This window comes from Rhabdaerophilum calidifontis (assembly GCF_008641065.1).
In the GTDB taxonomy this organism is placed as follows: Bacteria; Pseudomonadota; Alphaproteobacteria; order Rhizobiales; family Beijerinckiaceae; genus Rhabdaerophilum; species Rhabdaerophilum calidifontis.
Genome location: NZ_VTRS01000002.1, coordinates 111,429 through 224,106 on the forward strand (window position 1 = coordinate 111,429; position 112,678 = coordinate 224,106).

The following is a 112,678-nucleotide window of genomic DNA, read 5'->3' on the forward strand; positions in this document are numbered from 1 at the left end:
CCTCGACCAGCGCGGCATCGGCCGGCGCGAGGATCCAGGGCGAATCCCCGGTCTCGACTGTGAAGCCCGCCGCGCGCAGCGCGCGGGCGAGCGCGGCCGCCGCCTCCGGCCCCGCCGCCGGGCCGAAGCCCTTGTCGCGGCGCTGATGGGCGCGGAACGCGGTCATCACCCCCATGTCGAACGGATGCTCCGGGTTGAAGGCGTCTCGGCCGTCATAGGTCAGAACCGTGTAGAATTCGGCGCCGGAGGCCGCGAGCGCGGCGGCGAAGCGCGTCATCCACGGTTCGGAGATCAGGTCGAACAGCGCCGAGGCGGTGACGAGATCGGGCGTGCCGGCGAGCAGCGCCTCGAGGTCGCGAGTCAGGTCCGCGACGCGGAAGGTGACGCCGATATTGCGTCCGTCCTTGAGAAGGGCCAGCCCGTCGCCCAATGCGCGGGCCTCGTCGGCCCAGGCGGTCAGCGCCCGTGCCGCCGCCTCGATCAGCGCCGGGTCATGATCGACGAGCGTCCATTCCTGGCTGGCGCCGAGCAGCGGCGCGGTGGCGCGGAGATTGGAGCCGGTGCCGCAGCCGAAATCCATGATGCGCGGCGCGGCGCGTTCCGCGAAGCGCCCGGCGAACCGCCGCGCGAGATCGGCATTGCGCGAGCGATGGTCGACGGGCTCGCGCAAGGCGAGCCAGGAGGCGGAGAAACCGCTCATCAGGGAACCTTTCGGGGATCGAGATAGGGGTCGAGCGCGCGTGCGATCACGCGCGCCGTGTCTTCCCAGCGCGGCAGGGCCTCGCCCGCGCGATGCGCCGCCGCGCCGAGATCGGCGCGCAATTGCGGATCGGCGAGCGCCCGGTCGAGCGCGGCGCGCAGCGCCCCGGCATCGCCCGGCGGCACCTTGAGCCCGGCGCCTTCCGGCACCGTCTCGCTCGCCGCGCCGCCGGTGGTGGTGACGATCGGCAGGCCGCGCTGCATCGCCTCGCCAAGCACCATGCCATAGCCCTCGAACAGCGAGGCCATGACGAACAGATCCGCCGTCTCGTAGAATTCGTCGAGATCGCGCTCGCGCACCGCGCCGACAAGCTCGATCCGCTCGCCGAGTTCCGCGCGTGCGATCTGGGCGCGCAGGGCCGCCTCCGTCTCCGGCGAGCGCACGGCGCCGACGATCTTCAGCCGCCAGTTGCGGCGCGCGAGCCCGGCCAGGGCCTCGACCAGCACCGCATAGCCCTTGCGCGGCACGATCGAGCCCACCGCGAGCAGCCGCAATTCCGCGCTGCCCGAGCCGCGCGCGCGCGGCTTGCGCGCCGTGCCGGGCTCGGCCACCGTGATCTTTTCCGCCGGCACGGCGAATTCGCCGGCCAGGATCTTCCCCGTCAGCGGCGAGGTGACGATGACGTGCTCGGCGAGATTCAGCGCCGCGGCCTCGGAGAGATGCAGGGCCCGCGCGCGCTCGGCCGAGATGCCATTCTCCAGCGCCAGCGGGTGATGGCAGAGCGCCACGACCTTGCGGTTGAAGCCCCGGATCAGCTCCACCGGCATCGCGCCATAGGCGAGGCCGTCGATCAGCAGCAGGCAATCCGCGGGAAGCCCGGCGACGATCGCCGCGCAATCGGCGAAATCTGCCGCCGTCGCGTTGGGGAAGGCGCCCGGCAGCGCCACATGCATCGCCTTGACGCCCTCGGCCGGCAGAAGCCGGATCACCTGCCGGTCATAGGCATAGCCGCCTGTCGGCAGCGAGAGATCCCCCGGCACCAGGAAGGCAACGTCGCGCATCGGGCGCATCCCCGTTTCCGCCATGTTCAGGCGACCGGCCCCTCGAACCAGGCGCGGGCGAGATCGGTTTCGTGCAGCGTCACGCGGATCTTCGCGAGCCCCCGGCCGTCCTCGCCGAGCGCGCCGGCCTTGGCGGCCTTGACCATCTCGTCGAAGATGTGGCGGGCGAGGAATTCCGTGGTGGTCAGCACGCCCCGGAATTGCGGCAGCGCGTCCAGATTCTGGTATTTCAGCGGCTTGAGCACCGCCGCGAGCGTATCGAGCGCCGCGCCGATATCGACCACCACGTTCTGCTTGGTCATCGTTTCACGGAAGAAGGCAACATCGACCACGAAGGTGGCCCCGTGCATCTGCTGCGCGGGCCCGAAGAAGGGGTCGGGCAGCGAATGGCCGATCATGATACGGTCACGGACTTCGACGGCGAACATTTCGTTGCTCTTCCTTTCCGGTGCCCGGGCGGGTGCCGGGCGCATGCGGGGTTTCAATACTGGACCAGCGTCACGAGGCCGGGCGCATCCGCCGCGAGGATGCGCGGCACGGCCTCCGCGAGCCCGGCAAAGGCGATGGTCTCGGTGATCAGCTGGTCGAGCCTCTCGTCGGCCAATAGCCGCAACGCCGCTTGAAGCCTCGATGAATAGGTCCAGCCGCGTGCGGCATGCCCCGGCGAGACCGTGCCGACCTGCGAGGAGACGAGCTTCACCCGTCCGGCATGGAACAGCCCGCCGAGCGGCGCGGTGATCCGCCGCGCGCCATACCAGGACAGTTCGACGATGGTCGCCTCCTTGCCGGCCGCGCCGATCGCGGTGGCGAGCCCGGCCTCGCTGGCGCTGGTGTGGAACACGATATCCGCCCCGGCCGGCGCGTGTTCCGGCAGCTTGAAATCGGCGCCGAACGCGCGGGCGAGGTCGGCCCGCAGCGGGTTGACATCGACGAGCGTCACCTCCGTGCCGGGCATTCCCGCCGCGAGGAAGGTCACGAGCAGGCCGACGAGGCCGCCGCCGACCACCACCACCCGATCGGCCGCGCTCAGCCCCGAATCCCAGATCGCGTTGAGCGCGGTCTCCATGTTCGCGGCGAGGGCGGCGCGGCGCGCGGGCAGGAAATCCGGAACCGGGTTCAGCATCGCGACCGGGGCGAGGAACCGGTCCTGGTGCGGATGGAGCACGAAGACGCGGGAGCCCTCGAGCGCGGGCGGCCCCTGCTCGACAATGCCCACGGCGCAATAGCCGTATTTGACCGGGAAGGGGAAATCCCCGTCCTGGAGCGGGCAGCGCATGCGCTCGGCCTCGTCCGCCGGCACCAGCCCCGAGGCGACGAGCCGCTCGGTCCCGCGCGAGAGCGCGCTGTATTCCATCCGGATGATGGCCTCGCCGGCGCCGGGCGCGGCGAGCGGCACGGGGCGGAGCTCGGCCTGCATCGGCGCGACATAGTAGAGCGCGCGCGCCGGGCCGGCGGAGGAGGGGGCGAGCGAATTTGCCACGCTTTGCGTCCGGTCTGCTTCCGTTCAGCTTTCATCCGCGATAGGCATCTCGCGCGGCGCGCATCCGGTTCGGACCGGGGCGGCCGCGCGGGCCCGAAGCACCCATTTCACGCCCGCCGCGGCGGCGCAAGGGGTGGGTGGGCCCGGTTCCGGATCGGTTTTGCGGAAAGGTTCGCCTGCCCATGTCGTCAGCGCCCCAATTGTCGGACGGAAAGCCCCCGGAGGGCGGAGCTCCGGCCAGCCCGGTCCCGCCCGGCCCCGTCGCGCCCATCGCGCTGACGCCGACGGGCACCCAGAGCGCCGAGGTGCTGTTTCTCCGCCGGGTGATCGTCGCCGGGCTCAATATCGCCCTCTATCTCGCGCTCGCCGGCTGGGCCTGGTCGATCCTGGCGCAGGGCGGCTGGACGCTTGTCGATCTGCTCCTGTTCGTCTGCTTCCTGTTCGGCACGCCCTGGGCGGTGCTCGGCTTCTGGAATTCGGTGATCGGCCTGTGGCTGCTGCATGGCCGCGGCGATGCAATGGCGCAGACCGCACCTTTTGCCGCTCTCGCCGATCCGGCGGCGCCGATCGCGCTCAGAACCGCGATCTTCATGACCTTGCGCAACGAGGATCCGGCGCGTGCGCTGCACCGGATGAAGCTGATCAAGGCTGAACTCGATGCGAGCGGCGAAGGCGACAAGTTCGCCTATTTCCTGCTCTCCGACACCAACCGCGACGATGTCGCGGCCGAGGAAGAGGCGGGCGTCGCCGCCTGGAAGGCGGAGGCCGGCGAAGGCGCCGCGATCACCTATCGCCGGCGCACCGACAATGCCGGCTTCAAGGCCGGCAATGTCCGCGATTTCCTCGAACGCTGGGGGCATGATTTCGACCTGATGCTGCCGCTCGACGCCGACAGCCTGATGGATGCGCGAACCATCCTCCACCATGTCCGCATCATGCAGGCCAATCCGCGGCTCGGCATCCTCCAGAGCCTCGTCGTCGGCATGCCGTCGAAATCGGCCTTCGCGCGCATCTTCCAGTTCGGCATGCGCCAGGGCATGCGCTCCTACACGATGGGCCAGGCCTGGTGGGTGGGCGATTGCGGCCCGTTCTGGGGGCACAACGCGCTCGCGCGCATCGCGCCGTTCCGCGACGAATGCCACCTGCCGGTGCTGCCGGGCGGCCCGCCCTTCGGCGGCCATATCCTCAGCCACGATCAGGTCGAGGCCACCTTCATGCGCCGCGCCGGCTACGAGGTGCGGGTCATGCCGGAGGAGTGCGGCTCCTGGGAGGAGAACCCGCCGACCATCCTCGAATTCATGAAGCGCAACACGCGCTGGTGCCAGGGCAACCTGCAATATTTCAAGCTGCTCGGCACCAGGGGGCTCTATCCCGTCAGCCGCTTCCAGCTCGTCTGGGCGATCCTGATGTTCCTCGGCATCCCGGCCTGGACCTTCATGCTGCCGCTCGCGGCGCTGAAGCCCTTCGACGGCGAGCCGCTGGCGCTGTTCCCCGCCGCCTCGGCGCTGACGCTCTACATCCTGTTCACGATCATGAACCTGATGCCGAAGATCGCCGGCCTCGTCGATATCATGCTCACGAAAGGCGGCACGGCGCGCTATGGCGGCACGACGAAATTCCTGTTCGCCGGCCTCAGCGAGATCGTCTTCGCCTGGATTCTCGGCGCGGCGGATACGTTCCGGACGACGATCTTCATCATCGGCCTGCTGTTCGGCAAATCGGTCACCTGGGGCGGGCAGGCGCGCGACGCGCATGGCGTGCCCTGGGATGTGGCGGTCTCCAATCTCTGGCCGCAGACGCTGTTCGGCATCCTCGTCGTCGGGCTGATGGCGGCGACGAGCATCGAATTCGCGGCCTGGTCGCTGCCGTTGACGCTCGGCTTCCTGATCGCGATTCCCTTCGCCGTCTGGTCGGCGGATCCGGGCTTGGGCGCGCGCCTTTATCGCCGGGGGCTCTACGCGATCCCCGAGGAGATCGAGACGCCGGAGATCATCGCCCGGGCGCAGGCGCAGAACGGAGGCGCGGCATGATGGTGCGGCCGGTGACGGATATCGCCGCGCTTGCCCGGCGCTGGCCGCGCCTTGCGCGCTCCTTCGCGGTCTATTACGGCGACCCCGCGCGCGATGCCGCGATGGACGCGCTCTATGCGCGCATCCTGCCCCGGGGCGGGCTTGCCTTCGATATCGGTTCGCATGTCGGGGACCGGATCGGCGCGTTCCGCCGCCTTGGCGCGCGGGTCGTCGCGCTCGAGCCGCAGCCGGATTGCGCGGCCGCGATCCGCGCGATCTATGCCGGCGACAGCGATGTGGCGCTGTTCGAGGGCGCCTGCGGGCCGCGAGCCGGCACGCTGACGCTGCATGTCAATTCCGCCAACCCGACCGTCACCACCGCCTCAGCCGAATTCGTCAAGGCGGCGGACGGCGCCGGCGGCTGGGAGGGCCAGGTCTGGGACCGGACGATCGAGGTGCCGGTGACGACGCTCGACGCGCTGATCGCCGCCCATGGCATGCCGGATTTCGTCAAGATCGACGTCGAGGGCTTCGAGGCCGACGTGCTCGCGGGATTGACGAAGCCGGTCCGGGCGCTGTCCTTCGAGTTCACCACCATCCAGCGCGATGTCGCGGCGAAATGCATCGCCATGATCGCGGCGCTAGGGAATTACCGCTTCGATGTCGCGCTCGGGGAGAGCCAGCAGCTCCATTTCGTCGAACCCGTCGCGGCCGGCGACATGGCGGCGCATATCGCCGCGCTGCCGCATGACGCGAATTCGGGGGATGTCTATGCCTTCCTCTGATCGGTCGCGATTTCCGTTCCTGTCCCTCCTGCTCACGGGTCTTCTCATGTGCTGCGGCGAAACCACCTCCGCTCAGACCGCTCCGGACCAGACCATTCTCGGCGCGCATAACAAGACGCCGCCGAGCGAGACCGTACGGGTCGAGAACCATTCCGAGCCCGAGGTCTGCGCCGAGAAGGACAATATCGATATCCGGTTCATCGGCCCGGATATCCGCCGCTTCCGCGTCCAGGCGATCCACCCCGCCTATATCGGCACGCTGAAGGAGGATCTCGCGCTCCCCGATTTCACCGATTGCGACATGAGCGCCGATCCGGTGTTCAATCCCGGCCAGCCGCGGCAGGTGACGCTCTACGAAACCCCCTGGCTCTGGATCGTGGGCCAGGTCTATCCCGGCTTCTGGCGCCCGGCCGATGTGCCGGTGAAGGTGGGCGACAGGGTCGAGACGGGTATCCACCTCGTGCAGGTCTACCAGCGGATCGGCCAGCGCATGGAGGAGATGCTCGTCGTCTACCCGCCCGACGGCTATTGGCGCGCGCGGCCGCTGCCGCCGAAGCACATGAACTGGACCGCCTATGGCTCGTCCTTCATGGTCGGACCGGTGACGATGGAGGGGCGGCCGGTCGTCGCCTTCAAGGAACTCCGCTTCGAGCCCGAGACGATGACCTTCCGCTTCCCCTTCCGCGACGGCGGCGAGGGGTCGCTCAAGCTCGACAAGCTCGACACCGATCATATCAGCCTTGAAATCGCGCTCTCGGGCGATCTGCCGAAGGACAGGCCCTTCGCGGCCCTGCGCTCGATGTATGTCACCGAGATCAACAACGACGCCTCGCGCGTCGCCTACAGGCGCAAGGGCGTCACCCGCTGGGGCGAGGAGCATATTCTCGATTACAAGGGTGGCGAGACGACCGAATTCTGGGCCGGGCGGCACTGGCCCTCGCGCCACAACATGAGCGCGCCGGACATGACCTTCTCGCGCTTCTCGAAATAGCGCCATGCCTCATCCGGAACGGCGAGGGTCGCCGCCGGCTTCGGCAGGCTCTCGCCCCTCTGCGGCTTGGCACGGGCGCCATCGCCGTCGAGCATGGCCGGATATGGGCGCGATCGAGCTTGTGAACACGCAAAAATCACCAAGCGTTCAGCACCCTTATCGCCGTTCTTTCCGGCAGATTCGCCATTGAAACGACGATGCTGTCCTCGTTTCCGCGCGTGATGGGGTAGAGCCCCTCCGCCCGCGCCAGGAAGCGCCGCAGCGCGCCCTCGCCTAGATAATGCATGGGGATCACCAGCTTCGGCCGGATCTGGCCGATGATCTCCATCATCCCGTCGAGATCGATCGTCCAGGAGCCGTCGACCGCCGCGAGCAGCACGTCGATCTGGCCGAGCGCGGCGAGATGCTCCGGCCTCAGCGTGTGGTGGAGATGGCCGAGATGCGCGATGCAGAGCCCCGCCACCTCGAAGATGAAGATCGAATTGCCGGAGAACTCGGTCGCCGCACCATCGGCGCGGATATTGGTCGCGACATTGCGTACCCGCATGTCGCCCTCGCGGATATCGAAGGCCGGCGAGCGGCCCTCGTGCCGCCAGCCGCGCAGCACATGCCGGATCGCCGGGTCCGGGCGATGCGTGAAATGCGTCGAATGCGCGTGGTTCATCGTCGCGATGTCCGGCAGCCGGGCCGGGCGGACGTAATCGTTGTAATCGGTTGCCGCCACGATGCCGCCGGGGCTCTCGATCGTGAAGGTGGCGTGGCCGATGAACGTGATCCGCACCTCGCCGGAGGCGAGCGCGACGCGGCGGACCGGCGTGCCGTCCGGTGCGGCGGGGCCGGCATCCAATCCGGGGCGTGCGAGCGGCGCCCGCGCGATCGGTCCCTGGCACCCTTCCGCGCGCGCCGGCCCGGCACCCGCCGCGCCGAGCAGCAGCAGCGCGCCGGCGGCGGCAAGCCCCGGCCTGAAACGGTTGAGGACCGCGAGTCCGGAACGGACGAGCGAGGAAGGACGGGGCACGGCAATCCTCCGATATCGATCCTACCCGAATCAGGGTCGCACGGATCCGCGGCGCGTCAATGCGGCGATTGCGCCGCGCAATGCTGGCAACGATCGGGAACGCCTCCGGACGATGCTCGTCCGGCGATCGGCCTCGATCGTGGGTTCGACGATCGGGCGGAAACAGATGGTCGGAGTGGCGGGATTCGAACCCACGACCCCTAGTCCCCCAGACTAGTGCGCTAACCAGACTGCGCTACACTCCGATCCGGCAGGCTTATAGGCGGGGGGGCGGGGCAACGCAATTGCTTTTGCGGCCGGCGCTCCGCATTGGTGCTTGGTTAAGCTTGCCGGCGGATAATGCTCGGCATCGCGCGGTGTTTTGGGGCAGGGTCATCCGGCCCGCAGACCGTGCGGGTTCGAGCCCGCGGGGAGCTCATGTCATCGATCGATATCGTCGCGCCGCTCGATCATCTCGACAAGGAGCCGCCTCCTCCCGGTCCGTCGCTGCGGCGCGTGCTCGAGACCCTCGGCGAGGGCGGCAACGCTCCGCTCTGGCACTCGGATTGGGCCTGGGAGAATTACGAGCGCGCGGTGCTGGCGCTGGCGCGCGAATTCGGCCTCTGGCGCCTGCTGGAAATCGGGGGCGGGCGTGATCCGGCCTTCGCCGCCGCCGCGCGCGAGAACAGGCTGCGGCTGATCGTCAACGACATCGATCCGCTCGAACTCGCGCGGGTGCCGGAAGGGATCGAAACCGCCTGTTTCGACGTGGCCGGCGACATTTCCCGCCGTCCGGAACTCTACGGCGCCTTTGATATCGTCGCCTCGCGCATGGTGTTCGAGCATATCCGCAACGTGCCCGCCGCCTGGCGCAACATCTATCGGCTCCTGCGGCCGGGCGGGGTGGGGCTCGCCTTCTTCCCCACGCTCTATGCCTGGCCCTTCCTGCTCAACCACATCCTGCCGGACGACATCGCCCGGCGCATCGTCGAGCGCGTCTTCCCGGCCCGCGCCCCGGATGGCGACAACCCGGTCTTCCCGCCCGTCTATCATTGGTGCTACGGCGACGAGGGAAAGCTGCGGCGGATGCTCGATCCGATCGGCTTTTCCGAAATCCGCATCCTGCCCTTCTGGGGCCACCATTATCTCGACCGTATGCCGGTGCTGCGCGAGCTGGATTTTGCGCTCAACCGCTTCTGTGCCGCCATCGACTGGCGTTTCTTCACCACTTACGCCTATGTGGTGGTGCGGAAATAGCGCCGGACCGGCGCTGATGCCGCAGGTGCCCGAGCGTCATGCGTATCGTCATCGTCCTCGATACCGCGCATGTGAATGGCGGCCAGGCGAAGGTCGCGATCGATTCCGCGCTTGCGCTCCGCGCGCGCGGGCACGCGCCGCTGATCTTCGCGGCGTTCGGGCCCGTGGATCCGCGCCTGGCGGCTTCGGGCATCCCGGTCCATTGCCTCGGCCAGAGCGAACTCGCGCGGGATGCGAATTTCGCCGCCGCGGTGTTGCGCGGCCTGCATAACGGCGCGGCGGCACGGGCGCTCGGCGCGCTGCTCGCCGCGCAGCCGCGCGGGGAGAGCGTGGTCCATGTCCATGGCTGGGCGAAGGCGCTTTCCTCGGCGATCGGGCCGCCGATCGCCGCCGCCGGGCTGCCGGTGCTCTACACGATGCACGAATATTTCCTGCTCTGCCCCAATGGCGGCTTCTTCAACTACCGCACCAACGCGCATTGCCCGCTCGACCCGCTCTCTGGCGCCTGTCTGACGACGATGTGCGACACCCGGAGCTGGGCGCACAAGGGCTGGCGCACCGCGCGCTTCGCGATCGCGAAGCATGTCCACCGCCTGCCGGAGACGATGCGGGACATCGCCTATTTCCACCCCTATCAGCGCGCCGTCATCGCGCGGCATCTGGCGCCGGGCACGCGGCTGCACGAGATCCCCAACCCGGTCGAGGTCGAGGATCTCGGCCCCAAGCCGGACCCAGCCGCCGGCGCCTTCGCCTATCTCGGTCGCCTCGCGGTGGAAAAGGGCGTGTTCCTGTTCGCCGAGGCGGCGCGGCGGGCGGGCATCGCGCCGGTCTTCGTCGGCGACGGGCCGGCGGGGGCGGAGATCGCGGCGCGCTATCCCGAGGCGCGGCTGCTCGGCTGGAAGGACCCCGCCGGCGTGCGCGCCGCGCTGCGCGCCGCGCGGGTGATGGTCTTTCCCTCGCTCTGGCACGAGGGCCAGCCGCTGAGCGTGCTCGAAGCGCTTGCCTGCGGCACGCCGGTCCTCGCCGGCGATGGCAATGCCGGGCGCGAGAGCATCATCGACGGCGAGACGGGATTGCTGTTCCGCCAGGGCGACCCCGACGATCTCGCGGCGAAGCTGCGCCTGCTCGCGGATGATTCCCTGGTCGCGCGGCTCTCGCGGGCCGCCCATGCCCGCTACTGGGCGGCGCCGCTGACGCTGGAGCGCCATGCCGCGCGGCTCGAGGCGGTCTATGCCGGGCTGCTGGCCGGGGAGGGAGCCGGGGCAGGGGCAGCCACCCGCGCCGCCGCCGCGCGATAGGCGGCATGGGCATAGGTGCGGTATTCACCGATCCAGCGCCGCGAGATCGTCGCCAGCCCCCAGCACAGCCCGTAGATCATGAAGAGATGCCGCCAGCGGTCGGTATCGATCTGGAAGTTCTGCACGAGATGCGGGACCAGCGCCGCGAACAGCACCACGGCATGGGGCTGGAACGGCGTCTTCAGCAGCGCGGTGCGGAAGGCGAGCGTCAGCGTCGCCAGGATGAAGGCGAGGAAGGTGATCCCGCCCGCCCAGCCATAGGAGGAGAACGCCATCAGATAGGTGTTGTGCGGGTTTTCCGGGTAATAATACGAGAAGCGGTTCGGCCCGTGGCCGAAGGGGCGTTCGAGCAGGTCCGGCAGGGCGCGGAGCTGCGAGCCGAACCGGCCGGAGGGGCCGGAATCGTAATCCTTCTGGAGCGTGAACCGGTCCTCGAACAGCGCCGCGACCGAATCGATCGACAGGATCGCCGCGAGCCCGAGCCCGAGCCCGAACAGCGCGAGGAGGCCGAGGAGCAGGATGCGCCCGCGCATCGAGGCGCTGCGGCTCGTGATGAACATCATCGTCCCCAGCGTCGCGAGCCCGATCGCGAGCCCCGCCCAGGCGCCGCGCGAGAAGGTGAGGAACAGCGCGAGCAGGATCGGCGCCGCGAGCCCCGCGCGGAGCAGGCGCCCGCGCGGCGAGGTCAGGAAATCCTGCGCGAGGAACAGGATCGGCAGCACCAGGAACGGGCCGAGCACGTTGGGGTCGCGGAACGTGCCGGAGACGCGGCCGCCATGCATGGTGAACCAGGCGGCGCTGCCGAACAGATCGACATAGCCGGCGATGCCGAGCAGAGCGGCGATCACCGCGCCGGCGATCATCCCCCATTTGATCGCGGCGAGGCGGGCGAGCGCGTTCTCGTTCAGCGTGAAGGCGAAGAAGATCGCCGTTGTGGCGACGAAACAGGTGCCGAGCATGAATTCGCGGCTTTCCTGCACGTCGAGATAGGGCTGGAGCGCCGCAAGCCCGGCGAGGTTGAACACGACGAGAAACAGGATCAGCGGGATGTTCGTGCGGTCCACCCGCAGCCCGAACAGGGTGAAGAGCCCGATCGCCGCGAGGCTTGCGGCATTATAGGCGATATCGATGATCACGAAGGCGCCGGTGAAGACCATCAGCGCCAGCAATGCCAGCAGCAGTGGCTCCGCCCCGTGCCGCGGCGGCGTGACGAGCGCCGAGGGGAAGGGCGAATGGCGCGCCCAGGCGGGACGCGGAACGGAAGGCGGGATACGCAACGCCGACACCTCGAACCCGGCCCCGCATGTCGCGCCGGCCGCGAGAAAGAAGGCTAGCCCCTTCCGGCGAAGAAGCGGTTAACCGCGCCGTGCGGCGAGCGTGTCGCGATAGGCCGTGAGAATGGTCTCGACCATGCGTTCGACCGAGAAGCGCGCGCGGATCCCGGCTGAGATCGCGCTGGCCTCGGCTTTCAGCGTCGCGAAGGGCCGGTCCATCATGCCGGCCATGGCATCGGCCAGCGCGCGCGGATCGTTCGGGGGAATGAGATAGGGGTAATCGCGCGGCACGATCTCGGGAATGCCGCCGACATCGGTGGTGATCAGCGGCAATTGTCCCGCCACCGCTTCAAGCACGATATAGGGCAGGGATTCGAAGCGCGAGGGCACCACCATCGCGCGGCCGAGGCGAAAGGCTTCGGCGGCCGGCGTCACGCCGCGCCAGCGGAACTGGCCGTCGATGCCGCGCGCGGCGATCAGCGCCCGGATCCGCGCCTCCGAGGGGCCGGAGCCGACGAGCGTGATCGTCGGGTGCCGCCCGGCATTCGCGAGCAGGAACAGCGCCTCGACCAGGGTGTCGATTCCCTTGGCCTCGCGGAACTCGCCGACATAGAGGAAATCGCTTGCCTCCGCATGCGGCGCCACCGCCTCGAATTCATGCGCGTAGAGCCCGTTGAGCGCGATCACCTCCGGCCGCTCGGGAACATGAACGAATTCGTGGTAGCGCGCGGCGATGAAGCGGCTCTCGAACAGGAAGAGGTCGGTGCCGCGTTCGAGCACGCGCTCGATCGCCATGAAGAGGCGGTGCGCCGGCGAACCGGGGTAGTAATTGAGGCTGCCGCCATGCGGGGTGTAGCAGCGGATGGGGCCGCGCCCCGGCCGCGCCACGCCGCCGATCCGCGCATAGAGCCCGCCCTTGGCGCCGTGGCCGTGGATGACATCCACCGCATGCGCGCGCGCCAGCGCGGCGACGCGGCGGATCGCGGCCCAGTCGGAAGGATGCGGATTGCGATGCATCGGCAGCCGGTGGAGTCCGAGCGCGAGGCGCGGGGCGAGGCCGGCGAGCAGCCTTTCGCCGCGCTCGCCGCCGGTCATGGAATCGCACAGCATACCGATCGCGTGCCCTTGCGCGATCAGCGCCTCCGCCACGTCATGGACATGGCGGAACAGGCCGCCCACCGGCGCCCGGAACACGTAGAGGATCCGCAAGGGGCGGTTCGGTTCCATCATCGTCCCCGGTTCCGGCCCGGCGGTTCCGGCCGGCTGGTCAGAAGAAGCGTTCCTTGACGACGATCGTGTCGCCGGGGCGCACCGGCATGGTCATCGGCACCGCCACCGTCACCGGCTGGCCCTGCATGATCCGTGTCAGCTCGGCATAGTTGCGGTTGGCGCGCGGGGCGAAGCCGCCGGCGATCGCCACCGCGTTCTGCACGGTCATGTTGTTGACGTAAGGAAACTGGCCGGAATTGTTGACCTCGCCGAGCACGAAGAACGGCCGGTATTGCTCGACCTCGACCGAGACGCGCGGCTCGCGCAGATAGCCGGCGCGCAGCCTTTCCTCGATGGCGCGGGCGAGTGCCGTCGTTGTGCGCCCCTGCGCCTCGACCGGGCCGATCAGCGGCATCGAGATGCGGCCCGCCCCGTCGACCGCGTAGGAATTCGACAGGCTGTCCTGCCCGAACACGATCACCCGCAGCCGATCTCCGCCGGCCAGCGTGTAGGGCGCGTGCGCCTCCTCCGCGAGATATTCCGGCGCGAGGCGCGGCGTCATCGCGCAGCCGGCGAGCGCCAGGGCGAGAAAGGGGAGAAGCAGCGGGAATCGCATCATTGGCGGCTCGATCTCAACGGGCCGAGCATGCCCGGCCATGGTTAATGTTTGCTCAATGCCGCCCGGCCTTAACGGGAAAGAAACCATGCCGCGCGAGGCTGCGACGGCAAGGAGAAGCCCCGCAATGGATTCGCGGACGGGAGAGATGATGCCGGCGACGAGCGAGAGCATCGGCGGGCTCGCCGGCGCGCTGTGGCGCCGCCGGTTGTGGATCCTCGTCCCGACGCTTCTCGCCTTCCTCCTCGCCATGGCGACCGTGAACCTGCTGACCCCGCGCTATACGGGCGAGGCGCGGGTGCTGCTCGAGAACCGCGACACGGTCTATTCCCGCCCCGATCGCGATCTGAGCCCCGGCAATGCCGCGATCGACCCGGAAGCGGTCGCGAGCCAGGTCCAGAACGTGATGTCGAAGGATCTCGCGCTCGACATCATCCGCGAGATGGGGCTCGCGCGTCGGGCTGAATATGATCCGGTCCAGAAAGGGCTCGGCCTTTCCGGCACCGTGCTAGTGCTGCTCGGCCTCCAGAAGGATCCGCGCCAGATCCCACAGGAGGAGCGGGTGCTGGAGATGTATTACAAGCGCCTCCTCGCCTATCCGCTCGGCAAGAGCCGGGTGATCGCGATCGAGTTCCAGTCGGAGGATCCGAAGGTCGCGGCGGATGTCGCCAACCGCATCGCCGAGGAATATCTCCGCCGCGAGGAGGGCGCGAAGAACCAGACCAGCCGCGCCACTTCCGACTGGCTCGACAAGGCGATCGAGCCGCTGATGCGGAAGGTCGTGGCGGCCGAGAGCCGCGTCGAGGCGTTCCGTGCCTCGAAGGGGCTGTTCGTCGGCGCCAACAATACCAGCATCTCCACCCAGCAGCTCGCGGAACTCAACACCCAGCTTTCCGCCGCGCGTGCCCAGCAGGCCGATCTCCAGGCCCGCGCGCGGCTGATCCGCGAGGCGCTGCGGCTCGGCAAGGTGTTCGAGACCTCGGAGGTGATCAACAACGAGCTGGTGCGCCGGCTGCTCGAACAGCGTGCCGCGCTCAAGGCGCAGATCGCCTTCGAGGAGCGCACGCTGCTTCCCGGCCATCCGCGCATGAAGGAGCTTGGCGGCCAGCTCGCCGATCTCGAGGGTCAGGTCCGTGCCGCCGCCGAGCGCGCCGCCCGCGCGCTCGACAACGATGCCCGCGCCGCCGGCGCCCGCGTCGCCTCGATGCAGGCCGAACTCGACAGCCAGAAGAAGACCACCGCGCTCTCCAACGAGGACGAGGTGCAGTTGAAGGCGCTGGAGCGGGAGGCGCTGGCCCTGCGCGAGCAGCTCAATTCCTACCGCAACAAGTTCCTCGACGCCGCCGCCCGCGCCTCCGAGAACGCCCAGCCCGCCGATGCCCGGGTGATCTCCCGCGCCTTCCCGCAGAGCGACCCGACCTTCCCGAAGAAGATCCCGATCGTGCTGCTCGCGACCCTCGGCACGTTCGTCATCGCCTCCACATTGGTCGCCGCGCAGGTCCTGATGGCCCGGCAGGCGCTCCCTGCCCATGTCGATCCCGAATATGGCGTTGCGTCGCCGTTCCTCCCGGCCATGCCGGCACCTCCCGCCATGCCCGAACCCGCCGCGCCCGAACCCGACCCGCTGCCATGGGAGGCTTCTCCCTCCGGCTGGCGGGCGGCCTTGCGCGGCGCGCTGCCCTTCGCGCGGCCGGCCCCGCCCGCCGCCGCGCCGGTTGCGCCGGCACCGGCCGCGGCCTTCAGCCCCGCCGCTCCGCCGGCGGCGAGCCCGGTCGAGGATCTCGCGCGCGAACTGGCGCTGATGGATTTCAACGGCCGGGGCAAGCTCCTGCTGGTCTATGGGCTCGACCGCGAGGCCCGTGCCGGCCTCATGGCACTGCGCATCGGCCGCCGGCTCGCGGAGGATGGCGCCTGCATCCTCGTCGATCTTCTAGGCCCGGCGGGGCGCGGCGGCAATCTCTACCAGCGCCTGCTGCCGCCGGGCGCGGCGGGGCTCGGCGCGCATCTCGACGGCGTGGCGGCGCTTGGCGACATCATCCACCGCGACGCGCGCTCCGCGCTGCACATCCTGCCGGCCGGCGCGCCGCTCCATCATCGCCTGGTCGCGGAACGGCCGCGGGGCGAGATCGCGACGCTGGTCGAGGCGCTGTGCCATGCCTACAGCCATGTCGTGGTCGATGCCGGCGCGATCGGCGGGGCAGGGGAATTCATCGCGGCGAACGGCGATGCCGTGGTGCTGGTTGCCGGGCGCGGCGCCGACGAGGCGTTCATCGCCCGCACTTCCGCGCGCCTCGAAGCGCATCGCGACGCGCCCGTTTTCATCCTCGCCGACGAGGGGAGCGACCCGGCCGCGGCCAATGATCCGCTGCCGCCGGATCTGGCCGGCTCAGCCTGAGCCGCGCCCGCCGGCGAGCCGCCGCGCCAGCGCGAGCAGGCGCGGATTCCGCTTCACCAGCCGCTTCGCGCCGCGATAGGCGCGGAAGAGCAGTGCCAGCCCCCGCCCCCGCGCCGTCACCGGCATGACGAGATCGTGCAGCATCAGCATTTCCGGCGCGTAGCGCGTCTTGTAGCGCGCCTCGCCGACGCCGAGATCGAAATGCCGGATGCCTGCCGCCGCCGCTGCCTCGATCGCCGCCGCGAAGGCGAGTTCGCCGGGGCTGAGCCGCGCGATAGCCGGCTCCGGATCATAGGCGGCGAACATCACCGAGAGCCGCGTCGCGTCGCCCGCGATCCCGAGCACCGCGCGTGGTATGTCGCCGGTGCTGGCGGCGAAGAGCTGTATCGCCGGCGGCTCTGCCGTCGTCGACCGCTCCAGGAAGGCGCGGATCGCCGCGCCGGCGAAGGGATCCGCCACCCCCATCGCCGCGAATTGGCGCGCCTTCCAGCCGAGAAAGGCGTCGAGCGCCGTCCGCACTTCAGCCGTCCCCGTCACCCAACCGAAGCGGGGCGGGCCGAGAGCGGCGAATTTCCGCTGCTTCGCACGGAGCTTCTTGCGCGCCTCGCGGTCGAGCAGCCGCCGCAGCGGGTCGCTCTCCCCGGCGGCGAGCCTCAACTCGGCGCCGTCGCTCGGGGAGCGGCCGGTGAAGAGCGGCGCGAGCGGGTGTGGCGCGCCGTTCCAATGCGCCGGACATTCGGTCAGGATCACGAGATCGGCGCCGATCGCCCGTCCGCCCGCGCGGAGCGCGGCGCGCAGGGCCCCGGCGGGCAGCGCCGGTGGCTGCTCGCCCCGCACCGCCGGCACGTAGAAACTGGCATGCGCGCCGCCGAGCTTGCAGGCGGCGATGCCGGCCCGGCCCGTCACGAGCCCCACCGGCAGCAGCAGCGCGGCGCCGGCCTCGTCCGCGATCTCGATCACGCGCAGGGTTGCGAGCGCGTCATGCGCGGCGAGCCAGGCGCCGAGCCAGATGCTGCCCTGGAAGGGCGAGCCGGCCCGCGCCGCCGCCAGCCGGGCGAGGGCCGTCTCGCCGGCATGGATCGCGACGCGCGAAAAGGCGGATGCAGCGGCCATGGCAACGCTTTATGAAGGCGAAAGCGCGAAAAAACCGATAATGTCCCGCCGCGTTCCGAGGATCCTCCCTTGCGCTACACGCTGATCCGGCTTGCGCTCCGGACGATGGCCTTGTCCGGCCTCGACCGGCTCGCCGCGCCGCTCGCCGCCGGGCGGGGGGTGATCCTCACCTTCCATCATGTGGCCCCGCTCGCGCTGGCGCGCTTTCCGGAGAATGCCGGGCTCAGGATCAGCCCGGCCTTCCTGGAGGCGGTGCTCGGGCTCCTCGCCCGGCTCGGCTACGAACTGGTGCCGCTCGACGCGCTGCCGGCCCGCCTCGCCGGGGCCGGGCCGCGCGTCGCGGCGCTGACCTTCGACGATGGCTACCGCGACAATCTCGATCACGCGCTGCCGGTCCTCGCGCGGCACGGCGCGCCGTTCACGCTCTTCGCCTGCGCCGGCTTCGCCGAGAGGACGGCGCCGCTCTGGTGGCTCGATCTTGAAGAGGCGGTGCTGCGGCTCGACCGGGTGGTGCTCGACCTGCCGGAGAGCGGCCTCGTGCTGACGGCGGCAAGTGAGGCCGAGAAACACCATGCCTTCCGCGCCGCCTATTGGCGCCTGCGCCGCTGCCCCGAGCCTGTGCTGCGCGCGGCAATATCCGGGCTCTGCCGCGCTGCCGGCATCGACCAGATGGCGCGGGTCGAGCGGCTCTGCCTCGATTGGGCGGGCTTGCGCCGCCTCGCCGGGGCGCCGGGCGCAACGATCGGCGCGCACAGCCTCAGCCATCCGCGCCTTGCCTGGCTGCCGGAGGCGGAGGCCCGCGCCGAGATCCTTGGCAGCCGCGACCGTATCCGTGCCGAACTGGGGCTGGAGCCGCGCCATTTCGCCTATCCGGTCGGTGATCCGGCTTCCGCCGGGGCGCGGGAATACCGCCTCGTCGCCGAGGCCGGGTTTGCCGGCGGGGTGACGACCATTCCCGGCACATTGCGGCGGAGCCACTCCGCCCGGCCCTTCGCGCTGCCGCGCATCTCCGTGAACGGATTGTTCCAGCGCGAGGCCGCCTTGCGCACCCTTCTTTCGGGCCTGCCCTTCGCCTTCAGCCGGGGCGCCGCTCCATCCAGCGGATGAGCGGCAGCAGCGGCAATGTCCAGGCGAGGCCGGCGATCACGTAGAACGCCATCTCGACCGCTTTCGAGGCGCCGGTGAGGATGCGCGGCGCCAGCGCGGCGATGACAAGCGCATAGAAGGCGACGAAGGCCACCATCAGCAGGGCGCCGACGAGTTTCTTCATCCGCGGGTTCATGCCGTTCCTCCCCATCGCGGCGCGCGACGAAATGCCCTCGCGCCGGCCTCCGCCGCCCCTTGCCGCTGCCGCGCGTGAGGAGCATATCGGTGACCCGGATCGCGAAGGCAAGGAGGCCGCGACTTTGGCGATTTCCGATCACGCTCCGCCGCTGCGGGCTGCCGCGAGGGCCGATTTCCGCCCCGAGGCCGCGCCTGCATTCCGGCGCTGGCTCCTCGCGCTGGTCGCGCTGGTGCTGGTCATGGTCACGGTGGGCGGCGCGACCCGGCTCACCGGGTCCGGCCTGTCGATCACCGAATGGAAGCCGATCACCGGCGCGATCCCGCCGCTCTCGGCGCAGGATTGGGCGCGCGAATTCGCGCTCTACCGCGCGAGCCCGCAATATGAGCTGCTCAACCGGGGCATGAGCCTCGGCGAGTTCCAGTTCATCTATTGGTGGGAATGGGGGCATCGCCAGCTCGGCCGCGTCATCGGGCTGGTGATGCTCGCCGGCTTCCTGTGGTTCTTCCTCTCCGGCGCGATCCGCGGCCGGCTCGCCGCCGCGACCTTCGGGCTCGGGCTGCTGCTCGGGCTTCAGGGCGCGATCGGCTGGATCATGGTCGCGAGCGGCCTGAAGCCGGGCATGATTGCGGTGGCGCCGGTCAAGCTGACGCTGCATCTCGTCTTTGCCTGCCTGTTCTTCATCGGGCTGGTGGCGATGGCAACCCGGTTCGGGGCCTTCGGGCCGGCGCTGCAGGGGTTTCCCGGTCTGCGCCACGCCGCCTGGGCGCTGGTGGCGGCCGTCCTCGCGCAGATCGCGCTCGGCGGGCTGGTCGCGGGGTCCCGGGCCGGTTTCACCGACAATACCTGGCCGCTGATCGATGGCGCGCTGATCCCCGACATGGCCCGGCTGTTCGTGATGGTGCCGTTCTGGGAGAACTTCGTCGATAATCCGACGCTGGTGCAGTTCAATCACCGGCTCGGTGCCTATCTGCTGCTTGCGGCGGCGTTCTGGCACGCGTTTGCCGCGCGCGGCACCGATATGGCGCGCCGGGCCTGGCTTCTCGCGGTGCTGGTTCTGGCGCAGGGCATGCTCGGCATCGTCACGCTGCTGCTTGTCGTGCCGCTCTGGGCAGGGCTCGCGCATCAGGCGCTGGCGATGCTTGTGCTCGCCCAGGCGGTGATCCACGCCGTGAAGGCGGGCGGCGTGCCCGCCCGCGCCTGAGCGGGCCGGCCTAGAGTGCCGCCAGCGCCTGTTCGAGATCGGCGATCAGATCCGCCTCGTCCTCGATCCCGACCGAGAAGCGGATCGTGCCGGGATGGATATCGAGCCGCTCCCGGACATCGGCGGGCAAGGTGCGGTGGGTGGTGGTCGCGGGATGCGCGACCAGCGAGCGGCTCTCCCCGATATTGACGAGATGCGAGAACAGCGTGAGCGCGCCGAGAAAGCGCCGGGCGGCTGGCTCGCCGCCGGCGAGCGTCGCGGTGAAGATCGAGCCGCAGCCCTTCGGCATCAGCCGCGCCGCGCGCGCGGCCTGCTCGGGGCCGGCAACGAGCGGGTGGGAGACGGATTCGACCCTGGGATGCGCGGCGAGACACCGCGCCACCGCCTCGGCATTGCGGCAATGCTTCGCCATGCGCAGCGGCAGCGTCTCGGTGGTGGTGGCGATCATCTGGGCGATGATCGGCGCCATGCCGGGGCCGTATTCGCGCATGCCGGTCAGCCGCGCGGCGGCGGTGAAGGCGGCATCGGGGAAGGCCTCGGTGAGCACCAGCCCGTCGTAATCGCGCCACGGTTCCGAGATCAGCGGAAAGCGCGCATCCTCCCGCCAGTCGAAGGAGCCGGCATCGACGATGATGCCGCCGATCGCCTGGCCGTGCCCGGCGAGGAATTTCGAGGCGGAATGGATGACGATGTCGGCGCCATGCTCGATCGGCCGGAACAGGGCCGGCGAGGCAAGCGTGTTGTCGACGATCAGCGGCAGGCGGTGGGCCTTCGCCACAGCCGCGATTGCCGGCAGGTCGACGATCTCGCCGGACGGGTTGACGATGCTCTCGACGATGATCGCCTTGCTCTCCGGCGTGATCGCCGCAGCGATGGCATCGGGCTCCGGCGCCGCCCATTGCACGCGGATGCCGAGCCGTTCTTCCATGCGCTTCATCAGCGCGATCGAGCCGCCGAACATGCGCGAGGCGCCGATATAGCAATCGCCGCTGGCGAGCAGCGTCAGCAGCGTCACGAACCAGGCCGCCTGGCCCGAGGCGAGCGCGATCGCCGCCGTGCCGCCTTCGAGATCGGCGATGCGCCGCTCGAGCGCCGCCGTATTGGGGTTCGAGCCGCGCGCATAGGCGAAGCCGGCGCGCTTCAACGTGAAGAGATCGGCGCCATGGTCGAGATCCTCGAACACGAAGCCGTTCGTCTGGTAGATCGGCATCGCGCGGGCGCCGGTCGCGGGGTCGGGCGCCGCGCCGGCATGGACCGCGCGGGTGGCGAAGCCGAGGGACGGGCGGCTCATGTCAGGCCCCGGCCTTCAGCGCCTGGTCGAGATCGGCGATCAGGTCTTCGGCATCCTCGATGCCGATCGAGAGCCGCACCACATCCGGGCCGGCGCCGGCGATGGCCTTCTGCTCGTCGGTGAGCTGGCGATGTGTCGTCGAGGCGGGATGGATGACGAGGCTGCGCGTGTCGCCGACATTGGCGAGATGCGAGAACAGTGTCAGGTTCGAGACGAGCGCGATGCCGGCCGCATTGCCGCCCTTGAGGCCGAAGGTGAACACCGCGCCGGCGCCCTTCGGGGCGTAGCGCTGGGCGAGCGCGTGATATTTGTCGCCCGGCAGGCCGGGATAGGAGACCCAGCTGACCTGCGGATGCGTGGAGAGGAAGCGCGCCACCGCCAGCGCGTTGTCGGAATGCTTCTTCATCCGGAGCGGCAGCGTCTCGATGCCCGTGAGGATCTGGAAGGCATTGAAGGGCGAGAGCGCCGGGCCGAGATCCCGGAGCCCGAGCACGCGCGCGGCGATCGCGAAGGCGAAATTGCCGAAGGTCTCGGCCAGCACCATGCCGGCATATTCCGGCCGCGGCGCGGTCAGCGAAGGGTAGCGCTTCCCGGCCTTGAGCCAGTCGAAGGAGCCGGCATCGACGATGATGCCGCCGATCGAGTTGCCGTGGCCGCCGAGGAATTTCGTCAGGCTGTGGACCACGATGTCGGCGCCGTGCTCGATCGGGCGGATGAGGTAGGGCGAGGCGAGCGTATTGTCGACGATCAGCGGCACGCCGGCCTGCTTCGCCACCGCCGCGATGCCGGCGATGTCGAAGATCACCCCGCCGGGATTGGCGATCGATTCGATGAAGATCGCCTTGGTCTTCGGCGTCACCGCGCGCGCGAAGCTCGCCGGATCGTCGCCCTCGGCCCAGACGACGTTCCAGCCGAATTTCCGGTAGGCGTGGTTGAACTGGTTGATCGAGCCGCCATAGAGCTTCTTGGCGGCGATGAACTCGTCGCCGGGTTCCAGCAGCGTGTGGAACACCAGATGCTCTGCCGCGTGCCCCGAGGCCACCGCCAGCGCCGCCGTGCCGCCCTCCAGCGCCGCCACCCGCTCCTCCAGCACCGCGCAGGTCGGGTTGCCGATGCGGGTATAGATGTTGCCGAAGGCCTGGAGCCCGAACAGCGAGGCTGCGTGATCGACATCGTCGAAGACGAACGATGTCGTCTGGTAGATGGGCGTAGCGCGGGCGCCGGTGGTGGGGTCCGGCTGGGCGCCGGCATGGATGGCGAGCGTGGCAAAGCCGGGGGCGCGGTCGGTCATCGGGTCTCTCCGTCGAGGTCGCGGCGTTCTATACGGCGGAAATTCGTTCGTCAATCCGATCTGTTCGGTTTGAAGAACGATCCCGGATCACATGGCGGCGCTTGATCTGTCGCAAGGCAATGGCGGGGCGCCGGGCTAGGCTTCTCCCGTCTTCAGGGGCGGTGACCGCAGAATGGAGCGCCGCGGGGCGAGGGGCAACAACCCAACCGGAGGCAGAGATGGATTTTCGTTCGCTCATTCCCACATCCTGGGGCGGATCGGCGGCGCGCGGCGGCGAGGCTGATCCCTTCAGCCTGATCCGGCGCGAGATGGATCGCGTCTTCGAGACGATGGGCCGCGATTGGCCGGCGCTTCAGGCGCTCGGCGGCAAGGGGTTCCTCGCGCCGAAGGTCGATGTCGCCGAAACCGGCACTGGGCTCGAACTGACGGCGGAGCTGCCCGGCATCGACCAGAAGGACATCGAACTCGATCTCACGGACGGCGTCCTGACGCTCAAGGCCGAGCATCGCGCCGAAAAGGAGGAGAAGGACGAGAAGAAGCACTATCACCTCGTCGAACGCGCGCGGGGCACCTATCTGCGCCGCTTCACGCTGCCCTTCGAGCCCGACGAGGCGAAGATCGAAGCGCATTTCGACAAGGGCGTGCTCAAGGTGGTAGTCCCGCGCTCGGCCGATCCGGCGAAGCCGGCGCGACGGATCGAGATCCGGGGCGGCTGAGCGGGCGGGCCCGGGGCTTCTGCTTTGTTTTGAGTGGCCGGGCGGGTGCTCCCCGCCCGGCGCTGCAGGTCAGGCCGCCTTCGCGGGTGCGACAGCGGGGAAGTCGATCGTCGTATCGAACAGGTGGTTGGCGTAGTTCGTGAACAGGTTGACCGTTACCTGCGCCAGAATCTCGACGATGACGCCGTCCGACAGGCCGGCGGCGCGCGCCGCGGCGAGATCCTCCGATCCGGCATAGCCTTTCTTGGCGACGATCGCGCGGGCGAGCGCGACGATCGCGGCGTCGCGCGGCTCGGCCGGCTGGCCGCTGCGGGCGGCAGCGATCTCCTCGGCCGAAAGCCCGGCGCCCTTGCCGATCAGCGTATGCGCCGAGAGGCAATACTGGCAGGCATTCGCCTCGCCGACTGCCAGCGCGATCCGCTCCCGGTCCTTCGCGCCGAGCGTGCCGCCTTCGGCAAGCGCCTGCGTGAAAGCGAGATGCGCGCCGAGCACGGCGGGGGCATGCGCAAGGGTCGCGTAGAGATTCGGCACCATGCCGATCTTCGCGCGCACGCCGTCGAGAATGGTCTTGGCGGCGCCTTCCGGGTGGGTAACGGGATTGATCTTGGGCATGGAACCTCCAGGGATTGCCACAGACTGACCGATCAGTCAAAATACATGTAGCATTGACCGTTCGATCAGTAAACACCAGATTGAGGGAGCCCTGGCCGATGCCGGTCACGACCGCGTGATCAGGATCGCCCAACCGAAAGGAGCGCGCATGAGCGCCGATACCCGCGAGAAGGTGCTCGCGACGACCGAAATCCTGATGTCCGACCGTGGCTACGAGGGCGTTTCGATCAAGGATATCGCCGCCGCAATCGGCCTCAGGACGGCGGCGATCTTCTACCATTTTCCGACCAAGGCCGATCTGGCGGCGGCGGCGCTCGACCGGGCGCGGCGCGATCTCGCCGTCCTGCTCGCGGGGATCGATGCCGCCGAGGCGATGCCGCGCCGGCGCATCGTGATGTTCCTCGAGACGTTCGGCCGCATCAAGACCGAGCGCAGCGCCTTCTGCTTCGCGGGTATCCTGGCCGCCACGCGCGGCATCATTCCCGACCCCGCCCGCGATGCGGCCGCGCGCTTCGGCGAGACGCTGCTCGATTGGCTGCGCGCCAACCTTGCCGCGAGCCGCCCCGATCTCGACGCTGCGATCCGCGCCCGGCGGGCGTTGGCGGTCCTTGCGCTGGCCGAGGGCGCACTTCTCGTCGCGCGCATGCAGGGCACGCCGGACAGCTATCGCCAGGCGGTGGAAGAGGCGTTGCCGGCCCTGCTCGACGGCTGAGCTAATAGCGCCGGTCGAGCGTCAGCTTCTGGAATCCCTTGGCCGCCAGTGCCGGTTTGCGGGCCGAGAGGACGCGCGAATTGACCCCCTGCCAGGAAATCTCGCCGGAGAGCCGGCCGTATTCGATCTTCGGGCAGCGATCCATGATCACCGTCACGCCTTTCGCTTCGGCCTGCGCCGCCGCATTGTCGTTGCGCACGCCGAGCTGCATCCAGATCACGCGCGGCAACGGGGTGAGCGCCAGCGCTTCCGCCACCGTCTCGGCCGCGGCTTCGGCGTTGCGGAAGATCTCGACCATGTCGAGCGGCCCGGCAATATCCTTCAGCGCCGCGACGAAGGGGCGGCCGAGCAGGCTCTGCCCCAGCCGGCCGGGATTGACCGGGATGACCTCGTAGCCGCGCTCCGATAGATACTTGAACACGAGGAACGAGGGGCGCGCCGGATTGTCGCTCGCGCCGACCATGGCGATGCGGCGGACGCGCCGGAGGATCGAGCGGATCAGGTCGTCGGGATAGGATTCATGGCTCATGCGGCACCCTCGGCTCGGATGCGCAAAGATGGCGCCGGTCGCCTGCCGCCGCAAGCCGGGAGGGAGCCATTCTGGTATGGTAAAACTTGGAGCTAATAAAAAACACAAGCAAAATCAAATATTTATTGACACTTCCACAGCCGAGCGCAATGTCCGCACGTTCGGGCCGAGAATCGGCCCCAGGCAAAGAGGTGTCCCATGAAATCAGATGTCTTCAGCCGGCCGCTCCGGGCCGCTGCGATGCTGACCGCGCTTGTCGCCGCGGGCGGGGTCCGCGCCGAGGGCGTGAAGCTTCCCGAGATTGCTCCGGCAAAGCTGGTCGAGGCGCTGCGCGCCGGCGGGCATGTGCTCTACCTGCGCCATGCCGTGACCGACAAGGAAGGCGCGGACCAGGTCAGCGCCACGATGGGCGATTGCTCGACGCAGCGCACGCTCAGCGCCCAAGGCTGGAAGGACGCGCAGATGATCGGCGCTGCCGTCAAGCTGCTCGGCATTCCGGTCGCCGGCGTGGTGTCGAGCGAATATTGCCGCGCCTGGCAGACGGCCGAGATCGCCTTCGGCCGGCACATCAAGAACCCGGCGCTGAATTTCGAGAAGGCCGAGAAATATTCCGAGGCCCAGACGCGGGCGATGAAGGCGCGCGTGACGCCGCTGCTCGCGCAGGTGCCACCGGCCGGCTTCAACACGGTGATCGTCGGCCACGATGATCCGTTCGAGGCCGCGACCGGGCATTATCCCGAGCCGCAGGGCAAGCTCGTCGTGCTCAAGCCGGACGGGAAGGGCGGCTTCGCGCTGGTCGGCGGCGTCGATCCGGGCGCCTGGGGGGCCTTGCTGGCCGGGCGCTGAGCCGAGTCGCCGCGCATGGGGGGCTGAATCGAGTCCTGCATCCAGGAATAGAATCTTAACGCCAGGACAACGAAAAGTTTACCGAGCTGTCGCAACCATGGCGGGAGGTGGACAATTCGGGGTGGAGCATGTCCTGGTTCTTATCGGCCTTCCGGGCGCGGATCTTCCTGCGCCTGCAGCTCTTCGTCGGGGTCCTCGCGGTTCTCAGCGTGGTGCTTGCCGGCGTGCTCTGGCAGACCGGCCGCGCACTCGACGCGCAGGAGCGCCTGAAAAGCGAAACCATGCGCAAGCAGGGGCTCATCGAGCGCGTCAACGGCCTCGTCTTCGCGGTGGTGATGGATTCGCGCGGCGTCTACATGGCGCAGGAGCCGGCCATGCTCGAACGGTTCGCCAAGGGGATGGAAACCTATCTCGAGCGCTTCGAGGCCGCTATTGCCGAATGGAGGGCGCTGGTCCGCGCCGAAGATGCAGCCGATTTCGCCGCTTTCGAGCGCCATCAGCAGGTTTTCTCCCGGCTGCGGCGCGAACTCATCGCCGAAGGCCGCGCCAAGGGGTCGCCGGCGGCGCGCGCCATCGGCGACAACGAGGCGAACCGCTCGGTGCGCATGGCGTTCAACGCCGCGATCGAGACGCTCGCCAAGGCCTATCTCGCCAGGATCGAGCGGATCGAGGCGGATCGCGCTGCGCTTGCGTGGCAGGCCGATCTCGCCTCCGGCCTGCTCACCGGAGTTATCGTGCTGCTGGCATTCGCCGGCGCCTTCTGGCTGCGCCGTTCGGTCGCGCGGCCCTTCGCCGCGATCACCCGTGCGCTCGGGCGCATGAACAACGGCGACACCGCGGAGCCCGTCCCCTGCCAGGACCGGGAGGACGAGGTTGGCACCATCGCCAAGGCGATCGAGGGATTCCGCCTCGGGGTGATCGCCGAGAGTGAGGCGCGCGCCGCCGAAGGCCAGGCGCTGGCGGCACGGGAAGCGCGTCAGCGCATGACGGACACCGCCATTGCCGGGTTCGAGGCCAATGCCGCCGATCGCGTCGAGGTTGTCGCGGCCACTTCGGAAAGCTTGCGCAGCGCCGCCGTCACGATGTCCGCCGCCGCCGAGGAAACATCCCGCCAGGCCGAGATCGTGTCGGAAGCTGCCGGGGCGCTCGCCCAGAGCATCGAGAGCGTCGCCAATTCCGGCACTGCGCTCGCCGCCGCGATCGGCGAGGTCAGCGTCGGGATGGAGCGCGCCAGCGCCATTTCCGAGCGCGCCTCGCAGACTAGCACCCAGACGGCGGAGCAGTTCAGCGAGCTGGATCAGGCGGTTTCCGCGATCGGCCAGGTGATCGAGCTGATCAATTCCATCGCCTCCCAGACCAATCTGCTCGCGCTCAATGCCACGATTGAGGCGGCGCGGGCGGGCGAGGCCGGGCGCGGCTTTGCCGTCGTCGCCCAGGAAGTGAAGGAACTCGCCGCCCAGACGACGCGCGCAACCGCCGAGATCAGCAACAATATCAGCCATGTCCAGCAGGTCGCCAAGGCATCGCTGACGGCGGTCTCCGAGATCAGCAGCACGATCGAGGATATGCGCCGCATCGCGATCGAGACTGCGGCCACTGTCGCCCAGCAGCGCGAGGCGGCCGAGATCATCGCCGAGAGTGTCCGCAGCGCGGCGAGCGAGACCGATCAGGTGACGGCCAATATCGACGGCGTGTCCAAGGCCGCGGCCGATACCGGCGGTGTCGCCGCCAATGTGCTTGAGGCGGCGAGCCGCCTCTCGGACGAGGCGCAGGCCATCCGCACCGAAGTCCAGGGCTTTCTCGGCCAGATCCGCGCCGCCTGACAGGCTCCGGCATCGCTGCGCCCCGCGCCGCGCGCGCGGGGCGCATTCGAAATCGCTTGACGTTATGTTATAGAGTAACAATATCGGCATGATTTCCACTCTGCCGGAGCCGCCATGCCGACCGCCCTTGCCAATGCCGATTCCCGCCTGCCCGTGACCGTTCTTTCCGGCTTTCTCGGTGCGGGGAAGACGACCCTGCTCAACCATGTCCTCAACAACCGCGAGGGGCGGCGTGTTGCGGTGATCGTCAACGACATGAGCGAAGTGAATATCGACGCCGATCTCGTGCGTGCCGGCAGCGGGCTCTCGCGCACCGAGGAGAAGCTCGTCGAGATGTCGAACGGCTGCATCTGCTGCACCTTGCGCGACGATCTGCTCGCGGAGGTGCGCCGGCTCGCCGGCGAAGGCCGCTTCGATTACCTCCTGATCGAGGGGACCGGCATCGCCGAGCCGTTGCCGGTCGCCGCGACCTTCGAATTCCGCGACGAGGCGGGGGTCTCGCTCTCGGATGTCGCCCGGCTCGATACGATGGTCACCGTCGTCGATGCCATCAACCTGATGAAGGATTTCGGCAGCCAGGATTTCCTGCGCGACCGGGGCGAAATTGCGGGCGAGGGCGATAATCGCACGCTGGTCGATCTCCTCGTCGACCAGATCGAGTTCGCCGATGTCGTGGTGATCAACAAGATCTCGGATGTCGCGCCCGAACAGCGCGATCTCGTGCGCAAGGTGGTGCGTGCACTGAACCCGGAAGCGAAGATCGTCGAAACCGATTTCGGCAAGGCGCCGCTCGATGCAATCCTCGATACCGGGCTCTTCGACCATGGGAAGGCGCAAGGCCATCCGCTCTGGGCGAAAGAGCTTTACGGCTTCGCCTCCCATGTGCCGGAAACGGAGGAATACGGCATCTCCTCCTTCGTCTATCGCGCGCGACGGCCGTTCCACCCGGAGAAATTCGCGGATTTCCTCGCTCGCAGCATCCCCGGCCTTCTCCGTGCCAAGGGGCATTTCTGGCTCGCGACGCGGCCGGAATGGGTGGGCGAACTCTCGATTGCCGGCGCCGTCTGCCGCACCGAGGCGATGGGATTCTGGTGGGCGAATGTGCCGAGGGAGCGCTGGCCGCGTTCCGAGGAATGGCGGCACATGCTCAACCGCCACTGGCATTCCGTCTGGGGCGACCGGCGGCAGGAACTGGTCTTCATCGGCATCGGGCTTGATGAGCGGGCGATCCGCGCCGCGCTCGACCAATGCCTCATCGGGGATTCGAACCCGCTCCGGTTCAACCCGGACAAATATCGCGACCTGCCGGACCCGTTCCCCGTCTGGCGTCGGGCCGAGGCCGCGTGAGCTTCAGCGCTTCGGCCGCGCGACGAAGGCGGCGATGCCCGCCTCCGCCTCGCGCATCAGCATGTTCTCGACCATGACGCGGCGGGCGTATTCATAGGCATCCGCCAGCGGCATCTCGCGCTGGCGGTAGAAGGCCTCCTTGCCGATCCGCAGCGTCGCCGCCGGCTTTTCCGCGATCCGCCGCGCCAGCGCCAAGGCCGCATCCAGCGCTTCGCCCGCCGGCACGACACGGTTGACGAGCCCGAAGCGGTGCGCCGCTTCGGCATCGATCATCTCGCCGGTCAGCAGCATTTCCATCGCGTGCTTGCTCGCGACATTGCGCGCCAGCGCAACCATCGGGGTCGAGCAGAAAAGCCCGATATTGACGCCGGGGGTCGCGAAGCGGGCCCGATCGCCGGCGATCGCGAGGTCGCAGCTCGCGACGAGCTGGCAGCCAGCGGCCGTGGCGATTCCCTCGATGGCGGCGATGACCGGAACCGGCATGTGAACGATTTCGAGCATCATCTCCGCGCATGCCGCCATCAGAGTCTCGAAGAACGCCTTTCCCCGGTCCGGCGCCGCGCGCGCGGCCTGGATTTCCTTGAGATCGTGCCCGGCGGAGAAGGCCGGCCCCTCCGCCGCAAGGATGACGGCGCGGATCGCCGGAGCCTCGGCCGCCGCCTGGCGCAGAGCCGCGTGCAGCTGCGCGATGGCGGCCAGGGAAAGCGCATTGCGCCGGGCCGGATCCGCCAGGGTGAGGATGCGGATCGGCCCTGCGTCCTCCATGCGCAATGGGGCTTCGGTGCGCGCAGGATCGGTCAGGGCAGGGGCGTTTGACATCGCGATCTCCATCGGTTCACCCTTGAACAAAGTCTAGCCCGGAACCGGGGCGCGCGCGAGCCGCTTTCGCCGCGCCGGTTCCCCTCATCCGAGTCCGCGATGCCCATGAGCCCCGACGATGCGCCGCCCGCCCTCGACCGCGATGCGATGGAGGCCTATCTCGACGCGATCTTCCCCGAGATCCATCATGGCGGGCGGACGCTGGGGATCGAGGCGGTGGGGCGCGGCACCTGCCGGATCCGCATGGCCTATCATCCCCGCCATCTGCGCCCCGGCGGCACGCTCTCCGGCCCGGCGATGATGACGCTTGCCGATTTCGCGCTCTATGTCGCGGTGCTCTCGGTGGTCGGGCGAACGCCGCTCGCGGTGACGACCAATCTCTCGATCAATTTCCTGCGCAAGCCCGAGCAGGCCGATCTCCTCGCCGAATGCCGGTTGCTCAAGGCCGGCGCGCGGCTCTGCGTCGGCGAGGTGACCATCCGCTCCGAGGGCCTCGCGGCGGCGGTGGCGCATGTCACCGGCACCTATTCCGTGCCGCCGCGCCAGGGAGTTTGAGGTAAAATAATACCATAATTTACAAAGCTATGATAGAATTGAGTTTTCTGCCTGACGACGGAATATTGGTGCCATTGATTCTGCAATCACAATCGCTTATAGCCTTTCACGTCCGGCGGCGCTGATGCGCCGCCTTATCGTTTCCGATCACACCCTTCGAGGATCGTCATGAAGGCCCTGACCTCTGCCACGCGCTCGTTCGTGGCGAAGCCGGCCGAAGTCGACAAGAAATGGATCGTGATCGACGCGACCGGCCTCGTCGTGGGCCGCCTCGCCTCGATCGTGGCCATGCGGCTTCGCGGCAAGCACAAGCCCTCCTTCACCCCCCATGTCGATTGCGGCGACAATGTCATCGTGATCAATGCCGAGCGGGTGGCGTTCACCGGCCGCAAGCGCGACCAGAAGAACTATTACCACCACACCGGCTATATCGGCGGCATCAAGGAGCGGTCCGCCCGCTTCATCCTCGAGGGGCGCTTCCCGGAGCGCGTCGTCGAGAAGGCGGTGGAGCGCATGCTGCCCCGCGGTCCGCTCGGCCGCCGGCAACTCGCCAATCTGCGCGTCTACAAGGGCGCGACGCATCCGCACGAGGCGCAGCAGCCGCTCGCGCTCGATGTCGCGGCGCTCAACCCCAAGAACACGAGGCTCGGGTAACGATGGCTGAGATCCTTTCCTCCCTCGCCGATCTCGGCGGTTCGGCCAAGGGCGTGCAGCCGGAAGCGCCGGTTCACGTCCAGAAGCTCGACAAGCAGGGCCGCGCCTATGCGACCGGCAAGCGCAAGGACGCGGTCGCCCGCGTCTGGATCAAGCCGGGCTCCGGCAAGATCACCGTCAACGAGCGCGCGGTCGAGGTCTATTTCGCCCGTCCCGTGCTGCGGCTGATCCTCAACCAGCCGCTGGTGGCGGCGAACCGCGTCGATCAGTACGACATCACCGTCACCTGCACCGGCGGCGGTCTCTCGGGCCAGGCTGGCGCGGTGCGCCACGGGCTTGCCCGCGCGCTGACCTTCTACGAGCCGGAACTGCGCTCCACGCTCAAGAAGGGCGGCTTCCTCACCCGCGACAGCCGCGTGGTCGAGCGCAAGAAATACGGCAAGGCCAAGGCCCGCCGGAGCTTCCAGTTCTCGAAGCGCTAAGCGTCGCAGCGCTTCGGTCTGGCTCGGCTTTGCCCGCCTTGCCAGTTCTCGAAGCGCGGAACCTCATGCGGAATCACAACCGCAGCCAAGCATGCGAAAGCCCCGGGAAACCGGGGCTTTTTCGTTGTGTGGCAGGGAGCGTTCCGGCCCTCAATCCACTTCCGCCAGCCGCGGATGCGGGGTCAGGACAGCCGTGAAGTGCCCTTCCACATCCGACCCCATGGGGAAGACATTGGCGGCGAAGGTTTCGAGCAGGTCCTTCTCGTAGATGTGCACGCTCGCCCTGCGGCAGAGCACATACTTCGCTGCCGCGACGATGTCCTCGCGGTCGAGGATCGCGAGGCACACCCAATCGGGATGCGCGCGCAGCCATGTGTGCACCGTCTCCACCAGGCCAGGATAGGCGGGGTGGAGCATGTCGTCGAGCACGATCAGCCCGTGTTCGTGCATCAGTGGCAGCGCGAGCGCGAGATCCTTGTTGAGATGCGTATCGTCATGCTCGCCGTCGATATGGAAGAAGCGGATCGGCAGGTCGGGGTCGAGATCGGCGCGGGCCCGCAGCGGCGCACGGAGATCGTCGGTCGTCATGGTCGCGGTCGAGCCCTTGATCGCGCTGTAGCGGTCGCGGGCGAGGCCGTGGCGGGCGCAATTGGCGTGGAGATTGTCGAGCACCCTCTCGCTCGGCCAGGTGAAGACATCGACGCCGATCGCATGCTCGCCCGGTGCGAGCCCGAGCCCGAGCGCGATGAAGAAGCGGCCCTCGAAGGTGCCGATCTCGGCGAGATGGCCGCGGATGCCGTGTTCGCCCTGCCGGCGGATCATATGGCCGCAGATCGAGGCGGCGAAGGCGGAGGACATGCCGCGCACCGCCGCATAGCCGTTGCGGAGATAGGCGTCGAGGGCGGGGTTGCCGGTCGGCAGGATCATCGGGAAACCTCTTGCGTCGGAACGCTTCTAGGGGATCGCGGCGGCGGGCGCCAGCGCGCCTCCGGTCGGTACCGGCTGTGGCAGCCGAGGATCCGGAACCGGGATCCGGGGGTTGCAGGCCGCGCGACGATATGGGAACGAGCCTGAACGAAATCCGCAACCCTGCGGGTCCGGATCAACCCGATGCGTCTCTTCGTCCTCGCCCTCACGGCGCTGCTGGTGCTGCTGCCGAGCCTGCTGATCCTGTTCGCGCCCGAGCGATCGCTCCGTGCCCGCTTGCCCTGGGCGCTCGCGGCCTTCCTGTCGCCGCTGGCCACGTTCGGGCTGGTGCGGATGGTGCCTCTCCTGTCCAACAACGCGCCGGAGGCGGCGCAATGGGCGCGGTTCCTCGGCCTGCTGCTCTCCGGCGGCGGTTTCTTCCTGCCCTGGATCCTGTTCGCGATCTTCCTCCACCGCCGCTGAAGCCCGCGCCGGGGCGCGCATCAAAACCCTTGGGCATGGAAGCCCTTGCGCGGCGGCGGCTTTCGCGGCAAGGATCGCGAGGCCGTCGCGGCGGGCGCGGCGGGAGGGATGAACCATGCGGCGGCTCCACGCCATCCGGATCGGGCGACGAAGCGGGTTCTGATCCGCCATCCCCGTTCTTGTCCGCATTCCGCCGGTTCGCCGGCGTCGAAGGAGCCTCGCATGTCCCCAGAATCCGCCTTCAGGCTCAAGGGCAGCTCGCCCACGATCTTCATCGATGGCGAGGCCGGCACCACCGGCCTCCAGATTCGCGATCTTCTCGCGGCCGAGCCCGGCATCGTCCTGCGCTCCATCGCGCCGGAGAAGCGCAAGGACATTGCCGCCAAGCGCGACCTGATGGCCGAGGTGGATATCGTCATCCTCTGCCTGCCGGATGAATCGGCCAGGGAGACGGTGGAACTTGCGGATTCGCTCGGCCCGGCGCGGCCGCGCTTCATCGATGCCTCCACGGCGCATCGCGTTGCGCCGGGCTGGGTCTACGGTTTTCCGGAACTCGCGCGCGGTCAGGCGGAGGCGATCGCCGCCGCCGCCAATGTCGCCAATCCCGGCTGCTACCCCACGGGCGGCATCGCGCTGATCCGCCCGCTTGTCGATGCCGGGCTGATGCGGCCGGATTTCCCGGTCACGGTCAACGCCGTCTCCGGCTATTCGGGGGGCGGCCGGCCGATGATCGAGGCCTATGAGGCTGGCACGGCGCCGGCCTTCGAGCTTTACGGCCTGATGCTGTCGCACAAGCACCTGCCGGAACTGACGACCTATTCCCGGCTCACGCGCACGCCGATCTTCGTGCCTTCGGTCGGGAATTTCCGGCAGGGCATGCTGGTCTCGGTGCCGCTGCATATCGACATGCTGAGCCATGTCAGCAGCGCCGGCATGCTGCGCGACTGCCTCGCGGCGCATTACGCCGGCAGCCGCTTCGTCCATGTTGCAAGCGCGGCCGAGACCGCAGCGCTCAAGGGCAAGATCGAGCCGCAGGCGCTGAACAACACCAACCGGCTGGAATTGTTCGTGTTCTGGAACGATACGCGCGGCCAGGTGGTGCTGGTCGCCCGGCTCGACAATCTCGGCAAGGGCGCCTCCGGCGCGGCGGTGCAGAATCTCCGGCTGATGCTTGGGGGGTAAGATGATCCGGGCGCTGGCGCTGGCCTTCTTCGTCGCGGGTATCGGCGGTGCGCGGGCGGCCACCTGCCCGCCGCCGCCCCCGCCGGTCGTGGACATCACCTCGAACACGTTCTACGCCGATTCCGCCGGCTCGATCCCCGATCCGGCGCTGGTCGAGAAGCGCAAGGCCTCGGTTGCGCCGCTGGAGCGCTTCCGCGCCGATGTCGCCCGCTATGCCAGCCGCGGCCTGGCCGGCAACCGGGACTGGAGCCTGTGCGCCGGCACCTGGCTGCGCGCCTGGGCCGAAGGCGGGGCGCTGCTCGGCCGGATGAGCGAGACCCAGGCGCATTTCGAGCGTCATTGGTCGCTGGCCGGGTTCGCCATGGCCTATCTGATCGCAAGGCCGGCGCTGCCGCAGGCCGATCGCGCCGTGATCGAGGCCTGGCTCGACCGCGTGGCGGAGGCCGCGGCGACTGCGCAATATGCCGCGCGCCGGAAGCAGGCGAACAACCTTTATTACTGGCTCGGCTTCGCGCTCGGCGCCGCCTCGAGCGCCACCGGCAATGCCCGCCATTGGGGGCTCGCCGCCGAGACCTATCGCACGGCCCTGACGCATGTCGAGCCGGACGGCTCGCTGCCCCGCGAGACGCGGCGCGCCGGCATGGCGCTGCATTATCACAGCTTCGCGCTTCAGCCCCTGGTGATGCTCGCCGAACTTGCGGCGCGGCGCGGTGCGGATTGGTATGCGCTGGAAGGCGGCGCGATCCATCGCCTCGCAGCGTTCACGCTGGCCGCGCATGGCGATTCCCGGCCGCTCGCGGAGCGGGCCGGCGCCGCGCAGAAGCCGCTGACGCGCGGCCAGCTCGCCTGGCTGCCCTTCTACGCCCGCCGCTTCCCGGAACGGGCCGCCGGGGCGGCGGCCATCCTCGCCGAGGGCGATCTCTGGTCCTCGATGATCGGCGGCAACATGAGCCTCATCGCCCGCCGCGGGATTCCCTGATCAGGCGTGCCAGGCGGTGACGAGCTGCTTCTGTTCGCCGAGCCCCTCGATGCCGAGCCGGATGATGTCGCCCGGCTTGAGATAGACCGGCGGCTTCATCCCCATGCCGACGCCCGGCGGCGTGCCGGTGGTGATGACATCGCCGGGTTCGAGCATCATGAATCGCGAGATGTAGGAGACCAGGAACGCCGCGCCGAAGATCATCGTCGCGGTCGAGCCGGTCTGCATGCGCTTGCCGTTGACGTCGAGCCACATGCCGAGCTTCTGGACGTCCGGAATCTCGTCCGGTGTCACGAGCCAGGGGCCGAGCGGGCCGAAGGTCGGGCAGCCCTTGCCCTTCATCCATTGCCCGGTTCCCTCGGTCTGGTAGGCGCGTTCGGAAACGTCGTTGCAGACGCAGAAGCCGGCGACGACGTCAAACGCCTCCTTCTCCGGCACATGGCTGCAGCGCTCGCCGATCACGATCGCGAGTTCGACCTCCCAATCCGTCTTCACCGAATCCTTGGGGATCATCACGTCGTCGTTCGGGCCGACGATGCAGGATGGCGCCTTGTTGAAGAGGATCGGCTCCACCGGCGGGGTCGCGCCGGTCTCGGCGGCATGGTCGGCGTAGTTGAGGCCGACGGCGATGAAATTGCCGACCTGTCCGACGCAGGGGCCGATCCGCGGCCGGCCGCGGACGAGCGGAAGCCTCTCGGGCTTGAGCTTGGCGAGCCGGGCGAGGGATTTGCGGTTGAGCACCTTGCCCGAGAGATCGGGCACATGCTCGGACAGGTCCCGGATCTTGCCCTGGGCGTCGACGATGCCCGGCTTTTCTTTGCCGGCATGTCCGAAGCGAACGAATTTCATACGTGACCCCCCGGTCTCGCCAGTAGTTCAAGGGCGGCCATAAAACGCCCGAACCTCCGCCAATGCAAGAACGCAGGGCGGGTTCCGGAAGGGGGCTCAGCCATGCGGGGTGCGAAAACACACTCGATTCCTGCTGTTTTTCTGCAACACTCCGCGCAAAAGCTCTTCCAGGCGCCGCGCGCCCGCACCGCGCGGGTCGGGCCCGACCTGCAAAATCCGTCGGCAAAGTTTACTCGTGAACAGTTGCTGCGCCGCACCCGGCGCATGGGCGGCGATTTCAGCCGGATTTTTGCCATGTTTTGGGAATTTGCGCCGCGCCGGGCGCCGGCCCCCGCTGCGCAAGGGGGAGTTGCGCGGCGCCGGAGCCCTCGGCAAGATGATTCGGACGGGATGGAACGGCGCCTGATTCATCGGCGCCGGAAGAAGAAATAGGGGCAGTCCATGAAGTCAGGTTTTCGCGCGGCGCTGGTGATGACGACGGCGCTGGCCGGGGTCGGAATGGCCGGCGGTTCGGCCTTCGCCGGCGGGTTCATCAATTCCTCGCAGAGCACCGTGTTCAACGGCATGGCCTATGCCGGTGCCGCGGCACCCGGCTCGTCCTCGGCGGCGACGATGTTCTACAACCCGGCGACGATCACCGGCTTCTCGCGGTTCACGCTCGACAGCAACTACACCTTCGGCATCCCCGAGACCAAGATCACGTCCTCGACGAATGTCGGCGCCTACAACGCCGCCTTCTCGGGCCGTTCGGGCGATGTCGGCCTCGATTACTTCGTGCCGGCGACCTATGTGGTCTATCCGGTGAATGACCGCATCTTCCTCGGTCTTTCGGTGAACACGACCTACGGCAACTCGACCAAGGCCGAGAATGTCTGGCAGGGCAGCCTCTTCGCCTCGACCTCGAAGCTGCGCATCATCACCGCCACGCCGACGATCGCCTACAAGATCAACGAAGCCTGGTCGGTCGGCATCGGCGTCCAGATCCAGTATGCCTCCGCGCACCAGACCGCGCGGCTCCCCGGCGCGCCCTTCACCGCCGTCGCCGGCGGCGCGGGCATCACGGAATCGGATGGCTGGGGCTTCGGCGTCACCGCCGGCGTGACCTGGCAGCCGTTCAAGGGCACGCAGATCGGCCTGGGCTGGCGCTCGCTCGTCGACCAGAAGATTTCCGGCCGCACCGTGTTCGGCCCGGCGGTCAGCGAGAATTCCGAAGGCACGCTCAATCTGCCGAACCGCGTCAATCTCTCGCTGCGCCAGGCGGTTTCCCAGCGCATCGACTTGCTTGCCTCGGTCGAGTGGCAGAACTGGGGCCGTATCGGCCATGCGCGACTCGACAATCCCGCCAACGCTGCGCTTGCGGTGCTGCCCTTCGGCTACTCGGACGGCTGGTTCTTCTCCGTCGGCGGCGAATACAAGGCCACCGACCAGCTGACCCTGCGCGCCGGCATCGGTTACGAGGTGAGCCCGGTCCGCGACAGCGTCCGCCGCGTCACGCTGCCGGACAATGACCGGCTCTGGCTCTCGGCCGGCCTCTCCTATGATTGGTCGGACCGGTTCACCTTCAACGCCTCCTATTCGTTCCTGCATGTAAAGGATGCGCCGATCACGCAGACCTCCGGCGCGCTGACGCTGACGGGTGAATCCAAGGCTACTGCGCATCTGATCTCGGTCGGCCTCACCTCGCGCTGGGGCGGGGCGCCGAAGAAGGAAGAGCCGCTCGTCAAGAAGTTCTGATCCTGCGGGTCATCCGGCATGCTCCGGGGGGAGACGGCGGGGGCGGCGCGAGCCGCCCCTTCCTTTTGCAAGCCCGAAATCCCTGGCGCAGGATGTCCGGCTCCGCCCGATCTCAGCCTCCGGCGGGGCCCGGTTCCGTTCTGCCGCTCAGGCCTTCATGCGGACATAGCTGCCCGGCGCATCCTCGATTGGTTTCAGCGCGCCGCTGCCGATCACGCGCGCGGGCACGCGCGGCCGGCCTTCCGTGAGCCAGAGGAGCCAATGCGGCCACCAGGTGCCGGGATGCTCCGTGGCGGCGGCGACCCAATCCTCGAAGGCGCCGGCAGGCTTGCCGCCGGTCCAGAACTGGTATTTCGGCTTGGCTACCGGGTTGATGACCCCGGCAATATGGCCGGAACCCGCCATGACATAGGTGACCGGCCCGCCGAACAGCTTCGACCCCTCGAACACCGATTTCGCCGGCGCGATATGATCCTCCCGCGTCGCGAGATTGTAGATGGGGATGGTCACTTTCCCGAGATCGAGCCTGCGCCCGCCGATCACCATCTCGCCCTTCGCGAGCCGGTTGTGGAGATAGCAATTGCGCAGGTAGAAGGAATGGTTCGCCTCCGCCATGCGGGTTGAATCCGAATTCCAGTAGAGCAGGTCGAAGGGCGGCGGCTGCTTGCCCTTGAGGTAATTGTTGACCATGTAGGACCAGATGAGATCGTTCGGCCGCAGCATGTTGAAGGCGCTGGCCATCTTGTCGCCCGGCAGATAGCCGAACCGCGCCATGATCTCCTCGACGGCCTTGATCTGGCCCTCGTCGACGAAGGCGAGCAATTCCCCCGCATGGGTGAAATCCACCTGGGTGGTGAACAGCGTCGCCGAAGCGATGCGGTCCGGCCGCGGATCCTGCGCGAGCCAGGCAAGCGTTACCCCGAGCAGCGTGCCGCCGACGCAATAGCCGATCGCGTCGACATCCGGCTCGCCCGTCGCCGCCTCCACCGCGTCGAGCGCGGCGAGGATTCCCCGGCGCATATAGGCTTCGAAATCGTAAGCGCGATGGCGCTCGTCCGGGTTGACCCAGGAGATGACGAAGACCGTGAGCCCCTGCGACACCGCCCAGCGGATGAAGCTCTTCTCCGGGTTGAGGTCGAGGATGTAGAACTTGTTGATCCAGGGCGGCACGATCAGCAGGGGCCGCTTGAACACGCTCTGCGTGCTCGCCTCGTACTGGATCAGCTCGATCAATTCGTTGCGGAAGATGACCTTTCCGGCGGTCGTCGCGAGGTTCTCGCCCACCTTGAAGCGCGCCGCGTCGGTCTGGCGGATCTTGAGTTCGCCCTTGCCGGCCTCGATATCCTCCGCGAGCATTTTCATGCCGCGCGCGAGGTTCTCGCCGTGCTCCTCGATCGTGGTGCGCAGGAGTTCGGGGTTGGTCATCACGAAATTCGAGGGCGAGAGCGCGCCGGCGAGCTGGCGCATGTAGAAGCGCGCCTTGCGCTTGGTGTGCGGATCGAGCGACTCGGCGCGTTCGACGAGGTCGTTCGCCCAGCGCGCGCCGAGGAAATAGGCTTGGCGGATGAAGTTGAAATAGGGGTTCTCGGTCCATTCCGGATGCGCGAAGCGCGGGTCGCGCGTCGGCACGGCCTGATGATCCGGCTCGGGCGCGCCGCCCGCCTGCTTGAGCATGGATTGCCACAGACTGATCATGTCGATCGACAGGTTCTTCTGTGCCTCGACCAGCCGCTTGGGATCCTTGAGCCAGTATTCCGCCACCGCACCGAGCGTCTTGGCGATATCCACCCCTTCCTCATGGGCGAGCGAGGCGCGTTCGCCGCTTTCGAGCGCGCGCAGCACCGCCGCGCCGGCCTTGCCGGATTCGGCGAGGAGATCGGTCGAAACCTGCGTCAGCCGCTCCAGATCGATCGGCAGCGGCGGCTTCTCTCCGCCGGCATGTTTCGCGCCCGGCTTGGCTTCTTCGCCGGGCCTGGCTTCCGCGCCCGGTTTCGGTTCCGCACGCGGCTCGAGGCCGGGCGGCGGTGCTGTCAGGGCGGGGGCTTGGGGCGCCGCCCTCCGGGGTGCCGCCGCTTGCGCGTCGGATGTCTGGGGGATGGGCGCCCGGACCTTGGCCGTGCGAGGCGCCGCCACCTCGGGCGCGGTGGCCTTGCGCGCCGCTGTTCTGGCCACCCTCGACTTGACCGCGCCCGACTCGGCCGCATCCGGTTTGGGCGCAGGCGTCTTGCCTGCAAGCGTCTGGGGCGCGCCTCTCCTGCCGGTTTCGGTCTTGCCGGAGCCGGTCTTGCCCGATGCCGGGGCGGAGGCCGGGACCGCCGGTTCCGGCGCGGGTTGAGCCTTCGGGAGGGTGTGCGGGCGAGGCGGTGCCCCGGTTTTCGACCGGCTGTTCCGGGTTCTGGTCATCGTTTCCTCATGCCGGTCCTCTGCCGGCCTCCTGGTCCCGGTCCGTGGTGTCGCCGGGCGGTTGACAGAACTTTGCCTCTTTCCGAGGCTTTAGCAAAGAAGAAAGGAAAGGCGCCGCAGCGTCCTTGATCTCCCCCCGACTGCGCCGCCAACCCGGATGCCGATGTCCTGCTTGCGCCCGATCATATGTTCCCCGCCCGATCCGCGCCGCCGGCTGCCCGCGGCGATCCCGGCCATTCTCCTGGCGTCTCTCCTGGCGTCTCTCCTGGCGGCCTGCGCGGCCGATACGATCGCGGAAGGACCGGCCGGCGGTGCGGCCCGGCTTGTCGGCGCCGCGACCACGGCGCCGGAGCCCGCGCAATTCGTGCGAGATGCGCGACCGGCCGGCACGCCGGATTTCGTTCCTGTTGGCGTGACGCCGGCGCCGCGCGCCGAGCCGAAGCGCGACGAGGCGGCGCTGAAGCGGCTCGAGGCCGAGCTGGACGCCGATCGCGACCGCTCGAAGGCCTTCGCGCGCCGTCCGGTGCCCCCCTCGACCTATGACGGCAGCCAGCCGCCGCGCCCGCAGCCGGTGCCGAAGGAATTGCTGCCGGAATAGCCCTGTTGCTTTTCCTGCCGGCTACGGACCGGTTTCGTGCTAGAGTTCCTGAATCGGTGCGGGCGCACGCGCCCGTCCGATCCACCGCCCCCGCCCTGCGAGACGCGACCGAGACCGAGAAGCGAACGAGACGATGAACGAGTTCCACCGAATCCGCCGCCTGCCGCCCTATGTTTTCGAACAGGTCAACAAGATCAAGGCGCAGGCCCGGGCCGCCGGGGCCGATATCGTCGATCTCGGCATGGGCAACCCGGATCTGCCGGCCCCGAAGCACGTCATCGAGAAGCTGGTCGAGACCGCGGGCAAGCCGCGTACCGACCGTTATTCCGCCTCCAAGGGCATTGCCGGGCTGCGGCGCGCCCAGGCCGGCTATTACGAGCGCCGCTTCGGCGTGAAGCTCAACCCGGACACGCAGGTCGTCGCCACGCTCGGCTCGAAGGAGGGCTTTGCCAATATGGCGCAGGCGATCTGCGGACCCGGCGATGTCGTGCTGGTGCCCAACCCCTCCTACCCGATCCATGCTTTCGGCTTCCTGATGGCCGGCGGGGTGATCCGCTCGATCCCGGCCGAACCCACCGAGGCGATGTTCCCCGCGCTCGAACGCGCGATCATGCACTCGGTGCCGAAGCCGATCGCGCTCGTCGTCTGCTATCCCTCCAACCCGACGGCCTATGTCGCCGGGCTCGATTTCTACCGCGAACTGGTGCATTTCGCGAGGAAGCACGAGATCATCCTGCTCTCGGACCTCGCCTATGCCGAGGTCTATTTCGACGAATCGAACCCGCCCCCCTCCATCCTCCAGGTGCCGGGCGCGGTCGAGTGCACGGTCGAGTTCACCTCGATGTCGAAAACCTTCTCGATGGCCGGCTGGCGCATGGGCTTCGCGGTGGGGAACGAGCGGCTGATCGGCGCCCTCGCGCGGGTGAAATCCTATCTCGATTACGGCGCCTATACGCCGATCCAGGTCGCCGCCACCGCGGCGCTGAACGGTCCGGACGATTGCATCCGCGAGATGCGCGACACCTATCGCAAGCGCCGCGACGCGCTGGTGGAAAGCTTCGGCAAGGCCGGCTGGGAAATCCCGGTGCCGCAGGCGACGATGTTCGCCTGGGTGCCGATCCCGGAGAAGTTCCGCGCCATGGGCTCGGTGGAATTCGCCAAGCTGCTGGTCGAGAAGGCCGAGGTCGCGGTCGCGCCGGGTCTCGGCTTCGGCGAGCATGGCGATGAATATGTCCGCCTCGCGATCGTCGAGAACGAGCAGCGCATCCGCCAGGCGGCGCGCAACCTCAAGAAGTTCTTCGACACGGCGGATGGCACGCTGCACAACGTGATCCCGATGCCGCGCGCGGGGTGAGTTCGAATGGCGTGATTTCGAGCAAGGCGTGACAGCGGAGGCTGGCCGAGGTCTGTTCCGTGTTCTGTGCGGGGCCCGTCATCCGTGAAGTCCTGTTCATCGGGCGGGAGGAGGGTGCGAACCCGATATCGTCCCGTGCGATGCCGGGCGCCAGAACCCAAGAGCCTCGGTCAAGACGAAGAGCGCTCGTCTTGATCAGGGAATGGGCGGAACCTGCTTTTCGAAGCTGAGATCGACTGTCATGCTCTCCGCAAGCATCCGGTGCACGAGGCCATCGCTGACCCCGATCCACACCGTGTATTTGGCCGGCTTGTCGCTCACGCCCGGCATTCCCTTGGGTGGGGTCATCATGTATTCGAAGACCTTCGCGTTCCCGCTCGGGAGCGTATCGGCGCGCACTTCCTTGCAATCGGAGACCGAGGTCATCTTCATGATCTCCTCCAGCATGCCCTTGCGGCCGCCGGGTTTCAGCCGAACCTTGTTCCAGGAGCCGGCGACGCTCATGTAGATCGTCTCGCCGATCACGATGGCTTCCATCTTCATCGGCGGCGTCGTCATGTCGACAACCTGACGATAGGCCGGAACGGCCGCGATGGCTTGGAAAGCCTTGCCGATCGTCTCACATTCCGCCGGACCGGCAGCCGCTGGCGTGATCGCGCCGGCGAGCAGGACAGTGCCGGCCGCGACGGCAAGAAACGGAGTGAATCTGTTGCGCATGTCTGCCCCCTGTTGATGCGCCGGTTTTTGTTTTTCTCGCGCTGCACGTCTGTGCGTCAACAAACAACGCAGCATCTGCAACAAGGCGCGACGCCGGCTGCAACGCGCGATGTCCGGACCCGGGCGGAATGAATTTTGTTCCGCCGATCCTTTCGGGACGATGACATGAGCCTGCCGCATCCCTACTCTAACGCCATGCGGCGCGACGTTTTGCGCTGGTAACGAACAGGGCTTGCCAATGGTCGACACCGCCAAATCCGATGCCGAGGCCCTGCGCCGCACCGCGCATCTGCCCTCGATCCAGCTCGACCGCGGCGCGGTGGACCGCATCCGCAAGGGCCTGAACATCGAGGACCGCTCGGAGATCGTGACCTACGGCGACACCGCTCAACAGCGCGTGGCGGATTTCGCGGACCGCATCCTCGCGGAGACCCGCAACAAGGAGATGGGCCGCACCGGCGAACTCCTCTCGGATATCCTCGCCAAGGCCAAGGGGCTCGACCCGGCGACCATCGGCCGGCTCAACTGGTTCCAGCGCCTGTTCACGAGCATGGAGGCGCGCCTGCGCCGCTTCAAGGAGCGGTTCGAGAATGTCGCCGGGCAGATCGACCGCGTGACCATCGAACTCGACAAGCACAAGGAGGGGCTGCGTCGCGACATCGCCATGCTGGACGAACTCCACGACCAGACCAGGGCCGCCATCGCCGAGCTCGATGTCTATATCGAGGCCGGCAAGGAATACGGCGAAGCCTTCAAGGCCGGCCGCCTCCAGGAGCTGAAGGCGGAGGCGGATGCGAAAGCGAACACCTCCGAGGGGCTGATGGCGGCGCAGACCTATCAGGATGCGCTCCAGGCGCTCGACCGGCTCGAAAAGCGCGTGATGTATCTCCAGCAGGCGCGGCAGATCGGCTTCCAGCAGCTTCCGCAGATCCGCATCGTCCAATCCGGCGACGAGACGCTCATCGAAAGCCTCCAGGCGACGACGCAGCTCACCATCCCGGTCTGGAAGCAGAAGATGATCCTGCTCCTCGGCCTCAACCGCCAGCAGGGCGCGCTCGAGATGCAGAAGACCGTCACCGACGCGACCAACGAAATGCTCAAGCAGGCATCCGAGATGATGAAGACCCAGGCGATCGAGATCGAGCGCCAGAGCCAGCGCGGCATCATCGATATCGAGACGCTCGAAAAGACCAACCGCGACCTGATCGACACCATCACCGGCGTGCTGAAGGTGCAGGACGAGGGCCGGCGCAAGCGCGCCGAGGTTGAGGCGAAGCTCGGGCAGATGACGGAAGAACTCAAGAAGCAGCTCTCTGCCCGGCCTGCCTCCTGACGGATCCCGCCGCCGGCGGGCGTTCAATCCGCCCCGGACGGCGAATGCGCCATGCGTGTCATGTCACGGCAATTCCGTTGAAACCGCATGCCTCAAGGCAATGACAGATGACATCCGCCAAGCTGTCCCACATAGCGGCGAGATGCTCTGGCGAGGGCGCGAAGTTAGCTGACGTCGACTCCAGGCCTTTCCCGCTTCCCCCTGCCGCACTCCCTCGCTAGAACCCCGGCGAGAAGCGCGTGAATCGGGGGCGAACATGGCAGCGGCATTGCGGATCGGAATCGCGGGGTTGGGCACCGTCGGCGCCGCGACGATCCGCATCCTTGCGCAGGCGGCGAACGAACTGGCGGCCCGGGCCGGCCGGCCGGTCGCGGTGGTCGCGGTCTCGGCCCGGTCGCGCGGGCGGGATCGCGGCGTCGATCTCGCGCCCTATCGCTGGCACGATGATCCGGTGGCACTGGCGCGTGATCCGGAGGTCGATCTCGTCGTCGAACTGATGGGCGGGGCGGAAGGTGCGGCGAAGTCGATGATCGAGGCCGCGCTCGCGCTCGGAAAACCCGTGGTCACCGCGAACAAGGCGCTGCTCGCATCCCATGGCCCGGCGCTCGCCGCGCTGGCGGAGCGGAACGGCACCGGCATCGCCTTCGAGGCCGCGGCGGCGGGCGGGATCCCGGTCATCAAGGCCTTGCGCGAGGCGCTGGTCGGCAACACGATCCGCCGCGTCTCGGGCATTCTCAACGGCACCTGCAACTACATCCTCAGCCGGATGGAGGCCGAGGGGCTCGATTTCGCGGCCTGCCTCAAGGCGGCGCAGGCGCTGGGTTATGCCGAGGCGGACCCGACCTTCGACATCGAGGGGTTCGACACCGCCCACAAGCTGGCACTGCTGACGGCGCTCGCCTTCGGCACCGAGGTCGATGGCGACGCGGTCTATGTCGAGGGGATCTCGAATGTCACCCCGCTCGACCTGCGGATGGCCGAGGAACTCGGCTTCCGCATCAAGCTGCTCGGCGTCGCCGAACGCACCGCGCAGGGCATCGAGCAGCGCGTTCACCCGACCATGGTGGCGCGCACCAGCCAGCTCGCGGGGGTGATGGGCGTCACGAATGCGGTGGCGATCGACGCCGATCCCGTCGGCACGATCACGCTGGTTGGCCCCGGCGCCGGCGGCGGCGCCACCGCCTCGGCCGTGGTGGGCGACATCGTCGATATCGCGCGCGGCAACCGCGTTCCGACCTTCGGTCGTCCTTCGGGAGAACTCGAGAAGCCGGTGCGCGCGCCGATGCAGCGCCACGAAGGCGGCTATTACATCCGCCTTCAGGTGATGGATCGCCCTGGCGCGGCAGCGATCATCGCGACCCGCATGGCTGAGCGCGGCATCAGCCTCGAATCGATCCTCCAGAAGGGCGCGCGCGGCGGAACCGCCGCCTCGGTTCCGGTGATCCTCATCACCTACGCGACGACCGAATTGCTGATCCGCAACGCGGTTGCCGCCATCGCCGAGGACGGGGTGCTCGACGGCGCGCCGCAGGTCATCCGCATCGAGCGCTAGCGCTAGCGCTAGCGACGGCGGAAGGCACGGGCGTCCGTCATAGCCTTGTCACATCCGGCACGGAATCAGGAGCGAACCGGGACCCGCAGCCGGGGATCCGCCTGGAGGAGCCGAAGATGCATCGCGCCGCCCTTGTCGTCCTTCTCGCCCTGAGCGCGCCGGCCGCAGGAGCGGCCGAGATCGCGCGGCTCCGCGCCGCGCCGGGGGATCCGGCGCAGATTCTGGCGCCGGTGACGCTGCCGGGGGGCCGGGTGCTTGCCTACACGATCGGCATCGGCTCCGGCGCGTTCCGGCACCCGACCGATCCGGCGGATGTAATCTGGACGGTGGGGGATCGCGGCCCCAACATGACCTGTGCCGAGGCGGAGAAGCTGCTTTCGCCCGAGATCGGCGCGCGCTGCAAGCGCGAGAAGAACGGCCGCGTCTACCCGGTGCCGGGCTATGCGCCCTCGATCTACCGCGTCGCGCTCGACCGGGCCGCCGGCACCTTCCGCGTGGTGGAGACGATCCCCGTCAAGACGAAATCCGGCCGGCCGATCACCGGGCTCCTCAACCCGCAGACCAAGGCGACCAAGGATACCGGGCTCGACCTCGCCGGCAATGTCCTGCCGGACGATCCCGACAATCTCGATCTCGAGGGCATCGTCCGGCTGGCGGACGGCACGTTCTGGATCGGCGAGGAGATGGGCCCCTCGATCGCCGAACTCTCGGCGGATGGGCGCATCCTGCGCCGCTTCGTGCCCGCCGATCAGGGCGAGGATTACAAGCGCTCCGAGGCTGAAATCCACGCTGTCCTGCCGGCGATCCTGTCGAAGCGGCAGGGCAATCGCGGCATCGAATCGCTGGCCGTCTCGCCGGACGAGGCCTTCCTCTATTTCATCGTCCAGAACCCGCTCGCCAATCCCGATGCGAAGACGTTCAACGCCGCGCGCAACACCCGGCTGTTCAAGTTCGACCGGCGCGCGGGCGCGATCGTCGGGGAATGGGTCTACCAGCTCGACGATCCGCGGAGCTTCGCGCGCGATCCGTCCGACCGGCAGAGCGACCCGCGCATCTCGGAGCTGACGGCGCTGGGGCCGGACCGGCTCCTCGTCCTCGAACGGACCGAGCGCACCACCAAGCTCTACGAGATCCGGCTGGCCGGCGCGACCGACATCCGCGGCAGCGCATGGGACGATCCCGCCACGCGCCCGACGCTCGAACAGACCAACGATCTCGCCGGCACCGGCATCGTGCCGCTCGCCAAGACCTTGCGCCTCGACAGCGCCCGCGACATCCCCGATGCGCCGGAGAAGATCGAGGGCGTCGCCTTCCTCGGCGATGGCGCGCTGGTGCTGATCAACGACAATGATTTCGGCATCCGCGGCGACGAGACCCGCATCCTGGTCGTGCGCGGCCTGGTGACGGCCGATCCCGAGGTCTATCGGAAATGATGGCGCGGAATGCGGCGTGACGGGCGGGCGCGCGGCTGCTAGAAGCGCGCTCGCATTGCCACAGCCGCCAGGACCGGACCACCATGCCTGACCTCGTCGTATCCGAAGACAAGATCATCGAACGCATCCTGACGATGGAGCTGGTGCGCGTCACCGAGCGCGCCGCCGTCGCCTCGGCCAAATGGCGCGGACGCGGCAACGAGAAGGCAGCCGACCAGGCGGCGGTGGACGCGATGCGGCGCGAACTCAACAAGCTGCCGATCGAGGGCACGGTGGTGATCGGCGAGGGCGAGCGCGACGAGGCGCCGATGCTGTTCATCGGCGAGAAGGTCGGCACCACCAAGGGGCCGAAGGTCGATATCGCGGTCGATCCGCTCGAAGGTACGACGCTCTGCGCCAAGGACATGCCGGGCTCGATCGCGGTGATGGCGATGGCGCAATCCGGCACGCTGCTCTACGCGCCGGATGTCTACATGGACAAGATCGCCGTCGGACCCGGCTATCCGGCCGGGATCGTCGATCTCGACGCGGCGCCGGAGGACAACATCATGGCGCTTGCGCGGGCCAAGGGCGTCAAACCGGGCGAGATCACCGCTTTGGTGATGGACCGTCCGCGCCATGCCGAACTGATCGCGAAGCTCCGCGCCATCGGCTGCTCGATCCGCCTCATCACCGATGGCGATGTCGTCGGCGTCATCCAATGCGCCGAGCCCGCGACCGGGATCGACATCTATCTCGGCATTGGCGGCGCGCCGGAGGGCGTTCTTGCGGCCGGGGCGCTGCGCTGCGTTGGCGGCCAGATGCAGGGACGGCTGATCCTCGACACCCCGGAGAAGATCGCCCGCGCCGCCACCATGGGCATCACCGATCCCCGCAAGAAATACGGGCTGATGGAACTCGCCGCCGGCGATACCGTCGTCGCCGCCACCGGCGTGACCGATGGCGCGCTGCTCTCCGGCGTCAAGTTCCGCGGCGAGATCATCGAGACCGAGACCATCGTCTACCGCTCGACCACCGGCACCGTCCGCCGGATCTGGGGCGAGCATCGCGAATTGTCGAAATTCCATCTCGATTGAGGCGCGCCGCCATCGCCTCTCCGCCATTGCCATCCGGCCCGCAAGCCGGCATGGCTGGGCCGATGCAGGATCCGTCCGTTCCCGGCCATGCCGCCGCGCCGGCCTATCTCGGTGTCGTCCGCTCCGCGCTGCAGCGGCGCTGGGCCGACCGGCTCGACGCGCGCGGCTCGCGCACGGCGCTCGCCATCGCCGCTGCCCATGGCCTGCCGGCGACGCTGGCGCGCGTGATCGCCGCGCGCGGCGCCGATGTGACGACGGCGCCGTCCTTCCTCGCGCCGCGGCTGCGGGACGCCCTGCCGGACCCTTCGGCCCTGATCGACATGGACCGTGCCGTCGCCCGGCTCGCGGCGGCGATCGCCGCGCGCGAGAGCATCGCGATCTTCGGCGATTACGATGTCGACGGCGCCTGTTCCGCGGCGCTGCTCGCCGGGTATCTCGGGCATTTCGGGCTCGCGCCGGCGATCCATATCCCCGACCGGCTCACCGAGGGGTACGGCCCGAATGTCGAGGCGATCCGCGCGCTGCGGGCGCGGGGCGCGACCTTGCTGGTCTGCGTCGATTGCGGAACCTCGGGCCACGAACCGCTGGCCGAGGCGGGCCGCCTCGGCATGGATGTCGTCGTTCTCGATCATCACCAGGCGCCGGAGCAATTGCCGCCGGTGGAGGCGCTGGTGAATCCCAACCGGCAGGACGATCTCTCCGGCCTCGGCCAGCTCTGCGCGGCGGGAATCGTCTTTCTCGCGCTGGTCGGGCTCAACCGCGTGCTGCGCGGTGCCGGGCGCGCGGTGCCGGACCTGCTTGATGCGCTCGATCTCGTCGCGCTCGCCACTGTCGCCGATGTCGTGCCGCTCGTCGGGCTCAACCGCGCCTTCGTGGCACAGGGGCTGAAGGTGATCGCCCGGCGCGAGCGACCCGGTCTCGTCGCGCTCGGGGATGTCGCGCGGCTCGAGAGCGAACCGGAGGCCTGGCATCTCGGCTTTCTCCTCGGCCCGCGCATCAATGCCGGCGGACGGATCGGCGAGGCCGGGCTCGGCGCACGGCTGCTGGTCACGGCCGACCCGGAAGAGGCCAGGGCGATCGCCGCGACGCTCGACCGGCTCAACCGCGAGCGGCAGACGGTGGAGGAGGCGATGCTCGCCGAAGCCGAGGCCGATGCGCTCGCCATGATCGGGCCGGAGGAGGCCGGGCGGGCGGCGATCGTCGTCGCCGGCGCCCATTGGCATCCCGGCATCGTCGGCATCGTCGCCGGGCGGCTCAAGGAGCGCTTCGGTCGTCCCGCCTTCGCCATCGCGATCGGGGAGGGGGTTGCGACCGGGTCCGGCCGCTCGATCACCGGGGTCGATCTCGGTCGGGCGGTGCGCCGCGCCGTCGAGATCGGGCTCGTCGCCAAGGGCGGGGGGCATGCCATGGCGGCGGGCGTGACGCTCGACCCGGCGCGCATCGCCGATTTCGCGGCCCATCTCGAAACGGCACTGGGCGCAGATGTCGCCGCCGCCCGTGCAACCGACGCCCTGCTGATCGACGCCGCGCTCACCGCCGAGAGCCTGACGCCGGATTTCGTCGCCGATCTCGCCCGGGCCGGGCCCTTCGGGCAGGGCAATCCCGAGCCGCTGCTGGCGCTGCCGGCGCATCGCATCCTCGATCTGCGCGAGATGCGCGGCGGGCATCTGCGCGTGACGCTCGGCGCTCCCTCCGGGGCGCGGGCCGAGGCCATGGCCTTCCGCGCCGCCGGCCGGCCGCTTGGCGAGGCGCTCGCCGCCGCGCGCGGCCGGGCGGCGCATCTCGCCGTGCATGCCGGCCGCGACACTTGGGGCGGGCGGCCGCGCGTCAGCCTGCGTATCGTCGATCTCGCGCCGGCGGGGTGAGCCGGGGCAGGGTCAGGGCAATTCCATCGGCCTCTGCGCCTGAGCCGTGGCGCGCTCCCTCGCGCGGGCCTGCTCGCGCATGAAGATCCACAACCCCGCCGCGACGATGATCAGCGAGCCGAGAACCACGTTCATCCCCGGCCAGTCGCCGAAGAAGACGATTCCGAACAGCGTCGCCCAGACGATCAGCGTATATTGATAGGGCACCACCACGGAGGCCGGCGCGTATTTCAGCGAGCGGTTGACCCCCATATGCGCCAGCGCCGAGACGATGCCGAGCAGCATCAGCGCCGCGAAATCGAGCCAGCTTGGCGCAACCCAGCGGAACGGCGCGACCGCGAGCCCGAACAGCAGCGCGCTCAGCACCTGCCAGGAAACAAGCGTGACCTCGTTCTCGCCCGCGAGTTCGCGCGTCAGAATGTTCGACGCGGCGAAGATCAGCGCGCCGGACAGCGCGATCAGCGCCGGCCAGCCGATCTCCGTGCCGCCCGGCTGCAGCGCGATCAGCACGCCCGCGAACCCGACCGAGACGCCGAGCCAGCGCCGCCAGCCGACCCGCTCCTTGAGGAACAGCGCCGCAAGGATCGTCACGAAGATCGGCGAGGCGAGATAGAAGGCGACCGTGTCGGCGAGCGGCAGATAGGTCACCGCCCAGTAGAAGAACGCGACCTCGGCGGTCGAGCAGAAGGCCCGCAGCGCGTGGAGCCAGGGGCGGCGCGGCCGCAGGATGGTCGCGAGCCCCACTCGGTGGATCGCCGGCGCGAGCATCAGCAAGGCGGCGCCGGAGCGGATCAGCAGCAATTGTGCGACGCCATAGGTCGCGACGAGCCATTTGCCCATCACGTCGTTGAGGGAGAAGGCGAACATCGCCGCGAGCATCAGCGCGATGCCGGCGAGGGTGCGGTCTGTCTGGGGGACGGGGGTCACGCGGGCCTCGGAAGGGTTGAGCCTCCGAAGAGCACGAAGCGCCGCCATGCGCAAGCGCTGCCGTCCGCGCGGCGGATCGCCGCCCCGCGGCCCTGTTACGGGAATTCGCATCCGCGCCGCTTGCCCCGCCTGCCGAACCCCGCTAAGGGAATGCCCCGCGCGGGCGCCCTTCGTCTATCGGTTAGGACGGCAGCCTTTCACGTTGCAAAGACGGGTTCGATTCCCGTAGGGCGCGCCACGCGCTGCGCTGAGCGCGGCTTCAGGGCTGGGTTCCGCATCGGTAATCTGAACCGCGTAATCCTTGAAATCGTGGCCGCGATCTGGATCGGCACGATATCTCCCTTGGCCGGCCCGAGGCGGTGAAGGCGCTCCCAGGGCGTCGATCAGCTCCACCGCTGGCTCAGCGGCATGGCGCATGCGACGAAGCGGTCCGCCATGTCGGGATCCGGCGCGTGGTCACGGACGAGAAGCGGCACGCCGAGCCGGCCCCGTCCCGCGATCGCCCGCCGCACCATGCGGCGGCGGCGAGGCTCGACCGTTCCGCGCCATCATGGACGATCCGGATCCTTTCGATCCCGCCGCGCGGGCGCATTCTGCACAATCGGTGCCATTGGCGCAAAATATGCTGCCGAATATGCCGTCTTCCGGTTCGATCGCGGCGGCACCATCTTCGCTCCATCGCAACCGGGTGCCGCGCATGCCGCCGCCGCCTTCAGGAGCATCCCATGCTGGACCAGATCAGGGGCCTGCACCACGTGACCGCGCTGACCGCGGACGCCGTGCGGAACAACGCCTTCTTCACGAAGGCCCTCGGCCTGCGCCGGGTCAAGAAGACGGTCAATTTCGATGCGCCGGATGTCTATCATCTCTATTACGGCGACGAGACCGGTACGCCGGGCACGGTGATGACCTATTTTCCGTTCCCCGGCATCCGCGCCGGAAGGCCCGGAGCCGGCGAGGTCGGCACGACCGCCTTCGCCATTCCGGCAGGTACGCGCGACGCTTGGGCGGCGCGGCTTGCCGGCCTCGGCATCTCAGGCCTCGCGCGCGAGGAGAGCTTCGGTGAGAAGCGGCTTCACGTTCAGGGTCCGGACGGCGACAGCCTGGCGCTTGTCGAGGTGGACGCGGATGCCCGCGCGCCCTGGACAGGTGTGGTCGGCGCCGATCTTGCGATCCGCGGCTTCCATTCGGTGGCGATGCGGCTGCGCGATACCGGCGCCACCGCCGAACTGCTGACCTTCATGGGCTACGAGAAGCTGGCGGAGGAGCGTGGTGTCGCGCGCTTCGCGCTGCCGGGCGGCGCGGGGGCGCATATCGTCGATCTCGAAGCCGTGCCGGATGCCAACCGCGCCGTCGAGGGCGGCGGCTCGGTGCACCATGTCGCCTTCGCGGTCGAGAACCGCGCGCGGCAGCTTGAGGTGCGCAAGGCGCTGACGGAGACCGGCCACCACGTCACGCCGGTGATCGACCGCGATTATTTCTGGGCGATCTATTTCCGCACGCCGGGCGGTGTTCTGTTCGAGATCGCCACCAACGAGCCCGGCTTCACCCGCGACGAGCCGGTCACGCATCTCGGGGAGGCGCTCAAGCTGCCGCGCCAGCACGAGCATCTGCGTCCCGCGCTCGAGCAGCAACTCGCGCCGCTCGCATGAGCCGGGCCCTTCCCGACGATCCGGATCAGGTCGGGGCAGCCGACTGCGCGACATGGCAGGCCACGCCGTCGCGCAGCAGCGGCGCCTCGCTCCGGCAGCGCGGAACGACGAGCGGGCAGCGCGGATGGAAGGTGCAGCCGGGCGGCGGGTCGATCGGGCTCGGCACCTCGCCCTGGAGCGGCTCACGGTCACGCCCGATCTCGGCGAGATCCGGCACGGCGTCGATCAGCAGCCGCGTATAGGGATGGCGCGGCGCGGTGAAGAGCCGCTCGGTCTCCTGCACCTCGACGAGCCGGCCGAGATAGAGGACGCCGATCTGGTGCGCCATGTGCCGCACCACCGCGAGATTGTGCGAGATCAGCAGATAGGTCAGGCCCAGCCGGTCCTGGAGGTCGCGCATCAGGTTGAGGATCTGCGCCTGCACCGAGACATCGAGCGCCGAGGTCGGCTCGTCGCAGATGATGAAATCCGGCTCGGATGAGAGCGCGCGCGCAATCGCGATGCGCTGGCGCTGGCCGCCCGAGAATTGATGCGGATATTTCTCCGCATCGCGCGGGGAGAGCCCGACCAGCGCCAGCAATTCCGCGACCCGCGCCCGCCGCGCCGCCCGGTCCGCCGGGCGGCCGATCGCCGTCATCGGTTCGGCGATGATGTCGCCGACGCGCCAGCGCGGGTTGAGCGAGGCGTAGGGATCCTGGAAGATCATCTGCACCCCGCCGGCGGCCGGGGCCTCGCCCGGCGCCCGCCCGGCATAGGTCACCCGCCCGGCCGAGGGCGGCAGCAGCCCGACGATCATTTTCGCGATGGTCGATTTGCCCGAGCCGGATTCGCCCACGAGCGCAAAGGTCTCGCCTCTGCGGATGGCGAAGGAGACGCCGTCCACTGCCTTGAGGCTCAGCCGCCTTTCTCCGGCGAGCACGCGCTCCAGCCAGGGTTTCGAGACGTCGAAGCGCCGCTCCAGCGCATCGATCGTGACGAGAATTCCGCTCATCGCGCCGCCTCCGCCGTCATATCCGCGTCGAGCAGCCAGCAGGCAGCGAGGCCGGAGCCGGCCGCCATCAGCGGCGGCACGCGCTCGGAACAGGGCGCGAATGCCTGCCCGCAGCGCGGGCGGAAGGCGCAGCCGGAGGGGATCCGGTCGAGCCGCGGCATCGCGCCGGGGATCTGCAGCAGCCGCGCCCGCCCGCCCTCGAGCGAGGGGATCGCGCCCATCAGCCCGGCGGCATAGGGGTGGCGCGGCGCGCGGATCACCGCGCCCACCGGGCCGATCTCGACGATGCGCCCGGCATACATCACCGCCACCCGGTCGGCGATCTCGGCGATCACGCCCATGTCGTGGGTGATCAGCATCACCGAGGTGCCGCGCTCGCGGCAGAGACGCTTCAGCAGCGTGATGATCTGCGCCTGCACCGAGACGTCGAGTGCGGTGGTGGGTTCGTCGGCGATGATCAGGTCCGGCTCGGCCGCCAATGCCAGCGCGATCACCACCCGCTGGCGCATGCCGCCGGAGAATTCGTGCGGATAGCCGTCGATCCGCCGCTCCGGCGCCGGGATCCCGACCTCGGCGAGCAGGGCGATGGCGCGCGCCCGCGCGGCCGCATCGTCGAGCCCGAGATGGATCTGGATCGTCTCGACGAGCTGGTCGCCGACGCGGAACAGCGGGTTCAGCGAGGTCAGCGGATCCTGGAAGATCATCCCGATCCGCCGGCCGCGGATCCTGCGCATCGCATCGGGGGCGAGATTGTCGATCCGCGCGCCCTCGAGCCGGATCTCGCCGCCGGCGATGCGGCCGGGCGGCTCGATCAGCCCGATGATCGCGGCTCCGGTCAGCGATTTGCCGGCACCGCTTTCGCCGACGACGCCGAGCACCTCGCCCTTCGCGATGTCGAAGCTGACATGGTCGAGCGCGCGCAGCACGCCGCGCCGGGTGCGGAATTCGAAGACGAGGTCGCGCACTTCGAGAACGGGGGCGGCTCCGGGGGGCGGGGGCGCGGTCATTTGAGCCTCGGATTGAGCGCGTCGCGCAGCCAGTCGCCGATGAGGTTGATCGCCAGCGCCAGCAGCACCAGCATCAGCGCCGGAAAGAACAGGATCCACCATTCGCCCGAGAACAGGAATTGCTGCCCGACGCGGATCAGCGTTCCAAGCGAGGGCTGGGTCGGCGGCATGCCGACGCCGAGAAAGGACAATGTCGCCTCCTCGATGATCGCCAGCGCGAGATTGATCGTGGCGATCACCGTCACCGGCCCCATCACGTTCGGCAGGATGTGCCGGAGCATGATGACGAAGGCCGGACGGCGGATCACGCGCGCGGCCTGGACATATTCCTTGCCCTTCTCGATCAGCGTCGAGCCGCGCACGGTGCGCGCGTATTGCGCCCAGTTCGAAAGGCCGATCGCCAGGATGAGCAGGATCAGCGTCGCGTCCTCCTGCTGCGCCGGCGGGATCACCCCGCGCGCCACGCCGAAGATCAGCAGCGCGATCAGGATCGCGGGGAAGGAGAGCTGGATATCGGCGATCCGCATGATGATCGCCTCGACGCGCCCGCCGAGATAGCCGGCCATCAGCCCGAGCACGACGCCGAACACCGCCGAGAACGCGACCGACGCCGCCCCGACCAGCAATGAGACCCGCGCCCCGTAGAGCACGGCGGAGAGCATGTCGCGCCCCTGCGGGTCCGAGCCGAAGAGGAAACTCCGGCCGGTGAATTCATTGGCCTGGCCGGGCCGCGTCATCCCCTCCATCAGGTTGAGTTCGGCCGGGTTGAACGGGTTCTGCGGCGCGATGAGCGGCGCGAGCACTGCGGCGCCGATCATCGTCAGGGCGATGAGCGCCGAGAGCATCGCCACCGGCGAGGACCGGAAGGCATGGGCGAGATCGCTGTCCCAGGCACGGGCGAGCGCCGGCAGGCGCGGTTCGGGCGCCGGGGAGACATTCTCGGGCGGAGCGGTTTCGGGCTCGTGGCTGCGCATGGGACTTTCTGCTCGCACGGGTTGCGGCTCAATGGCCCTTCGCGAGCCGCGCGCCGGAGCGCAGCCGCGGGTCGAGCGCGAAATAGGTGAGATCGACGATGAGGTTGACGACGACGAAGACCGCGGCGACGAACATCAGATACGCCGCCATCACCGGCACGTCGGCGAACTGGACGGCGTTGACGAACAGCGCGCCGAGACCGGGCCATTGGAACACCGTCTCGGTGACGATGGCGAAGGCGATGACCGAGCCGAGCTGGAGCCCGGCGATCGTCACGACCGGGATCAGCGTGTTGCGCAGCGCGTGCCGGAGCTGGATCGTCCGCTCCCCGACGCCGCGCGCCCGGGCGAAGCGGATGAACTCGGCCCGCATCACCTCGAGCATCTCGGCGCGCACCAGCCGCATGATCAGCGTGAGCTGGAAGAAGCCGAGCGTCAGCACCGGCATGATCAGCGATTTGCGGCCCGAATCGGTCAGCAGCCCGGTATTCCACCAGCCGAGCGCCACGGTTTCGCCGCGCCCGAACGAGGGCAGCCAGCGCAGCTCGACCGCGAAAACATAGATGAGCCCGATGCCGATCAGGAAGGTCGGCAGCGACACCCCGACCAGCGAGCCGGTCATCACCAGATTGGAGAGGAAGCCGTCGCGGTTGATCGCGGCATAGACGCCGAGCAGGATGCCGGCGCCGGTGGCGAAGATCGCCGAGAGCAGCGCCAGTTCGAGCGTTGCCGGCAGCCGCTCCCGGATCAGGTCCGAGACCTTGCGCCCCTGCCGGTAGGAAACGCCGAATTCCCCGCGCGCCGCGTTGCCGATGAAACGCGCGAATTGCACGGGAAACGGCGCATCGAGGCCGAGGCGCTCGGTCAGTTCCCTGCGGTCCTGGAGCGTTGCCTCCTGGCCGAGCATGTTGACGACCGGATCGCCGACGAACCGGAACATCGAGAACGCGATGAACGCCACCGCGACGAGCACGAGCGCGCCCTGGGCGAGCGATCGGAGGCTATAAGCGAGCACGGGCGGTTCTCCCCATCGAATGCCGGGCCGGTGGCCGGCCCGGCATTCCCGCGCGGCGGATCAGCTGCGCTTGAAGGAGACGAATTTCAGCTTCGGCTGGTTCGACACATCGACCGGGATGTCGAACTCGGCCTTCATGCCGTAGCTCAGCGCCTGGTGATGCACCGGGATATAGACGGTATCCGCCTTCAGCTTGGCCCAGATCTGCGCGATCGTCGCGTTGCGCTTGGCGAGATCGGTCTCGGCCGAGAGCGTCTGGATCAGCTTGTCGATCTCGGGGTTCGAATAGCGCGTCGCGTTCCAGGAGCCGCGCGATCCGGCGCGGGTATGGTAGAGGAAGGAGAAGATGTAATCGGAATCGAAGGTCGGGACGCCCCAGCCCAGCATGTAGAAATCCGATTCCGGCGGCTGTTTCTGAAGCAGCGTGAAGTGGATCGATTTCGACTGGCTGACGAGGTTGACCTTGATCCCGATCGCACCCCACATGCCGACAACCGCCTGGCAGATCGCCTCGTCGTTGACATAGCGGTCGTTCGGGCAGTGCAGCGTGGTCTGGAACCCGTTCGGATAGCCGGCATCGGCGAGTAGCTTCTTCGCCGCGGCGACATCGACCGCCGGCGCCGCGTCGAGTTCCTTGGTCCAGCCGTTGACGAAGGGCGGCATGATGATGCCCGTCGGCACGCTCTCGCCGCGCATCACCACGCGCTGGATCGCCTGGCGGTTGACAGCCATGTTCATCGCCTGGCGCACGCGCAGATCGGCGAAGGGGTTCTTGCCGTCGACATTGTCGCTCTTGAGATCCGCATCGCCGACATTGAAGCCGAAGAAGATCGTGCGGTTCTCCGGCCCGGAATTGACCTTGAGCTTCTTGTCCTGCCGCAGGCGCTCGATATCCTGCACCGGCAGATCCTGCACGAAATCGACATCGCCCGAAAGCAGCGCCGCCACGCGCGTCGCGTCGGCCTTGATCGGGGTATAGATGATCTCGGTGATTTCAAGCGGAACCTGGCCCTTGCCCCAGTAATTCTCGTTCCGCTTCATCACGGTCTTCACGTCCGGCTCCCGGCTCACGAGCATGAACGGCCCGGTTCCGTTGGCGTTGCGGACGGCGAAATTCTCTTCCTTGTTCTTGAAGTCCTGGACCTTGGTGACGTTGTTCTTCTCGGCCCAGCCCTTGTCCATGATGAACAGGTCGCCGAGATTGTTCGGCAGCAGCGGGTTCGGCCCCTTCGTCCGGATCTGGACGGTGAAGGCATCGACCTTCGTGACCTTCTCGATCGAGGTCAGAAGCCCCTTCATGTCGGAGGTGGGCTGCATGGCGCGCTCAAGCGAGAACACCACGTCGTCGGCGTCGAAATCCGCGCCGTCATGGAACTTCACGCCCTGGCGCAGCTTGAATTCCCACACATTGGGATCGGCGGTGATCGCCCAGGAGGTCGCGAGCGCCGGCATCTGCTTGCCGGTATGATCGCGGATGATCAGCGGCTCGTAGAGATGATGCGCGAGGGTATGGGTCGGCCCCTCGTTCTGGGCATGCGGGTCGAGCGTGAGGGAATCGCCGGCGCGCGCCCATTTCAGCGTGCGCGCTTCGGCGGCGGCCAGCATGGTCGTCGCGGCGAGCGCAACGAGAACGGCCCTGGTGGTGAAAGACATCGAACTCTCCCTGTTCCTGGCGGTGCCATTATTCCTGGCGCGCCCTGTTCTTGACGGCGTCTGGCGCCGCATTCCCCGAATGCTAGGGCGAAGGAATGTGCTTCTCAATGCATTTCTTGCGCCATGCTCCGCGGCTGCCGGCGCGTCCGGGCAGCGGATGTTCCGGCCCTCTTCCGCGCTCACCGCCTCACCCCTGTCACAATCCGGAGAGGACACTATGTTGTTGTTATTATTCCAAACCGAAACTGGAGAACCGGAATGGTTCGTTTCACCCTCAACGGGCGCCCGCAGGCGCTCGATGTCGAGGCGGAGATGCCGCTTCTGTGGGCCTTGCGGGACGAAATCGGCCTGACAGGCACGAAATACGGCTGCGGTCAGGCGCTGTGCGGAGCCTGCACGGTGCTGGTGGACGGCCAGCCGGTGCGCGCCTGCCAGACCCCGGTCGGGGATCTCGAGAACCGGGTCGTTGCGACCATCGAGGGCGCGGCTGGCCGCGTCGCCGAGGCGGTCCAGAACGCCTGGACCGGGCTCGATGTGCCGCAATGCGGCTATTGCCAGTCCGGCCAGGTGCTGGCCGCGATCGCGCTGCTTAGCGAGAACCGCTCGCCGAGCGATGCCGATATCGACGCCGCGCTCGCCGGCAATCTCTGCCGCTGCGCCACCTATCACCGCATCCGCGCCGCGGTTCACGCCGCCGCGCGGGCGCTGGCCTGAGCGCGGGAGGAGCGATCCATGCTTGCGAAATTTCTTGACTCCACGGCCGGTTCCCCGGCTCCGTCCCGGCGCGGCCTGCTTATCGGCGCGGCCGCGATCTCCGGCGGCCTGATGATCGGCTTCCGCGGCGGCGCACGCGCCCAGGGCGCGAAACCGGCGGCGCCGGCCAATCCCTTCGCCGGCTATGTTACGATCGGCGCGGACAATTCCGTCACCATCCACAGCGCCCATATGGATATGGGGCAGGGCATCTATCACGGCATCGCGACCCTGGTGAACGAGGAGCTGCGCGCCGATTGGGCGCAGATCCGCGTCGAGGGCGGGTGGGGCAACCCGGCGCTGTTCGGCAATGTCAACTGGGGCGGCGCCATCCAGGGCACCGGCGGCTCGACCGGCATGCAATCCTCCTTCGAGCGCTACCGGCGGGCGGGAGCGGTGGCGCGGCAGATGCTCGTCAACGCTGCGGCGGCGGAATGGAAGGTGCCGGCGGCGGAGATCGTCGTCGAGCGCGGCCTGCTCCGCCACGGCGCCCGGCAGGCGCCGTTCGGCGCTTTCGCGGCCAGGGCGGCGGCGCTGCCGGTTCCGGCCGATGTGGCCCTGCGCGCGCCGCAGGACTGGATCTATATCGGCAAGGACCGCGATGTGCTGCCGAAATTCGACAGCCGCGCCAAGGTCACGGGCCGGCAGGATTTCACGATCGATGTCCGGCTGCCGGGGCTGCTCACGGCGGTGATGATCCATCCGCCGCTGTTCGGCGCGACGCTGAAGAGCTTCGACGCCGCGAAGGCCCGGACGATGAAGGGCGTGGTCGATGTGGTGGCGACGCCGCGCGGCCTCGCGGTGGTTGCGGACAATATGTGGCGCGCCCTCCGCGCCCGCGAGGCCGTGACGGCCGAGTGGGACACGAGCCAGGCCGAGACGCGGTCGAGCGAGGCGCTGATGGCGGAATACCGCGCGCTGGCGGCCAAGCCCGGCGTCGCGACGGCCGAGGTGAAGGGCGATGTCGAGAAGGCTTTCGCCGGCGCCGCGCGCATTGTCGAGGCGATTTATGAATTCCCCTATCTCGCCCATGCGGCGCTGGAGCCGATGAACGCCATCGCCCGGATCGAGAACGGCCGGGTCGAGGTCTGGGGCGGCCATCAGATGCCGGATATCTATCAGGGCATCGCGGCGCGGGTCGCCGGCGTCACCCCGGACAAGGTGACGCTGCACGTGATGAAGACCGGCGGCGGCTTCGGCCGGCGCGCGGTGATCGACGGCGATGTCGTCGCGGAGGCGGTGGCGGTTTCCAGGGTGCTCGGCGGCCGCCCGGTCCGGGTGCAATGGACGCGCGAGGACGACATGCGCGCCGGGCGCTATCGCCCGGCCTATATCCACCGCCTCAAGGCCGGGCTCGACGCCGCCGGCAACATCGTCGCCTGGCAGAACCATATCGTCGGCCAGTCGATCCTCGCCGGCACACCCTTCGAGCAGGGCTTGGTCCGCAACGGGGTCGATCTCACCTCGGTCGAGGGCGCGCAGCACCTGCCCTATGCCTTCCCCGCGATGAAGGTGGAACTGACCTCGACCAGGGTCGGGGTGCCGGTCCTGTGGTGGCGGGCGGTGGGCTCGACCCACACCGCCTATGCCGTCGAGGCCTTCCTCGACGAGGTGGCCGCCGCCGCCGGCAAGGATCCGGTGCAGTTCCGCCTCGCGCTGATGAAGGACCATCCCCGCCACGCCGCGGTGCTGCGGCTGGCGGCGGAGAAGGCCGGCTGGGGCCAGCCGCTGCCGGCCGGGCGCTTCCGCGGCATCGCGATCGCGGAATCCTTCGAGACCATCGTCGCGCAGGTGGCGGAGGTCTCGGTCGAGGGCAACCTGCCGCGCGTCCACCGCGTGGTCTGCGCGCTCGATTGCGGCGTCGCCGTCAACCCGGACAATATCCGCGCCCAGATGGAGGGCGGGATCGGCTTCGGCCTCGGCGCGATCCTGAAATCGAAGCTCACGCTCGACAAGGGCCGCGTCGTCGAGGGCAATTTCGATGGCTACGAGGTGCTGCGTCTCGACGAGATGCCGCGCGTCGAGGTGCATATCCTGCCGTCATCCACCAAGCCGACAGGGGTCGGCGAGCCCGGCGTGCCGCCGATCGGCCCGGCGGTCGCCAATGCCTTCCACGCCGCCAGCGGCCGCCGCATCCGCGTGCTGCCGTTCACGCGGCCGGAAAACGCCTGAGAACGCGGGCGGCTCCCCCGCCCGCGTTCGGCGCGCAGCCCGGCTGCGCGCCGGCCCGCGCAATCAGCGCTCGATGCGCGTGCCGGAGACGAGATAGGCGCGCCCGTCGAGGACGCGCCGTTCCAGCCGCTGGACATGGCTGCCGAGCGCGGTCTCGAAGATTTCCGTGCGGCTCTCCTCCGTGCCGAACTCCGCCTGTTGGCCGGCCTCCGGCGTCCGCTCGAACGCCTCGGCGAGCACGCGGCCGGTCATGCCCGGCGCCGGCTCGATCCCGAGCAGCGCGAGCAGCGTCGGGGCGATATCCGGCAACCCCGCCGGCTGGTCGAGCAGGCCTACAGGCGCGATTCCGGCGCCGGTGAGCACCAGGACGGTCGCGAGCTCGTGGCGGTTGAGCCCGCCATGCATGCCGCCCATCAGCGGCACATCCCCGCCCATGTAACGGCCGAGGCCCGGCAGCCCGTCCGGATCGGGCCCGGCATCCGAGCGCAGCACGAAGGCGAGGTCGGGCGCGCGGTTATGCCCGAACTGGAGCAGGTCGAAGGCGAGCGTATGCGGCGCCTCGCCCTCGACCCCGCCGCCCTCCCGCCCGCGCGAGAACAGCAGCCCCATATCCGGCTGCTCGGCGAGAAAGGCGGCGATCCGGTCGCGCAGGGCTGGGTCCGGCCGGCGCAGGCGGATCTCGCCCGAGGCGCCCGAGGTGCCGACGATCGACACCTCTGCGCCACGGGTCGCGGCGTCGAACCCGCCCGCGCGCAGCGTCTCGAACAGCGGCACCGCTTCGTTGACGGTGATCTGGCCGTGATCGGAGAGCAGGATCACCGCCGTCCGCGCGAGCGCGTTGCCGGCCTCGAGATGGTCGAGGATGCGCCCCACGCAGAGATCGGCATGGCGCAGCGCGGCGAGCGCGTCGGCCGAGCCGATCTTGCGGTAATGGTAGCTGGTATCGGGCTCCGGCAGCCAGATCAGTGCGAGATCGGGCTTCATCTCGGCAAGCACATGCTCGACGAAGACCGTGGTGCCATAAGTCATCTGGGCGAAGCGCGGCAGTTCCGGCGCGGGGCGTGGGCCGAATTTCGCCTCCATCGCGGCATTGGCTTCGGGGGTGAGGGTGTGGTCGCCGCCATGGATCGAGAAGGTCCAATGGCCGTTCTCGCGCACGCGCGGATTGATCAGGAACGCCGAGCCCGAGGAGCCGGAATGCACCACCGCCATGCGGCGGCCCGCCTGGGCGAGCCGGTCGGCGAAGGTCTCGGCCGTCAGCACCCCGCGCGGATCGAGGGCGGCGATCCGGGCGAGATCGGCGTATTTCGACGTATCCGCCGCCCGGTCGGGGAAAGCCTCGAAATGCCAGAACGCGTTGCCGACCACGCCATGCGTGCGCGGATTGGCGCCGGAGGCGATCGACGAGGTCGCGACCCGCGTCATCGAGGGGAACACCGAGTGCGCCTGCCGGTAGCGCGCGCCGCGCGCCGCGAGCCGCAGGATGTTCGGCGTCAGGTCGGGCCGGACATGGTCGGGCCGCAACCCGTCGAGAACGATGACGACGACCCGTTCGGCGGGGGCTCGGCCATGGGCGGACATGCGGGCTTCTCCTTGGCAGTTCAGCTGGGCGTCAGTTCAGCGAGGGGTCGAGCCGGTCGCGCAGCCAATCGCCGATGATCGAGATCGCGAGCGTGGTGAGGACGATGGTGAGCGCCGGCGCCAGCATGATCCAGGGCGCGCGGGTCAGGTATTCGCGGCCGTAACCGACCATGTTGCCGAGGCTCGTCATCGGCGGCTGCACCCCGAGACCGAGGAAGGATAGCCCGCTTTCGAGCAGGATCACCTCCGGAAAGACCAGCGTCATCGAGACGATCAGCGTCGAGGCGATGTTGGGCAGGATATGGCGGAGATAGATCCGCGCCGGCCCTGCGCCGAGCTGGCGCACGGCCGCGGCATAGCCCTGCGCCGAGGCCGAGATCGCGAGCCCGCGCGCGATGCGGGCATAGCGCTCCCAGCCGTAGAGTCCCATCAGGCCGATGAGGAGCGGCAGCGAATTGCCGAAGAAGGCGAGCACCGACAGCGCCAGCACGAGAAACGGCATCGAGGCCTGGAAATCGGCCAGCATCAGTACCGCCTGCTCGATCAGCCCGCGGAAATGCGCGGCAAGGAAGCCGAGCGCCGTGCCGAGGCCCGCCGAGATCAGCGAGGCGCCGAAGGCGATCAGCAGCGAGACGCGGATCGATTCGATCAGCCGCGAGAGCACGTCGCGGCCGAGTTCATCCGTCCCGAGCCAGTGCAGCGGATGGCCGGGCGGGGACAGCCGGTTGCGCAGATCCATGGCCGTGAAGACATAGGGCTTCACGAGATCGGCGAGGATCGCCACCGCGATCATGGTCGCGACCCAGGCGATCGCCACAAACACCAGCGGCGGCATGCGCGGCCGGGCCGGTTTCGCCGCCGCGGCATCGGGAAGGCTCGCCTCCGCCATCTCAATGCGCTCCGGCGCGCCCGCCCGCCCGCAGGCGCGGATCGAGGAGCCCGTAGAGAAAATCGACGATCAGGTTCGATGCGACCATGGTTCCCGCCACCAGCAGCAGGATGCATTGCACCACCGCGAGATCGCGGTTCGCGACCGCCACCACCAGGAGCCGCCCGACCCCCGGCCAGGAGAACACGCTCTCGACCACCACCGCGCCGGCGATCAGCGAGCCGACCATGAACCCGACCATCGTCACGGTCGGAATCGCGGCATTGGGCAGCGCATGCCCCGTCACCACCGCCCGCCAGGCCACGCCCTTGGCCGAGGCCGTGCGAATATAGGGCTGGCCGAGCACCTCCAGCATCGCCGAACGTGTGAACCGCGCGAGGATCGCCGCGCCCCCGGTGCCGAGCGTCACCACCGGCAGGATGGCATGGCGCCAGCTCTCCTGCCCGCCGGAGGGCAGCCAGCCGAGCTGCACCGAGAAGATCAGCACCAGCGTGAGCCCGAGCACGAAGCTCGGCACGGTGAAGCCCGCCACCGCCAGCATCATCACCAGCCGGTCGACCGGCCCGCCGCGATGCAGCGCGGCATAGATCCCGGCCGGCACGCCGATGCCGATCTTGATCGCCAGCGCGGGCAGCGTCAGCGCCAGCGTCGCGGGGATGCGTTCGGCGACGAGCAGGATCGCCGGCCGGCCGTCGCGCATCGAGCGGCCGAGATCCCCGCGCAGGATGGCGCCGAAATAATCGACATATTGCACGAAGATCGACGCATCGAGCCCCCAGGATTTCCGGAAGGCGGCGATCGCCTCCGGCGGCGCCTCGGGGCCGAGGATGATCAGCGCCGGATCCCCGGAAAGGCGCAGCACCACGAAGGCGAAGGTGACGACGAGCGCGATGGTGATCGCGGCGCGGCCGAGGCGGAGGGTGGCGAAGCGCAGCATCAGGCGGCCCCCCGCAGGTCCGCGACCGGGCTTTCGGCGACGCGATGGCAGGCGACCTGCCGCCCCGGCCCCGCCGGTCGCAGCACCGGAACCTCGACCCGGCAGCGGATCTCCGCCACCGGGCAGCGCGGATGGAAGGCGCAGCCGCTCGGCCGCGCCGCCGGGTTGGGCGGATCGCCCTTGAGCACGATGCGCCGGCCCGCCCGGCCGCCCGGCGCTGGGGAGGCCGAGACCAGCGCCTCTGTGTAGGGATGGCCCGGCGCGGCGAAGAGATCGTCCGCCTCGCCCTCCTCGACGATCCGCCCGAGATACATCACCGCGACGCGGCGGCTGATCTGGCGCACCACGCGCAGGTCATGGCTGATGAACAGCATCGCGAGCCCAAGCCCGGCCTGGAGATCGATCAGCAGGTTGACCACCTGCGCCTGGATCGAGACATCGAGCGCGCTGACCGGCTCATCGCAGACGAGCAGGTCGGGCCGCGTCGCCAGCGCCCGCGCGATCACCGCCCGCTGGCGCTGGCCGCCGGACAATTCGAACGGATAGCGCCGGCCATGATCGGCCGAAAGCCCCACCGCGCCGAGCAGTTCCCGCACCCTCCCGCCGCGCAGGGCGGGGTCGCCGATGCCGTGGATATCGAGCGGCTCGCGCACCTGGGTCGCGATCGGCAGGCGGCGGTCGAGCGCCCCCAGCGGATCCTGGAACACCATCTGCGCCCGTGCCCGCAGCGCCCGCCAGGGCGCGCCGCCGGGCGGCGGCATCGGCCGGCCGTCGAAGCGGACGAAGCCGCGATCCGGCGTCTCGAGCCCGAGCAGCATGCGGCCGGCGGTGGATTTGCCGGAGCCCGATTCGCCGACGAGCCCGAGCGTCTCGCCGGGGGCGATCGCCAGCGTCACCCCGTCCACCGCCCGCACCGCGACCGGGCGGCTGAACAGCCCGCGCCGCATCGCATAGGTCCGGGTCAGCCCCTCGGCATAGACGAGCGGCGCGGTCATTCGGCGGCGACCTCGGTCGGGGCGCTGCCGCGGCCGGCAGTCTCGGCGAGGCAGGCGACGCGGCGGCCGGGCCCGATGATCTCCAGCGCCGGCGCGATGCGGTCGCAGGCGGCATGGGCCTGCGTGCAGCGCGGCGCGAAGGCGCAGCCCGGCGGCATCGCGCGCGGGTCGGGCACCGTGCCGGGGATCGCCACCAGCCGCCGCCGCGCGCCCTCGATCGGCGGCAGCGCGCCGATCAGCCCGCGCGTATAGGGATGGCGCGGCGCGAGGAACAGCTGGTCCGCCGGCGCTTCCTCGACGATGCGGCCGGCATACATCACCGCGATCCGGTCGCAAGTCTCGGCCACCACCCCGAGATCATGGCTGATCAGCACCAGCGCCATGCCGGTTTCCCGGCGGATCTCGCCGATCAGGTTGAGGATCTGCGATTGGATCGTGGCGTCGAGCGCGGTGGTCGGCTCGTCCGCCACCAGCAGGTCCGGCCCGCCGGCGAGCGCCATCGCGATCATCACCCTCTGGTTCTGGCCGCCGGAGAATTCATGCGGATAGGCGGAAAGCCGCCGCCCGGCATCCGGAATGCCGACAAGTTCGAGCAGCCGCCGCGCCTCGGCGGCGTTCTCGCGTCCGGAAAGGCCGCGATGCAGCGCCAGCGCCTCCCCGATCTGCCGGCCGATGGTGAGCACCGGGTTGAGCGCGCTCGCCGGATCCTGGAAGATCATCGCGACCCGGCCGCCACGCGTCCGGTCGAGGATCTCCGCCGGCGCACCGAGCAATTGCGTGCCCTCGAGCGTCACCGAGCCGGAGATCGCCGCGCTCCCCGGCAGCAGCCCGAGCGCGGCAAGCCAGGTGACGGACTTGCCGGAGCCGGATTCGCCGACAAGCCCGACGGCCTCGCCGCGCGCCACATGGAGATCGACGCCGCGCAGCGCCGGAACGCCGTTGAACCGGACCGCAAGATCCCGGATCGCGACGAGCGGCGCCGCGTCCCTGGCCAGATCGAGACCGGACATGGCTCAGCCCATATTCGCCGCGCGGAAATCCATATACTCGATCGGGTAGGGCTGCCAGGCGATGTCCTTGCGCTTGCCGTAGAACATGGTCAGGTCGTGCAGCACCGTGCCGGCCGGGTCCTCATGGTCCCAGATCTCGAGCATGCGGCGGAAGGCGGCGCGCCGCTCGGCCGGATCGAGGCTCGTCGCCAGCACGCCGGCATGACGGTTGAATTCCTCGTTCGACCATTCCTTCGTCACGCGCTGGACCGGCCCGTTCGGCCCGAACAGCCGCGAGAGCACCCCGGCGGGGTCGTTCCAGAAGATCGTGTTCGACCAGTCGCGGATGCCGCGCCCCTCGGCCGGAACGGTGATCGCGGCCGGGTTCTCGCGCACGATCATCTCGACATTGAGCCCGACCTGCCGCCACATCTCGACCAGGAGCTGCGCCGTCTGGAGCTGGAGCGTGTAATAGTTCGGCAGGATGCGGTAGGGGATCGGCTCGCCCTTGTAGCCCGCCGCGCGGACCAGCGCCCGCGCCCGCTCGGGGTCGAAGCCGGGCGCCGGGTAATCGGGCATGAAGAGCGGGCCATAGGCCGGGTTCTGATGCCCCGGCGGGATGGTCGTCCGCCCGCCATAGAGCGCCTCTACGATCGCCTTCCGGTCGATCGCCAGGGCGAGCGCCTGGCGGATCCGCAGGTCGGCGAGCACGGGATGGGTCTTGTCGAAGGCGAGGACGCGGATGTTCTGGATCGGCCCGCCGACGATCTCGCGGCCCGCCATCGCCTCGATCGTGGCGAACTGGTCGGGCGAGACCTCGGTGATGATGTCCGCCTCCCCGGTCGCCAGCGCGTTGAGGCGGCTCGCAAGTTCCGGCACCACGCGGAAGACGAGTTCCTGTACCAGGGGCGCGCCGCCGAAATACGCGTCATGCGCCTTGAGCACCAGCCGGTCGTCGAGCCGGAAGTCCTGCACCGCGAACGGTCCCGTCCCGACCGGCGCCTTCTCCCAGGCCTCGAAGCTCGGCGCGGCGAGGAAGGCGCGCTTCGAGACGATCTGCCCCGCCCAGCCGGCGAGACGCTGCTCGATCAGCGGATCGGGCGCCGTCGTCACCACCCGCACCTGGAGCGGGCCGATGGCCTCGACGCGCTCGATCGTGCCGAGGAAGGGTCGGCTCAGCGCGTGGCCGGGCGCCTTGGGATCGGCGACGCGCTCGGCGCCGAAGGAGAAGGCGACATCCTCTGCGCTCAGCAGGTCGCCGTTGTGGAACCGAACGCCGGGCCTGAGGTCGAGTTCGAGCACCCGCGGCTCGCTGCGCCGCCAGGCGGTCGCGAGGCCGGGCTTCAGCCGCGCATTGTCGCGGAAATCGACCGCGATCAGCGTATCGAACACGTTGTAGGCGGTGCGGAAGATGACGTTCGACACTTCCCGCACCGGTTCCAGCACGCGCGGGCCGACCGGCATCGCGATGGTGATGCGGCGCCGGCCCTGCGCCGCGGCGGGCGGGATCGCTTCCGGCAGGGTTGCGGCGCCGGCGAGCGCACCGGCACCGGCGAGAACGGCCCGGCGCGAGGGGAGGGGGCGGGGGATATGGGTCATCGGGGGCGATCCTGGAAGGCGATCCTGGGGGGCTTTGGTGCGGGTCCGGCGGCGTGATGCCGGTCAGGCGCCGTAGCTGCCGGGGCGGAAATCCATCGCGAAGGCGGGCGATGCCTTCCATTTCAGCGCCTTGGGCTTGGCGGTGAAGGTCGCGTTCTGGTGCAGGACGGTATAGGCCGGGTCCTCGCGCTCGCAGATTTCGAGCATGCGGCGGAAGGCCGCCTTGCGCTTGGCGCGATCGGTGGACGTCTCGAGGAACTCGCAGAGCGTGTTCATTTCGTCGTTGCGCCATTCGCCGATCTGCTGCTGCTGGCCGTTCGGCCCATGCTGGTTGACGATCGAGGAAACCGGATCGTTGAACGGCGCGGAATTCGACCAGTCGCGCACGGCGCGCTCCGGCCCGCGGGCCATGATCTGCGTCCAGTTCTCCTTGGTCTCGATCTGGACATTGAGCCCGACCGCCTTCCACATCTCGACCAGCACCTGCGCGGTGGCGACCTGGTTGGTGTAGTAATTGTTGAGCAGGCGATAGGGGATCGGGTCACCCTTGTAGCCGGCCTGTTTCAGCAGGTCCTGCGCCAGTTTCGGGTTGTAGTCCGGCACGCTCCAATCGGCGTGGAACATGTCGGCGTAATAGGGCCATTGCAGGCCCTTCGGCACCACGGTGCGCCCGGCCCAGAGGCTGTCGACGATCGCCTGCCGGTCGATCGCATGCGTGAAGGCGCGACGGACGAGCGGGTTGGCGAGCTGGGCGTGGTTCTTGTCGAAGCAGGTCAGGCGGTGGTTGAGGATCGTGCCGCCCTGCACCTCGAAGGCGACATTGCGCTCGATGCCGGTGATCTGATCCGGCGGGATGTCGCAGGCGAACTGATACTGGCCGGAGAGCAGGCCGTTGATGCGGCTCGCGACTTCCGGAACCTCGACGAAGCGGATCTGGCGGAGCGGCGGCCGGCCGCCCCAATATTCGTCATGCGCGACGAGGGTGAGCGAATGGTCGGGGCGGAATTCCGCGACCTTGTAGGGGCCGGTGGTGATCGGCTTGCGCGCCCAGTCGAGATAGGTCGCGGCCTCCTCCCAGCCGCGCCGGCTCATGATGTCGGAGCCGTAGCGCGAAAGCCGGCCTTCGAGCGTCACGTCGGGCGTGGCGTTGTAGAAGCGCACGACATATTTGCCGACAGCCTCGACGCGCAGGAGGTCCGGCCAGGCGCGGCGGGCCACGGCGGGGATCTCGGGCGGCAGTTCCTTGCCGGGGCGCGGGGCGGGGATGGTCTCGAATGCCTTGAGCGTCGAGCGGTTCTTGGCTTCGGTATTGGCGAACATGCGCTCGCGCCCGAAGGTGAACACCACGTCCTCGGCGGTCATCTCGTCGCCGTTGTGGAATTTCACGCCCTCGCGCAGCTTGAGTTCCACGGTCTGGTCGTCGATCCGCCGCCATTCGGTGGCGAGGCCGGGCTGGCGTTCGAGATTGCCTTGCCAGTTCTTGGTGATCAGCGGCTCCCAGAGCGAGGAGAAGAACACGCGCTCGCCGACATTCGATTGCTCGCGCAGCACGTCGAGCACGTTGGAATTGACGATCTTCTGCACCGCGATGGTGATCGAGGGCCGGTTGTCGGCCTGGGCGATCGCGAAGCGGGGCAGAGCGAGGCCGCCGGCCAGGGCCGAGCCGAGCCGCAGGGTGTCGCGACGGGAAAAATGCGTCATGCTCGCCTCCATCAGGGTCAGTCGCACGGGCAGGGTCAGTCGCACGGGGGAAACCGGCGCAACGGCCGGCCGAACGGAACGGTCCGGTCCCGCGAGGCCCGGCCGTCGATGGCGGGACGCTAGCCCCGCCCCTTGACGCGGCGATGAACCGGGCTTGTCGGTTTCGTGACGCCGGGCCGGCGCCGGCCCGGCTCAGCGCGCGACGCCCAGCGCCTCGAGATAGGCCGCGCCGTGCCGCAGGTTCGGCTGGTCCTTGACCTCGATGATCAGCCGCGGCCGGCCCGTGAGGGCTGCGAGGGCGCGGAACACGCCCGCCCAGCGGATCGTGCCTTCGCCCGGCAGCCAGTGCCGGTCGGCATAGCCGTCGATATCCTGGATATGGACATGATGGAGGCTCTCGCCGGCGGCGGTGACGTAGAAATCGACCGGCGGCGCGCCGGTGGCGACATGGGCGTAATGCGCATGCCCGGTATCGAGCGAGACCTTGACGGCTTCCGAGCCGAAGCTCGCCGCGAGCCGCATGCGATCCATCGGATCCTTGTCCTCGATATTCTCGATCACCAGCGTGCAGCCGATCGCCTCGGCGCGGGCCACGACCGGCGCCAGCGTCTCCTGCGCCCGCGCGATCACGCCCTCGCGGGCGCCGCGATTGGCATCCATGTTGTTGTGATCCCAGGTCGTGTAGGGGGAATGGATCACCATCTGCGTCGCGCCGAGCGCCTCGCAAGCCTCGAGACCCTGCAGGAAGCGCTTCGTCACCACCTGGCGGATCAGCGGATCCTGGCTCGCAATGGTGAAGCCCCAGAACGGGCCGTGCAGCCCGAGCCGGCCGGAATAGCCGGCGAGCAGCGGCTTCAGTTCCGCCACCACCGCCCGCCAATCGCCGTCGAGCACGCTTGAATCGAAGAAGTCCTGGATTTCGAGGTCGCGCTGCTGCTCGAGGATCCAGTCGCGGTGGAGCGGAAGCGTACGGCGGTTGAGGGCGGCGCCCAGCACGGGCAGTTCTGAAGCGGCGGACATCGGGGAAACTCCGGGAAGGGCGGGGCGGTGCGCGGGACGGAAAGCGCGGCTCTCATCCCCCGATTGCGTGACATTTTGATAATGCCCGGCGGCGCCGCCGCCCGACTGTGATCAAAACGCCATGAAAGCCGGCGCATAACGCGCGCCGCGCCGCTCCGCGCGCGACCATCCCGAATGTCCCATGAAGCTGATCCATCTCACCGACACGCATCTCGTCCTGCCCGGCCAGATGCTCTACGGCCTCGACCCCGCCGCGCGGCTCGCCGCCGCGATCGCCGACATCAACGCCCAGCACGCCGATGCCGATCTCTGCGTCGTCACCGGCGATCTCACGCATTGGGGCGAGCCGGAAGCCTATGCGCTGTTCCGGGAGCGGATGGCGGACTTGCGGGTGCCGCATGTCGCGATGGTCGGCAACCACGACCGGCGCGAGGCCTGCCTCGCCGCGCTTCCCACCGCTCCGCAGGACGCGAACGGCTTCGTTCAGGGCTTCCGCGACAGCCCGGCAGGCCGGCTGATCTTCCTCGATACGCTCGACGAGGATCATCATGGCGGCCGGCTCTGCCGGCTGCGGCTCGACTGGCTCGCCGGCGCGCTTGAAAGCTCTGGCCGCGACCAGCCGCTGCTGCTGTTCATGCACCATCCGCCCTTCGAGGTCGGCGTGCACGAGATGGACCGGATCGCGCTGGCCGAACGCGAGGCGCTGCTCGACCTGCTCCGGCCCTATCTCGGCCGCGTCCGCCACCTCTTCTTCGGCCATGTCCACCGTCCGATCTCGGGGAGCTGGCACGGTATCCCGTTCTCGACGCTGCGCGGCACCAACCACCAGGTCTGGCTCGATCTGCGCCCGGATTGCCCGCATCTCGCGAGCCACGAGCCGCCGGCCTATGCCGTCGTGCTGGCGCGCGGCGCGACCCTGGTCGTCCACACCCATGATTTCCTCGATCGCAGCCCGCGCTTCCTGTTCTCGAAGCCGGGCGCGGACAACCGCGCCTATCAGCTCGGCCCGCTCGAGCCGGTCGCGTGAATCGCGGCCGGGGGCGCTGGGGATGACATCGGCTTGCAACGCAATCGTCACCGCCCTGCAAAACAAGCCTGTCAGGGGAGGCTTGGTGTTTCCCGGGCTGTTTCCGAGGAGCGGGGGCCGATGACCGATCTGACGCATCCGGGCTATGTGCGCCCGGCGCGCCGCGCGACGCGACGTGCCGGGGCGGTGCCTGGTTCCGGCATCGGGCAGGGCGGGCTCGCGCTCGTGCTGCTCCTGCCCTCGCTCATCATTCTCGCGCTGTTCACCTACGGCCCACTGCTCCAGCTTGGCTGGGATTCGCTCCAGATCCGTCAGGGTGCGGGCGCCGGCGGCGCCACCGTCTTCGCCGGCCTCGCCAATTACGAGGCGGTTCTGGCGGATCCCTCCTTCCGGCGGGCGCTGATCAACAACCTGATCTTTGCGATCGTGACGCTGGTGCCGAGCCTGGGGCTCGCGCTGGTCTTCGCGATGGCGCTTGCGCGGTCGAGCCGCCTCAACAGCGCGCTGCGCTCGATGCTGTTCTTCCCGGTCCTGGTGCCGCTGGTGGCGGCGGCGTCGCTGTTCCTGTTCATCTTTCTGCCCGGAGTCGGGCTGCTCGACCATTATCTCGGCCGGCTCGTCGCCAATCCGCCGAACTGGCTCGGCGATCCGGATATCGCGCTCCTGTCGATCGCCGGCGTGACGATCTGGAAGAATGCCGGCTATTACATGCTGTTCTTCCTGGCCGGGCTGCAATCCGTGCCGCCGGAATCCTACGAGGCCGCGCATCTCGACGGCGCGACGCCCTGGCAGCGGCTGCGCTATGTGACGCTGCCCTATCTCAAGCCGACGATTGCCTTCGTCGCGGTGATCGCGCTGCTTAACATCGTGACGCAGGTCGATCATGTCTTCGTGCTGACCAAGGGCGGGCCGTCCGAGGCCACCAATCTCGTCCTGTTCTACATCTACCAGCAGGCGGTCGAGAGCTACGATGTCGGCCGCGCCTCGGCGGCGACGGTGCTCTCGCTGCTCGCGCTGCTGGCGCTGACCTTCGCCTCGCTCGGCACTCTCGAACGCGCCTTCGGCGGGAGGGCGGCATGAGGGCGGCAGGCTTGAGGATCGGCGGTGCCCGCGCGCTGGCACGTCTCACGCCGGATCTTCCGCTTGCCACGCGGCACGAGCTGACGCCGAAGCTCGGCTTCGGCCTCGTCGTGGTGCTGGCGCTGCTCTGGGTGACGCCGTTCCTCTGGATGCTGGTCGCGGCCTTCCGCCCCGGGGCCTATGGCGGCGCGGGCATGGCCTCGCTGATCCCCGATACCTGGCCGGTCATGGAGAATTTCGCGGAAGCCTGGGCCTCGGCGGATTTCCCGCGCTACACGCTCAACACCGCGATCATCGCCTTCGGAATCCTGGCGGTGCAGCTCGTGACGATCACGCTCGCGGGCTATGCCTTCGCCCGGCTCGAATTCCCCGGCCGGCGGGCGCTGTTCTACATCTTCTTGCTGCAATTGATGCTGGTGCCGGTTGTGCTGATCGTGCCGAACCTCAAGATGGTGGCGCGGCTCGGCCTCTACGACACGCTGCTGGGGGTGATGGCGCCGTATTTCGCCTCGGCCTTCGGCACCTTCCTGATGCGGCAGGCCTTCCAGGCGATCCCGCGCGAACTGGAGGAGGCGGCGCTGATCGACGGCGCGACGACGCTCCAGCGCATCCGCTTCGTCTACGCGCCGCTCGCCCGGCCGGCCTTCATCGCCTTCGCCATCGTCTCGGTGACGAGCCATTGGAACGAGTTCCTCTGGCCGCTGATGGTAATCAATTCGCCCGACAACCGCCCGCTGACCGTGGGGCTCGCGAGCTTCACGCGCGGGCAGGAGGGGGCGCAGGCCTGGGGCGTCATCGCCGCCGGCACGCTGTTCGTGATCGCGCCGCTCGCGCTCGGCTTCCTCGCCTTCCAGCGGCGCTTCGTGAATTCCTTCGTTTCCTCCGGCATCAAATAGGGAGCCATCCATGACCCTCACCCGCAGAACCGCCCTCGGCGCGGCCTTCGCCGCCTCGCTGCTCGGCGGCGCCGCCCTCGCGCAGGCGCCGACCGAGATCGAGCTTTTCTTCCCCGTTCCGGTCGATGGCCAGCTCGCCCGCGACATGAACGCGATGATCAAGGAGTTCAACGACAAGCACCCCGCCATCAAGGCGACGGCGGTGTTCACCGGCTCCTATGACGAGACGCTGATCAAGACCCGCGCCGCGATGAAGGCCGGCAAGCCGCCGGCGGCCGTGATCATGAGCGCGAATTTCATCACCGACCTGAAGATCGAGAACGAGGTTTCGAGCCTCGACGCGCTGATCGCCAAGGACGGCTCGACCAACGAGAAGTTCATGGGCCAGTTCTGGCCGGCCCTGCGCGGCAACGCCGTGCTCGACGGATCGGTCTACGCGGTGCCGTTCCACAATTCGACCCCGCTCCTTTACATCAACGCCGACCATTTCAAGGAAGCCGGCCTTGACCCGAAGAAGCCGCCGCAGACCTGGGGCGAACTGGTCGAGACCGCCAAGAAGCTCACGAAGCGCGAGGGCGACAAGGTGACGCGCTGGGGTCTCTCGATCCCCGGCAATTACGATTACCTCGGCTGGATGGTCACCGCGCTGACGATGTCGAATGGCGGCCGCTACTACAACGAGGATTTCGCCGGCGAGGTCTATTACGACACGCCCTCGATGCTCGGTGCCGTGACCTTCTGGAATGATCTCATCCAGAAGCACAAGGTCACGCCCGGCGGCGTCGTCGCGGGTCCCGCGGTCACCACCTCGTTCCTCGCCGGCCAGTCGGCGATGATGCTCCTCTCGACCGGCTCGCTGACCCATGTGCTGAACAACGCCAAGTTCCCGGTCGAGGTCGGCTTCGTGCCGAAGAATGTCCGCAATGCGGTGGCGATCGGCGGCGCGTCGCTGATCATCCCGGCCGGCGTCGAGGGGGCGCGGCGTGACGCGGCCTGGACCATGATCAAGTGGATGACCGGCCCCGAGAAGAGCGGCTGGTGGAGCCGCGCGACGGGTTATTTCGCGCCGAACATGGCGGCCTACGACACCGCCGAGATGAAGGAATATCTCGCCAAGCGGCCGCAGGCGCAGGTGGCGGTCAACCAGCTTGTCCATGCCCGGCCGTGGTTCGCGACCTTCAAGACCGTGCCCGTGCGCAAGGCGCTGGAGGATGAGGTTCAGGCCGTGCTTTCGGGCAAGAAGTCGCCGAAGGAAGCGCTCGTCGCCGCGCAGAAGGCTGCCGACGAGATCCTCGCGCCCTTCAACAAGGAGACATCGCTCCGGAATTTCTAACTCCCCTTTTCCGGGGCGATTCCTGGCCGCCGGCTCGTTCCGGCGGCCTTTTTTGTCCGGCTGCCGGGCTTGCTCAGAAATCGAGCGCGAGCTGGCCGTTCGCCGGCGCCTCCGGCTCGCCCGCGCCGCCGAGCGTCGAGAGCGTGACGCCGAACAGCCGGAATCCGAGATCGGTGGGGAAGAGCGGCGCGAGCAGCGCGTCCGTCAGCCAGACGAGTTCGGATTCCGAGCCGATCGGCACCGGCAGGGTGCGCGAGCGCGTGACGACGCGGAAATCGGCGTATTTCGCCTTGAGCGTGACGGTGCGGGCATGGATCCGGTTCCGGGTCGCCGCCGCCCAGACCTTGGCGGTGATCGGCCGCATTTCGGTGCGGGCATGGTCGAGCGCGAAGATATCCGTGAAGAATGTATCCTCCGCGCCGAGCGATTTGCGCACCCGGTCCGGCCGCACCGGACGCAGGTCGATCCCGCGCGCGATATCGTGGAAGAACCGGCCTGATTTGCCGAAATGCGTCTCGAGGACGGCAAGGGGGCAGGCGGCGAGATCGGCGCCGGTTGTGATGCCGAGCCGGTTCATCCGCGCCGCCGTCGCCGGGCCGACGCCGTGGAACTTCGCCACCGGCAGCGCCGCGACGAAGGCCGCGCCGAGGCGCGGCGGGATGACATGGAGCCCGTCCGGCTTGTTGTGCTCCGAGGCGAGCTTGGCGAGGAACTTGTTGTAGGAGATCCCGGCCGAGGCGGTGAGCCGCGTCTCGGCGCGGATGCGGGCGCGGATCTCCTCTGCGATCGCGGTGGCGCTCGGATGACCGCGCCGGTTGGCGGTGACGTCGAGATAGGCCTCGTCGAGGCTGAGCGGCTCGATGAGATCGGTGTAATCGGCGAAAATGGCGCGGATCTGCAGCGAAACGGCGCGGTAGACATCGAAGCGCGGCCTGACGAAGACGAGGTCTGGGCATCTGCGCCGCGCGGTCACCGCCGGCATCGCCGAGCGCACCCCGAAGCGGCGCGCCTCGTAGCTCGCCGCCGCGACGACGCCGCGCGGGGAATCGCCGCCCACCGCCACCGGAAGCCCGCAGAGCGCCGGATCGTCGCGCTGCTCGACTGCGGCGAAGAAGGCATCCATGTCGACATGGATGATCTTGCGGACCGTCGCCGCCGCGGGGTCGGGGATCGTCTCGCTCTCGGCCATCATCATCGCGGACCGGCCAGATCCGGCGCCGGGGTGTTCGGTGCTGCGGCATCAGGCACAGATATCGGCGTTCAGGCTTGCCGCCGGCGAAGCGGGGCGTCAAGCGCGCCGGCCCCCGGCGGGGGCCTGCCTGCGCCTCTGCTGCCGCATCCTGACAGGTTCTGCACGCCTGAGGGGCTGGACCCGTCGCGCGTCCCGACTAAGATTTCCCGACAGGACCCGATTCAGCCGCGGGTCACCCCTTCCCGGTGCCCGTCATGCTCAGCGCGGTTTTCGCCCGCCTCCAGCGGCTTGTCGATCCGATCGTCCCGCCCGCCGGCACGCCGCCGCCGGCGCGGCTCTGGCCGTTCCTGGCGGCGCATCTCAAGGATGTGCGCGGCCCGCTCCTCGTCGTGCTTGGCTTCTCGGTTCTCGACGCCGTCTTCGACGCGATCCTGCCCTATTTTCTCGGCCGCATTCTCGACATGCTCGCGACCATTCCCCGCGAGCGGCTTGTCGAGGAGGGCTGGCCCGTCTTCATGGCGATGCTGGCGACGCTGCTCGTCATCCGGCCGGGCATCTTCATCGCCGGCTATGCCTTCGCGCGCGTCGGCGTCGAGCCGGGCTGGCAGAGCCGGATGCGCTGGCAGTTCTTCAGCCGGATCGCCCGCCAGAGCCTGACCTTCTTCCAGAACGATTTCGCGGGCCGGCTCGCGAACCGCGTGATGCAATCGGGCGGCGCGATCCGACAGGCGACGATGTCGGCCATCCAGTCGGTCGTCTATATCGGCGCCTATGGTCTCGGCGCGTTCGGCCTGATCGGCGCGCAGGACTGGCGGATGGCGATGCCGATCCTCGTCTGGTCGCTGCTCTACATGCTGCTGCTGCGGCATTTCCTGCCGCATCAGCGCGTGCGGGCGCAGGCTGCCTCGGAGGGCCGCTCCCTGCTGATGGGGCGGATCGTCGATGCCTTCGGCAACATCCAGACCCTGAAGCTGTTCGGCGAGCGTGCCCGCGACGATGCCTATATGGCCGCGGCCGTGCGCGAGGCGAACGCCCTGTTCCAGGCGCAGCAGCGCCTCCAGGTCGGCTTTTCGGCCTCGCTCGTCGCGCTTTCGGCGACGACGCTTTCGGCCACGGCCGCGATCGGCATCGCGCTTTATGCGCGCGGGCTAATCGAGGTCGGCGCCTTCGCGATGGCGATGACGCTGGTGCTGACCCTGCTGCGGGCCTCGAACTGGATCGCCTGGGAGATCGCCGGGATCATGGAGAATATCGGCATCGTCCAGGAAGGCATGGAATCGATCGCCGCGCCGGTGGCGCTGCTCGACCGGCCGGATGCGCGACCGCTCATCGTCACGCAGGGTGCGGTGGCGTTCGAGGGCGTGACCTTCGGCTACGGCCGCTCCCTGCCGGTGGTGCACGACATGCGCTTCACGGTCGCGGCGGGGGAGAAGGTCGGGCTCGTCGGCCGCTCCGGCGCCGGGAAATCCACGCTCGTGAACCTGCTGCTGCGCTTCCACGATCCCGATTCCGGCCATATCCTCGTCGACGGGCAGGATATCGCCGGCGTCACCCAGGATTCGCTCCGCCGGCGGATCGCGATGGTGACGCAGGATACCGCGCTGCTGCACCGCTCGATCGCCGAGAACATCGCCTATGGCCGGCCGGACGCGACCATGGCCGAGATCATCCGCGCGGCGGAGGAGGCGCACGCCGCCGATTTCATCCCCCATCTCTCGGATTGGAAGGGCCGGCGCGGCTACGACGCCCATGTCGGCGAGCGCGGTGTCAAGCTCTCCGGCGGCCAGCGCCAGCGCATCGCCCTCGCCCGCGTCATCCTCAAGGACGCGCCGATCCTCGTGCTCGACGAGGCGACGAGCGCGCTCGATTCCGAGGTCGAGGCGGCGATCCAGGAGAATCTCGAACGGCTGATGCGCGGCAAGACCGTGATCGCCATCGCCCACCGGCTCTCGACCCTCCAGGCGATGGACCGGCTCATCGTGATCGATTCCGGCCGCATCATCGAGGAGGGCAACCACCGCGCGCTGCTGGCGCTCGGCGGGCTCTATGCCGATCTCTGGTCGCGGCAATCGGGCGGCTTCCTCGCCGCCGCCGCGCCGGCGGGCGCGGCTTGACAGGCGACGCCGGCCGGCCTTCCCTGCCGACCCGGGAACAAGGGGGGCGGCATGTCGGATTATGTGGAACGGGACCCGCGCTTCCGCGCGCTGATCGCCGGCTCGGCCCGGCTCGAACGGCTCTGGACCGGCGGACGCTGGCTGGAGGGACCGGCCTGGTTCCCGGCCTTCCGCTCGCTCCTCTTCTCCGACATCCCGAACGACCGCATCCTGCGCCTCGACGAGGCGGACGGCCATGTCTCGGTGTTCCGCCAGCCGGCGGGCTTCGCCAACGGCCATACGCGCGACCGCGCCGGCCGGCTGGTCTCCTGCGAGCACGGCAACCGGCGCGTGACGCGCACCGAGCATGACGGCCGCATCACCGTGCTGGCCGAGCGGTTCGGCGGGCACCGGTTCAATTCCCCGAACGATGTGGTCGCGAAATCCGACGGCTCGATCTGGTTCTCGGACCCGACCTACGGCATCGACAGCGATTACGAGGGCCACCGCGCGGCCTCCGAGATCGGGGCCGCGCATGTCTACCGCATCGACCCCGACGGCACGGTAACGGCGGTCGCGACCGATCGGGTGCAGCCGAACGGGCTCGCCTTCTCGCCCGACGAGACGATCCTCTACATCGCCGATACCGGCGCCACCCACCGGCCCGGTCTGCCGGCGACGATCCACGCCTATCCGGTTTCGGCCGATGGCCGGAGCCTCGGCGCGCCGCGGCTGTTCGCCACCTGTCCGGCCGGGCTCTATGACGGGTTCCGGCTCGATTCCGCCGGCAATCTCTGGACATCGACCGGCGAGGGCGTGCATGTCCATGCGCCCGACGGCGCCCATCTCGGCACGATCCTGGTGCCGGAGGTCGTCGCCAATCTCTGCTTCGGCGGCGCGAAGCGGAACCGGCTCTTCATCACCGCCACCACCTCGCTCTACGCGATCTATCTCCACGCCAACGGCGCCTGAGGCGCCTCGCCGCGCCCGGCGGCTCCGGGCAGGCTCGCCGGGCCGGGCAGGATCCCGCTAGAGGCTCGCGGCGGCGCGCGCGGCCTGGTCGTAATGGCCGGACAGCGCCCGCATCCGCTGCGCCACATCGTGCAGCACCGCCTCGTCGAGCCCGAGCGAGCGGACGGCCCGCACCAGCAGCGCCTCGCGGATCTCGCGATAGCGCAGGCAGGCGGCTTCGCCCTCCGGCGTGATGGTGACCGATTTCTCCTTGCCCGCGCGGCCGGATTTCACCAGCCGCAGCCGTTCGAGCTTCTTGAGCGCGTAGGCGACCGTGTGGGTATCCTCGACATTGAGGACGAGGCAGATATCGGCGAGGCGCTTCGCCCGTCCGCGATGGTTGACGGTGTGCAGCACCAGCACGTCAAGCGGCGAGCAATCCTTGACGCCGGCAGCGGCCATGCAGCGCACCATCCAGCGGTCGAAGGCATGGCCGACGAGGATCAGTCCGAACTCGAATTCGGACAGCGCCGGACTCGCGCCCGCGGCGAGATGCGCGGAGGAGACGATCGGACCGAGCAACGCGCGGAGCGGCGGCTCGGCCGCCGCCTCCGGTTCCGGTGTCCCGCCCTTGGCCATGCGCAGCCCTCACTTCACGCCGAGCATCTGGTTCGGCAGCCAGGATACCAGATCCGGAAACAGGATGATGAGAAAGACCATCCCGATCATCGCCAGGAAGAACGGCAGGGCGGCAAGGGCGATATAGCCCATGTTCTTCCCGGTCAAGCCTTGCAGCACATAGAGGTTGAACCCGACCGGCGGCGTGATCTGCGCCATCTCGACCACGAGCACGACGAAGACGCCGAACCAGACGAGATCGATCCCCGCCGCCTTCACCGCCGGCATGACCACCGCCGCCGTCAGCACCACCATCGAGATGCCGTCGATCAGGCAGCCGAGGACGAGATAGACGACCATCAGCGCCATGATCAGCCCGAACTTGCTGAGGCCAAGCGCGTTGATCCATTCCGCGAAGAGCCGCGGCAGGCCGGTGAAGCCCATCGCCACCGTGAGGAAGGCGGCGCCGGCGAGGATGATGCCGATCATCGCGTTGGTGCGCACGGCGCCGAGCACGCTGTCGCGGAACATCGCCCAGGAGAAGGTGCCGGTCGCGAGCGTCAGCGCCAGCGCGCCGAGCACGCCGAGCACGGCGCTCTCGGTCGGGGTGGCGATGCCGGAATAGATCGAGCCGAGCACCAGCGCGATCAGCCCGACGATCGGGATGAGGCGGCGACTCTCGTGCAGCTTCTCGCCGAGCGTCATCGGCGGATCGGGTGGCGGCACCTTGTCCGGATGCATCAGCGCCCAGCCGATCAGCACGGCGGAGAAGATCAGCATCAGCACGATGCCCGGAACGATGCCGGCGATGAACAGCCGCGCGATCGAGACCTCCGCCGCCACGCCGTAGACGATCAGGATGATCGAGGGCGGAATGAGCAGCCCGAGCGTGCCGGAGCCGGCAAGCGAGCCGATATTCATGAAATCGTCATAGCCACGCCGTCGCAGTTCGGGGATCGTCATCCGGCCGATCGTGGCGGCGGTCGCGGCCGATGAGCCGGAGATCGCCGCAAAGATGCCGCAGCCGAAGACATTGGTGTGCAGGAGCCGCCCCGGCAGGCGCTGCATCCACGGGGCGAGCCCGCGGAACATGTCGTCGGAAAGGGAGGACCGGAACAGGATCTCGCCCATCCAGATGAACATCGGCAGGGCGGTCAATGTCCAGGAATTCATCGAGCCCCAGATCGTGGGCGCGAAGGAGAGGGCGGGATCGGCCTTGGTCATCAGCGCGAAGGCGACAAAGCCGACGAGCCCGAGCGCGAGCCCGATCCAGATGCCCGAGGCGAGGATCACGAGCATCAGGCCGATCAGCACGAGGGCGGCGGTGGCGGGTTCCATGGCGGCCTCACTTCTCGACCGGCATGGCGTCGCCGGCATGGGCGGCGAGGTGGCTCTGCGTCCCGCCGGCAAGATCGGTGACGAGATCGTCGAGGAGCGCGACGAAGAAGACGAGCAGGCCGAAGGCCATCAGGCTCTGCGGATACCAGAGCTTCACCGCAACGAGGCCCTGATTGATCTCGTTGTAGACATAGCTCTCGTGGACGAAGCGGATCGTGTGCCACGCCGCCCAGCCGACAAGCAGCGCCGAGACCGCCGTCACCCCCCGCTCCAGTGCCCGGCGCACGGGATAGCCGAGCGGGAAGCGCTCGATCAGCAACCCGACGCGGATATGCGCGTTGCGGCGATAGGCCGGCGCAAGGCCGACGATCGTCGTCGCGACAAGCGCGAAACCGGCGAAATCATCGGCGGAGGGAAGCTGGCTGCCGAGCGCGCGCAGCCCGACCTGGGCCAGGACCAGCAGCGCGATCGTCACCAGGCTCGCGGCGGCGACGAAGGCCGCGCAGGCATAAAGGGCATCGAGTGCGCGTCGCATGGCGCATCACCTCGCATCAGGGGGGAGGGGGCGCTCCCCCGCGCGGCGTCGCCGCGGGAGGGAACGCCGGATCGGGCTTACTTCGCGAAATCGGCGAGAAGCTTCTCGCCATCCGCGCCGGCCTTGGCGGCCCATTCCTTGGCCATGGTCGCGCCGATTGCCTTCAGCTCGGCCTTCATGGCGTCGCTGGCCGGATTGACCTTGATCCCCTTCTCGGCAAGCGTCTTCTTGTAGCCCTCGTTGAGATCCTGGCTCATCTTCCAGCCGCGATCCTCGGCGCGGGCGGCGGCCTCCAGCACGCCCTTGCGGACATCCTCGGGCAGGGCATCGAAGGCGCGCTTGTTCACGAAGACGAGGTTCTGCGGCAGGAAGGCCTGCGTGTCGTAGTAATGGCTGAGGTAATCCCAGGCCTGCTGGTCGACGCCGGTGGCACCGGACGTGATCATCGCGTCGAGCACGCCGGTGCGGAAGGCCTGCGCGATCTCCGGCACCTGGATCGTCGTCGGCACCGCGCCGACAAGCTGGATGAAGCGCGCCGTCGCCGGGTTGTAGGAGCGGAATTTCGTGCCCTTGAGATCGGCGAGCGCCTTGATCTCCTTCTTGGTGTAGACGCCCTGCGGCGGCCAGGCGACCGAGTAGAGATACATCATGCCCTGCTTCTCGAGCCGCGCGGCGATATAGGGCTTGGCGAGGTTGTGCAGCTTGCGCGCCGCTTCATAGGAGGTGGCAAGGCCCGGCACGCTCTCGAAGCCGAACATCGCATCCTCGTTGGCGAGCACCGAGATCAGGATCTCGCCGATCGGCGCCTGGCCCGACTGGATGGCGCGCTTCATCTCCGGCATCTTCACGAGGCTCGCGTTCGAATGCACCGTGATGTCGAGCTTGCCGCCGGTCGTCTTCTTCACATCCTCGACGAAGGCGCGGACATTGACGGTCTGGAACGTGCCGTCCGAATAGGGGGTCGGCATGTCCCATTTGGTCTGGCCCATGGCCGGCGCGGCGATGAGTGCGAAGCCGGCGAGGATCGCGGCGTGGAGGGTCGAGTTCATCCCTGATCTCCCTGTTTCTGGGAACCCGGCAGGGGATCGGGCTCCCGGTTGCACCAGCTGCTATAATGCGGCGAGTTTCGAATTGCGGATATCCGTGATCAGCATCGATCCCGGATAATGCGTGATGGCGAAATCCGGCCGCGCCGCCGCGATCACCGCCTGCGGGGTGACGCCGCAGGCCCAGAAGACCGGCAATTCATCCGCCCGGATCTCGACCGGATCGCCGTAATCGGGCCGGGCGAGATCGGCGATGCCGATCATCGCCGGCATGCCGATATGCACCGGCGCGCCGTGCACGGCCGGAAAGCGCGAGGTGATCTGGATCGCGCGGATCGCATCCGCCGGTCTGAGCGGCCGCATCGAGACCACCATCGGCCCGGCGAAGGGGCCGGCCGGCGCGCAGGCGATGCTGGTGCGGTACATCGCGACATTGCTGCCGCAGGCGATGTGGCGCAGCGGGATCCCGTCCTCGATCAGCGCTTCCTCGAAGGAGAAGCTGCATCCGATGACGAAGGCGACCAGATCGTCGCGCCAGAATTCGCGGATCTCGGCCGGCTCTGCGATGCATTCGCCGTTCCGCCAGACGCGGTAGCGCGGCAGGTCGGTCCGCAGATCGATCCCGGCGCCGAGCGCCGGCACATGCGGCGAGCCGGGCTCGCTCATGCCGATGATCGGGCAGGATTTGGGATTGCGCAGCGCGAATCGCAGGAAATCACCGGCGAGCGCCCGCGGCAGGATCGCGAGATTGCCCTGGACGAAGCCGGGTGCCATGCCGGCGGTGGAGCCGGAATGTCGCCCCGCGCGGATCGCGGCGCGCGCCGCCTCCGGGGCCGTCTCATGCGGCAAGGATGCCGTCCCCCCGCCTGCTTCACCCGCATGCCGCATGCGGTTCTCCCTTCTGGCCGGTCTTGACGCCGGTTCCCCGGCTGCTCGCGGGGCAGCCCTGGGCAGCCTAAAGCAGCATTGGTGAACGGTGCCCTGAAAGAGTGATCTTGTCAACAAATTATCGACGTTTTAAGAGTGAGGCATAAAGAGGGCATAATCCGGGAGGGGTCAGCCATGGCGCAATCGATCGCAGCAACCGGAAAGGTCTGGGATTTCTGGATCGATCGCGGCGGAACCTTCACCGATGTCATCGGCCGGGATCCTGCTGGCAAGCTGCATGCCAGGAAGATGCTCTCGGAAAATCCGCGCGTCTACCGCGATGCTGCCGTGCAGGGCATCCGCGAATTGCTCGGGCTTGCGGCCGGCGCGCCGATCCCCGCGGGGCTGGTCGGCGAGGTGCGGATGGGCACCACCGTCGCCACCAATGCGCTGCTGGAACGCAAGGGCGAGCGCACGGTGCTCGTCACCACGCGCGGCTTCCGCGATGCGCTCGAACTCGGGTATCAGGCGCGGCTGGACATCTTCGCCAAGGCGATTATGAAGCCGGAACTGCTCTATGCCGAGGCGGTCGAGATCGCCGAGCGCGTCCTGGCCGACGGCACGGTGGAAACGCCGCTCGACGAGGCCGAGGCCGAGGCGGCGCTTGCGGCGCTGAAGGCGCGCGGGGTCGAGGCGATCGCCATCGTGTTCATGCATGCCTATCGCTATCCGGCGCATGAGGCGCGCGTGGCGGCCATCGCGCGCCGGCTCGGCTTCGCGCAGGTCTCGGTCAGCCACGAGGTCTCGCCGCTGATCAAGCTCGTCGGGCGCGGCGACACCACGGTGGTCGATGCCTATCTCTCGCCGATTCTGGCCCGTTATGTCCGGCAGGTCTCCGAGGAGCTGGATGTCGCGCGCACCGGCATCCGGCTGATGTTCATGATGTCCTCGGGCGGGCTCACGGCGGCGGACCTGTTCCAGGGCAAGGATGCGATCCTGTCCGGCCCCGCCGGCGGGGTGGTCGCGCTGGCGGAAACCGGCCGCGCGGCCGGGTTTGGCCGGGTGATCGGCTTCGACATGGGCGGCACCTCGACCGATGTCGCGCATTACGACGGTGCCTTCGAGCGCGCCTTCGAGACCGAGGTGGCCGGGGTGCGCATGCGCGCGCCGATGATGCGCATCCACACGGTGGCGGCGGGCGGCGGCTCGATCCTGCATTACGACGGCGCCCGCTTCCGCGTCGGGCCGGATTCGGCCGGTGCCAATCCCGGCCCCGCCTGCTACCGCAATGACGGCCCCCTTGCGGTGACGGATGCCAATGTCATGGTCGGCAAGCTCGATCCCGCATATTTCCCGGCGATCTTCGGCCCGAAGCGGAACGAGCCGCTGGATGTCGAGGCGGTGCGGCGGAAATTCGCGGCGCTGGCGGCGGCGCTGCCCGGCAAGAGCGCCGAGGAGATCGCCGACGGCTTCATCGCCATCGCGGTGATGAACATGGCCAATGCCATCAAGAAAATCTCGGTCGAGCGCGGCTATGACGTCACCCGCTACGCGCTCAACTGCTTCGGCGGCGCCGGCGGCCAGCATGCCTGCCTCGTCGCCGATCAGCTCGGCATGCGCGAAATCCTGATCCATCCGTTCTCGGGCCTGCTCTCGGCCTATGGAATGGGGCTCGCGGCGATCCGCGCGACGCGGCAGATGGCGGTGGAGGCGCCGCTCGCCGGCGATGTCGGCGCGCGCGTTGCCGCGGCCGCGGCCGGAATCGGCGCCGAGGCTTTGGCCGAGGTCGCTGGGCAGGGCGTGGCGCCGGAGGCGATCCGCCTCGTGACGGCGCTGCATCTGCGCTATGCCGGCACCGACAGCCCCATCGATATCGTCTGGAATGCGGGGGACGGCCCCCAGGCGCTGCGCGCGCGGTTCGAGGCCGCGCATCGTGCGCGGTTCGGCTTCACGGATTCGGCGAAATCGGTCGTCATCGAGGCGATCTCGGTCGAGGCCGTCGGCGGCGGCGCCGGCTTCGAGGAGCCCGCCGCGCCGGCGCCGGAGCACCGGCCGGAGCCGGTGTCGCGCACGCGCTTCTATTCGCAAGGCGCCTGGCGCGAGGCGGGCATTTTCCTGCGCGATCGCCTCGCGCCCGGCGCACGGATCACCGGCCCGGCGATCCTGATCGAACCGAACCAGACGATCGTCGTCGAGCCCGGCTGGTCGGCGCAGCTCACCGCGAAGGATCATGTCGTGCTGACGCGCGGCGAGGCCCTGCTGCGGGAGAAGGCGATCGGCACCGGCGCGGGCGGCGGCGCGGGTGCCGATCCGGTTCTGCTCGAGATCTTCAACAATCTCTTCATGTCGATCGCCGAGCAGATGGGGGTGGCGCTTCAGAACACCGCCTATTCGGTGAACATCAAGGAGCGGCTCGATTTCTCCTGCGCGGTTTTCGACCGCGACGGGCGGCTGGTCGCCAACGCGCCGCATATGCCGGTGCATCTGGGCTCCATGGACCGTTCGGTGGAGAGCATCATCCGCAACAACGCCACCATCCTGCCCGGTGATGTCTACGCGATCAACGCGCCCTATAACGGCGGCACGCATCTGCCGGACATCACGGTCTGCACGCCGGTCTTCGATTCCAGAGGCGAGAGGCTGCTCTTCTGGGTCGCGAGCCGCGGCCATCATGCCGATATCGGCGGCATTGCCCCCGGCTCGATGTCGCCGCTCGCCACCAATATCGAGGAAGAGGGCGTCTATATCGACAATTTCAAGCTGGTGGACCAGGGCGAATTCCGCGAGGAGGCGCTGGTGAGGCTGCTGACCGGCGCGCGATATCCGGTGCGCAACGTCGTCCAGAACGTCAACGACCTCAAGGCGCAGATCGCGGCCAACGCCAAGGGGGTCGCCGAACTCGAACGGATGATCGAGTCGTTCGGCCTCGATGTCGTCGAGGCCTATATGGGCCATGTGCAGGACAATGCCGCCGAGAGCGTCGCGCGTGTCGTGGCGCGGCTGCATGATTCATCCTTCGAATACGAGATGGACCAGGGCTGCTTCATCCGCGTGAAGATCAGCGTTGATCGCGAGAAGCGGGAAGCAACGGTCGATTTCACCGGCACCTCGCCGCAGCGCGCCGACAATTTCAACGCGCCCGAACCGGTGACGCGTGCGGCGGTGCTCTATGTCTTCCGCGTGATGGTGGAGGACATGATCCCGATGAATGCGGGCTGCCTGCGCCCCATCCGCATCATCGTGCCGGAGGGCTCGATGCTCTCGCCGCGCTACCCCGCCGCCGTGGTTGCGGGCAATGTCGAGGTCTCCCAGGCGGTGACGAACTGCCTGTTCGGCGCGCTGGGCGCCATGGCGGCGGCGCAAGGAACGATGAACAACCTCACCTTCGGCAACGAGACCTATCAATATTACGAGACGATCTGTTCCGGTTCGCCCGCCGGCCCCGGCTGGCACGGCACGCCGGGCGTCCATACCCATATGACGAACAGCCGTCTCACCGATCCGGAAATCCTCGAATTGCGCTTCCCCGTGGTGCTGGAGGATTTCCACATCCGCCGCGGCTCGGGCGGGGCGGGGCAATGGCGCGGCGGCGACGGCACGCATCGCCGCATCCGCTTCCGCGAGCGCATGGAATGCGCGCTGCTCTCCGGCCATCGCCGTGTTCCACCTTTCGGGCTCGCGGGCGGTTCGCCGGGGCTCGTCGGCCGCAACAGCGTGCGCCGGGCGGACGGGCGGATCGAAACCCTCAAGGGCTGCGACCAGACCTGGCTCGAACCGGGCGAGGCGATCATCATCGAGACGCCGACGCCCGGCGGGTTCGGCGCGGCGTGAAGCCGCAGGAAAGGCGCAATCAAAGGCAAGGTTGCGCGCGTGAATTGCACAAAACCAAGCTAAAATTGCGCAAGCGCAATTTTAGCTTGTTCCCCGCTCCCTGCTCAAAAAATATGCAGATCGATTCTGAAAGGGAAACAAAAGCACGCTCAGGTAGAAATGCCCCAAAAAGTTCAACCTAAGGGTAGTGATTTTGACTTGATCTAATTTTGAATTCAGTATACTAGAACACGCTGAATAAATATGACTTTTATAGATTGTTAATCAGTAAAACATGATATGCAAAACTGTATGAAACGCAGAGGTGGGGCTTCTGTTATGTCCAAGGTTGAATTTGATCAATATAAGCTCAATCTATTTAAGATGTACAACATAGACGAAGGCATTTTGAAAACTATTGTTTCAAACAAAAAAGAAATAATAGAGCATGTATCCGCTGTTCTTGATGATTTTTATGTGCATATTATAAAAATACCTGATATTTATAGAATTTTTGAGAATGATGAGCGGCGAAATTACGCTCAAAAAATGCAATTGAAGCATTGGGATATGATAACGGACGCGAAGTTTGACGGAGATTATTTTGCGTCTGTCCGGCGCACCGGGGAAGTTCATAACAAGCTCGGGCTTTCAATTTCCGCCTATATTGGGGGATATCGCTTTGTCGTCGCCTCTGTGATCGAGCGCATGGCCAAGAAACATTGCTCCGGACTGTTTGGTCGCAACCGGTTTGCGGAATTGGCCGGCGCCTTCATCACACTGGCAATGCTCGACATGGATTGCGTGATCCATGTGTACGAGCGTGCCATGCAGCGAGACCGGCAACAGGCGATCGAGAACATTGCACAGGAGTTTAACAATCGCATCCGTCCGATCGTCGTGGATACCGCAGAGGCGACCACCTCCCTTGAGGGCATCGCCCGAGAGGTTGCCTCCATGGCAGAGAAGACCAATTCGCAATCAACCATGATTGCTGCCGCGGCAGAGCAGGCGTCACTCAGTGTCAACACAGTCGCCGCCGCTTCGGAAGAACTGGCTGCTTCGATCGATGATATCGCGCTCAAGGCGGGCGAGGCGAGCCGGGTCGCGGCGGAGGCAATGACCTCCGCCGATACCACCGCGCGGCAGATCAGCGAATTGCTTCAGGCAGCGCAGAAGATAGGCTTGGTCGTCGGGCTCATTGAATCCATTGCGAGCCAAACCAACTTGCTCGCACTCAATGCGACTATTGAGGCTGCGCGCGCGGGTGAATCGGGGCGCGGCTTCGCCGTGGTTGCTGCGGAAGTGAAGCAGCTTGCAACCCAGACCGCGAAGGCCACCGCCGACATTTCGGGCCAGATCGCGGCCATCCAGCATTCGACCGAATTGTCCGCCGGGGCGATCGGTGCGATCACCGAGGTCATCGGCCGCCTCAACGATTTCGCTTCAGCGATCGCGGAATCCGTTGCGCAGCAGAAACAGGCGACCGACGAGATCGCACAAAGCGCGCAGGAAGTATCGACCGGCACCCGTGACGTCACGCGGAATATCGAAGGGGTCGCTGGTGCGACAGAGGCTGTTGCCGGTCATTCCGACCGCCTGCTGGCGGCCAGTCACGATATGAGCCGGCAGATTGACCTGCTCTCCGCCCAGGTGTCGGGGTTCCTAGATAAGATCAGCGCAGCCTGAGGACCCGCCGCGCCTTCACCAGGTGCCGGTATTGGGCATGCTTGCCCAGGGCTCTGCCACCGGCAGGGCCTCGCCCTTCTGGAGGAGTTCGACCGAAATCCCGTCCGGGCTCTTCACGAACGCCATCCGGCCTTCGCGCGGCGGGCGGTGGATCGTGTAGCCCGCGGCCTGGATATGCGCGCAGGTGGCGTAGATATCGTCGACGCGATAGGCGAGATGGCCGAAATTCCGCCCGCCGGCATATTCCTCGTCGTCCCAGTTGTAGGTGAGTTCCAGTTCTTTCGATTTGTGCGCCTTGGCATGCTCGACATCGCCGGGCGCCGCGAGAAAGATCAGCGTGAACCGGCCTTGCGGGTTGTCGATCCGGCGCGTTTCGACCAGGCCGAGCGCGCCGCAATAGAAGCGGAGGCTCGCCTCGACATCGCGGATCCGGACCATCGTGTGCAGGTATTCCATGCCGGAGATCCTTTCGGGGCTTGCGGGCAGCGGGAGGCTTGGCAATAACGCAGGCGGCGCGGGGGAAATAGGCCGGCAGCGCCGCGCCGCAAGGGGCGGTTTCCGCCCGTCCCGACCCGCCGTCACTCCGTTCCGTCCGGGCCGGACTGCTTCCGAGGAGCCGCCATGTCGAGCCTGCCCCTGTTCTCGCCGCTGCTGCGCGGCGCGCGCGTCGTCCCCGTGCTGACGATCGAGCACGTCGAGCATGCCGTGCCGCTGGCGCGTGCGCTCGCCGCCGGCGGGCTCGACGTCATCGAGGTCACGCTGCGCACCGAGGCCGCGCTGCGCGCCTGCGAGGCGATCGCCGCGCAATGCCCGGAGGTGGTGCTCGGCATCGGCACGGTGCTGACGCCGGCGCAGATCGGCGAGGCGCGCGATGCCGGCGCGCGCTTCCTCGTCACCCCCGGCACCAGCGCGCGCATGGCGCGGGCAACCGCCGAGAGCGGCCTGCCCGTGCTGCCGGGTGCGGCGACCGTCTCCGAGATGCTGACGCTGATGGAACTCGGCTTCCGCGAGCTGAAATTCTTCCCCGCCGAGGCCGCCGGCGGGCTCGATTACCTGAAATCCGTCGCCGGGCCGCTCGCGGAACTGCGCTTCTGCCCCACGGGCGGGATCGGCCCGCAGAACGCGCCGGCCTATCTCGCGCAGAAGAACATCCTCTGCGTCGGCGGGTCCTGGATCGTGCCGAAAGCGGCGCTGGAGGCGGGTGATTTCGCCGCCATCACCTGGCTCGCGGCCGAGGCCGCCGCGCTTGGCCGCTGAACGGCGCCGCGTGCTCTGTCGGGACGGGCGGCGCGGGGTTATCCCCGCATGATTGCGCGGCCCCGCCTTCCGGGATTGCTGACAAGCCGGGAATGGATGCTATGGTTAACGCAGGAGAAAGATTCGTCGTGCGTTCGCCTGTCTCCAGGTCCTGAAGAACCCCGGAGCGGTCCCGAACACGCGGCGCAACGATAGCGGGCCTCGGGTAGCGATGGGTGACGATTTCGGAGCGAAGGGGTTCGGCAGCCGGTTCATGGTCCCGGGCGCCGCGCGCGATCAGGAGACCCGCCAGGACGACCAGCCGCTCGATCTGGTCGAGATTTCCGGGCGCATCAAGTGGTTCGACGTTTCGAAAGGTTTCGGCTTCATCGTTCCGGATAACGGCATGGCCGATGTCCTGCTCCATGTGAGCTGCCTGCGCCGCGACGGCTATCAATCCGCCCCCGAAGGTGCGCGCATCGTCTGCGAGGCGCTTGAACGGCCGCGCGGATATCAGGCGTTCCGCATCCTCTCGATGGATGTGACGACCGCGACGCATCCCTCGCAATTGCCGCCGGCCCGGACCCATGTCCAGGTGACGCCGACGGGCGGTTTCGAGCGCACGGTCGTCAAATGGTTCAACCGGCTGCGCGGCTTCGGCTTCGTGACACGGGGCGATGGCACGGAGGATATCTTCGTCCATATGGAAACGCTCCGCCGCACCGGCATCGCCGAGCTGACGCCGGGCGAGACGGTCTATGTCCGCTTCGGCAACGGCCCCAAGGGGCTGATGGCGTCCGAGGTCCGGTTGCCGGAGAAGGGCAACCCGCCAAGCTCGCATTAACCGCGCGCGCGGGCGGCCGATGCCCACGCATGCGGCCGGCTGCGGTTTCTGGTATCATTGTGACACGGAATCGGTCGGCCATGAGAACCATGGCCGCGGCAAACGGGAACGGAGCGAACCAGAAGGGAGCGCTTGCGCAAATGGCCGAACAGAAACACAACCCTGGGGATAAAATCGGTTCTCTTGCACGCAGCCGCATCTTCATTCTCGGCTTCTGCGCGGTGCTGGCGGGGGTGGTTGCGATCTCGCTCACCTCCAATCTCGGCCGCATGTGGGAGAACTGGGATACCGCCGGCAAGACCAATGCCAGTTTTACCGCCGCGCCGCGTCTCGAACGGCTCGAGATCCTCTCGCGCGAGCGGCGGCATTCGGTGAATGTCGAGGTTGCCCGCACCGAGAACGAGCGCGCGCGCGGCCTGATGTTCCGTCGCACCATGCCGCAGGACCAGGGCATGCTGTTCGATTTCCAGCAGGACCAGATGGTCTCGATGTGGATGAAGAACACCTATATCCCGCTCGACATGATCTTCGTCTTCGCCGACGGCCGTATCCACCGCATCGAGAGCCGGACGGAACCGGAATCCGAGCGGGTGATTTCATCGGGCGTGCCGGTGCGGGCGGTGCTGGAACTCAATGCCGGGGCCGCGGCGCGGCTCGATCTCCGCCCGGGCGACCGGCTGATCCATCCGATCTTCCGGTGAGCGGCGGCGGTTGTCCGGGCCGATGCGCTGTGATAGCCGGAGAGCTTGCCGGCGGGGTATAGCGCAGCCTGGTAGCGCGGAAGTTTTGGGTACTTCAGGTCGCAGGTTCGAATCCTGCTGCCCCGACCAATAAACCCTCCCGAGCAATAAACCTTCTCGAGCAGGAAACCCTCCCGAGCTTAACCCGGTCGGTTCATCCGCTCCGGGCGGACGCGGCGCGCCCGCCCGTTCTCCGGCTCAGCCGGCGGCGGCGGGGCCCGGCGCGCCGTCACCCACAGGCCCGTGCCCGCCGTCTGGTCCTTGACCGTCCGATGAATGCCCGCCACGGCGGCGCAGGCGGGCCGCGCCATCGGCGATGCCCTGGCAGACGGTGTAGAAGATCGGCGTGAAGACGAGCCCGAACAGCGTCACGCCGAGCATGCCGGCGAAGACGGCGGTACCGAGCGATTGCCGCATCTCGGCGCCGGCGCCGGAGGCGAAGACCAGCGGCACCACGCCGAGGATGAAGGCCAGCGAGGTCATGATGATCGGCCGCAGGCGCGTGCGCGCCGCCGCCACCGCCGCCTCCGCGCGCCCCATGCCCGCCTCATGCGCCTGCTTGGCGAACTCGACGATCAGGATTGCGTTCTTGGCCGCGAGGCCGACGAGCACGATCAGCCCGATCTCGACCAGGATGTTGCGGTCGAGATCGCGGATCCCGACGCCGATCATCGCCGCGAGGATGCACATCGGCACGATCAGCACCACCGCGAGCGGCAGCAGCCAGCTCTCGTAGAGCGCCGCGAGCAGCAGGAAGACGAACACCACCGCAAGCCCGAAGGCGAGCAGCGCCGTGTTGCCGGCGAGCTTTTCCTGCAACGCGATCTCGGTCCATTCGAAACCGATCCCGGGCGGCAGCCGCTCGGCCGCGAGCTTCTCGACCACGCGGATCGCCTCGCCCGAGGAATAGCCGCGCGCCAGACTGACCTGCACCTCCGCCGCCGGGTAGAGGTTGTAGCGCGGCACGCGGAAGGCGCTCGTCGTGTCCGCGAAGGTAGCGATCGAGCCGATCGGCACCATCTCGCCGGTGGCGTTGCGGGTCCGGAGATTGGCGACGTCGCGCAATTCGAGCCGGTAGGGGTTGTCGGCCTGCGCCGTCACCCGGAAGGTACGACCCAGGATATTGAAATCATTGACGAAGGCCGAGCCCATATAGATCGAGAGCGTCTCGAAGATCCGGCTGATCGGCACGCCCATCTGCTCGGCCTTGGTGCGGTCGATATCGGCGTAGATCTGCGGCGTGCGCGTGTTGAACAGCGTGAAGGCCGAGGTGAAGCCCGGCATGGCGTTGAGCGGCCCGGCCATCGCCCAGGCTGCGCCCTCCAGCGCCGGGAGCCCGCGGCCCGACCGGTCCTGGACATAGGCCTTGAGGCCGCCGCTGGTGCCGATTCCGGGCACCGAGGGCGGCTCGATCACCAGCACGAAGGCTTCTGGAATTGCGAACATCGCCCGCCGGAGATCGGTGAGGATGCCCTGATAGCTGAGCCCCTCCTTCTCCCGCGCCTTGAAATCCTTGAGGCGGACGAAGATCACGCCGGTGTTGGGGGCATTGGTGAAGGTCGCGCCGTCGAAGCCGACGAAGGCCACCGAATCGAGCACGCCCGGCCGGGATTGCAGGATGTCGGACGCCCTGCGGACCACCGCATCGGCGCGCTCCAGCGTCGCGCCGGGCGGGAGCTGGAAGGCGGTGATAAAATAGCCGCGGTCGAGCTGCGGGATCAGCCCGGTCGGGGTCTGGACGAGCCGGAAATAGGTCAGCCCGAGCAGCCCGCCATAGGCGACCAGGACGAGGAGGCCCACCCGGATCAGCCGTCGCGTCAGCCCGGCATAGCGGTCTCCGAGGAAGCGGAAGGACCGGTTGAAGCCGCGGAAGAATGCGCGCAGCGGCGCCCCCAGCACGTAGAGAAGGCCGCCGGCCGGCGCCTTGTGCGCGTCATGCGGCTTGAGCAGGATCGCGGCCATCGCCGGCGAGAGCGTGATCGAGACGAAGGCGGAGATCAGCGTCGCCGCCGCGATGGTCACCGCGAATTGCCGGTAGAACGAGCCCTGGAGCCCGGTGATGAAGGCGGTGGGGATGAACACCGCGCAGAGCACGAGCGCGATCGCGATCAGCGCCGAGCCGACCTCGTCCATCGTCTTGTGGGCGGCCTCCGGCGCCGACATGCCCTCGGCGAGGTAGCGCTCCACATTCTCGACCACGACGATCGCGTCATCAACAACGATGCCGATCGCCAGCACCAGCCCGAACAGCGACAGCGTGTTGAACGAGATCCCCACCGCGCCCATCACCAGGAAGGCGCCGAGCAGCGAGACCGGGATCGCCATGATCGGGATGATCGCCGCGCGCCAGCTCTGGAGGAACAGGATCACCACCAGCACGACGAGCAGGATCGCCTCGATCAGCGTCTTGACGACCTCGTTGATCGATTCCTGGATGAATTCCGTCGGGTTGTAGACGATGGAATAATCGACGCCGGCGGGGAAATCCCGCTTCATCGCCTCCATCTGCGCCTTGACCGCCTCCGCCGTCGAGAGCGCGTTGGAGCCGGGGCGCTGGAACAGCACCATCGCGGTCGCGACCTTGTTGTTGAGATAGGCGTTGACCGTGTAATCCTGCGAGCCGAGTTCGACGCGCGCGATGTCGCGCACGCGGATATAGGAGCCGTCGGCTTCCGCCCGGACCACGATATCGTTGAACTGCTCCGGCTCCGAGAGCCGGCCGAGCGTTTTCACCGCCAGCTGGAACGCGCCCTGCGTGGCGCCGGGCGGCTGGTTGATCGCCCCGGCCGCCACCTGGAGATTGGCGGCCCGCAGCGCCGCGACGACCTCGCTTGCCGTCAGATTGCGCTCGGCGATCTTGCCGGGGTCGAGCCAGACGCGCATCGAGTAATCGCGGGCGCCGAAGACATTGACCGCGCCGATGCCGTCGATGCGCGCCAGCACGTCCTTCACGTAGAGCGAGGCGTAGTTCGAGATGTATTGCTGGTCGCGCGAGCCATCGGGCGAGATCATGTGCACGACCATCATCAGGTCGGGCGAGGCCTTGCGCACGGTGATGCCGAGCCGGCGCACCTCCTCCGGAAGGCGCGGTTCCGCGACCGAGACGCGGTTCTGCACCAGCACCTGTGCCTGGTCGATATTCGTGCCCGGCTTGAACACGACATTGATCGACAGCCGCCCATCACCCGTCGATTGCGAGCCGATATAGAGCATGTTGTCGACGCCGTTGACCTCCTGCTCGATCGGCGTCGCCACCGTGTCGGCGATGACGCTGGCTTCGGCGCCGGGATAGGTCGCAGTGATGTTGACCGTCGGCGGCGCGATCTCGGGATATTCCGCGATCGGCAGCGCGTTGAGCGTGATGAACCCGGCGATCGTGATGATGATCGAGAGCACGGAGGCGAAGATCGGGTGCTTGATGAAGAAATGCGCGAACCGCATGGCGCGATCCTTTCAGAGGGGAGCGGGTGCGGAAGCGTCAGTTCTGGGCCTTGATCTCGGCCGGCTGCGGGTTGACCACCGCCCCCGGCCGGACCATCGGATTGGCGATGCCGGTGATGATCACCCTGTCCTGCGCCGTCAGCCCCTCGCGGATCACGCGCAGGCCGTTGGCGATCGGTCCGAGGGTCACGACCTTTGGCACCACCTTGTTCTCGGGTCCGACCACCAGCACGACCTTGCGCGCCTGGTCGGAAACGATCGCCGCATCTGGAACCAGTAGCACGTCGGCATCCCCGCCCCAGAGCCGCATCCGCCCGAAGGTGCCGGGCGTGAGGAGCTGGTCGGCGTTGTCGAAGACCGCGCGGCCGCGGATCGTGCCCGAGCGGGCATTGATGCGGTTGTCCACGAAATCCATCTTGCCGGTGCGCTTCCAGTCCTTCTCGTCCGAGAGCCGGACCTGGACAGGGTTCGCCGTGTTGCGGCCGGAGGGCCGGTCCCCCGAGGCGGAGAGCCGCGAATAGCGGAGGAAATCGGCTTCCGAGGCGTCGAATTCGAAATGGATCGGATCGAGCCGGACGATCGTCGTCAGCAGCGTCGCGCCGGCCTGTCCGCCGGCAATCAGGTTGCCGACATCGATGCGCTTGTCGGAGATGCGGCCGTCGATCGGCGCGCGGACCTCGGTCCATTCGACATTGAGTTCGGCAGTCTTGGCATTGGCCTCCGCCGCGAGCAGCACGGCGCGCTGCACCGCGAGCGTCGAGCGGCGCTGGTCGACATCGCGCGCGGTGATCGTCTGGTTGCGGATCAGCCCCTCGGCGCGCTCGACCTCGTTCTCGGCCAGCTGGACCTGCGCCTGCGCGCGGGCCACTTCGGCGCGCGCGGCCTCGAGCGCGAGCTGGAAGGGGCGGGGATCGATCGTGAACAGCAGATCGCCGCGCTTGACGATCTGCCCGTCGCGGAAATGGATCTTGTCGACATAACCCGAGACGCGCGCGCGCACCTCGACCTGCTCGAAGGGCACGAAGCGGCCGGTATATTCGTCCCAGAGCTGCACCCGCTGCTGGAGCGGCTGTGCCGCCCCCACCACGGGCGCGGGCGGGGTCCCCTGCGCCAGGGCTGCCGGGGCGGTGGCGACGAGCCCCGCGGCGAGCAGACCATACCGGACCCAATGCTGGTGCCGCGGCTTTTCCATGACGATACCTCTGGGCAAAATTGGCGGAATTGTCGCGTAAGTATGGCTGGACACCTCATGTTGCGAGCCCCCGCGCGCCGGAAAATGTCAGGAGTGATGCATTTTGGGGAATCTGCGTCAGGTTCCAGTGCTGGGTAACCGGCCGGGTTTCCGCAACGCGGCGAGTTGATCCCGCGCGGCGCGGCCGGTATGAGGGGGCGCGCGCAAAGCGCGGAATCGATCGAATGCCGGAAGGTGCCCCGATGAAGGCCCGGATCTACCGCCCCGCCAAGACCGCCATGCAATCCGGCCAGGCCAAGACGCAGCGCTGGCTGCTCGAATTCGAGCCCGAGGCGCGCCGCGTGCGCGAGCCGCTGATGGGCTGGACGAGTTCCGCCGACATGCGCAGCCAGATCCGCCTGTGGTTCGACAGCGCCGACGAGGCCGTTGCCTATGCGCGGCGCGAGGGCATCCCGTTCCGGCTCGAGGCGCCCAAGGAGGCGAGCCGCCGCACCATCGCCTATTCCGACAATTTCCGTTTCGACCGCATCGGCACCTGGACGCATTGAGCGCGCCGGCGCCGCGGAGCGATCTCCCCAGCGTCGCGCCGCACGGCCGGTTGTGGCTAAGGCCCGAATCTCGGACAAGACATCATTTCTTGTCTCAATCTCAGAAAGCGATGGCGTGCTGAGGATCGCCGCAACGTTCGCCTTGCTTGTTGCTTGTGCGATTTTCATGGTTGCGCTGGGCGATGCCGGTGCGATCCCCGATGTTCTGGGCAAGCTCTCGCCCGGCATCGCCCTTCTCGCCTTTCTCTTTCTGGTCCTCAACGCGCTCGCGGCCTCGTTCCGGCTCCAGATCATCGCCCGCGAATATGGCTGCCGGCTCTCGTTCCGCCAGGCGATGGCGGCGGTCGGCGGCGGCAGCATCGGCGGGGCGCTGTTCTTCCAGCTCGCGGGGCAATTGTTCGCGCAGAGCGCGATCCTGGCGCGGAGCGGCGTCTCGGCGGCGACGACCGTGCTCGTCACCGGCCACGAGCGGCTGGTTGCGGCCGCGATCTCGGGCATCCTCGCGCTCGGCGGCGCCTATCTGATCTATGGCCGCATCGCGATCCGCGCCGAGGCCGGCGGGCTGGAATTCGCGAAGATCGTCGCGGGGCTGGCGCTCGCGGCCGCGGCCGCGGCGGTGATCGGCTATCCGGACCTGTTCCAGGATGCCCGGCGCGCCCTGAAGGGGCGGAATGTCGCCGGCGCCCTCCTCATCTCGGCATTGTCGAGCCTGATCGTTCAGCTGCCGATGATGGCGGCCTATGCGGTGCTGATCCGGTTCTTCGTGCCGGCGGTGCCGATGGCCGATCTCCTCGCCGCCACGGCGATCATCATGTTCGCGGCGAGCGTGCCGATCAGCTTCGCGGGCTGGGGCGTGCGCGAGATGAGCGCGCTGCTCGCGCTTGGCGTCATCGGGGTGGAGCCGGGCGTGGCGCTTGTGACGGCCGTGTTCGTGGGCGCCGGTTCCCTTGCCGCGATGATGCTGATCACGCTGCTCGCGCTGTCCGAGCGGCGCATGCCGCCCACGGCGGATGCCAGCGATGTCGCCGATCCGGCGCGGGCCCGGCTTGATTCCGTGCTAACGGCGGGCATTCCGCTGCTGATCGCGACGCTGATCCCGTTCCAGCTCTTCCTGCCCACCGCCGGCGGGCTCGTGAATGTCAACCTGGCCGATCCGTTCGCGCTGCTCGCCGCCGCCTGGACGATCCTGCTGCTCCAGCGCGCGGGGCGGGTGCGCGCGGCGCTGAGGAGCCCCGTGGGGCTGGCGCTTGCGGCGATGACGCTCGCGCTGACGCTGTCGCTGCTGATCGGGGCCGCCATGTTCGGCTGGACGAACTGGGCGACGACCAATCGCTATTTCGGCTGGTTCGTGCTGCTCGGCTATTTCGCCGCCGGCGGGCTGCTGGTCCGGCAAGCCGGGCTTGCCGGCCTGCGCATGGTCGGCCTCGCGCTGGCCGGCGCCGTGACGGCGATCGCCGTGATGGAACTCTCCCTCCTCTCGCTGGTGGCGGCGGGGCTCAAGGTGCCGGAGGTGCTGCTGACGAATCCGATCGCCGGCTTCGCCCAGAACCGGAACGCCTTCGCGCTGCAATTGCTGACGGCGGCGGCGCTGACCGCCGCCCTAGCGCCGGCGGGGCGCGGGCGGCTGGCGATGCTCGCGATCCAATGCGTCTGCCTCGTGGCGACCGGTTCCCGCGCCGGCTGGGGGGCCGGGCTGGTGCTGCTCGCGGCGATGATCCTCCTCGGCCGTCTGCGGGCGCCGGATGCGGCGAAGCTCGCCGGTGCCTGCCTGCTGGTGGTCGGCGCGCTGGCTTTGCCGGCCGGTTTGGTGTTCCTCCTCGAAGCCGTGATTCCGCAAGCCCTGCGCGCTCTCGGCCTCGATCCCGTGGGTCCGTCCTCGCTCGGCAATACGCGCCAGATGGCGGGCATCAGTATCGTGCCCAATCCATCGACCAATGCCGAACGTTTCCACAGCATCGAGACCGGGCTCGCCATGTTCCGGGATGCGCCGTTGTTCGGCGCCGGGCTGGGGGCCTTCGTCCGGCAGGAACTCGCCGCGAGCGGCCGTTTCCTGGTCATCCATTCGACACCGGTCTGGCTGCTCGCGGAATTGGGGCTGGCCGGTTTCCTCGCCTTCGCCGCCCCGCTGCTCGCCCTTGTCGGGAGGGCGCTGCGGCCCGCCCGGCGCGGGGATGCCGCGGCCCAGCTTGTCCTGTTCCTGCTTCTGGTCTTCGGAACCATGGCGCTCGTCCATGACATGCTCTACCAGCGCATCCTCTGGTTCGCGCTGGGCGGCGGGGTGGCGGCGCTGCTCGCTTCCGGCCGGAACGGGGCGGCGGAGAATTGCGCCGGCGGCGGAAATCTGCTTCCTCCATGAGCGGAGGGCGCGGCTTTTCCCGCGCCCCCACGGCCCCTTAGCTCAGCTGGATAGAGCACGTGCCTTCTAAGCATGAGGTCGCAGGTTCGAACCCTGCAGGGGTCGCCAAACGCTTGCCCGGCCTCGTTCCAACCGGCTTGCATCGCCCGGCCTGAGCGCGCAAAAGGGCGAGGGTCGGGGCAGGGCCGGCGATGGCCAGAGCGGACGGATTCCATCATGCGATATGCCAAGGCCACGCTTCTCAACCAGGATTGGCGCGGCGTGTTCCTCGCGCTGACGCGCAGCCATCTGCGCGCGATCCTCGCGCTTGCGCTCATCTCCTTCTGCCTGTTCGCGCCGGGGCAGATCAGCCTTCAGCCGATGGACCGTGACGAGCCGCGCTTCGCGCAGGCGACGAAGCAGATGCTGGAGACGGGGGATTTCGTCGATATCCGCTTCCAGGACGAGGCCCGCCACAAGAAGCCGGTTGGGATCTACTGGCTTCAGGCGGCCGCGGTCTCGGCCGGCGAGGCGCTGGGGATCGACGGTGCGCGGACGACGATCGCGCTCTACCGCCTGCCATCGCTGATCGGCGCGATCGCCATGGTTTTGCTGACCTATTGGGCGGCGCTCGCCTTCCTTTCGCGCGAGGGGGCGCTGCTCGCGGCCCTGATCATGGCCGGCTCGGTGCTGCTCGGGGTCGAGGCGCGGCTCGCCAAGACCGATGCCGTGCTCGGCGCGCTCTCGGTCGCGGCCTTCGGCTTCCTCGCCCGTGCCTATCTCGCTGCGCGCGCGCCGGGCATCGCGCCGGCACCGGCTTCCGCGCACCACACCGCCTTCTGGCTGGTGATCGGTGCCGCGGTGCTGATCAAGGGTCCAATCACGCCGCTGATCGTGGGGCTGGCCCTGGCCGTTCTTGCGGTGCGGGACCGGGATCTTGGCTGGTTCCGGGCCATGCGGCCGTGGCGGGGGCTCGCGCTCGTCGCACTCGTCGTGCTGCCCTGGCTCGTGCTGATCCTCTACAAGGCCGGCTGGAGCTTCATCGCCGATTCGGTCGGCCGGGACATGCTGGCCAAGGTCGGCGGCGCGCAGGAGAAGCATGGCGCGCCGCCCGGCACCTATCTCGGCGTCTTCTGGCTCACCTTCTGGCCGGCGGCGCCGCTGGCGCTGCTCGCCGCACCCTTCGCCTTCCGCGAGCGGCGCGATGACGGCGTCGCCCTGCTCCTCGCCTGGATCGTGCCGTTCTGGCTGATCCTCGAGGCGGTGCCGACGAAGCTGCCGCATTACGTGCTGCCGCTCTATCCGGCGCTGGCGATCCTGATCATGCTCGCCGCCGAGCGCGCCGGGCTGATGCGGTCGTGCTGGGCGCTGGCGCTTGCGGCCGGGCTGATGGCGCTGGTGCCGCTGGTCTTCCTCGTCGGGGCGCCGGCCCTGTTCCTGATCCTCGAGGAAGGGCAGCCGCTGTTCCGTCTGCCCTTCCTGGCGCTGCCCTTCCTGGTGATCGCAGCCTGTCTCGGCCTGCTCGCGGCATTGACGATCCTGCGCGAGGCGCGGCCGGTGCGCGGGCTGGTGCTGGGGCTCTGCGCGTCGGCCGCCCTGGTGGTTGCGGCCTATCCGTTCGGCTTGCCCGCTCTCAAGGCGCTCAATCTCTCGCCGCGCCTTGCCGAGGCGGCGCGGGCGACGGGCTGCGTCGATCCCGAATTCCTGACCGTCGGCTATCGCGAGCCGAGCCTCGTTTTCCTGACCGCGACCGGCCTGCGCATGCCGAACGCCGCCGAGGCGGCCGCGCTGATGGACCGCGACGGCGACGGCTGCCGGATCGCCTTCATCGAGCAGGCGCATGAGGAGGCGTTCCGCGCGGCGCTGCAGGGCCGCGCCGCGCCGGCGCTGGTGACGCGGGTGCGCGGCGTCAACATCAACGCCGCGCTCGACAAGAGCCGCCGGTTGCGCGTGCTCGATATTGGCGTCTATGTGCGCCGCTGAACGGAACCGGAGCGCCCATGGCAGAACAATCCGAGACGCCGCACGAGAGCGGGCCCCCGCGCGTCTCCGTCGTCGTGCCGATGCGCAACGAGCAGGGCAATGTCGCCCCGCTCGTCGCCGAGATCGCGGCCGTGCTCGACGGGCGCGAAGCCTACGAGCTGATCGTCGTCGATGACGGCTCGACCGACGAGACCGCCACGATCCTCGCCAATCTCCGCGCGACCTATCCCGCCCTGCGCGTTCTGCGCCATGCCGCGAGCGGCGGCCAATCGGCCGCGATTCGCGCCGGCGTCTATGCCGCGCGCGGCGGGGAGATCGTGACGCTCGACGGCGACGGCCAGAACAACCCCGCCTTCATTCCCCTTCTCCTTCAAACGCTGCGCGGCGATCCGGCGATCGGCCTTGTCCAGGGTCAGCGCATCGGGCGCAAGGATACGGCGTTCAAGCGCTGGCAATCGCGCATGGCGAACCGGATCCGCGGTGCGATCCTCAAGGACGGCACCCGCGACACCGGCTGCGGGCTGAAGGCCTTCCCGCGCGCGGTCTATCTCCGGCTGCCCTATTTCGATGCCATCCACCGCTTCATGCCGGCGCTGGTGCGGCGGGAAGGGGGCGTGGTGGCGCTGGTCGATGTGGTGGACCGGCCGCGCGGGTCGGGCCGCTCGAATTACGGGTTCTGGGGGCGGCTCGGGATCGGCATTCTCGACCTTGCCGGCGTGTGGTGGCTCATCCGGCGCAAGCGCCCCACCCCTGGCGTCACGGAGATCGCCTGATGCTGATCCAGCTGTCGCAGGGGCTCAATTCCTTCCTCCACGAAGTGTTCATCAGCAATTTCACCTGGTGGGCGGCGATGGGCGTGTTCGGGCAATTGCTGTTCGCGGCGCGCTTCATCGTGCAATGGATCGCGAGCGAGCGCGCGGGGCGCTCGGTCGTGCCGCTCGCCTTCTGGTTCTTCTCGATCGGCGGCGCCGCGATCGTGCTCGCCTACGGCATCCACAAGCGCGACCCCGTGATCATTCTCGGGCAGGCCTTGTCCTTCTTCATCTATTTCCGCAATCTCGCACTGATCGCGAAGGAGCGGCGCGAGCGCGGCAGGGTCGCGGTCGAGGGCGATTCCTGAGGCGCGCCCCTTCGACCCGCCTGGACCCGCCCCGCTCAGACCCGCGCCATGGCCGCGAGCGCCTGGTCGAGATCGGCGATCAGATCCTTCGGCGATTCGAGCCCGATATTGAGGCGCACGGCCCGCCCGCCCGGCGCGAACCGCGTCGCGGAGCGGTAATCGGTGCAGTCGAACGGCACCGCGAGGCTCTCGAAACCGCCCCAGGAATAGCCCATCGCGAACAGCTTCAGGCTATCAAGGAAGGTCTCGACCTGGCGATCGCTCTCGGCTTTCAGCACGATCGCGAACAGGCCCGAGGCGCCCTTGAAATCGCGCGCGAAGAATTCATGGCCCGGGCAGCCCGGCAGCGCCGGATGCCGGACGGATGCGACCTGCGGATGGCCGGCGAGATGCTTGGCCACCCGCAGCGCATTGGCGCCCTGTTCGCGCAGGCGCAGCCCCATGGTGCGCAGCCCGCGCAGCGTCAGGAACACATCGTCCGGCCCGAGATAGAGCCCGAGATCGCCATGCGTCGCCTTGAGCGCCGGAAAGGCGGCGGCATTGGCCGCAACGAGCCCGATCAGCACGTCCGAATGCCCGGACGGATATTTGGTCGCGGCGTTGATCGCGATGTCGACGCCGAAATCGAGCGGCCGGAACAGGAGCGGCGTCGCCCAGGTATTGTCGATCAGCGTGACGAGGCCGCGCGCTTTCGCGACCCCGACGATCGCCGGCACGTCCTGCACCTCGAAGGTCTGCGAGCCGGGGCTTTCCAGGTAGATCGCGCGCGTGTTCGGCCGGACGAGATCGGCGATCCCGGCCCCGATCATCGGATCGTAATAGGAGGTCTCGACGCCGTAGCGCCGCAGCACGCCGTCGCAGAAGCTGCGCGTCGGGCGATAGGTGGAATCGACCATCAGCAGGTGGTCGCCCGCCTTCAGGCAGGAGAGGATCGCGGTCGAGACCGCCGCAGCGCCGGACGGGCAGATCACGGTGCCGGCCGCGCCCTCAAGCTCCGACCACAGGCTTTCCAGCGCCTCGGAGGTCGGGTTGCCGCGCCGCCCGTAGGTGAAGCGGTTGCGGTGCGCGAGGCAATCCGCCGCGTTCGCATAGACCACGGTCGAGCCGCGATAGGGCGGGGTGTTGACGAAGCCGAAGCTCTCCGCGGTGTTGCGGCCGCCGACCACGAGCAGGGTATCGGAATCTAGGGTCGATTTTTCTTGATTTGAGAGTTTCTTCATAATCTTGTTCTCATTTCAGGCTATTATAAGGGATAATTTTCTGAAGAGAGTGTAGACGCCCCGCCGGTTCGGGGCAAGGGGGCATGCGCGGATGCCGTCGGTTGCGGCGGCATGCCGTCCCCGGTTGCATCCTGCCGGATTGCGCGGCCGGTCGCGCGGTCGCGAAACCTAACCGATTGTAACTATCGCTTGACCTTTCGTCTTAGATCGCCTGTCATGCCGCGTCCTGCCGCTGACGATCGAACCTTGGCGCGCAAAACCGGCGCCCCGGCGGGAGCAGTGAAACACTCGGGGAGACGAGTTTATGAAAAAGCTGATGATGTCCGTCGCTCTCGGCGCGGCCCTTGGCATGGTCGCCGGCGCGGCTTCGGCGCAGACGCTGAACCAGGTCAAGACGCGCGGTGTTCTGCAATGCGGCTCGAATACCGGCCTCGCGGGCTTCGGGCAGCCGGACGCGCAGGGCAACTGGACGGGCCTCGATGTCGATTTCTGCCGGGCGGTCGCCGCGGCGATCTTCAACGATGCCGCGAAGGTGAAGTTCGTCCCGCTCTCCGCGAAGGACCGCTTCACGGCGCTGCAATCCGGCGAGGTCGATGTCCTCGTCCGCAACACGACCTGGACGATGTCGCGCGATACCTCGCTGGGCCTCGAATTCGGCCCGGTGAATTATTACGACGGTCAGGGCTTCATGGTGCGCAAGAAGCTCAAGATCGCCTCGGCGATGGAGCTTTCGGGTGCCTCGGTCTGCACCCAGCAGGGCACGACCACCGAACTCAATCTCGCAGATTTCTTCCGTGCCAATAAGCTCAAATACGAGGTCGTGACCTTCGCAACCTCCGACGAGACGACCAAGGCCTATGATGCCGGCCGCTGCGACGCCTTCACGACCGACGCCTCGGGCCTCTATTCGGAGCGCCTGCGCCTCACCAACCCGGACGATCACATGGTCCTGCCGGAGATCATCTCCAAGGAGCCGCTCGGCCCGGCCTGGCGCCATGGCGACAACCAATGGGGCGACATCATCAAGTGGACGCATTACGCCATGCTGACCGCCGAGGAACTCGGGGTGACCAAGGCCAATGTCGACGAGCAGCTCAAATCCACCAACCCGGACGTGAAGCGCCTGCTCGGCACCGAGGGCAAGTTCGGCGAGGCGATCGGCCTCACCAACGACTGGGCCTACCGGATCATCAAGCATGTCGGCAATTACGGCGAGGTCTTCGAGAAGAATGTCGGCCAGGGCTCGCGGCTGAAGATCGCCCGCGGCGTCAACGCGCTGTGGAACAAGGGCGGCCTGCAATACGCACCGCCGATCCGCTGAGCGGCTGACGCGGGAGCGGTCGGCCCCTGCCGGCTGTTCCCGCCTCTCAATCCGGCGTGCCGGGGATCCCTTGCGGGAGGCGCGCCGGATCAATCGGAAACGGGCGGCATAAGCCCGATCCGGGTTGGTTCTGCCGGCCATCTCCCTGTCGGCAGTCGTGATCGCGCAGCGTTCGGCGCTGCCGCGAAGCGGCGGCCGACAGGATGGGGAGAGCCGGTCGGATCCGGTGGGGAGGGGTTGCGGCCTGATCCCCGATCGATGTGGGGAGAGTGCGGTGAGTTCGATCGATGCCCGGCCCTCCGGGGCGACGGGGAGCGATTCCCGCCCGCATGTGGCCTTCTGGAACAATCCGAAGGCGCGCGGGGTCCTTTTTCAGATGCTCCTGTTCCTGGCCGTCGGCTTCCTGGCCTATGCGGCGGCCTCGAACGCGATCGAAAACCTCCAGAAGCAGAAGATCGCTTCCGGTTTCGGTTTCTGGAACAACATCGCCGGCTTCGATATCGGCCAGCGGCTGATCCCCTACGAGACGACCTCGACCTATGGCCGAGCCTTCTGGGTGGGCCTCCTCAACACCTTGCTGGTGGCGGGGATCGGCATCGTGCTGGCCACGCTTCTCGGCTTTGTCATCGGCATTGCGCGCCTGTCGCGGAACTGGCTCGTCGCGAAGCTCGCAACGGTCTATGTCGAGCTGATCCGCAACACGCCGCTGCTGCTGCAATTGCTGTTCTGGTACAATGCGGTGCTGAAAGCGCTGCCGGAAGTGCGCGAGAGCCTCGCGCTGCCAGGTGGGGCCTTTCTCAACACGCGCGGCCTGTTCGTGCCGGAGCCGGTTTTCGGCGCGGGCTTCTCCCTCGTTCTCGGCGCGCTCGGTGCCGGATTCGTCGCGCATCTCGGCATCCGCCGCTGGGCGCGCCGCCGGCAGGAGCGGACGGGGCAGCGTGCGCCGGTTCTCGCGATCGGCTTCGGGCTGATCGTCCTGCTGCCGCTGCTGGTCTATCTGCTTGCCGGGCAGCCGCTGAGCTTCGCCTATCCCGATCTCGGCCGCTTCAACATCCGCGGCGGGGTGCAGGTCTATCCCGAATTCGTGGCCCTGCTGCTGGGGCTCGTGATCTATACCGCCGCCTTCATCGCCGAAGTGGTGCGGGCCGGCATCCAGGCGGTCTCGAAAGGGCAGACCGAGGCTGCCTATGCGCTGGGGCTGCGCCCCGGCCCGACGCTGGATCTCGTCGTCATTCCGCAGGCGATGCGGGTGATCATCCCGCCGCTCACCTCGCAATATCTCAACCTCACGAAGAATTCCTCGCTCGCGGTGGCGGTCGGCTACCCGGATCTCGTGCAGGTCTTCGCCGGCACGGTGCTGAACCAGACCGGCCAGGCGGTGGAGGTGATCGCGATCACCATGGCCGTCTATCTGACGATCAGCCTCGCGACTTCGCTGATCATGAACTGGTACAACGCGCGCAAGGCGCTGGTCGAGCGCTGAGGGGGCGAGATGAGCACGGAAATGTCCTCCGCCCCGCCCTCCGGCACCGCGTCCCGCGCCTATGTCCGCGCAGCGGCGGCGCAGGTTCTGCCGCCGCCGGTCGCGACATCGGGGCTCATCGGCTGGCTGCGGACCAATCTCTTCTCGTCGCCCGGCAACACGCTCCTCACCCTGCTGGCGCTGCTGATCGCCTTTTGGATCATCCCCGGCTTCGTACGCTTCCTGATCACCGACGCCGTCTGGAGCGGGGCTGATCGCGAGGCCTGCGTGGCAAAAGGCGGCGTGCTGCCCGGCGCCTGCTGGGCCTTCGTCAAGGACCGGCTGGCCTATTTCATCTATGGCGCCTATCCGGTCGAGAGCCGCTGGCGGGCGGATCTGTTCTTCCTGCTCGGCGCTCTCGGCATCGGCTGGCTGCTCTGGCTCAACGCGCCGCGGCGCGATCTCGGCCTCGTCTATTTCCTGGTCGTGCTGCCGCTCGCGGTCTATGGGCTGCTGAGCGGCCGCAACCCGCTCGCCTTCCTCGCCTATCCTTACGATCTCGTCACGGGGCGGAGCGTGATTCTCGGCCTCGTCTTCGCGGCGCTGCTGTTCCTGGCAGGGTTTCTCGTCGCGCGGTCGGAAGGGGTGAGGGCGGGCCGGGCGGCGCTCTTCGGCCTCGCGGCGCTTGTCATCCTGACGGCGGCGGGGCTGGCCTTCGAGCGCCTCTGGGGGGCGATCGGGCTCGCGCCGGTCGATACCGCGCGCTGGGGCGGGCTGATGGTGACGCTGGTGGTGGCGGGGGTTGGCATCGTCGCCTCGCTGCCGCTTGGCATCCTGCTGGCGCTCGGCCGGCGCTCGAAACTGCCGGTGATCAAGTTCTTCTCGGTGCTGTTCATCGAGTTCGTGCGCGGCGTGCCGCTGATCACCGTGCTGTTCATGGCGAACACGATGCTGCCGCTGTTCCTGCCGGACGACATCACGGTCGACAAGCTGCTGCGCGCGCTGGTCGGCATCGCGCTCTTCGCCTCGGCCTATATGGCAGAGGTGGTGCGCGCCGGGCTCCAGGCGCTGCCCAAGGGCCAGTATGAGGGGGCGATGGCGGTCGGCCTCGGCTATTGGCAGATGATGCGGCTCATCATCCTGCCGCAGGCGCTGAAGGTGACGATCCCCAACATCGTCAACACCTATATCGGCCTGTTCAAGGATACGTCGCTGCTGCTGATCGTCGGCATCTTCGATTTCCTCAAGGCGATCGAGACCGCGCGCATCGACCCGCAATGGGCGGCGCCGACGGTCTCGGCCACGGGCTACGCCTTCGCGGCGATCGTCTATTTCATCTTCTGCTATGGCATGGCGAGCTATGCCCGCGCGACCGAGCGGCGGCTCTCGAAAGCCGACAAGAGGTAAGGGAGTATCCTCGAATGGCGGTTCTCAATCTCAAGCCGACCCCGCTGACCAGCGCGATCGCGGTGGAGATGATCGATGTCCACAAATGGTATGGCGAGTTCCATGTCCTCAAGGACATCAACCTGAAGGTGACGCGCGGCGAGAAGATCGTAGTCTGCGGCCCCTCGGGCTCGGGCAAATCGACGATGATCCGCTGCATCAATCGTCTGGAGGAGCATCAGAAGGGCTCGATCATCGTCGACGGTGTGGAACTGACCGACGATCTCAAGAAGATCGACGAAATCCGCCGCGATGTCGGCATGGTGTTCCAGCATTTCAACCTGTTTCCGCATCTCACCATCCTCGAAAACTGCACGCTCGCCCCGATCTGGGTGCGGAAGATGCCGAAGAAGGAGGCGGAGGAGATCGCGATGCATTACCTCACGCGCGTCAAGATCCCGGAACAGGCGGGGAAATATCCCGGCCAGCTCTCCGGCGGCCAGCAGCAGCGCGTGGCGATTGCACGGGCGCTGTGCATGGCGCCGAAAATCATGCTGTTCGACGAGCCCACCTCGGCGCTCGACCCCGAGATGGTCAAGGAGGTGCTCGACACCATGGTCTCGCTCGCCGAGGACGGCATGACCATGCTGTGCGTAACCCACGAGATGGGCTTCGCGCGTCAGGTGGCGGACCGGGTGATCTTCATGGATCAGGGCCAGGTTGTGGAGATGAACGAGCCGAACGAGTTCTTCAAGAACCCGCAGCACGAGCGCACGAAGCTCTTCCTCAGCCAGATCCTGCATTGAATCGGCCGGGCGGGCCGGAATCGCGGTCCGTCTCCCCGCCGGCTGATCGGTCCGGCCGGCAGCGCGGACCGGCGCATCACGCCCCTATGCATCACTCTCCTGTCTGAACCGGCAGGTCCTCCCGGCCCCCCCATTCGGCCCAGGAGCCGTCATAGATCGCCTGCACATCGGCGCCGGCCTGGGACAGCGCCATCGCGATGATCACGGCGGAGACGCCCGAGCCGCAGCTCGTGATGATCGGCTTGGCGGGGTCGATCCCCGCCTTCGCCATTTCGGCGCGCACCGTCTCCGGCGTGCAGAGGCGCCCGTCGGCCGTCACGATATCGAAAGGCAGGTTGAAGCTGCCGGGCATGTGGCCGGGCCGGATGCCGGGCCTGGGCTCCGGCGCATCGCCGAGGAATCGCGCGCGCGGGCGGGCATCGACGATCTGCGCCGAGCCCTCGCGCAGATGCGCGGCGACGCGGGCGAGATCGGCCACGGTATCGCCGGCGAGCCGGGTCTCGAAGCGCGCCGGGGCCGGGGCAGGCGCCTCGGCGGTCACCGGGTGCCCCTCGCGACGCCAGCGCGGCAGGCCGCCGGCGAGGATCTGCACGTTCTCGGCGCCGTAGATCCGGAACATCCAGGCGACGCGCGGCGCGGTGAAAAGGCCGAGCTGATCATAGACCACGATCGTGTCGCGCTCGGAAATGCCCATCGCGCCCACCGCCGCGCCGAAGAAATCGGCATCCGGCAGCATATGCGGCAGGGGCGAGGCGGGGTCTGAGACCCTGTCGAGATCGAAGAAGACCGCGCCGGGGATATGCGCCTCGGCATATTCGGCCGCGCCGACACGCCCCGTGGGCGGCAGATGCCAGGAGCCGTCGACGATGCGGAGACGCGCGTCGCCGAGGCGCGCGGCGAGCCAATCCGGCTCGACGAAGGGAATGGAGGCGAAGATGGACATGGCGGTCTCCGGATGGGACGGGTCGGGGAGGGGCGGGTCGGGGAGGGGCCTGGCAAGGGCAGCGGGCGGGCGCGGCCTCACGCGAAGGCGATCCGCACCCGGCGGTTCTGTTTGCCCTTCTTCTCGATCTGGGTCACGCCGATACGGCCGATCTCGCCCGTCGCGCGGACATGGGTGCCGCCGCAGGGCTGGAGATCGAGGGGCGTGCGGCCGGGCTCCGCGATTTCGACCAGCCGCACGCGCCCCGCACCGCGCGGCGGTTTCACCGACATCGTTTTCACGAGGCCGGGATTGGCGTCGAGTTCCGCTTCGGTGATCCAGCGGTCGCGGACCTCGGCGTCGGTCGCGATCAGCGCGTTGAGGCGGGCGGAAATCTCGTCGCGGTCGAGGCCGGCATCGGGAATGTCGAAATCGAGTCGGCTTTCTTCCTCGCTGATCGCGCCGCCGGTAACGGGATAGGGCAGCACCACCGAGAGCAGATGCAGCGCCGTGTGCATGCGCATCAGCCGGTGGCGGCGCGCGAAATCGAGCCGGAGCGTCAGCCTCGCGCCGAGCAGGGCGGCGGCATCCGCGCCCTCGGGCAGGGCATGGCCGATCACGGTCTTGGCGGCGTCGAGGTAGCGCAGGCCGGCAAGCGGCAGGGTTTGGCCATCCGGCCCCATGATCGTGCCGGTATCGGAGGGCTGGCCGCCGGAGGCGGCATAGAACAGCGTGCGGTCGAGCACCAGCATGCCCTCGTGCAGGGCGATCACCTCCGCCTCGACCGCGTCGGCATAGGCATCCTCGCGGAAGATCAGGCGGGTGGCGGGCAGGTCGGGGGCGGCGGGGGGTGCGGACAAGGTTGGCTCCGGCTCAAGATCGGGCATGCGATCTTAGTCGCCCCCGCGGCGAAGGGAAGCACCCGGCAGGCCGGCCGGGCGATGCGGCAAACAGCCCCGTTGCGGAGGCGCGGTGCGCGGGGCTAATCGGCCGCATATGCGCGCCGGGAATCGCCCGGCATGATCCGGTTTCGCCGAGCTTGCGTATCTTTCGTGGCGCGCATTCTTGTCGTAAGGGCTGCCGGCGGTGGCATCCGGCGTGACGCCGGCCTGGGTTTGGGGAAGTTTGTCTTGGATTCGTCGCCTGAACATTCCGCGCTTGACGCGATCCTTGCAGGCTATGCCTGCGGCACGCTGTCTCCGGCCCTGCATGCGCTGGTCGGCGCGCATCTGGAACTGTCGCCGCGCAACCGCGCCTTTGTCACCGCGCTGGAAACCACGCTCGGCCGCGTAGCCCTCGCCCGTGGCGATCTGCCCTGCGCGGGCGGCATCCGGCGTCGTGAGGCCCGCCTCGACGCGATCTTCGCGCTTCCCGGCGTCGAACCCTCCACGCCCTGCGCGATCACGCCGGGGCCGCTGCGGCATTTCCTCGGCAAGCCGCTCGACGCGCTCGAATATCGCCCCGTCCTCCCCGGCATCCGCGAATGCCGGCTCGATGGCGGCGAGGACACACGCGCCGTGCTCTATCGCATCCGGCCGGGCCGGAAGATGCCGCAGCACAGCCATGAGGGAATGGAAGTGACCCTGGTGCTCAAGGGCGGCTTCCGTGATGAGGCCGGCCATTTCCGGCGCGGCGACATCGTCGTGGCCGACGAGCATCTCGATCACGTCCCGGTTGCCGATCCGGACGAGGAATGCATCTGCTTCGCCGTGCTCGACGCGCCGCTCAAGCTCACCGGGCCGTTCGGGCGCCTGATCAACCGCTTCGTGCGCCATTGACCCAGCCGAGGCCCGCGACACCGGCGGATGGGCTGTTCTGGATCACCGGCGCGAGTTCCGGCATCGGCCGGGCCGTCGCCATCGAAGCCTCTCGACGCGGCTGGCGCGTGGTTGCCACCGCGCGCCGGGGCGAGGATCTCGTCCGCCTCGCATCGGACGCCGAAGGCCCCGGCGCGATCATCCCGGCCGCGGCGGACGTGACCGAGCCGTCCGGGCTCGCCGATCTTGTGGCGCGGATCGAGGCGGAGCACGGACCGGTCGTGCGCGCCTTCCTCAATGCCGGGCTCTACCTGCCGGTGCGTGCCGTGCCGTTCGAGGCCGAAAAATTCCATCGCAGCTTCGCCGTCAATCTCGGCGGCACGGTCAACGGCCTCGCCGCCGTGCTGCCGCGCATGGCGGCGCGCGGTTTCGGGCAGATCGCGATCAACGCCTCCGTCGCGGGCTATTCCGGCCTGCCGACCTCGGCCGCCTATGGTGCCACCAAGGCCGGGCTGATCAACCTCGCGGAGAGCCTGAAGTTCGATTGCGACAATCGCGGCATCCTGATCCAGATCGTCAATCCCGGCTTCGTCCGCACGCCGGCGACCGATGTGAACCCGTTCCCGATGCCGTTTCTCCAGCCGGTCGAGCGCGCGGCGCAACGGGTGCTCGACGGCATGGCGCGGCCCGGATTCGAGATCGCCTTTCCGCGTCGCTTCGCCTATCTCCTCAAGCTGCTGCGTCTGCTGCCGCACAGCCTCTATTTCCCGCTCGTCGCCCGCGCCACCGGCTGGCGCGACCGGGTCGATTGATGCTCATGCGGGCCGGTAGACGAGTTGGCGCACGTCGATCGTGCCGATCTCGAACCCGGCTTCGCAATAGCTGAGATAATAGCGCCAGAGCCGCCGGAACGGCGTGTCGAACCCGAGAGGGACGAGCCTCGGCCAGGCGGCTTCGAAGGATTGGCGCCAATGCCGCAGCGTCTCGGCGTAATCGCGGCCGAAGATGCGCTCGCTTTCGAGCGTGAATCCGGCCGCGCCGGCGAGATCGGCGAGGCGCCCCGGCGCGGGCAGCATGCCGCCGGGGAAGATATGCCGGCGGATGAAATCGACATTGCGCCGGTAATCCTCGAAGAACCGGTCCTGGATGGTGATGATCTGCAGCCCCGCGCGGCCGCCCGGCCGCAGGCGCTCCGCCAGCACCGCGAAGAAGCCCGGCCAGTA

At 68.3% G+C, this 112,678-nt stretch carries 99 protein-coding genes and 4 tRNA genes (2 of these 103 only partly in view); 56 read left to right on the forward strand and 47 right to left on the reverse strand.

What is annotated here, in order from left to right:
• The 4 genes in view from FWJ24_RS05250 to FWJ24_RS05265 are tightly spaced (at most 53 nt apart) and all read right to left on the reverse strand, a layout consistent with a single transcriptional unit that may run on beyond the window.
• A protein-coding gene (locus FWJ24_RS05250) for a class I SAM-dependent methyltransferase (protein ID WP_150286763.1) crosses the window boundary here: on the reverse strand, positions 1-700 show its 5' portion. Its footprint begins 155 nt before the window's first position; the window shows 700 of its 855 coding nt (coding positions 1-700); the start codon lies at positions 698-700; its stop codon lies off the left edge, out of view.
• A complete protein-coding gene (locus FWJ24_RS05255; protein WP_150286764.1) occupies positions 700-1,761 on the reverse strand; it encodes a glycosyltransferase family 4 protein in 1,062 nt (353 codons plus the stop codon). The genes FWJ24_RS05250 and FWJ24_RS05255 overlap by 1 nt, the downstream gene beginning before the upstream one ends.
• 26 nt (positions 1,762-1,787) lie before the next feature.
• Positions 1,788-2,189, reverse strand: a complete 402-nt coding sequence (locus FWJ24_RS05260) for a 6-pyruvoyl trahydropterin synthase family protein (RefSeq protein WP_150286765.1) — start codon at positions 2,187-2,189, stop codon at positions 1,788-1,790.
• Positions 2,190-2,242: 53 nt separating this feature from the next.
• A complete protein-coding gene (locus tag FWJ24_RS05265; protein WP_150286766.1) occupies positions 2,243-3,241 on the reverse strand; it encodes a zinc-dependent alcohol dehydrogenase in 999 nt (332 codons plus the stop codon).
• A 182-nt stretch (positions 3,242-3,423) separates the two neighbouring features.
• Here FWJ24_RS05265 and mdoH point away from each other — a divergent pair, with 182 nt between their 5' ends.
• From mdoH to FWJ24_RS05280, 3 genes are read left to right on the forward strand one after another with little or no spacing between them, the layout of a single operon-like run.
• Positions 3,424-5,271, forward strand: a complete 1,848-nt coding sequence (gene mdoH / locus FWJ24_RS05270; protein ID WP_150286767.1) for a glucans biosynthesis glucosyltransferase MdoH — start codon at positions 3,424-3,426, stop codon at positions 5,269-5,271.
• A complete protein-coding gene (locus tag FWJ24_RS05275) occupies positions 5,268-6,035 on the forward strand; it encodes an FkbM family methyltransferase (protein ID WP_246155551.1) in 768 nt (255 codons plus the stop codon). Before mdoH ends, FWJ24_RS05275 begins: the two co-directional genes overlap by 4 nt.
• A gap of 46 nt (positions 6,036-6,081) precedes the next feature.
• On the forward strand, positions 6,082-7,026 hold the full coding sequence (locus FWJ24_RS05280) for a hypothetical protein (protein WP_150286768.1): 945 nt from the start codon (positions 6,082-6,084) through the stop codon (positions 7,024-7,026).
• 136 nt (positions 7,027-7,162) lie between these two features.
• Here FWJ24_RS05280 and FWJ24_RS05285 read toward each other — a convergent pair whose 3' ends face one another.
• Entirely contained in the window at positions 7,163-8,044 is an 882-nt protein-coding gene (locus FWJ24_RS05285; RefSeq protein WP_206110801.1) for an MBL fold metallo-hydrolase, read from the reverse strand.
• A gap of 167 nt (positions 8,045-8,211) precedes the next feature.
• Positions 8,212-8,289, reverse strand: a tRNA-Pro gene (locus FWJ24_RS05290).
• A 172-nt stretch (positions 8,290-8,461) separates the two neighbouring features.
• Between FWJ24_RS05290 and FWJ24_RS05295 the strand changes: the two genes are divergently transcribed.
• A complete protein-coding gene (locus tag FWJ24_RS05295; protein ID WP_166443593.1) occupies positions 8,462-9,280 on the forward strand; it encodes a methyltransferase domain-containing protein in 819 nt (272 codons plus the stop codon).
• Between the two features lie 38 nt (positions 9,281-9,318).
• Entirely contained in the window at positions 9,319-10,578 is a 1,260-nt protein-coding gene (locus tag FWJ24_RS05300; RefSeq protein WP_150286770.1) for a glycosyltransferase family 4 protein, read from the forward strand.
• Here the strand turns inward: FWJ24_RS05300 and FWJ24_RS05305 are convergent.
• From FWJ24_RS05305 to FWJ24_RS05315, 3 genes are all read right to left on the reverse strand, one after another.
• A complete protein-coding gene (locus FWJ24_RS05305) occupies positions 10,509-11,855 on the reverse strand; it encodes an O-antigen ligase family protein (RefSeq protein WP_150286771.1) in 1,347 nt (448 codons plus the stop codon). The two genes, FWJ24_RS05300 and FWJ24_RS05305, sit on opposite strands and share 70 nt — an antisense overlap.
• Positions 11,856-11,933: 78 nt before the next feature.
• Positions 11,934-13,082: a glycosyltransferase gene (locus FWJ24_RS05310; protein ID WP_150286772.1), complete on the reverse strand. Its 1,149-nt coding sequence runs from the start codon at positions 13,080-13,082 to the stop codon at positions 11,934-11,936.
• A gap of 37 nt (positions 13,083-13,119) precedes the next feature.
• Complete coding sequence (locus FWJ24_RS05315; RefSeq protein WP_425468899.1) at positions 13,120-13,680, reverse strand: polysaccharide biosynthesis/export family protein; 561 nt, start codon at positions 13,678-13,680, stop codon at positions 13,120-13,122.
• Positions 13,681-13,804: 124 nt separating this feature from the next.
• Between FWJ24_RS05315 and FWJ24_RS05320 the strand changes: the two genes are divergently transcribed.
• Complete coding sequence (locus FWJ24_RS05320) at positions 13,805-16,072, forward strand: GumC family protein (RefSeq protein ID WP_166443594.1); 2,268 nt, start codon at positions 13,805-13,807, stop codon at positions 16,070-16,072.
• On the opposite strand, the gene FWJ24_RS05325 is transcribed toward FWJ24_RS05320, so the two are convergent.
• A complete protein-coding gene (locus tag FWJ24_RS05325) occupies positions 16,064-17,185 on the reverse strand; it encodes a GNAT family N-acetyltransferase (protein WP_150286775.1) in 1,122 nt (373 codons plus the stop codon). The genes FWJ24_RS05320 and FWJ24_RS05325 overlap by 9 nt on opposite strands.
• A 105-nt stretch (positions 17,186-17,290) precedes the next feature.
• On the opposite strand from FWJ24_RS05325, the gene FWJ24_RS05330 reads away from it, so the two are divergent.
• The gene (locus FWJ24_RS05330; RefSeq protein ID WP_150286974.1) at positions 17,291-18,292 is read left to right on the forward strand and encodes a polysaccharide deacetylase family protein; all 1,002 of its coding nucleotides are present in this window, start codon (positions 17,291-17,293) and stop codon (positions 18,290-18,292) included.
• Here FWJ24_RS05330 and FWJ24_RS05335 read toward each other — a convergent pair.
• A complete protein-coding gene (locus FWJ24_RS05335; RefSeq protein WP_150286776.1) occupies positions 18,261-18,467 on the reverse strand; it encodes a DUF2842 domain-containing protein in 207 nt (68 codons plus the stop codon). The two genes, FWJ24_RS05330 and FWJ24_RS05335, sit on opposite strands and share 32 nt — an antisense overlap.
• Between FWJ24_RS05335 and FWJ24_RS05340 the strand changes: the two genes are divergently transcribed.
• On the forward strand, positions 18,466-19,671 hold the full coding sequence (locus FWJ24_RS05340) for a COX15/CtaA family protein (RefSeq protein ID WP_342788601.1): 1,206 nt from the start codon (positions 18,466-18,468) through the stop codon (positions 19,669-19,671). The genes FWJ24_RS05335 and FWJ24_RS05340 overlap by 2 nt on opposite strands.
• A gap of 10 nt (positions 19,672-19,681) precedes the next feature.
• On the opposite strand, the gene FWJ24_RS05345 is transcribed toward FWJ24_RS05340, so the two are convergent.
• Positions 19,682-20,962, reverse strand: a complete 1,281-nt coding sequence (locus FWJ24_RS05345; RefSeq protein ID WP_150286777.1) for an O-acetylhomoserine aminocarboxypropyltransferase/cysteine synthase family protein — start codon at positions 20,960-20,962, stop codon at positions 19,682-19,684.
• 1 nt (position 20,963) lies between these two features.
• Positions 20,964-22,253 (reverse strand): O-acetylhomoserine aminocarboxypropyltransferase, encoded by a 1,290-nt coding sequence (locus FWJ24_RS05350; RefSeq protein WP_150286778.1) that lies wholly within the window; start codon positions 22,251-22,253, stop codon positions 20,964-20,966.
• 218 nt (positions 22,254-22,471) lie between these two features.
• On the opposite strand from FWJ24_RS05350, the gene FWJ24_RS05355 reads away from it, so the two are divergent.
• The gene (locus FWJ24_RS05355) at positions 22,472-22,969 is read left to right on the forward strand and encodes an Hsp20/alpha crystallin family protein (protein ID WP_150286779.1); all 498 of its coding nucleotides are present in this window, start codon (positions 22,472-22,474) and stop codon (positions 22,967-22,969) included.
• 69 nt (positions 22,970-23,038) lie between these two features.
• Here the strand turns inward: FWJ24_RS05355 and FWJ24_RS05360 are convergent, their stop codons facing one another.
• Entirely contained in the window at positions 23,039-23,581 is a 543-nt protein-coding gene (locus FWJ24_RS05360) for a carboxymuconolactone decarboxylase family protein (RefSeq protein ID WP_150286780.1), read from the reverse strand.
• 148 nt (positions 23,582-23,729) lie between these two features.
• Between FWJ24_RS05360 and FWJ24_RS05365 the strand changes: the two genes are divergently transcribed.
• Positions 23,730-24,293, forward strand: coding sequence for a TetR/AcrR family transcriptional regulator (locus tag FWJ24_RS05365; RefSeq protein WP_150286781.1), 564 nt, complete (start codon positions 23,730-23,732; stop codon positions 24,291-24,293).
• Position 24,294: 1 nt separating this feature from the next.
• Here FWJ24_RS05365 and FWJ24_RS05370 read toward each other — a convergent pair whose 3' ends face one another.
• Positions 24,295-24,822: a CoA-binding protein gene (locus FWJ24_RS05370; RefSeq protein ID WP_150286782.1), complete on the reverse strand. Its 528-nt coding sequence runs from the start codon at positions 24,820-24,822 to the stop codon at positions 24,295-24,297.
• Positions 24,823-25,020: 198 nt separating this feature from the next.
• On the opposite strand from FWJ24_RS05370, the gene FWJ24_RS05375 reads away from it, so the two are divergent.
• The 3 genes from FWJ24_RS05375 (at position 25,021) to zigA (ending at position 28,838) form a co-directional block, all read left to right on the forward strand.
• Positions 25,021-25,668, forward strand: coding sequence for a histidine phosphatase family protein (locus tag FWJ24_RS05375; protein ID WP_150286783.1), 648 nt, complete (start codon positions 25,021-25,023; stop codon positions 25,666-25,668).
• Between the two features lie 128 nt (positions 25,669-25,796).
• Positions 25,797-27,491 (forward strand): methyl-accepting chemotaxis protein, encoded by a 1,695-nt coding sequence (locus FWJ24_RS05380; RefSeq protein WP_150286784.1) that lies wholly within the window; start codon positions 25,797-25,799, stop codon positions 27,489-27,491.
• A gap of 114 nt (positions 27,492-27,605) precedes the next feature.
• Positions 27,606-28,838, forward strand: coding sequence for a zinc metallochaperone GTPase ZigA (gene zigA, locus FWJ24_RS05385; protein WP_150286785.1), 1,233 nt, complete (start codon positions 27,606-27,608; stop codon positions 28,836-28,838).
• A gap of 3 nt (positions 28,839-28,841) precedes the next feature.
• On the opposite strand, the gene FWJ24_RS05390 is transcribed toward zigA, so the two are convergent.
• The gene (locus tag FWJ24_RS05390; protein WP_246155552.1) at positions 28,842-29,657 is read right to left on the reverse strand and encodes an enoyl-CoA hydratase; all 816 of its coding nucleotides are present in this window, start codon (positions 29,655-29,657) and stop codon (positions 28,842-28,844) included.
• Positions 29,658-29,756: 99 nt separating this feature from the next.
• Between FWJ24_RS05390 and FWJ24_RS05395 the strand changes: the two genes are divergently transcribed.
• The 3 genes from FWJ24_RS05395 to rpsI all read left to right on the forward strand — a co-directional run bounded on the left by FWJ24_RS05395 (position 29,757) and on the right by rpsI (position 31,348).
• Entirely contained in the window at positions 29,757-30,212 is a 456-nt protein-coding gene (locus FWJ24_RS05395; RefSeq protein ID WP_246155553.1) for a PaaI family thioesterase, read from the forward strand.
• 168 nt (positions 30,213-30,380) lie between these two features.
• Positions 30,381-30,866, forward strand: a complete 486-nt coding sequence (gene rplM / locus FWJ24_RS05400) for a 50S ribosomal protein L13 (RefSeq protein WP_150286787.1) — start codon at positions 30,381-30,383, stop codon at positions 30,864-30,866.
• A 2-nt stretch (positions 30,867-30,868) separates the two neighbouring features.
• A complete protein-coding gene (gene rpsI, locus FWJ24_RS05405) occupies positions 30,869-31,348 on the forward strand; it encodes a 30S ribosomal protein S9 (protein WP_150286788.1) in 480 nt (159 codons plus the stop codon).
• A gap of 150 nt (positions 31,349-31,498) precedes the next feature.
• Here rpsI and FWJ24_RS05410 read toward each other — a convergent pair whose 3' ends face one another.
• Positions 31,499-32,275, reverse strand: a complete 777-nt coding sequence (locus FWJ24_RS05410) for a class I SAM-dependent methyltransferase (RefSeq protein WP_150286789.1) — start codon at positions 32,273-32,275, stop codon at positions 31,499-31,501.
• Between the two features lie 183 nt (positions 32,276-32,458).
• On the opposite strand from FWJ24_RS05410, the gene FWJ24_RS05415 reads away from it, so the two are divergent.
• From FWJ24_RS05415 to FWJ24_RS05425, 3 genes are all read left to right on the forward strand, one after another.
• Positions 32,459-32,737, forward strand: a complete 279-nt coding sequence (locus FWJ24_RS05415; RefSeq protein ID WP_150286790.1) for a hypothetical protein — start codon at positions 32,459-32,461, stop codon at positions 32,735-32,737.
• A gap of 222 nt (positions 32,738-32,959) precedes the next feature.
• Positions 32,960-33,919 (forward strand): N-acetyl-gamma-glutamyl-phosphate reductase, encoded by a 960-nt coding sequence (argC, locus tag FWJ24_RS05420; protein ID WP_150286791.1) that lies wholly within the window; start codon positions 32,960-32,962, stop codon positions 33,917-33,919.
• Position 33,920: 1 nt separating this feature from the next.
• On the forward strand, positions 33,921-34,898 hold the full coding sequence (locus FWJ24_RS05425) for an alginate lyase family protein (RefSeq protein ID WP_150286792.1): 978 nt from the start codon (positions 33,921-33,923) through the stop codon (positions 34,896-34,898).
• Here FWJ24_RS05425 and FWJ24_RS05430 read toward each other — a convergent pair whose 3' ends face one another.
• Positions 34,899-35,747 carry a fumarylacetoacetate hydrolase family protein gene (locus FWJ24_RS05430; RefSeq protein ID WP_150286793.1) on the reverse strand — a complete coding sequence of 283 codons (849 nt, stop codon included), beginning with the start codon at positions 35,745-35,747 and terminating at the stop codon, positions 34,899-34,901.
• 102 nt (positions 35,748-35,849) lie between these two features.
• Between FWJ24_RS05430 and FWJ24_RS05435 the strand changes: the two genes are divergently transcribed.
• Positions 35,850-36,179, forward strand: coding sequence for a hypothetical protein (locus FWJ24_RS05435; protein ID WP_150286794.1), 330 nt, complete (start codon positions 35,850-35,852; stop codon positions 36,177-36,179).
• A gap of 9 nt (positions 36,180-36,188) precedes the next feature.
• Entirely contained in the window at positions 36,189-37,481 is a 1,293-nt protein-coding gene (locus FWJ24_RS05440) for an OmpP1/FadL family transporter (RefSeq protein ID WP_150286795.1), read from the forward strand.
• 147 nt (positions 37,482-37,628) lie between these two features.
• Here the strand turns inward: FWJ24_RS05440 and FWJ24_RS05445 are convergent, their stop codons facing one another.
• A complete protein-coding gene (locus tag FWJ24_RS05445; protein ID WP_246155577.1) occupies positions 37,629-39,398 on the reverse strand; it encodes a PHA/PHB synthase family protein in 1,770 nt (589 codons plus the stop codon).
• 649 nt (positions 39,399-40,047) lie between these two features.
• Here FWJ24_RS05445 and FWJ24_RS05450 point away from each other — a divergent pair.
• Together FWJ24_RS05450 and FWJ24_RS05455 are read left to right on the forward strand one after the other, a co-directional pair.
• Positions 40,048-40,482, forward strand: coding sequence for a hypothetical protein (locus FWJ24_RS05450; protein WP_150286797.1), 435 nt, complete (start codon positions 40,048-40,050; stop codon positions 40,480-40,482).
• A 133-nt stretch (positions 40,483-40,615) separates the two neighbouring features.
• On the forward strand, positions 40,616-41,836 hold the full coding sequence (locus tag FWJ24_RS05455) for an LL-diaminopimelate aminotransferase (protein ID WP_150286798.1): 1,221 nt from the start codon (positions 40,616-40,618) through the stop codon (positions 41,834-41,836).
• Positions 41,837-42,031: 195 nt separating this feature from the next.
• Here the strand turns inward: FWJ24_RS05455 and FWJ24_RS05460 are convergent, their stop codons facing one another.
• Positions 42,032-42,802 (reverse strand): hypothetical protein, encoded by a 771-nt coding sequence (locus FWJ24_RS05460; RefSeq protein ID WP_150286799.1) that lies wholly within the window; start codon positions 42,800-42,802, stop codon positions 42,032-42,034.
• On the opposite strand from FWJ24_RS05460, the gene FWJ24_RS05465 reads away from it, so the two are divergent.
• The 5 genes from FWJ24_RS05465 (at position 42,792) to recJ (ending at position 49,812) form a co-directional block, all read left to right on the forward strand.
• Positions 42,792-43,886: a toxic anion resistance protein gene (locus FWJ24_RS05465; RefSeq protein ID WP_206110802.1), complete on the forward strand. Its 1,095-nt coding sequence runs from the start codon at positions 42,792-42,794 to the stop codon at positions 43,884-43,886. The two genes, FWJ24_RS05460 and FWJ24_RS05465, sit on opposite strands and share 11 nt — an antisense overlap.
• A gap of 256 nt (positions 43,887-44,142) precedes the next feature.
• Positions 44,143-45,438, forward strand: a complete 1,296-nt coding sequence (locus FWJ24_RS05470; protein WP_150286800.1) for a homoserine dehydrogenase — start codon at positions 44,143-44,145, stop codon at positions 45,436-45,438.
• 116 nt (positions 45,439-45,554) lie between these two features.
• Positions 45,555-46,871, forward strand: a complete 1,317-nt coding sequence (locus FWJ24_RS05475) for an esterase-like activity of phytase family protein (RefSeq protein ID WP_150286801.1) — start codon at positions 45,555-45,557, stop codon at positions 46,869-46,871.
• A gap of 83 nt (positions 46,872-46,954) precedes the next feature.
• Positions 46,955-47,947: a class II fructose-bisphosphatase gene (glpX, locus tag FWJ24_RS05480; RefSeq protein WP_150286802.1), complete on the forward strand. Its 993-nt coding sequence runs from the start codon at positions 46,955-46,957 to the stop codon at positions 47,945-47,947.
• 50 nt (positions 47,948-47,997) lie between these two features.
• Positions 47,998-49,812: a single-stranded-DNA-specific exonuclease RecJ gene (gene recJ, locus FWJ24_RS05485; RefSeq protein WP_246155554.1), complete on the forward strand. Its 1,815-nt coding sequence runs from the start codon at positions 47,998-48,000 to the stop codon at positions 49,810-49,812.
• 12 nt (positions 49,813-49,824) lie between these two features.
• On the opposite strand, the gene FWJ24_RS05490 is transcribed toward recJ, so the two are convergent.
• On the reverse strand, positions 49,825-50,739 hold the full coding sequence (locus FWJ24_RS05490) for a DMT family transporter (protein WP_246155555.1): 915 nt from the start codon (positions 50,737-50,739) through the stop codon (positions 49,825-49,827).
• A gap of 163 nt (positions 50,740-50,902) precedes the next feature.
• On the opposite strand from FWJ24_RS05490, the gene FWJ24_RS05495 reads away from it, so the two are divergent.
• Together FWJ24_RS05495 and FWJ24_RS05500 are read left to right on the forward strand one after the other, a co-directional pair.
• Positions 50,903-50,977, forward strand: a tRNA-Glu gene (locus FWJ24_RS05495).
• A gap of 487 nt (positions 50,978-51,464) precedes the next feature.
• Positions 51,465-52,391 (forward strand): VOC family protein, encoded by a 927-nt coding sequence (locus FWJ24_RS05500; RefSeq protein WP_150286804.1) that lies wholly within the window; start codon positions 51,465-51,467, stop codon positions 52,389-52,391.
• A gap of 25 nt (positions 52,392-52,416) precedes the next feature.
• On the opposite strand, the gene FWJ24_RS05505 is transcribed toward FWJ24_RS05500, so the two are convergent.
• From FWJ24_RS05505 to FWJ24_RS05525, 5 genes are read right to left on the reverse strand one after another with little or no spacing between them, the layout of a single operon-like run.
• Positions 52,417-53,382 carry an ABC transporter ATP-binding protein gene (locus tag FWJ24_RS05505; RefSeq protein ID WP_150286805.1) on the reverse strand — a complete coding sequence of 322 codons (966 nt, stop codon included), beginning with the start codon at positions 53,380-53,382 and terminating at the stop codon, positions 52,417-52,419.
• Positions 53,379-54,389: an ABC transporter ATP-binding protein gene (locus FWJ24_RS05510; RefSeq protein WP_150286806.1), complete on the reverse strand. Its 1,011-nt coding sequence runs from the start codon at positions 54,387-54,389 to the stop codon at positions 53,379-53,381. Before FWJ24_RS05510 ends, FWJ24_RS05505 begins: the two co-directional genes overlap by 4 nt.
• Positions 54,386-55,363: an ABC transporter permease gene (locus FWJ24_RS05515; RefSeq protein WP_150286807.1), complete on the reverse strand. Its 978-nt coding sequence runs from the start codon at positions 55,361-55,363 to the stop codon at positions 54,386-54,388. Before FWJ24_RS05515 ends, FWJ24_RS05510 begins: the two co-directional genes overlap by 4 nt.
• Before the next feature lie 28 nt (positions 55,364-55,391).
• The gene (locus FWJ24_RS05520) at positions 55,392-56,378 is read right to left on the reverse strand and encodes an ABC transporter permease (protein WP_150286808.1); all 987 of its coding nucleotides are present in this window, start codon (positions 56,376-56,378) and stop codon (positions 55,392-55,394) included.
• A 60-nt stretch (positions 56,379-56,438) separates the two neighbouring features.
• A complete protein-coding gene (locus FWJ24_RS05525; protein WP_150286809.1) occupies positions 56,439-58,031 on the reverse strand; it encodes an ABC transporter substrate-binding protein in 1,593 nt (530 codons plus the stop codon).
• Positions 58,032-58,289: 258 nt separating this feature from the next.
• On the opposite strand from FWJ24_RS05525, the gene FWJ24_RS05530 reads away from it, so the two are divergent.
• Together FWJ24_RS05530 and FWJ24_RS05535 are read left to right on the forward strand one after the other, a co-directional pair.
• Positions 58,290-58,745 (forward strand): (2Fe-2S)-binding protein, encoded by a 456-nt coding sequence (locus FWJ24_RS05530; RefSeq protein ID WP_150286810.1) that lies wholly within the window; start codon positions 58,290-58,292, stop codon positions 58,743-58,745.
• Between the two features lie 18 nt (positions 58,746-58,763).
• Positions 58,764-60,956 carry a xanthine dehydrogenase family protein molybdopterin-binding subunit gene (locus FWJ24_RS05535; RefSeq protein WP_150286811.1) on the forward strand — a complete coding sequence of 731 codons (2,193 nt, stop codon included), beginning with the start codon at positions 58,764-58,766 and terminating at the stop codon, positions 60,954-60,956.
• 63 nt (positions 60,957-61,019) lie between these two features.
• Here FWJ24_RS05535 and FWJ24_RS05540 read toward each other — a convergent pair whose 3' ends face one another.
• From FWJ24_RS05540 to FWJ24_RS05575, 8 genes are all read right to left on the reverse strand, one after another.
• Entirely contained in the window at positions 61,020-62,537 is a 1,518-nt protein-coding gene (locus tag FWJ24_RS05540) for an alkaline phosphatase family protein (protein ID WP_150286812.1), read from the reverse strand.
• 31 nt (positions 62,538-62,568) lie between these two features.
• On the reverse strand, positions 62,569-63,426 hold the full coding sequence (locus FWJ24_RS05545; RefSeq protein WP_150286813.1) for an ABC transporter permease: 858 nt from the start codon (positions 63,424-63,426) through the stop codon (positions 62,569-62,571).
• A 1-nt stretch (position 63,427) separates the two neighbouring features.
• On the reverse strand, positions 63,428-64,363 hold the full coding sequence (locus FWJ24_RS05550) for an ABC transporter permease (protein WP_166443595.1): 936 nt from the start codon (positions 64,361-64,363) through the stop codon (positions 63,428-63,430).
• Positions 64,363-65,358 (reverse strand): ABC transporter ATP-binding protein, encoded by a 996-nt coding sequence (locus FWJ24_RS05555; RefSeq protein WP_150286815.1) that lies wholly within the window; start codon positions 65,356-65,358, stop codon positions 64,363-64,365. The genes FWJ24_RS05550 and FWJ24_RS05555 overlap by 1 nt, the downstream gene beginning before the upstream one ends.
• On the reverse strand, positions 65,355-66,368 hold the full coding sequence (locus tag FWJ24_RS05560) for an ABC transporter ATP-binding protein (protein WP_150286816.1): 1,014 nt from the start codon (positions 66,366-66,368) through the stop codon (positions 65,355-65,357). The genes FWJ24_RS05555 and FWJ24_RS05560 overlap by 4 nt, the downstream gene beginning before the upstream one ends.
• Before the next feature lie 3 nt (positions 66,369-66,371).
• Positions 66,372-67,946 carry an ABC transporter substrate-binding protein gene (locus FWJ24_RS05565; protein ID WP_150286817.1) on the reverse strand — a complete coding sequence of 525 codons (1,575 nt, stop codon included), beginning with the start codon at positions 67,944-67,946 and terminating at the stop codon, positions 66,372-66,374.
• Between the two features lie 63 nt (positions 67,947-68,009).
• Entirely contained in the window at positions 68,010-69,647 is a 1,638-nt protein-coding gene (locus tag FWJ24_RS05570; protein ID WP_150286818.1) for an ABC transporter substrate-binding protein, read from the reverse strand.
• A 192-nt stretch (positions 69,648-69,839) separates the two neighbouring features.
• Positions 69,840-70,667, reverse strand: coding sequence for a sugar phosphate isomerase/epimerase family protein (locus FWJ24_RS05575; protein WP_150286819.1), 828 nt, complete (start codon positions 70,665-70,667; stop codon positions 69,840-69,842).
• Positions 70,668-70,848: 181 nt separating this feature from the next.
• On the opposite strand from FWJ24_RS05575, the gene FWJ24_RS05580 reads away from it, so the two are divergent.
• The 4 genes from FWJ24_RS05580 to FWJ24_RS05595 all read left to right on the forward strand — a co-directional run bounded on the left by FWJ24_RS05580 (position 70,849) and on the right by FWJ24_RS05595 (position 75,003).
• Entirely contained in the window at positions 70,849-71,694 is an 846-nt protein-coding gene (locus tag FWJ24_RS05580; RefSeq protein WP_150286820.1) for a phosphodiesterase, read from the forward strand.
• A gap of 120 nt (positions 71,695-71,814) precedes the next feature.
• Complete coding sequence (locus FWJ24_RS05585; protein WP_150286821.1) at positions 71,815-72,774, forward strand: carbohydrate ABC transporter permease; 960 nt, start codon at positions 71,815-71,817, stop codon at positions 72,772-72,774.
• Positions 72,771-73,670, forward strand: coding sequence for a carbohydrate ABC transporter permease (locus tag FWJ24_RS05590; protein ID WP_150286822.1), 900 nt, complete (start codon positions 72,771-72,773; stop codon positions 73,668-73,670). Before FWJ24_RS05585 ends, FWJ24_RS05590 begins: the two co-directional genes overlap by 4 nt.
• Positions 73,671-73,680: 10 nt before the next feature.
• Positions 73,681-75,003, forward strand: a complete 1,323-nt coding sequence (locus FWJ24_RS05595) for an ABC transporter substrate-binding protein (RefSeq protein WP_150286823.1) — start codon at positions 73,681-73,683, stop codon at positions 75,001-75,003.
• Positions 75,004-75,076: 73 nt separating this feature from the next.
• On the opposite strand, the gene dinB is transcribed toward FWJ24_RS05595, so the two are convergent.
• The gene (gene dinB, locus FWJ24_RS05600) at positions 75,077-76,198 is read right to left on the reverse strand and encodes a DNA polymerase IV (RefSeq protein WP_150286824.1); all 1,122 of its coding nucleotides are present in this window, start codon (positions 76,196-76,198) and stop codon (positions 75,077-75,079) included.
• Between the two features lie 251 nt (positions 76,199-76,449).
• On the opposite strand from dinB, the gene FWJ24_RS05605 reads away from it, so the two are divergent.
• Together FWJ24_RS05605 and FWJ24_RS05610 are read left to right on the forward strand one after the other, a co-directional pair.
• Positions 76,450-78,309 (forward strand): ABC transporter ATP-binding protein, encoded by a 1,860-nt coding sequence (locus FWJ24_RS05605; RefSeq protein ID WP_150286825.1) that lies wholly within the window; start codon positions 76,450-76,452, stop codon positions 78,307-78,309.
• Positions 78,310-78,360: 51 nt separating this feature from the next.
• Positions 78,361-79,260: an SMP-30/gluconolactonase/LRE family protein gene (locus tag FWJ24_RS05610; protein ID WP_150286826.1), complete on the forward strand. Its 900-nt coding sequence runs from the start codon at positions 78,361-78,363 to the stop codon at positions 79,258-79,260.
• 57 nt (positions 79,261-79,317) lie between these two features.
• On the opposite strand, the gene FWJ24_RS05615 is transcribed toward FWJ24_RS05610, so the two are convergent.
• From FWJ24_RS05615 to FWJ24_RS05635, 5 genes are all read right to left on the reverse strand, one after another.
• Entirely contained in the window at positions 79,318-79,878 is a 561-nt protein-coding gene (locus FWJ24_RS05615) for a winged helix DNA-binding protein (RefSeq protein ID WP_150286827.1), read from the reverse strand.
• A 9-nt stretch (positions 79,879-79,887) separates the two neighbouring features.
• Complete coding sequence (locus tag FWJ24_RS05620) at positions 79,888-81,195, reverse strand: TRAP transporter large permease (protein ID WP_150286828.1); 1,308 nt, start codon at positions 81,193-81,195, stop codon at positions 79,888-79,890.
• Positions 81,196-81,202: 7 nt separating this feature from the next.
• Entirely contained in the window at positions 81,203-81,730 is a 528-nt protein-coding gene (locus FWJ24_RS05625) for a TRAP transporter small permease (protein WP_150286829.1), read from the reverse strand.
• Between the two features lie 77 nt (positions 81,731-81,807).
• On the reverse strand, positions 81,808-82,779 hold the full coding sequence (locus tag FWJ24_RS05630; protein WP_150286830.1) for a TRAP transporter substrate-binding protein: 972 nt from the start codon (positions 82,777-82,779) through the stop codon (positions 81,808-81,810).
• Positions 82,780-82,839: 60 nt separating this feature from the next.
• Positions 82,840-83,664, reverse strand: coding sequence for a putative hydro-lyase (locus FWJ24_RS05635; RefSeq protein WP_150286831.1), 825 nt, complete (start codon positions 83,662-83,664; stop codon positions 82,840-82,842).
• A gap of 174 nt (positions 83,665-83,838) precedes the next feature.
• Between FWJ24_RS05635 and FWJ24_RS05640 the strand changes: the two genes are divergently transcribed.
• Together FWJ24_RS05640 and FWJ24_RS05645 are read left to right on the forward strand one after the other, a co-directional pair.
• Positions 83,839-87,474 (forward strand): hydantoinase B/oxoprolinase family protein, encoded by a 3,636-nt coding sequence (locus FWJ24_RS05640; RefSeq protein ID WP_150286832.1) that lies wholly within the window; start codon positions 83,839-83,841, stop codon positions 87,472-87,474.
• 318 nt (positions 87,475-87,792) lie between these two features.
• Positions 87,793-89,142, forward strand: coding sequence for a globin-coupled sensor protein (locus FWJ24_RS05645; protein WP_166443596.1), 1,350 nt, complete (start codon positions 87,793-87,795; stop codon positions 89,140-89,142).
• Positions 89,143-89,157: 15 nt separating this feature from the next.
• Here FWJ24_RS05645 and FWJ24_RS05650 read toward each other — a convergent pair whose 3' ends face one another.
• Positions 89,158-89,598 (reverse strand): VOC family protein, encoded by a 441-nt coding sequence (locus FWJ24_RS05650; RefSeq protein WP_150286834.1) that lies wholly within the window; start codon positions 89,596-89,598, stop codon positions 89,158-89,160.
• A gap of 165 nt (positions 89,599-89,763) precedes the next feature.
• Between FWJ24_RS05650 and eda the strand changes: the two genes are divergently transcribed.
• The 4 genes from eda to FWJ24_RS05670 all read left to right on the forward strand — a co-directional run bounded on the left by eda (position 89,764) and on the right by FWJ24_RS05670 (position 92,052).
• A complete protein-coding gene (eda, locus tag FWJ24_RS05655) occupies positions 89,764-90,399 on the forward strand; it encodes a bifunctional 4-hydroxy-2-oxoglutarate aldolase/2-dehydro-3-deoxy-phosphogluconate aldolase (RefSeq protein ID WP_150286835.1) in 636 nt (211 codons plus the stop codon).
• A 211-nt stretch (positions 90,400-90,610) separates the two neighbouring features.
• Positions 90,611-91,222 carry a cold-shock protein gene (locus tag FWJ24_RS05660; RefSeq protein WP_150286836.1) on the forward strand — a complete coding sequence of 204 codons (612 nt, stop codon included), beginning with the start codon at positions 90,611-90,613 and terminating at the stop codon, positions 91,220-91,222.
• Between the two features lie 140 nt (positions 91,223-91,362).
• On the forward strand, positions 91,363-91,923 hold the full coding sequence (locus tag FWJ24_RS05665; RefSeq protein ID WP_246155556.1) for a DUF192 domain-containing protein: 561 nt from the start codon (positions 91,363-91,365) through the stop codon (positions 91,921-91,923).
• A gap of 52 nt (positions 91,924-91,975) precedes the next feature.
• Positions 91,976-92,052: transfer RNA gene (locus FWJ24_RS05670), tRNA-Pro, on the forward strand.
• Positions 92,053-92,160: 108 nt separating this feature from the next.
• On the opposite strand, the gene FWJ24_RS05675 is transcribed toward FWJ24_RS05670, so the two are convergent.
• The gene (locus tag FWJ24_RS05675; protein WP_150286837.1) at positions 92,161-95,403 is read right to left on the reverse strand and encodes an efflux RND transporter permease subunit; all 3,243 of its coding nucleotides are present in this window, start codon (positions 95,401-95,403) and stop codon (positions 92,161-92,163) included.
• Positions 95,404-95,440: 37 nt separating this feature from the next.
• On the reverse strand, positions 95,441-96,595 hold the full coding sequence (locus FWJ24_RS05680; RefSeq protein ID WP_150286838.1) for an efflux RND transporter periplasmic adaptor subunit: 1,155 nt from the start codon (positions 96,593-96,595) through the stop codon (positions 95,441-95,443).
• 242 nt (positions 96,596-96,837) lie between these two features.
• Here FWJ24_RS05680 and FWJ24_RS05685 point away from each other — a divergent pair, with 242 nt between their 5' ends.
• The 6 genes from FWJ24_RS05685 (at position 96,838) to FWJ24_RS05710 (ending at position 102,581) form a co-directional block, all read left to right on the forward strand.
• Positions 96,838-97,143, forward strand: coding sequence for an ETC complex I subunit (locus FWJ24_RS05685; protein WP_150286839.1), 306 nt, complete (start codon positions 96,838-96,840; stop codon positions 97,141-97,143).
• A complete protein-coding gene (locus FWJ24_RS05690) occupies positions 97,028-99,499 on the forward strand; it encodes a lysylphosphatidylglycerol synthase domain-containing protein (RefSeq protein ID WP_150286840.1) in 2,472 nt (823 codons plus the stop codon). The genes FWJ24_RS05685 and FWJ24_RS05690 overlap by 116 nt, the downstream gene beginning before the upstream one ends.
• Before the next feature lie 31 nt (positions 99,500-99,530).
• A tRNA-Arg gene (locus tag FWJ24_RS05695) sits at positions 99,531-99,607 on the forward strand.
• Positions 99,608-99,715: 108 nt separating this feature from the next.
• Positions 99,716-101,461: an ArnT family glycosyltransferase gene (locus FWJ24_RS05700; protein ID WP_246155557.1), complete on the forward strand. Its 1,746-nt coding sequence runs from the start codon at positions 99,716-99,718 to the stop codon at positions 101,459-101,461.
• Between the two features lie 17 nt (positions 101,462-101,478).
• Entirely contained in the window at positions 101,479-102,234 is a 756-nt protein-coding gene (locus FWJ24_RS05705; protein WP_150286842.1) for a glycosyltransferase family 2 protein, read from the forward strand.
• The gene (locus FWJ24_RS05710; protein ID WP_150286843.1) at positions 102,234-102,581 is read left to right on the forward strand and encodes a lipid-A-disaccharide synthase N-terminal domain-containing protein; all 348 of its coding nucleotides are present in this window, start codon (positions 102,234-102,236) and stop codon (positions 102,579-102,581) included. The genes FWJ24_RS05705 and FWJ24_RS05710 overlap by 1 nt, the downstream gene beginning before the upstream one ends.
• 35 nt (positions 102,582-102,616) lie before the next feature.
• On the opposite strand, the gene metC is transcribed toward FWJ24_RS05710, so the two are convergent.
• Positions 102,617-103,801: a cystathionine beta-lyase gene (metC, locus tag FWJ24_RS05715; RefSeq protein WP_150286844.1), complete on the reverse strand. Its 1,185-nt coding sequence runs from the start codon at positions 103,799-103,801 to the stop codon at positions 102,617-102,619.
• Positions 103,802-104,105: 304 nt separating this feature from the next.
• Between metC and FWJ24_RS05720 the strand changes: the two genes are divergently transcribed.
• From FWJ24_RS05720 to FWJ24_RS05735, 4 genes are all read left to right on the forward strand, one after another.
• On the forward strand, positions 104,106-105,122 hold the full coding sequence (locus tag FWJ24_RS05720; RefSeq protein ID WP_150286845.1) for an amino acid ABC transporter substrate-binding protein: 1,017 nt from the start codon (positions 104,106-104,108) through the stop codon (positions 105,120-105,122).
• A gap of 376 nt (positions 105,123-105,498) precedes the next feature.
• Positions 105,499-106,605 carry an amino acid ABC transporter permease gene (locus FWJ24_RS05725; RefSeq protein ID WP_150286980.1) on the forward strand — a complete coding sequence of 369 codons (1,107 nt, stop codon included), beginning with the start codon at positions 105,499-105,501 and terminating at the stop codon, positions 106,603-106,605.
• Between the two features lie 9 nt (positions 106,606-106,614).
• Positions 106,615-107,991 (forward strand): amino acid ABC transporter permease, encoded by a 1,377-nt coding sequence (locus FWJ24_RS05730; protein ID WP_246155558.1) that lies wholly within the window; start codon positions 106,615-106,617, stop codon positions 107,989-107,991.
• Positions 107,992-108,005: 14 nt separating this feature from the next.
• The gene (locus FWJ24_RS05735; protein WP_150286846.1) at positions 108,006-108,776 is read left to right on the forward strand and encodes an amino acid ABC transporter ATP-binding protein; all 771 of its coding nucleotides are present in this window, start codon (positions 108,006-108,008) and stop codon (positions 108,774-108,776) included.
• A gap of 91 nt (positions 108,777-108,867) precedes the next feature.
• Here the strand turns inward: FWJ24_RS05735 and sseA are convergent, their stop codons facing one another.
• Positions 108,868-109,719, reverse strand: a complete 852-nt coding sequence (gene sseA / locus FWJ24_RS05740) for a 3-mercaptopyruvate sulfurtransferase (RefSeq protein WP_150286847.1) — start codon at positions 109,717-109,719, stop codon at positions 108,868-108,870.
• Positions 109,720-109,796: 77 nt separating this feature from the next.
• Positions 109,797-110,558, reverse strand: a complete 762-nt coding sequence (locus tag FWJ24_RS05745; RefSeq protein WP_246155559.1) for an alanyl-tRNA editing protein — start codon at positions 110,556-110,558, stop codon at positions 109,797-109,799.
• A gap of 270 nt (positions 110,559-110,828) precedes the next feature.
• Here FWJ24_RS05745 and FWJ24_RS05750 point away from each other — a divergent pair, with 270 nt between their 5' ends.
• On the forward strand, positions 110,829-111,476 hold the full coding sequence (locus tag FWJ24_RS05750; protein WP_206110803.1) for a ChrR family anti-sigma-E factor: 648 nt from the start codon (positions 110,829-110,831) through the stop codon (positions 111,474-111,476).
• Positions 111,473-112,267, forward strand: coding sequence for an SDR family NAD(P)-dependent oxidoreductase (locus FWJ24_RS05755; protein WP_246155560.1), 795 nt, complete (start codon positions 111,473-111,475; stop codon positions 112,265-112,267). The genes FWJ24_RS05750 and FWJ24_RS05755 overlap by 4 nt, the downstream gene beginning before the upstream one ends.
• Positions 112,268-112,270: 3 nt before the next feature.
• On the opposite strand, the gene FWJ24_RS05760 is transcribed toward FWJ24_RS05755, so the two are convergent.
• Positions 112,271-112,678 carry the 3' portion of an SAM-dependent methyltransferase gene (locus FWJ24_RS05760; RefSeq protein ID WP_150286851.1) on the reverse strand. The gene runs 825 nt beyond the window's last position, so the window shows 408 of its 1,233 coding nt (coding positions 826-1,233); its start codon lies off the right edge, out of view; it ends in the stop codon at positions 112,271-112,273.

Excerpts from the sequence above, each read along its gene's own strand:
- FWJ24_RS05595 (WP_150286823.1), top strand. The coding sequence starts at position 73,681 with ATGACCCTCACCCGCAGAACCGCCCTCGGCGCGGCCTTCGCCGCCTCG.
- FWJ24_RS05735 (WP_150286846.1), top strand. The coding sequence starts at position 108,006 with ATGGCGGTTCTCAATCTCAAGCCGACCCCGCTGACCAGCGCGATCGCG.
- FWJ24_RS05525 (WP_150286809.1), bottom strand. The coding sequence starts at position 58,031 with ATGTCTTTCACCACCAGGGCCGTTCTCGTTGCGCTCGCCGCGACGACC.
- FWJ24_RS05360 (WP_150286780.1), bottom strand. The coding sequence starts at position 23,581 with ATGCCCAAGATCAATCCCGTTACCCACCCGGAAGGCGCCGCCAAGACC.
- rpsI (WP_150286788.1), top strand. The coding sequence starts at position 30,869 with ATGGCTGAGATCCTTTCCTCCCTCGCCGATCTCGGCGGTTCGGCCAAG.
- FWJ24_RS05475 (WP_150286801.1), top strand. The coding sequence starts at position 45,555 with ATGCATCGCGCCGCCCTTGTCGTCCTTCTCGCCCTGAGCGCGCCGGCC.
- FWJ24_RS05325 (WP_150286775.1), bottom strand. The coding sequence starts at position 17,185 with ATGGCCGCTGCATCCGCCTTTTCGCGCGTCGCGATCCATGCCGGCGAG.
- FWJ24_RS05710 (WP_150286843.1), top strand. The coding sequence starts at position 102,234 with ATGCTGATCCAGCTGTCGCAGGGGCTCAATTCCTTCCTCCACGAAGTG.
- FWJ24_RS05425 (WP_150286792.1), top strand. The coding sequence starts at position 33,921 with ATGATCCGGGCGCTGGCGCTGGCCTTCTTCGTCGCGGGTATCGGCGGT.
- FWJ24_RS05700 (WP_246155557.1), top strand. The coding sequence starts at position 99,716 with ATGCGATATGCCAAGGCCACGCTTCTCAACCAGGATTGGCGCGGCGTG.
- FWJ24_RS05510 (WP_150286806.1), bottom strand. The coding sequence starts at position 54,389 with ATGACCGCGCCCCCGCCCCCCGGAGCCGCCCCCGTTCTCGAAGTGCGC.
- FWJ24_RS05530 (WP_150286810.1), top strand. The coding sequence starts at position 58,290 with ATGGTTCGTTTCACCCTCAACGGGCGCCCGCAGGCGCTCGATGTCGAG.
- FWJ24_RS05690 (WP_150286840.1), top strand. The coding sequence starts at position 97,028 with ATGCGCGGCGCGAGGGCATCCCGTTCCGGCTCGAGGCGCCCAAGGAGG.
- FWJ24_RS05610 (WP_150286826.1), top strand. The coding sequence starts at position 78,361 with ATGTCGGATTATGTGGAACGGGACCCGCGCTTCCGCGCGCTGATCGCC.
- metC (WP_150286844.1), bottom strand. The coding sequence starts at position 103,801 with ATGAAGAAACTCTCAAATCAAGAAAAATCGACCCTAGATTCCGATACC.
- FWJ24_RS05515 (WP_150286807.1), bottom strand. The coding sequence starts at position 55,363 with ATGCGCAGCCACGAGCCCGAAACCGCTCCGCCCGAGAATGTCTCCCCG.
- FWJ24_RS05500 (WP_150286804.1), top strand. The coding sequence starts at position 51,465 with ATGCTGGACCAGATCAGGGGCCTGCACCACGTGACCGCGCTGACCGCG.
- zigA (WP_150286785.1), top strand. The coding sequence starts at position 27,606 with ATGCCGACCGCCCTTGCCAATGCCGATTCCCGCCTGCCCGTGACCGTT.
- FWJ24_RS05650 (WP_150286834.1), bottom strand. The coding sequence starts at position 89,598 with ATGGAATACCTGCACACGATGGTCCGGATCCGCGATGTCGAGGCGAGC.
- FWJ24_RS05550 (WP_166443595.1), bottom strand. The coding sequence starts at position 64,363 with ATGCTGCGCTTCGCCACCCTCCGCCTCGGCCGCGCCGCGATCACCATC.
- FWJ24_RS05605 (WP_150286825.1), top strand. The coding sequence starts at position 76,450 with ATGCTCAGCGCGGTTTTCGCCCGCCTCCAGCGGCTTGTCGATCCGATC.
- FWJ24_RS05415 (WP_150286790.1), top strand. The coding sequence starts at position 32,459 with ATGCGTCTCTTCGTCCTCGCCCTCACGGCGCTGCTGGTGCTGCTGCCG.
- FWJ24_RS05685 (WP_150286839.1), top strand. The coding sequence starts at position 96,838 with ATGAAGGCCCGGATCTACCGCCCCGCCAAGACCGCCATGCAATCCGGC.
- FWJ24_RS05565 (WP_150286817.1), bottom strand. The coding sequence starts at position 67,946 with ATGACCCATATCCCCCGCCCCCTCCCCTCGCGCCGGGCCGTTCTCGCC.
- FWJ24_RS05540 (WP_150286812.1), bottom strand. The coding sequence starts at position 62,537 with ATGTCCGCCCATGGCCGAGCCCCCGCCGAACGGGTCGTCGTCATCGTT.
- eda (WP_150286835.1), top strand. The coding sequence starts at position 89,764 with ATGTCGAGCCTGCCCCTGTTCTCGCCGCTGCTGCGCGGCGCGCGCGTC.
- FWJ24_RS05585 (WP_150286821.1), top strand. The coding sequence starts at position 71,815 with ATGACCGATCTGACGCATCCGGGCTATGTGCGCCCGGCGCGCCGCGCG.
- FWJ24_RS05555 (WP_150286815.1), bottom strand. The coding sequence starts at position 65,358 with ATGACCGCGCCGCTCGTCTATGCCGAGGGGCTGACCCGGACCTATGCG.
- FWJ24_RS05365 (WP_150286781.1), top strand. The coding sequence starts at position 23,730 with ATGAGCGCCGATACCCGCGAGAAGGTGCTCGCGACGACCGAAATCCTG.
- FWJ24_RS05380 (WP_150286784.1), top strand. The coding sequence starts at position 25,797 with ATGTCCTGGTTCTTATCGGCCTTCCGGGCGCGGATCTTCCTGCGCCTG.
- FWJ24_RS05635 (WP_150286831.1), bottom strand. The coding sequence starts at position 83,664 with ATGCGGCATGCGGGTGAAGCAGGCGGGGGGACGGCATCCTTGCCGCAT.
- FWJ24_RS05535 (WP_150286811.1), top strand. The coding sequence starts at position 58,764 with ATGCTTGCGAAATTTCTTGACTCCACGGCCGGTTCCCCGGCTCCGTCC.
- FWJ24_RS05620 (WP_150286828.1), bottom strand. The coding sequence starts at position 81,195 with ATGGAACCCGCCACCGCCGCCCTCGTGCTGATCGGCCTGATGCTCGTG.
- FWJ24_RS05575 (WP_150286819.1), bottom strand. The coding sequence starts at position 70,667 with ATGTCCGCCGCTTCAGAACTGCCCGTGCTGGGCGCCGCCCTCAACCGC.
- FWJ24_RS05390 (WP_246155552.1), bottom strand. The coding sequence starts at position 29,657 with ATGTCAAACGCCCCTGCCCTGACCGATCCTGCGCGCACCGAAGCCCCA.
- FWJ24_RS05590 (WP_150286822.1), top strand. The coding sequence starts at position 72,771 with ATGAGGGCGGCAGGCTTGAGGATCGGCGGTGCCCGCGCGCTGGCACGT.
- FWJ24_RS05625 (WP_150286829.1), bottom strand. The coding sequence starts at position 81,730 with ATGCGACGCGCACTCGATGCCCTTTATGCCTGCGCGGCCTTCGTCGCC.
- rplM (WP_150286787.1), top strand. The coding sequence starts at position 30,381 with ATGAAGGCCCTGACCTCTGCCACGCGCTCGTTCGTGGCGAAGCCGGCC.
- FWJ24_RS05340 (WP_342788601.1), top strand. The coding sequence starts at position 18,466 with ATGCCGTTCCTCCCCATCGCGGCGCGCGACGAAATGCCCTCGCGCCGG.
- FWJ24_RS05355 (WP_150286779.1), top strand. The coding sequence starts at position 22,472 with ATGGATTTTCGTTCGCTCATTCCCACATCCTGGGGCGGATCGGCGGCG.
- glpX (WP_150286802.1), top strand. The coding sequence starts at position 46,955 with ATGCCTGACCTCGTCGTATCCGAAGACAAGATCATCGAACGCATCCTG.
- FWJ24_RS05570 (WP_150286818.1), bottom strand. The coding sequence starts at position 69,647 with ATGACGCATTTTTCCCGTCGCGACACCCTGCGGCTCGGCTCGGCCCTG.
- FWJ24_RS05440 (WP_150286795.1), top strand. The coding sequence starts at position 36,189 with ATGAAGTCAGGTTTTCGCGCGGCGCTGGTGATGACGACGGCGCTGGCC.
- FWJ24_RS05665 (WP_246155556.1), top strand. The coding sequence starts at position 91,363 with ATGGCCGAACAGAAACACAACCCTGGGGATAAAATCGGTTCTCTTGCA.
- FWJ24_RS05580 (WP_150286820.1), top strand. The coding sequence starts at position 70,849 with ATGAAGCTGATCCATCTCACCGACACGCATCTCGTCCTGCCCGGCCAG.
- FWJ24_RS05640 (WP_150286832.1), top strand. The coding sequence starts at position 83,839 with ATGGCGCAATCGATCGCAGCAACCGGAAAGGTCTGGGATTTCTGGATC.
- FWJ24_RS05660 (WP_150286836.1), top strand. The coding sequence starts at position 90,611 with ATGGGTGACGATTTCGGAGCGAAGGGGTTCGGCAGCCGGTTCATGGTC.
- FWJ24_RS05375 (WP_150286783.1), top strand. The coding sequence starts at position 25,021 with ATGAAATCAGATGTCTTCAGCCGGCCGCTCCGGGCCGCTGCGATGCTG.
- FWJ24_RS05430 (WP_150286793.1), bottom strand. The coding sequence starts at position 35,747 with ATGAAATTCGTTCGCTTCGGACATGCCGGCAAAGAAAAGCCGGGCATC.
- dinB (WP_150286824.1), bottom strand. The coding sequence starts at position 76,198 with ATGATGATGGCCGAGAGCGAGACGATCCCCGACCCCGCGGCGGCGACG.
- FWJ24_RS05370 (WP_150286782.1), bottom strand. The coding sequence starts at position 24,822 with ATGAGCCATGAATCCTATCCCGACGACCTGATCCGCTCGATCCTCCGG.
- FWJ24_RS05350 (WP_150286778.1), bottom strand. The coding sequence starts at position 22,253 with ATGACCGACCGCGCCCCCGGCTTTGCCACGCTCGCCATCCATGCCGGC.
- FWJ24_RS05335 (WP_150286776.1), bottom strand. The coding sequence starts at position 18,467 with ATGAACCCGCGGATGAAGAAACTCGTCGGCGCCCTGCTGATGGTGGCC.
- FWJ24_RS05545 (WP_150286813.1), bottom strand. The coding sequence starts at position 63,426 with ATGGCGGAGGCGAGCCTTCCCGATGCCGCGGCGGCGAAACCGGCCCGG.
- FWJ24_RS05275 (WP_246155551.1), top strand. The coding sequence starts at position 5,268 with ATGATGGTGCGGCCGGTGACGGATATCGCCGCGCTTGCCCGGCGCTGG.
- FWJ24_RS05705 (WP_150286842.1), top strand. The coding sequence starts at position 101,479 with ATGGCAGAACAATCCGAGACGCCGCACGAGAGCGGGCCCCCGCGCGTC.
- FWJ24_RS05505 (WP_150286805.1), bottom strand. The coding sequence starts at position 53,382 with ATGAGCGGAATTCTCGTCACGATCGATGCGCTGGAGCGGCGCTTCGAC.
- FWJ24_RS05455 (WP_150286798.1), top strand. The coding sequence starts at position 40,616 with ATGAACGAGTTCCACCGAATCCGCCGCCTGCCGCCCTATGTTTTCGAA.
- FWJ24_RS05615 (WP_150286827.1), bottom strand. The coding sequence starts at position 79,878 with ATGGCCAAGGGCGGGACACCGGAACCGGAGGCGGCGGCCGAGCCGCCG.
- FWJ24_RS05280 (WP_150286768.1), top strand. The coding sequence starts at position 6,082 with ATGTGCTGCGGCGAAACCACCTCCGCTCAGACCGCTCCGGACCAGACC.
- FWJ24_RS05470 (WP_150286800.1), top strand. The coding sequence starts at position 44,143 with ATGGCAGCGGCATTGCGGATCGGAATCGCGGGGTTGGGCACCGTCGGC.
- FWJ24_RS05295 (WP_166443593.1), top strand. The coding sequence starts at position 8,462 with ATGTCATCGATCGATATCGTCGCGCCGCTCGATCATCTCGACAAGGAG.
- FWJ24_RS05315 (WP_425468899.1), bottom strand. The coding sequence starts at position 13,680 with ATGATGCGATTCCCGCTGCTTCTCCCCTTTCTCGCCCTGGCGCTCGCC.
- FWJ24_RS05300 (WP_150286770.1), top strand. The coding sequence starts at position 9,319 with ATGCGTATCGTCATCGTCCTCGATACCGCGCATGTGAATGGCGGCCAG.
- FWJ24_RS05680 (WP_150286838.1), bottom strand. The coding sequence starts at position 96,595 with ATGGAAAAGCCGCGGCACCAGCATTGGGTCCGGTATGGTCTGCTCGCC.
- FWJ24_RS05345 (WP_150286777.1), bottom strand. The coding sequence starts at position 20,962 with ATGAGCCGCCCGTCCCTCGGCTTCGCCACCCGCGCGGTCCATGCCGGC.
- FWJ24_RS05310 (WP_150286772.1), bottom strand. The coding sequence starts at position 13,082 with ATGATGGAACCGAACCGCCCCTTGCGGATCCTCTACGTGTTCCGGGCG.
- FWJ24_RS05465 (WP_206110802.1), top strand. The coding sequence starts at position 42,792 with ATGGTCGACACCGCCAAATCCGATGCCGAGGCCCTGCGCCGCACCGCG.
- FWJ24_RS05720 (WP_150286845.1), top strand. The coding sequence starts at position 104,106 with ATGAAAAAGCTGATGATGTCCGTCGCTCTCGGCGCGGCCCTTGGCATG.
- FWJ24_RS05410 (WP_150286789.1), bottom strand. The coding sequence starts at position 32,275 with ATGATCCTGCCGACCGGCAACCCCGCCCTCGACGCCTATCTCCGCAAC.
- FWJ24_RS05330 (WP_150286974.1), top strand. The coding sequence starts at position 17,291 with ATGGCCTTGTCCGGCCTCGACCGGCTCGCCGCGCCGCTCGCCGCCGGG.
- FWJ24_RS05645 (WP_166443596.1), top strand. The coding sequence starts at position 87,793 with ATGTCCAAGGTTGAATTTGATCAATATAAGCTCAATCTATTTAAGATG.
- FWJ24_RS05675 (WP_150286837.1), bottom strand. The coding sequence starts at position 95,403 with ATGCGGTTCGCGCATTTCTTCATCAAGCACCCGATCTTCGCCTCCGTG.
- FWJ24_RS05260 (WP_150286765.1), bottom strand. The coding sequence starts at position 2,189 with ATGTTCGCCGTCGAAGTCCGTGACCGTATCATGATCGGCCATTCGCTG.
- FWJ24_RS05320 (WP_166443594.1), top strand. The coding sequence starts at position 13,805 with ATGGATTCGCGGACGGGAGAGATGATGCCGGCGACGAGCGAGAGCATC.
- FWJ24_RS05450 (WP_150286797.1), top strand. The coding sequence starts at position 40,048 with ATGTCCTGCTTGCGCCCGATCATATGTTCCCCGCCCGATCCGCGCCGC.
- mdoH (WP_150286767.1), top strand. The coding sequence starts at position 3,424 with ATGTCGTCAGCGCCCCAATTGTCGGACGGAAAGCCCCCGGAGGGCGGA.
- recJ (WP_246155554.1), top strand. The coding sequence starts at position 47,998 with ATGGCTGGGCCGATGCAGGATCCGTCCGTTCCCGGCCATGCCGCCGCG.
- FWJ24_RS05255 (WP_150286764.1), bottom strand. The coding sequence starts at position 1,761 with ATGCGCGACGTTGCCTTCCTGGTGCCGGGGGATCTCTCGCTGCCGACA.
- FWJ24_RS05435 (WP_150286794.1), top strand. The coding sequence starts at position 35,850 with ATGCGGGGTGCGAAAACACACTCGATTCCTGCTGTTTTTCTGCAACAC.
- FWJ24_RS05630 (WP_150286830.1), bottom strand. The coding sequence starts at position 82,779 with ATGAACTCGACCCTCCACGCCGCGATCCTCGCCGGCTTCGCACTCATC.
- sseA (WP_150286847.1), bottom strand. The coding sequence starts at position 109,719 with ATGTCCATCTTCGCCTCCATTCCCTTCGTCGAGCCGGATTGGCTCGCC.
- FWJ24_RS05730 (WP_246155558.1), top strand. The coding sequence starts at position 106,615 with ATGAGCACGGAAATGTCCTCCGCCCCGCCCTCCGGCACCGCGTCCCGC.
- FWJ24_RS05560 (WP_150286816.1), bottom strand. The coding sequence starts at position 66,368 with ATGTCCGGTCTCGATCTGGCCAGGGACGCGGCGCCGCTCGTCGCGATC.
- argC (WP_150286791.1), top strand. The coding sequence starts at position 32,960 with ATGTCCCCAGAATCCGCCTTCAGGCTCAAGGGCAGCTCGCCCACGATC.
- FWJ24_RS05725 (WP_150286980.1), top strand. The coding sequence starts at position 105,499 with ATGCTCCTGTTCCTGGCCGTCGGCTTCCTGGCCTATGCGGCGGCCTCG.
- FWJ24_RS05395 (WP_246155553.1), top strand. The coding sequence starts at position 29,757 with ATGCCCATGAGCCCCGACGATGCGCCGCCCGCCCTCGACCGCGATGCG.